Annotated in this window: 109 protein-coding genes, 4 tRNA genes, 3 other RNA genes, 1 pseudogene and 2 riboswitches (2 of these 119 running past the window's edge); of the genes and pseudogenes, 80 read left to right on the plus strand and 37 right to left on the minus strand. The window is 38.5% G+C overall.

The window, feature by feature from the left end; all coding sequences use genetic code 11:
* The 7 genes from CZ487_RS13045 to CZ487_RS27525 form a co-directional block, all read left to right on the plus strand.
* Positions 1-602 carry the 3' end of a PAS domain S-box protein gene (locus tag CZ487_RS13045; RefSeq protein WP_077212570.1) on the plus strand. The gene continues 841 nt to the left of window position 1, outside the view, so 602 of the gene's 1443 nt are visible here — the last part of the coding sequence; its start codon lies beyond the left edge, outside the window; its stop codon occupies positions 600-602.
* Positions 602-1252: a response regulator transcription factor gene (locus CZ487_RS13050; protein WP_077212571.1), complete on the plus strand. Its 651-nt coding sequence runs from the start codon at positions 602-604 to the stop codon at positions 1250-1252. Before CZ487_RS13045 ends, CZ487_RS13050 begins: the two co-directional genes overlap by 1 nt.
* Before the next feature lie 261 nt (positions 1253-1513).
* A complete protein-coding gene (locus tag CZ487_RS13055; protein ID WP_077212572.1) occupies positions 1514-2479 on the plus strand; it encodes an alpha/beta fold hydrolase in 966 nt (321 codons plus the stop codon).
* Between the two features lie 184 nt (positions 2480-2663).
* On the plus strand, positions 2664-3380 hold the full coding sequence (locus CZ487_RS13060) for an ABC transporter ATP-binding protein (RefSeq protein WP_077212573.1): 717 nt from the start codon (positions 2664-2666) through the stop codon (positions 3378-3380).
* Positions 3352-5838: an ABC transporter permease gene (locus tag CZ487_RS13065; protein WP_077212574.1), complete on the plus strand. Its 2487-nt coding sequence runs from the start codon at positions 3352-3354 to the stop codon at positions 5836-5838. The genes CZ487_RS13060 and CZ487_RS13065 overlap by 29 nt, the downstream gene beginning before the upstream one ends.
* Complete coding sequence (locus CZ487_RS13070; protein ID WP_237562880.1) at positions 5831-6391, plus strand: hypothetical protein; 561 nt, start codon at positions 5831-5833, stop codon at positions 6389-6391. The genes CZ487_RS13065 and CZ487_RS13070 overlap by 8 nt, the downstream gene beginning before the upstream one ends.
* 4 nt (positions 6392-6395) lie before the next feature.
* On the plus strand, positions 6396-6632 hold the full coding sequence (locus CZ487_RS27525) for a hypothetical protein (RefSeq protein WP_237562881.1): 237 nt from the start codon (positions 6396-6398) through the stop codon (positions 6630-6632).
* A gap of 209 nt (positions 6633-6841) precedes the next feature.
* On the opposite strand, the gene CZ487_RS13075 is transcribed toward CZ487_RS27525, so the two are convergent.
* The 4 genes from CZ487_RS13075 to CZ487_RS13095 all read right to left on the minus strand — a co-directional run bounded on the left by CZ487_RS13075 (position 6842) and on the right by CZ487_RS13095 (position 12297).
* The gene (locus tag CZ487_RS13075) at positions 6842-7954 is read right to left on the minus strand and encodes a GerAB/ArcD/ProY family transporter (protein WP_077212576.1); all 1113 of its coding nucleotides are present in this window, start codon (positions 7952-7954) and stop codon (positions 6842-6844) included.
* A 93-nt stretch (positions 7955-8047) separates the two neighbouring features.
* Entirely contained in the window at positions 8048-9169 is a 1122-nt protein-coding gene (locus CZ487_RS13080) for a GerAB/ArcD/ProY family transporter (RefSeq protein ID WP_077212577.1), read from the minus strand.
* 252 nt (positions 9170-9421) lie between these two features.
* On the minus strand, positions 9422-10615 hold the full coding sequence (locus CZ487_RS13090; protein ID WP_077212581.1) for a Ger(x)C family spore germination protein: 1194 nt from the start codon (positions 10613-10615) through the stop codon (positions 9422-9424).
* A 26-nt stretch (positions 10616-10641) separates the two neighbouring features.
* Positions 10642-12297: a spore germination protein gene (locus tag CZ487_RS13095; RefSeq protein ID WP_077212583.1), complete on the minus strand. Its 1656-nt coding sequence runs from the start codon at positions 12295-12297 to the stop codon at positions 10642-10644.
* A gap of 307 nt (positions 12298-12604) precedes the next feature.
* On the opposite strand from CZ487_RS13095, the gene CZ487_RS13100 reads away from it, so the two are divergent.
* On the plus strand, positions 12605-13069 hold the full coding sequence (locus tag CZ487_RS13100; protein WP_077212584.1) for a c-type cytochrome: 465 nt from the start codon (positions 12605-12607) through the stop codon (positions 13067-13069).
* A 106-nt stretch (positions 13070-13175) separates the two neighbouring features.
* On the opposite strand, the gene CZ487_RS13105 is transcribed toward CZ487_RS13100, so the two are convergent.
* Complete coding sequence (locus tag CZ487_RS13105; RefSeq protein ID WP_077212585.1) at positions 13176-14669, minus strand: S-layer homology domain-containing protein; 1494 nt, start codon at positions 14667-14669, stop codon at positions 13176-13178.
* Positions 14670-14921: 252 nt separating this feature from the next.
* On the opposite strand from CZ487_RS13105, the gene CZ487_RS13110 reads away from it, so the two are divergent.
* Positions 14922-15482: a hypothetical protein gene (locus CZ487_RS13110; RefSeq protein WP_077212587.1), complete on the plus strand. Its 561-nt coding sequence runs from the start codon at positions 14922-14924 to the stop codon at positions 15480-15482.
* A 263-nt stretch (positions 15483-15745) separates the two neighbouring features.
* Here the strand turns inward: CZ487_RS13110 and CZ487_RS13115 are convergent, their stop codons facing one another.
* From CZ487_RS13115 to CZ487_RS13135, 5 genes are all read right to left on the minus strand, one after another.
* Positions 15746-17149: a sensor histidine kinase gene (locus tag CZ487_RS13115; protein WP_077212589.1), complete on the minus strand. Its 1404-nt coding sequence runs from the start codon at positions 17147-17149 to the stop codon at positions 15746-15748.
* Positions 17136-17813 (minus strand): response regulator transcription factor, encoded by a 678-nt coding sequence (locus CZ487_RS13120; RefSeq protein ID WP_077215304.1) that lies wholly within the window; start codon positions 17811-17813, stop codon positions 17136-17138. The genes CZ487_RS13115 and CZ487_RS13120 overlap by 14 nt, the downstream gene beginning before the upstream one ends.
* Positions 17814-17957: 144 nt before the next feature.
* Positions 17958-18605 (minus strand): hypothetical protein, encoded by a 648-nt coding sequence (locus CZ487_RS13125; RefSeq protein WP_139339572.1) that lies wholly within the window; start codon positions 18603-18605, stop codon positions 17958-17960.
* 150 nt (positions 18606-18755) lie between these two features.
* A complete protein-coding gene (locus CZ487_RS13130) occupies positions 18756-19412 on the minus strand; it encodes a PspA/IM30 family protein (protein ID WP_077212590.1) in 657 nt (218 codons plus the stop codon).
* Entirely contained in the window at positions 19413-19826 is a 414-nt protein-coding gene (locus CZ487_RS13135; RefSeq protein WP_077212592.1) for a hypothetical protein, read from the minus strand.
* A 416-nt stretch (positions 19827-20242) separates the two neighbouring features.
* On the opposite strand from CZ487_RS13135, the gene CZ487_RS13140 reads away from it, so the two are divergent.
* Positions 20243-20986: an amidohydrolase family protein gene (locus CZ487_RS13140; protein WP_077215305.1), complete on the plus strand. Its 744-nt coding sequence runs from the start codon at positions 20243-20245 to the stop codon at positions 20984-20986.
* Between the two features lie 587 nt (positions 20987-21573).
* On the opposite strand, the gene CZ487_RS13145 is transcribed toward CZ487_RS13140, so the two are convergent.
* The gene (locus tag CZ487_RS13145; RefSeq protein ID WP_077212594.1) at positions 21574-21903 is read right to left on the minus strand and encodes a hypothetical protein; all 330 of its coding nucleotides are present in this window, start codon (positions 21901-21903) and stop codon (positions 21574-21576) included.
* 220 nt (positions 21904-22123) lie between these two features.
* Between CZ487_RS13145 and CZ487_RS13150 the strand changes: the two genes are divergently transcribed.
* The gene (locus tag CZ487_RS13150) at positions 22124-22612 is read left to right on the plus strand and encodes a hypothetical protein (RefSeq protein WP_077212595.1); all 489 of its coding nucleotides are present in this window, start codon (positions 22124-22126) and stop codon (positions 22610-22612) included.
* Positions 22613-22666: 54 nt separating this feature from the next.
* On the opposite strand, the gene cyoE is transcribed toward CZ487_RS13150, so the two are convergent.
* From cyoE to CZ487_RS13165, 3 genes are all read right to left on the minus strand, one after another.
* Positions 22667-23608 (minus strand): heme o synthase, encoded by a 942-nt coding sequence (gene cyoE / locus CZ487_RS13155; RefSeq protein ID WP_077212597.1) that lies wholly within the window; start codon positions 23606-23608, stop codon positions 22667-22669.
* Between the two features lie 243 nt (positions 23609-23851).
* On the minus strand, positions 23852-24076 hold the full coding sequence (locus tag CZ487_RS13160; RefSeq protein WP_077212599.1) for a YjcZ family sporulation protein: 225 nt from the start codon (positions 24074-24076) through the stop codon (positions 23852-23854).
* 112 nt (positions 24077-24188) lie between these two features.
* Positions 24189-25019, minus strand: a complete 831-nt coding sequence (locus tag CZ487_RS13165) for a protein-glutamine gamma-glutamyltransferase (RefSeq protein ID WP_077212600.1) — start codon at positions 25017-25019, stop codon at positions 24189-24191.
* Positions 25020-25334: 315 nt separating this feature from the next.
* On the opposite strand from CZ487_RS13165, the gene CZ487_RS13170 reads away from it, so the two are divergent.
* Positions 25335-26021 carry a YjjG family noncanonical pyrimidine nucleotidase gene (locus CZ487_RS13170; protein WP_077212602.1) on the plus strand — a complete coding sequence of 229 codons (687 nt, stop codon included), beginning with the start codon at positions 25335-25337 and terminating at the stop codon, positions 26019-26021.
* Between the two features lie 188 nt (positions 26022-26209).
* Here the strand turns inward: CZ487_RS13170 and CZ487_RS13175 are convergent, their stop codons facing one another.
* Positions 26210-26698: a CBO0543 family protein gene (locus CZ487_RS13175; protein WP_084783255.1), complete on the minus strand. Its 489-nt coding sequence runs from the start codon at positions 26696-26698 to the stop codon at positions 26210-26212.
* Between the two features lie 135 nt (positions 26699-26833).
* Positions 26834-28276, minus strand: a complete 1443-nt coding sequence (dacB, locus tag CZ487_RS13180) for a D-alanyl-D-alanine carboxypeptidase/D-alanyl-D-alanine endopeptidase (RefSeq protein WP_161949640.1) — start codon at positions 28274-28276, stop codon at positions 26834-26836.
* A gap of 243 nt (positions 28277-28519) precedes the next feature.
* On the opposite strand from dacB, the gene aspA reads away from it, so the two are divergent.
* From aspA to CZ487_RS13205, 6 genes are all read left to right on the plus strand, one after another.
* Positions 28520-29944: an aspartate ammonia-lyase gene (gene aspA, locus CZ487_RS13185; protein WP_077212604.1), complete on the plus strand. Its 1425-nt coding sequence runs from the start codon at positions 28520-28522 to the stop codon at positions 29942-29944.
* Positions 29945-30032: 88 nt separating this feature from the next.
* Positions 30033-30698, plus strand: a complete 666-nt coding sequence (locus tag CZ487_RS13190) for a hypothetical protein (protein WP_077212606.1) — start codon at positions 30033-30035, stop codon at positions 30696-30698.
* An 80-nt stretch (positions 30699-30778) separates the two neighbouring features.
* Complete coding sequence (locus CZ487_RS13195; protein WP_077215308.1) at positions 30779-31255, plus strand: GNAT family N-acetyltransferase; 477 nt, start codon at positions 30779-30781, stop codon at positions 31253-31255.
* A gap of 600 nt (positions 31256-31855) precedes the next feature.
* Positions 31856-32296 (plus strand): ASCH domain-containing protein, encoded by a 441-nt coding sequence (locus CZ487_RS13200; protein WP_077212608.1) that lies wholly within the window; start codon positions 31856-31858, stop codon positions 32294-32296.
* A 66-nt stretch (positions 32297-32362) separates the two neighbouring features.
* Positions 32363-32524: a hypothetical protein gene (locus CZ487_RS26635; protein ID WP_154676034.1), complete on the plus strand. Its 162-nt coding sequence runs from the start codon at positions 32363-32365 to the stop codon at positions 32522-32524.
* A gap of 167 nt (positions 32525-32691) precedes the next feature.
* Positions 32692-33327, plus strand: coding sequence for a LysE family translocator (locus tag CZ487_RS13205; RefSeq protein WP_077212610.1), 636 nt, complete (start codon positions 32692-32694; stop codon positions 33325-33327).
* Positions 33328-33406: 79 nt separating this feature from the next.
* Here CZ487_RS13205 and CZ487_RS27165 read toward each other — a convergent pair whose 3' ends face one another.
* Entirely contained in the window at positions 33407-34306 is a 900-nt protein-coding gene (locus tag CZ487_RS27165) for a hypothetical protein (RefSeq protein ID WP_237562882.1), read from the minus strand.
* A 178-nt stretch (positions 34307-34484) separates the two neighbouring features.
* Here CZ487_RS27165 and CZ487_RS27170 point away from each other — a divergent pair, with 178 nt between their 5' ends.
* From CZ487_RS27170 to CZ487_RS13260, 11 genes are all read left to right on the plus strand, one after another.
* Positions 34485-34631, plus strand: coding sequence for a hypothetical protein (locus CZ487_RS27170; RefSeq protein WP_202617832.1), 147 nt, complete (start codon positions 34485-34487; stop codon positions 34629-34631).
* A gap of 46 nt (positions 34632-34677) precedes the next feature.
* Positions 34678-35004: a hypothetical protein gene (locus CZ487_RS13215; RefSeq protein ID WP_077212613.1), complete on the plus strand. Its 327-nt coding sequence runs from the start codon at positions 34678-34680 to the stop codon at positions 35002-35004.
* Between the two features lie 300 nt (positions 35005-35304).
* A riboswitch (guanidine-I (ykkC/yxkD leader) is annotated at positions 35305-35421 on the plus strand.
* A 70-nt stretch (positions 35422-35491) separates the two neighbouring features.
* A complete protein-coding gene (locus CZ487_RS13220; RefSeq protein ID WP_077212614.1) occupies positions 35492-36508 on the plus strand; it encodes an ABC transporter substrate-binding protein in 1017 nt (338 codons plus the stop codon).
* A 16-nt stretch (positions 36509-36524) separates the two neighbouring features.
* Positions 36525-37331, plus strand: a complete 807-nt coding sequence (locus CZ487_RS13225; RefSeq protein WP_077215309.1) for an ABC transporter permease — start codon at positions 36525-36527, stop codon at positions 37329-37331.
* On the plus strand, positions 37332-38129 hold the full coding sequence (locus CZ487_RS13230) for an ABC transporter ATP-binding protein (RefSeq protein WP_202617833.1): 798 nt from the start codon (positions 37332-37334) through the stop codon (positions 38127-38129).
* Between the two features lie 118 nt (positions 38130-38247).
* Complete coding sequence (locus CZ487_RS13235; RefSeq protein ID WP_077212616.1) at positions 38248-39162, plus strand: NAD-dependent epimerase/dehydratase family protein; 915 nt, start codon at positions 38248-38250, stop codon at positions 39160-39162.
* Between the two features lie 16 nt (positions 39163-39178).
* Positions 39179-40597, plus strand: coding sequence for an aromatic ring-hydroxylating oxygenase subunit alpha (locus CZ487_RS13240; RefSeq protein ID WP_077212618.1), 1419 nt, complete (start codon positions 39179-39181; stop codon positions 40595-40597).
* Positions 40563-41102, plus strand: coding sequence for an aromatic-ring-hydroxylating dioxygenase subunit beta (locus CZ487_RS13245; protein ID WP_077212619.1), 540 nt, complete (start codon positions 40563-40565; stop codon positions 41100-41102). Before CZ487_RS13240 ends, CZ487_RS13245 begins: the two co-directional genes overlap by 35 nt.
* A gap of 15 nt (positions 41103-41117) precedes the next feature.
* Complete coding sequence (locus CZ487_RS13250) at positions 41118-41342, plus strand: hypothetical protein (RefSeq protein ID WP_077212620.1); 225 nt, start codon at positions 41118-41120, stop codon at positions 41340-41342.
* A 66-nt stretch (positions 41343-41408) separates the two neighbouring features.
* Positions 41409-42227, plus strand: coding sequence for an MBL fold metallo-hydrolase (locus CZ487_RS13255; protein WP_077212621.1), 819 nt, complete (start codon positions 41409-41411; stop codon positions 42225-42227).
* 73 nt (positions 42228-42300) lie between these two features.
* Positions 42301-42882: a TetR/AcrR family transcriptional regulator gene (locus tag CZ487_RS13260; protein WP_077212622.1), complete on the plus strand. Its 582-nt coding sequence runs from the start codon at positions 42301-42303 to the stop codon at positions 42880-42882.
* 317 nt (positions 42883-43199) lie between these two features.
* Here CZ487_RS13260 and CZ487_RS13265 read toward each other — a convergent pair whose 3' ends face one another.
* Entirely contained in the window at positions 43200-43538 is a 339-nt protein-coding gene (locus CZ487_RS13265; protein ID WP_077212623.1) for a hypothetical protein, read from the minus strand.
* Between the two features lie 501 nt (positions 43539-44039).
* Here CZ487_RS13265 and CZ487_RS13270 point away from each other — a divergent pair.
* Positions 44040-45089 carry a zinc-dependent alcohol dehydrogenase gene (locus CZ487_RS13270; protein ID WP_077212624.1) on the plus strand — a complete coding sequence of 350 codons (1050 nt, stop codon included), beginning with the start codon at positions 44040-44042 and terminating at the stop codon, positions 45087-45089.
* 257 nt (positions 45090-45346) lie between these two features.
* A complete protein-coding gene (locus tag CZ487_RS13275; RefSeq protein WP_077212625.1) occupies positions 45347-46294 on the plus strand; it encodes a ring-cleaving dioxygenase in 948 nt (315 codons plus the stop codon).
* Between the two features lie 142 nt (positions 46295-46436).
* Here CZ487_RS13275 and CZ487_RS13280 read toward each other — a convergent pair whose 3' ends face one another.
* Positions 46437-47261 (minus strand): undecaprenyl-diphosphate phosphatase, encoded by an 825-nt coding sequence (locus tag CZ487_RS13280; protein WP_077212626.1) that lies wholly within the window; start codon positions 47259-47261, stop codon positions 46437-46439.
* Between the two features lie 235 nt (positions 47262-47496).
* On the opposite strand from CZ487_RS13280, the gene CZ487_RS13285 reads away from it, so the two are divergent.
* Together CZ487_RS13285 and CZ487_RS13290 are read left to right on the plus strand one after the other, a co-directional pair.
* Positions 47497-48852 carry an MATE family efflux transporter gene (locus tag CZ487_RS13285; protein WP_077212627.1) on the plus strand — a complete coding sequence of 452 codons (1356 nt, stop codon included), beginning with the start codon at positions 47497-47499 and terminating at the stop codon, positions 48850-48852.
* A 276-nt stretch (positions 48853-49128) separates the two neighbouring features.
* A complete protein-coding gene (locus CZ487_RS13290; protein ID WP_077212628.1) occupies positions 49129-50106 on the plus strand; it encodes a glycerophosphodiester phosphodiesterase family protein in 978 nt (325 codons plus the stop codon).
* A 40-nt stretch (positions 50107-50146) separates the two neighbouring features.
* Here the strand turns inward: CZ487_RS13290 and CZ487_RS13295 are convergent, their stop codons facing one another.
* On the minus strand, positions 50147-50395 hold the full coding sequence (locus tag CZ487_RS13295) for a hypothetical protein (RefSeq protein ID WP_077212629.1): 249 nt from the start codon (positions 50393-50395) through the stop codon (positions 50147-50149).
* A 339-nt stretch (positions 50396-50734) separates the two neighbouring features.
* On the opposite strand from CZ487_RS13295, the gene CZ487_RS13300 reads away from it, so the two are divergent.
* From CZ487_RS13300 to CZ487_RS13345, 10 genes are all read left to right on the plus strand, one after another.
* Positions 50735-50825 (plus strand) — tRNA-Ser (locus CZ487_RS13300).
* A 12-nt stretch (positions 50826-50837) separates the two neighbouring features.
* Positions 50838-51202: a transfer-messenger RNA gene (gene ssrA / locus CZ487_RS13305) on the plus strand.
* 5 nt (positions 51203-51207) lie between these two features.
* Positions 51208-51283 (plus strand) — tRNA-Thr (locus tag CZ487_RS13310).
* Between the two features lie 27 nt (positions 51284-51310).
* Positions 51311-51393 (plus strand) — tRNA-Leu (locus tag CZ487_RS13315).
* Positions 51394-51576, plus strand: a non-coding RNA gene (gene ssrS / locus CZ487_RS13320) — 6S RNA.
* 40 nt (positions 51577-51616) lie between these two features.
* Positions 51617-51883, plus strand: an RNA gene (gene ffs / locus CZ487_RS13325) — signal recognition particle sRNA large type.
* Between the two features lie 12 nt (positions 51884-51895).
* Positions 51896-51988: transfer RNA gene (locus CZ487_RS13330), tRNA-Ser, on the plus strand.
* Between the two features lie 329 nt (positions 51989-52317).
* Positions 52318-52674 carry a YlbF family regulator gene (locus tag CZ487_RS13335; protein WP_077212630.1) on the plus strand — a complete coding sequence of 119 codons (357 nt, stop codon included), beginning with the start codon at positions 52318-52320 and terminating at the stop codon, positions 52672-52674.
* Positions 52675-53132: 458 nt separating this feature from the next.
* A complete protein-coding gene (locus CZ487_RS13340; RefSeq protein WP_077212631.1) occupies positions 53133-53330 on the plus strand; it encodes a hypothetical protein in 198 nt (65 codons plus the stop codon).
* 159 nt (positions 53331-53489) lie between these two features.
* On the plus strand, positions 53490-53735 hold the full coding sequence (locus CZ487_RS13345) for a hypothetical protein (protein ID WP_077212632.1): 246 nt from the start codon (positions 53490-53492) through the stop codon (positions 53733-53735).
* 54 nt (positions 53736-53789) lie between these two features.
* Here CZ487_RS13345 and CZ487_RS13350 read toward each other — a convergent pair whose 3' ends face one another.
* Positions 53790-54260 carry a tRNA (cytidine(34)-2'-O)-methyltransferase gene (locus CZ487_RS13350; protein WP_077212634.1) on the minus strand — a complete coding sequence of 157 codons (471 nt, stop codon included), beginning with the start codon at positions 54258-54260 and terminating at the stop codon, positions 53790-53792.
* 291 nt (positions 54261-54551) lie between these two features.
* Between CZ487_RS13350 and CZ487_RS13355 the strand changes: the two genes are divergently transcribed.
* The 9 genes from CZ487_RS13355 to CZ487_RS13395 all read left to right on the plus strand — a co-directional run bounded on the left by CZ487_RS13355 (position 54552) and on the right by CZ487_RS13395 (position 67986).
* Positions 54552-54776: a helix-turn-helix domain-containing protein gene (locus CZ487_RS13355; protein WP_077212635.1), complete on the plus strand. Its 225-nt coding sequence runs from the start codon at positions 54552-54554 to the stop codon at positions 54774-54776.
* A gap of 526 nt (positions 54777-55302) precedes the next feature.
* Complete coding sequence (locus CZ487_RS13360) at positions 55303-55521, plus strand: hypothetical protein (RefSeq protein WP_077212637.1); 219 nt, start codon at positions 55303-55305, stop codon at positions 55519-55521.
* 334 nt (positions 55522-55855) lie between these two features.
* Positions 55856-57928 carry a DUF4179 domain-containing protein gene (locus tag CZ487_RS13365; RefSeq protein WP_077212643.1) on the plus strand — a complete coding sequence of 691 codons (2073 nt, stop codon included), beginning with the start codon at positions 55856-55858 and terminating at the stop codon, positions 57926-57928.
* A 386-nt stretch (positions 57929-58314) separates the two neighbouring features.
* Positions 58315-58620 (plus strand): hypothetical protein, encoded by a 306-nt coding sequence (locus CZ487_RS13370; RefSeq protein ID WP_077212645.1) that lies wholly within the window; start codon positions 58315-58317, stop codon positions 58618-58620.
* A gap of 6253 nt (positions 58621-64873) precedes the next feature.
* Complete coding sequence (locus tag CZ487_RS27180; RefSeq protein ID WP_077212647.1) at positions 64874-65338, plus strand: glycine zipper domain-containing protein; 465 nt, start codon at positions 64874-64876, stop codon at positions 65336-65338.
* A gap of 143 nt (positions 65339-65481) precedes the next feature.
* Positions 65482-65850, plus strand: a complete 369-nt coding sequence (locus CZ487_RS13380) for a hypothetical protein (protein ID WP_077212659.1) — start codon at positions 65482-65484, stop codon at positions 65848-65850.
* A gap of 130 nt (positions 65851-65980) precedes the next feature.
* Positions 65981-66418 (plus strand): SRPBCC domain-containing protein, encoded by a 438-nt coding sequence (locus CZ487_RS13385; protein WP_077212661.1) that lies wholly within the window; start codon positions 65981-65983, stop codon positions 66416-66418.
* A 214-nt stretch (positions 66419-66632) separates the two neighbouring features.
* Entirely contained in the window at positions 66633-67091 is a 459-nt protein-coding gene (locus CZ487_RS13390; protein WP_337189739.1) for a DinB family protein, read from the plus strand.
* Positions 67092-67278: 187 nt separating this feature from the next.
* Entirely contained in the window at positions 67279-67986 is a 708-nt protein-coding gene (locus CZ487_RS13395; RefSeq protein WP_077212665.1) for a DNA alkylation repair protein, read from the plus strand.
* A gap of 53 nt (positions 67987-68039) precedes the next feature.
* Here CZ487_RS13395 and CZ487_RS13400 read toward each other — a convergent pair whose 3' ends face one another.
* Entirely contained in the window at positions 68040-68684 is a 645-nt protein-coding gene (locus CZ487_RS13400; protein WP_077212667.1) for a YczE/YyaS/YitT family protein, read from the minus strand.
* An 18-nt stretch (positions 68685-68702) separates the two neighbouring features.
* Positions 68703-69146 carry a GNAT family N-acetyltransferase gene (locus CZ487_RS13405; RefSeq protein WP_077212669.1) on the minus strand — a complete coding sequence of 148 codons (444 nt, stop codon included), beginning with the start codon at positions 69144-69146 and terminating at the stop codon, positions 68703-68705.
* 124 nt (positions 69147-69270) lie between these two features.
* Here CZ487_RS13405 and CZ487_RS13410 point away from each other — a divergent pair, with 124 nt between their 5' ends.
* Positions 69271-69723, plus strand: coding sequence for a MarR family winged helix-turn-helix transcriptional regulator (locus tag CZ487_RS13410; protein WP_077212672.1), 453 nt, complete (start codon positions 69271-69273; stop codon positions 69721-69723).
* Between the two features lie 25 nt (positions 69724-69748).
* Positions 69749-70267, plus strand: coding sequence for a spermidine/spermine N(1)-acetyltransferase (gene paiA, locus CZ487_RS13415; protein ID WP_077212675.1), 519 nt, complete (start codon positions 69749-69751; stop codon positions 70265-70267).
* 164 nt (positions 70268-70431) lie between these two features.
* Here paiA and CZ487_RS13420 read toward each other — a convergent pair whose 3' ends face one another.
* Positions 70432-71454 (minus strand): NADH:flavin oxidoreductase/NADH oxidase, encoded by a 1023-nt coding sequence (locus CZ487_RS13420; RefSeq protein WP_077212677.1) that lies wholly within the window; start codon positions 71452-71454, stop codon positions 70432-70434.
* A gap of 287 nt (positions 71455-71741) precedes the next feature.
* On the opposite strand from CZ487_RS13420, the gene helD reads away from it, so the two are divergent.
* The 3 genes from helD (at position 71742) to CZ487_RS13435 (ending at position 76645) form a co-directional block, all read left to right on the plus strand.
* On the plus strand, positions 71742-74087 hold the full coding sequence (helD, locus tag CZ487_RS13425) for an RNA polymerase recycling motor HelD (protein WP_077212680.1): 2346 nt from the start codon (positions 71742-71744) through the stop codon (positions 74085-74087).
* A gap of 297 nt (positions 74088-74384) precedes the next feature.
* A riboswitch (cyclic di-AMP (ydaO/yuaA leader) is annotated at positions 74385-74532 on the plus strand.
* Positions 74533-74617: 85 nt separating this feature from the next.
* The gene (locus CZ487_RS13430) at positions 74618-75271 is read left to right on the plus strand and encodes a potassium channel family protein (protein ID WP_077212684.1); all 654 of its coding nucleotides are present in this window, start codon (positions 74618-74620) and stop codon (positions 75269-75271) included.
* Positions 75272-75295: 24 nt separating this feature from the next.
* Positions 75296-76645: a TrkH family potassium uptake protein gene (locus tag CZ487_RS13435; RefSeq protein ID WP_077212697.1), complete on the plus strand. Its 1350-nt coding sequence runs from the start codon at positions 75296-75298 to the stop codon at positions 76643-76645.
* 76 nt (positions 76646-76721) lie between these two features.
* Here CZ487_RS13435 and CZ487_RS13440 read toward each other — a convergent pair whose 3' ends face one another.
* Entirely contained in the window at positions 76722-77483 is a 762-nt protein-coding gene (locus CZ487_RS13440; protein WP_077212699.1) for an MBL fold metallo-hydrolase, read from the minus strand.
* A 120-nt stretch (positions 77484-77603) separates the two neighbouring features.
* Here CZ487_RS13440 and CZ487_RS13445 point away from each other — a divergent pair, with 120 nt between their 5' ends.
* Positions 77604-78014, plus strand: coding sequence for an Lrp/AsnC family transcriptional regulator (locus CZ487_RS13445; RefSeq protein ID WP_077212701.1), 411 nt, complete (start codon positions 77604-77606; stop codon positions 78012-78014).
* Positions 78015-78289: 275 nt separating this feature from the next.
* Positions 78290-80005, plus strand: a complete 1716-nt coding sequence (locus CZ487_RS13450) for a GMC family oxidoreductase (protein WP_077212713.1) — start codon at positions 78290-78292, stop codon at positions 80003-80005.
* A gap of 182 nt (positions 80006-80187) precedes the next feature.
* On the opposite strand, the gene CZ487_RS13455 is transcribed toward CZ487_RS13450, so the two are convergent.
* Together CZ487_RS13455 and CZ487_RS13460 are read right to left on the minus strand one after the other, a co-directional pair.
* Complete coding sequence (locus tag CZ487_RS13455; protein ID WP_077212715.1) at positions 80188-80784, minus strand: class I SAM-dependent methyltransferase; 597 nt, start codon at positions 80782-80784, stop codon at positions 80188-80190.
* A 485-nt stretch (positions 80785-81269) separates the two neighbouring features.
* Positions 81270-82403: a GGDEF domain-containing protein gene (locus CZ487_RS13460; protein WP_077212717.1), complete on the minus strand. Its 1134-nt coding sequence runs from the start codon at positions 82401-82403 to the stop codon at positions 81270-81272.
* 463 nt (positions 82404-82866) lie between these two features.
* Between CZ487_RS13460 and CZ487_RS13465 the strand changes: the two genes are divergently transcribed.
* From CZ487_RS13465 to CZ487_RS13485, 6 genes are all read left to right on the plus strand, one after another.
* Positions 82867-84321, plus strand: a complete 1455-nt coding sequence (locus tag CZ487_RS13465) for a serine hydrolase domain-containing protein (RefSeq protein WP_077212719.1) — start codon at positions 82867-82869, stop codon at positions 84319-84321.
* A 106-nt stretch (positions 84322-84427) separates the two neighbouring features.
* On the plus strand, positions 84428-84589 hold the full coding sequence (locus tag CZ487_RS26640; protein ID WP_154676035.1) for a hypothetical protein: 162 nt from the start codon (positions 84428-84430) through the stop codon (positions 84587-84589).
* Between the two features lie 160 nt (positions 84590-84749).
* The gene (locus tag CZ487_RS13470; protein WP_077212721.1) at positions 84750-85466 is read left to right on the plus strand and encodes an ABC transporter ATP-binding protein; all 717 of its coding nucleotides are present in this window, start codon (positions 84750-84752) and stop codon (positions 85464-85466) included.
* Positions 85456-86625 (plus strand): ABC transporter permease, encoded by a 1170-nt coding sequence (locus CZ487_RS13475; RefSeq protein ID WP_077212723.1) that lies wholly within the window; start codon positions 85456-85458, stop codon positions 86623-86625. The genes CZ487_RS13470 and CZ487_RS13475 overlap by 11 nt, the downstream gene beginning before the upstream one ends.
* 98 nt (positions 86626-86723) lie before the next feature.
* The gene (locus tag CZ487_RS13480; protein WP_077212734.1) at positions 86724-87503 is read left to right on the plus strand and encodes a PhzF family phenazine biosynthesis protein; all 780 of its coding nucleotides are present in this window, start codon (positions 86724-86726) and stop codon (positions 87501-87503) included.
* A gap of 172 nt (positions 87504-87675) precedes the next feature.
* Entirely contained in the window at positions 87676-88017 is a 342-nt protein-coding gene (locus CZ487_RS13485; RefSeq protein WP_077212736.1) for a hypothetical protein, read from the plus strand.
* A gap of 262 nt (positions 88018-88279) precedes the next feature.
* Here the strand turns inward: CZ487_RS13485 and CZ487_RS13490 are convergent, their stop codons facing one another.
* Complete coding sequence (locus CZ487_RS13490) at positions 88280-88498, minus strand: hypothetical protein (RefSeq protein ID WP_077212739.1); 219 nt, start codon at positions 88496-88498, stop codon at positions 88280-88282.
* A gap of 254 nt (positions 88499-88752) precedes the next feature.
* Here CZ487_RS13490 and CZ487_RS13495 point away from each other — a divergent pair, with 254 nt between their 5' ends.
* From CZ487_RS13495 to CZ487_RS13515, 4 genes and pseudogenes are all read left to right on the plus strand, one after another.
* A complete protein-coding gene (locus tag CZ487_RS13495; RefSeq protein ID WP_077212741.1) occupies positions 88753-89601 on the plus strand; it encodes a sialate O-acetylesterase in 849 nt (282 codons plus the stop codon).
* Between the two features lie 361 nt (positions 89602-89962).
* Positions 89963-90532 carry a dihydrofolate reductase family protein gene (locus tag CZ487_RS13500; RefSeq protein WP_077215311.1) on the plus strand — a complete coding sequence of 190 codons (570 nt, stop codon included), beginning with the start codon at positions 89963-89965 and terminating at the stop codon, positions 90530-90532.
* A gap of 214 nt (positions 90533-90746) precedes the next feature.
* Positions 90747-91745: pseudogene (locus CZ487_RS13510) on the plus strand (purine-cytosine permease family protein); the annotation flags it as partial.
* A gap of 188 nt (positions 91746-91933) precedes the next feature.
* Entirely contained in the window at positions 91934-92140 is a 207-nt protein-coding gene (locus tag CZ487_RS13515; RefSeq protein ID WP_077212753.1) for a hypothetical protein, read from the plus strand.
* 63 nt (positions 92141-92203) lie between these two features.
* Here CZ487_RS13515 and CZ487_RS13520 read toward each other — a convergent pair whose 3' ends face one another.
* Together CZ487_RS13520 and CZ487_RS13525 are read right to left on the minus strand one after the other, a co-directional pair.
* Positions 92204-92599 (minus strand): hypothetical protein, encoded by a 396-nt coding sequence (locus CZ487_RS13520; protein ID WP_237562883.1) that lies wholly within the window; start codon positions 92597-92599, stop codon positions 92204-92206.
* Positions 92599-92796, minus strand: coding sequence for a helix-turn-helix transcriptional regulator (locus CZ487_RS13525; protein WP_077212764.1), 198 nt, complete (start codon positions 92794-92796; stop codon positions 92599-92601). Before CZ487_RS13525 ends, CZ487_RS13520 begins: the two co-directional genes overlap by 1 nt.
* A gap of 346 nt (positions 92797-93142) precedes the next feature.
* On the opposite strand from CZ487_RS13525, the gene CZ487_RS27530 reads away from it, so the two are divergent.
* From CZ487_RS27530 to CZ487_RS13550, 5 genes are all read left to right on the plus strand, one after another.
* Positions 93143-93355: an ATPase gene (locus CZ487_RS27530; protein ID WP_077212768.1), complete on the plus strand. Its 213-nt coding sequence runs from the start codon at positions 93143-93145 to the stop codon at positions 93353-93355.
* 242 nt (positions 93356-93597) lie between these two features.
* Positions 93598-93921 carry a PadR family transcriptional regulator gene (locus CZ487_RS13535; RefSeq protein WP_077212769.1) on the plus strand — a complete coding sequence of 108 codons (324 nt, stop codon included), beginning with the start codon at positions 93598-93600 and terminating at the stop codon, positions 93919-93921.
* A complete protein-coding gene (locus tag CZ487_RS13540) occupies positions 93918-94781 on the plus strand; it encodes a permease prefix domain 1-containing protein (RefSeq protein WP_077212771.1) in 864 nt (287 codons plus the stop codon). The genes CZ487_RS13535 and CZ487_RS13540 overlap by 4 nt, the downstream gene beginning before the upstream one ends.
* Before the next feature lie 35 nt (positions 94782-94816).
* Positions 94817-95842: a TolB family protein gene (locus CZ487_RS13545; RefSeq protein ID WP_077212773.1), complete on the plus strand. Its 1026-nt coding sequence runs from the start codon at positions 94817-94819 to the stop codon at positions 95840-95842.
* Positions 95843-95981: 139 nt separating this feature from the next.
* Positions 95982-96614, plus strand: coding sequence for a lysozyme inhibitor LprI family protein (locus CZ487_RS13550; protein WP_077212775.1), 633 nt, complete (start codon positions 95982-95984; stop codon positions 96612-96614).
* A gap of 220 nt (positions 96615-96834) precedes the next feature.
* On the opposite strand, the gene CZ487_RS13555 is transcribed toward CZ487_RS13550, so the two are convergent.
* From CZ487_RS13555 to CZ487_RS13565, 3 genes are read right to left on the minus strand one after another with little or no spacing between them, the layout of a single operon-like run.
* Positions 96835-97878 carry an ABC transporter permease gene (locus tag CZ487_RS13555; RefSeq protein ID WP_084783261.1) on the minus strand — a complete coding sequence of 348 codons (1044 nt, stop codon included), beginning with the start codon at positions 97876-97878 and terminating at the stop codon, positions 96835-96837.
* Positions 97865-98818, minus strand: a complete 954-nt coding sequence (locus CZ487_RS13560) for an ABC transporter ATP-binding protein (RefSeq protein WP_077212777.1) — start codon at positions 98816-98818, stop codon at positions 97865-97867. Before CZ487_RS13560 ends, CZ487_RS13555 begins: the two co-directional genes overlap by 14 nt.
* A 2-nt stretch (positions 98819-98820) precedes the next feature.
* On the minus strand, positions 98821-99972 hold the full coding sequence (locus tag CZ487_RS13565; protein WP_077212778.1) for a COG1470 family protein: 1152 nt from the start codon (positions 99970-99972) through the stop codon (positions 98821-98823).
* Positions 99973-100136: 164 nt separating this feature from the next.
* On the opposite strand from CZ487_RS13565, the gene CZ487_RS13570 reads away from it, so the two are divergent.
* The 4 genes from CZ487_RS13570 to CZ487_RS13585 all read left to right on the plus strand — a co-directional run bounded on the left by CZ487_RS13570 (position 100137) and on the right by CZ487_RS13585 (position 102922).
* Entirely contained in the window at positions 100137-100721 is a 585-nt protein-coding gene (locus CZ487_RS13570) for an RNA polymerase sigma factor (protein ID WP_077212780.1), read from the plus strand.
* Complete coding sequence (locus CZ487_RS13575) at positions 100711-101409, plus strand: anti-sigma factor (protein WP_077212782.1); 699 nt, start codon at positions 100711-100713, stop codon at positions 101407-101409. Before CZ487_RS13570 ends, CZ487_RS13575 begins: the two co-directional genes overlap by 11 nt.
* Before the next feature lie 382 nt (positions 101410-101791).
* Entirely contained in the window at positions 101792-102403 is a 612-nt protein-coding gene (locus CZ487_RS13580) for a LysE/ArgO family amino acid transporter (protein ID WP_077212784.1), read from the plus strand.
* A gap of 33 nt (positions 102404-102436) precedes the next feature.
* The gene (locus CZ487_RS13585) at positions 102437-102922 is read left to right on the plus strand and encodes a GNAT family N-acetyltransferase (protein WP_077212785.1); all 486 of its coding nucleotides are present in this window, start codon (positions 102437-102439) and stop codon (positions 102920-102922) included.
* Between the two features lie 58 nt (positions 102923-102980).
* On the opposite strand, the gene brnQ is transcribed toward CZ487_RS13585, so the two are convergent.
* Complete coding sequence (gene brnQ, locus CZ487_RS13590) at positions 102981-104333, minus strand: branched-chain amino acid transport system II carrier protein (protein ID WP_077212787.1); 1353 nt, start codon at positions 104331-104333, stop codon at positions 102981-102983.
* A 360-nt stretch (positions 104334-104693) separates the two neighbouring features.
* Entirely contained in the window at positions 104694-105779 is a 1086-nt protein-coding gene (locus CZ487_RS13595; RefSeq protein WP_202617835.1) for a M14 family zinc carboxypeptidase, read from the minus strand.
* Positions 105780-113156: 7377 nt separating this feature from the next.
* On the opposite strand from CZ487_RS13595, the gene CZ487_RS13600 reads away from it, so the two are divergent.
* Together CZ487_RS13600 and CZ487_RS13605 are read left to right on the plus strand one after the other, a co-directional pair.
* Entirely contained in the window at positions 113157-113417 is a 261-nt protein-coding gene (locus CZ487_RS13600; RefSeq protein ID WP_237562884.1) for a hypothetical protein, read from the plus strand.
* A 188-nt stretch (positions 113418-113605) separates the two neighbouring features.
* On the plus strand, positions 113606-113839 hold the full coding sequence (locus CZ487_RS13605) for a DUF3953 domain-containing protein (protein ID WP_077212801.1): 234 nt from the start codon (positions 113606-113608) through the stop codon (positions 113837-113839).
* A 152-nt stretch (positions 113840-113991) separates the two neighbouring features.
* Here the strand turns inward: CZ487_RS13605 and CZ487_RS13610 are convergent, their stop codons facing one another.
* A complete protein-coding gene (locus CZ487_RS13610; protein ID WP_077212804.1) occupies positions 113992-115161 on the minus strand; it encodes a Ger(x)C family spore germination protein in 1170 nt (389 codons plus the stop codon).
* Between the two features lies 1 nt (position 115162).
* On the minus strand, positions 115163-115343 hold the 3' end of the coding sequence (locus CZ487_RS13615; RefSeq protein ID WP_077212808.1) for a spore germination protein. It continues 1262 nt past the right edge of the window; 181 of the gene's 1443 nt are visible here — the last part of the coding sequence; the start codon falls outside the window, past its right edge; it ends in the stop codon at positions 115163-115165.

Consider the following 115343-nt stretch of genomic DNA (forward strand, 5'->3'; position numbering starts at 1 on the left):
GTGATTTACATGATACGGTTTTACAGGATCAAATAGACCTATATCGCAGACTTGAATCACTATTAAAACAAAGTGAAATTGAAAAAGAAGCAAAATCCAAGCTAATACAAATAGAACAAGGATTGTTGGATATCATTCATGAAATACGCGCCACTTGTAATCGTTTACGTCCTCCTTTTTTAAGAGAGCTGGGGCTTAAAACTTCTCTAGAAAACTTGTTCGAGCATGTCCAACTTACTTCTACCTATAAAATCCTTTTTACATCAGCGGATCTCTCCAGGCTTTCGTTAAGTGAGGAACAAACGATTGGAATTTACCGAATTGTTCAAGAATTCCTTCAGCATGCAGAAGAATACGCGAAAGCTGGCGTTGTAAAATTTGATCTGTTCGCTGAATATGATCGATTGAAGCTGGTCTATCGCGATGATGGAGCTTGGTTCGACTTAGGTGAAGGGAGGTTAGACACCACCCATATAAGGTTAGCAAGCGTAAACCAACGAGCCCAAAGTCTTGGAGGGAATATCGTTCTCACCCCTACTGAAGGAAGCGGGTTATTAGCCCAATTGGAACTGCCTATCCATCTTGAAAGGAGTATAGTTTAATGGTTCATATTTTAATTGTAGACGATCATTTGTCGATCATCGAAGGTACGAAAATGTTGTTAGAACAAGAACCGGATTTTGAAATTACGGTTGAGAATAGTTCATTAAATGCGATGAATTTAATCAAGCTCAAACATTATGATGTGCTGCTATTTGATTTATACATGCCGCATGTAAATGGGCTGGAGTTAGCCAAACAGGCGCTTAAGTTTAATCCTGATTTAACGGTCTTAATTTACACTGGCTTTGATATCAAGCCTCATTTTAATTTGTTGGTGGAAGCGGGGGTTTCTGGCTTTTTGTCCAAAACATCATCAAGGGATGAATTAGTTGCCGGGATTCGGAGCGCGCTAAGGAAGCAGGTCATCCTTCCACTCTCATTAGTTAGGGAATTACGAAGACCAGGAATCATCTCGGATCATTCGAATTCAAACGAAAAAGTAGTGTTAACAGCCAACGAAGAACAAATCCTTTCAGAGCTTTCGAAAGGGAAAAGTACACGAGAAATTGCGTCCACATTGGCCATGAGTCAAAGATCCTTAGAATATAATTTGACGGCCCTATACCAAAAGTTTGGTGTGCGCACCAGAGTTGATACCATTGCAAAGGCCAAGAAACTGGGGTTAATACCAGAGGAAGAATTAAAATAAATACTAAAAACTATCAGGAAATCCTGGTAGTTTTTTTGTGCATTCCAACATGCTTATCCTAACGCCGCAAAATCTCGTCGTGTCACCACATCAGATTGCGGAATTCTTTCGAAAACTATGCGGTGGTCATCTAATGAGTTGCGGTTTTGCAAGGGTTGTATCTTAGTAGAATGAGGATATAGAAAACATTAACCAATGAGATGAGCGAGAGGGCATCGACTCCTCCCGAAACATCTTATTGGAAGGGAGAGAACATAACGTATGAAGGAAAAGAAGAAGTGGAAGAAAACAAGAAAATTTTTCAAGGTTGCTTTTGTATTCCTGCTGCTCTTTTTTGCGGTAGGTTTTACCTATCAGGGAATCGGTGTCTCAAATGATAAGAAGACGAACAAGGCAGTTGGAGAGCTGCATGAGGTATTCGGAAATAACATGCATATTTACAAAGGAGGAGAAGGGGACTCTACTGTTGTGTTTCTTTCTGGATGGGGTACTGCCAATCCATATGTAGATTTCTACCCGCTTTATGAAAAGCTTGAAAAACACACAAAGTATGCCGTTATTGATAAATTCGGATATGGCTACAGTGAAATGACTGATCGAAAGCGAGAGATTGACAATATTGTAGAGGAAACTAGGGATTTGCTCCAAAAGTCGGGGGTAGAAGCTCCATATATTTTGGTAGGTCATTCCTTAGCATCCTTAGAGACCCTAAGATATGCACAAAAGTATCCAGAGGAAGTGGAAGGAATTGTTTTACTGGATGCAGGTCATCCAGAATTTTATGCCGAGCAAAAACCAGCTACATGGTTTTCGCAAGTCATTCAATCTCTCCGAACCTCCGGTGTTTTAAGAATGCTGGTATCGATTAACGAAGATTTGTTAAATGGAACACGAAACAACCTGGAGTTTGTTCCTGCTAAATTGCAAGAAATGGATAAGGCATCGAACCTAAGCCTGCTTGGGAATAAAAACGTAACCGATGAGATGCGGCAGATCAAAAACAATGCGGCAAAAGTGTTAGAGCAAAAAAGTGTAAACGTCCCACTAACCGTATTAACAGCAGACAGTTTTGGGGAGGTCAAAGAAGATTGGCTTGAAAGTCAGAAAGAATTATCTACTTGGTCGCCGTCAGGGAAGCATATCGTTTTGGAAGACTCCAATCATTCAGTCCATCAATATCAACCGGGTTTAATTGCTAATGAAATATTGAGTTTGATAAAACAGTAGACATTCTATTTATCAGTATACGTAAAACCTTGCGGGGGTTCTCAATCAGCTTGCGGTGTTCTTCAAAAACAGTGCGGTGGACCTCGTGAAAGAGTGCGGTTTGATAGGGACCGGTTCTTACTACAATGAAAATGTAGAGTTGAACAATGAAAATAAAATAATTCCTAATTGGAGGTAAATTCATATGATTACAGTTTCAAATGTTTCAAAAGTGTATTCCTTAGAGTCAGGTGATTTCCATGCATTACAGGATAATCATCTTCACGTCCGTAAAGGAGAATTTATAGCAATCATGGGTCCTAGTGGATCTGGAAAAAGTACTTTGCTTCAGCTCTTAGGAGGACTCGATCTGCCGACAACTGGACAGATCGTGGTGGATGGAGTTGAAATCAATACCTTAAATGAAAAAGAACGTACGTTATTCCGTCGTACCAAGATCGGATTTGTTTTTCAGAATTATCAGCTTCTGCCCATGATGACGGTGGAAGAAAATATTGCCCTTTCACTAAATGCGAATAACGCTCCAAAAGCAAAATCGAAATCCGTTGTGAAACAGTTGCTTTCAGATGTAAACCTGCAAGGAAAAGAATTGGCATTTCCCTCTCAGCTAAGCGGCGGACAGCAGCAGCGGGTTGCGATTGCCAGGGCGCTAGCGATGAAGCCAGGTCTAATATTAGCAGATGAGCCGACTGGTAATCTCGATCAGAAAAATGGTGAAGACATATTAAGGCTTCTCTCAAAGCTTTGTAAGGAAGAACAAATAACAGTCGTGATGGTGACTCATGACAGGCAGGCGGCTCTTGTGGCAGACCGAATCATTCATGTAAGAGACGGATTTATTGTAGAAGAAACCCATAAAGGAGGATACAGAAATGAAGAAATGGCAGATAGCTTGGCGTAATTTAATGCGGCGAAAAATGCGGACGTTTCTGACGATTTTGTCCATCATGATTGGGGTTGCCTCGACATTTGGCGTTTTGGCAGCGGTGGATACAGCAGAAGAAGCGTTTCCTCTTTATTTAAAGGAAGCATTTTCGAAGGCAGATTTTACAATTGCAGGTACAGATACTTATTTTTCCGAAGATGTTCATAGGCAGATGTCCGAAAGCCAGAATTACTTATCGGTCGCTATTTTAAAAGAAAATGCAGAGTTCGTCACCGAGGAAAAGGGGATATCTGCTATTCAAAAAAGGGTGGTCATCACTGGCTACAGCCAGCTTGATACATCTGTTACAGGCTTTAAGGTGATGAAAGGGGACTTGAAAGCTGACGGTGCGGTGATTACCGATCGAACGGCAAAGGTTTGGGGAACTGACCTTGGCGATCGCATTACCTTTGATACCGACCTTGGAGTAAAAGAAATTGAGGTTACCGCCATTGTCAGGTATACAAAAGAATTGATGGGTCCCTCCAGCTGGAATATGGCTAAATATCATCATTGGGCGGTGGCTTTTCCTTTGCCGGTCGTACAGGAATGGTTTGGTCAGCAAGGAAACATTCAAGGGATACAAGTGAAAGCAGATAACCCAACTCAACTCGATGATGTTGAGCATGAACTGGCTCACCTGGTTAAAAGTCATACAGGGCTTTACATGCAGCCGATTGTCGTAAATTTCGATAGTGTGTTTAAGGATCTTAATACCTTCTTTTTAGCCCTTTATATTGCAGGATTCCTAGGAATCGCACTAAGTGCCTTTATTATATTCAACTCGTTATATGTCAGCGTCAAAGAAAGAAGAAACGAATTTGCTGTGTTGAAAACGATTGGCTATACCCCTGGACAATTACAAGGAATGGTTCTTACTGAAGTCATCCTTGTTGCGATCATTGGTACGGTGGGAGGACTTATAGCCGGTTTTGGTCTGGCACTTGGCTTAAAACAGCTCATCTTCATGGTATATGGTGTCCAAAGCAGCAGTTCCATGGAACTCGGGACCGGCTTCATGGTATCAGCGGCCGCCGGGTTAGTCGTTCCGACCCTTGCAGCATGGTACCCGATTCAGCAGGTAGGCAAGGTTAGTGTAATTGAAGTATTGAAGGAGAACAAAGCCGGGGCACAGGGTACAAATAAGTGGTTTGGATTGCTTGGAGTATTGCTAATCTTCTCAAGTTTCTTTATCAAGCATTTGTTGTTAGTCTTACCGCTTATGATTGGAATCGTCTTACTGTTTCCATATCTGTTCAAACTATTTAGTTTGCTCTTAAAAGGATTTTATAGTCTTGTTTTCAAATTTTCAGGAGAGCTGGCGGTTCGAAATTTAAATCGGAATATCAGTCGTACTTCCATCACATCGGTGATCCTTTCTCTAGGAATTGCCATGATTGTTTTAATGAGCTCACTTAATTCGGCTCTGCTTCAATCGTACGAAAGAGAGATTCACAAGTCCTATGGCGGAAATCTAGACATTATGTTCCACCATATCGAAAAAGAGGATTTAGAAATGATTAAAAATACAGAAGGTGTTGCTGATGCAACGACCTATTCTTTGCAGGGAATCATCTGGAACATGGAAGGTGAAAAACGGCTGCTTCCTATCTTTGGAGTAGGGGCAGAATGGATAGACCGATTCCAGTTATTTACGGTTTCAAGCGGCTCACATAGTGAATTAATAAAGAACCTAAAAAGTGATGAAATCATCCTTGATGAAACTTCCTTTGAAGTGTGGGGAGGGAAGATGGGGGACACCATCAGCTTAGATACGTTGGAAGGTGAAAAATCCTTTAAGGTTGTGGATGTGGTATACACCATGAAAAACAGCGGCTACAGCGCGTTTATGAATGAGGACCATTTTAAAGAGAACTTTGGTGTCAAATTTGAGCGAAATGCCCTGGTGATCATAGATGAACAAACGAGTCCGCTTCAATTAAGAGAAAACATTTATGACAGATTCGGTGAAAGAATTGAAGAAATGTGGGGCCCTGAGGATTGGGCGTCAATGGTCGGCAGCACGATAACAGGAGCTTTTAGCATCGTGAATGTTCTTGTTATTCTAGGGATTATCGTCTCTGGTATTGGAATCACGAATACCCTGATGATTAACATTTTGGAAAGGGTACGGGAAATCGCGATGATGCGTGCAGTCGGGGTTACACGCGGTCAGATCATTAGAATGATTGTACTAGAAGGCCTAGGGATTGGCCTTTCCGCCACTACCATTGGAATTCTTTTTGGGATTCTCTTAATCTTTCTCACCTCGAGTTTTGTAGAGGTAAATTCATTAACATTTGAATTTGGAGTTTCACCGATAATTCTGGCCATTATTTTCTTGTTTGGAATATTGATCAGCTTAATCTCAAGCTTCACACCATCAAGAAGAGCCGCAAAAACTAAATTGAACGAGGCGTTGCGTTATGAGTAAATTTATCGTATTCATAGGATTACTAACCTTTCTGCTTACAGGCTGTGGTACCGAACCTTCCTGGGAAGAAGAGAAAAACATTGAAGTGAGTGATCGGATTATAACAGAAGATGTTACTGTGCAATGGGAGCTTGATGACCATCAGGCTTCCAAAAAAGGAACACTCATTCGTCTTACTGTCAAAAATCAAGATCAACCTATTGAGAGCTTTGACGTCAATCATGAAAAATTGCTTCACTTAATCATTGTAAGCAAGGATCTTTCGTATTTTAACCATGTCCATCCTGAATACAAAGGTGATGGTGTGTTCGAGATTACAAATGATTTTCCTTCTGGTGGAGAATATCGAATGGTAGCCGATTTCAAACCGACAGATGGCAGTTCCATGAGTAAGATGGAATGGGTAAAGGTGGGAGGGGAAATTCCTAAGCCAACAGCTGTTGCTGAAGATAGCACTCTAGAAAAATCAGTGGATGGGAAAAAGGTTTCCCTAACGGTTGAATCAGATTTCGAAGCAGGGAAAGAACTGACTTTTAACGTTTACACTAAGTGATGAATTGACCAATCAGCCAATCTCCGACCTCGAACCTTATTTAGGATCGATTGGGCATGTGGTGATTTTTTCAGAAGATGGTGAAAAGTATTTACATGTTCACGCACTGGAAAATCAAGGAAATGGACCTCAAGCGTCATTTGAGACTACATTTCCGGAAAGTGGAGTGTATAAGATATGGGGACAATTTCAAAAAGAGGGCAATGTGTTTACGATCCCTTTTGTTGTAGAAGTCCCTTAACATCATCGTGGAGTCTCTAGGAATGATTATGACGATCAAAGTGGGGATTTTTTAGACACCAAGGAGTCAAACAAGCAAAAACGAGGTATTTAAGGCAGCAATAAGCAGTGTGATTCTTGAACCATGAGCTCACACTGCTTTTCGTTTTATATAAAAACCATCGTATTTACTAATTAGAAAGTCTAAAGAACCGCTGCACAAACTGCTATTCAAAAGTTTTCCGCACTCCGTGGCTTTCTTTTTTTTATTTTATTTCGAACAAAAGTTACAACGCATAGTAATAAAGGAATATAGACCGCAAAGATCGGGTAGACATTTTTTAGTACGAAATCACTTTGAGCATAATGGGCTGTATAACTTCCTGCAATAAAGATTGAAGTAATAAATACAATAAGCCCAGATGGGATAACCAGATAAGATTTAGACACTTTGAATATCGTTGCTCCACCTATTACCGCAGCATACATAAAAACAGTTACTTTAAAATAGACGTTTACAATTAACCAAATCATAAAAAAAGCATCTAGTCTTTGGATAATGTCTCCAATATTTATTTTTTGAACCATTCTTAACAACGGTGCTATAGAGGTGTTTCTTGCTTCTGATCCTAAAACAGAAAAGATCAGAATATGAATCAATACTAGTACCAATCCACTAGAAACGACTCCAGCTACTCCAACTTTTAATATTAATTTTGGCTTTTTTAAATAAGCAAAGATCATCGTAAAGCAAATCATTTCACCAAAGGGAGCCATCCAAGCTTCTTTTCTTGTAGTTCGTAGTACGGTTTCCCAGCCTGGTTCTGTAATAGGGCGCAAATTTTCTATTTTTACCAGATCAGAAAAAATTACAAAAACGACCACAAGAATGACTGTTAAAACGATATAGGGGAAAAAGATCTCGCTCGTCCTGCCTATAACTTCTATTCCTAAATATAATCCATAAAGGATAGGAAGAATGAGCATAAATGCAATAGCCCAGCTCGGGGTTCCATATAAGAATAGAGGAGTAAGCTCCATTACATCTCTTACATCTCGTGCCGCACCATACAAAAAAAATAATATGTATAATATACCTATCATCGTCCCAATATATTTCCCAAGGATTTTTATACAGTATTCTGTCAGTAATAAATTGGTATATTGCTTATTTAAATAATAATACATTAACAAAAGAGGCAAGCCACTCAGCAATCCAAAAAATATAGAAATCCAAGCAGCTTGTTTCGCATCTGCTCCAACGGGAAAGATGACAGTAGTTCCTAAGATAAAAATGTAAATTAACGTAAATAATTGAAAGGAAGAAATCTTTACGTTCTCCATTGTATCAACTCTCTTTTGCAATAAATAAATCTGGCTACTTTGTATTTTGATTGTTCATTAACTGTCCTTTTTTTACTTTTATTTGCGTATATCCTAAATATTTTCAGTGTTTGACTGATTCTCGATAGCTCGTTTTTTTCGAATTACTCCAATCACATATACGAACAGGGGAAGAAAGAAACAAATGGTTAATGATAAAGGTGTCCATGTATGATCTAGAAATTCATGAAAATGAACGATATCCGGGTGTGAAAAGAGTGCTAAGCTAATAATCAAAAATGCTAAAGGAAAAAGCAGTATTTTATAATTATTGAGTTTAAATACTTGAGCTAGTCCTAAAGCGAGACCGTAATAGCAAATGGTCAGTTTAAAATATATGGTGAATAACCATATGATGGCTACAATGATTTCAATCCGTTGAACAAACTCTCCAATGCTTATTTTCTTTCCCAAAATGTAAGAAGGGTAGGTATTCCTCGCAGTAAATTCAGCCCCCATTACTAAAATGCTAATCGTAACTAGAAAAGAAAGAATGATTCCTCCAATAAATGTTCCTCTATAAAAGGCTTTCTTCACAGATTCTTTTTCAGTAACATATGGTGAAATCATTAAAAATATGGCAAGCTCTAAAAAGGGGAGTCCCAAACTATGATAAGAACCTTGTATAATCGGCACAATTCCACCTTCAAAGATGGGCTGTATATGAACTAATTTGATTTCAGGGATTAAAAATAAAAACCACATAAGAAGAAAGCCAACAATCCAAGGGAAAAATATAACCGCCGTTCGGCAAATCACCTCTAAACCAAGTCGGACACCGAACAAACTGATTAATAAAAACATGATCATAATCATTTGAATGGGGGTTTCAACTAAAACTTGAGTGGTTAGAAAATCTCCAATTTCTCTAACTAGGCCGGAGGAAAGGTAATAAAAATAAGAAAGAAATAAGATCGATACCATGTTTCCAATCCATTTGCCCAATATTTTTTCATTGCATTCAACAAAGGTCAAGGAAGGATAAAGTGATGCTAAACGTATATATAAAAAAACAAAGCTTACACTGATCATCAAAGCCAAAGACGAGGCCATCCAAGCATCCTGTTTTGCAAACCTAGCAAGCAATCCAGGTCCAACAAGGATCGAACTTCCTATAGTAAATACAAGAACGATAACTTGAAAGTCAAATGCACTAATTTTCCCCTTTTCCAACATATGAACTCACCTCCTTGCCAAGGACTCAACTGCTTAAAAAGTAAAAGGTTTATATAATTGGTTTAATAAATCTAAGGGGGTGGGGATTTCAATTCGTAAAACTAATAGAATATTTAATAGCAGTCCTATGGAAAGAAGGATAAAAAAAACCGTAACTTCTCTCCAATTTTTTTGCTTTATAAGAGGGAGGATTTCAAACAGTGAAATCACTCCCCCAATCATGAGTAAGCCAATGATTGCCCACATATCATTTTACTCCCTGGTTTCATTCTGAAAGGATTCAGTGATGGTCCCCAAACGCCGTATTTTGCCTTCAACTTGTACAGTAAATTCTAAATTTGAAAACTCTTCATCCCAGTTTTGTTCATAACGTTTCCACGCTTTCGGATCAGACCGGTGAAAAACTTCACCGAAACCAAATATGTCACTATGGTATTCCTCTTGTACGTTCAGAATTGCTTCTTCCACTTTATCTTTTATATTGTTTTGATATTCCTCCTCTAATTTATGAAGGCTTTCCTGGTTAGATAAATCAATTTCGCACTGAACTTCCCCTATATTACCCTCTGAATTTATCGTAATGTGAATTTTGGGTTTCCCATTCTCGATCTTCCCTTCGACACTTGTCTTGGAACGAACCGTTTCGATCGATACTTTACCATTTTGACATGGAACATTAACGACTGTGCTTTTTATATTATCTGTTATATAATTGAAGCCTTTGCTTGCATCTTCATTTAACCAGCCTATCAATTTGTCCTTTTTAAATACAGCAAGTTGGTTAATTCTTAATCCTATGTTCGGAGACACATTTTGTACATTTGTAAAATCTCCGCCTGCTTCATGATCACCATACACATAAATTCCAGTAATCACAGGTTCTTTGCCGTTACTTACTATACTGTCAATCAACTCATCCAATTTGACTGTCTTGGTTCGCGCCCAATTTTTCTCTGAGTTTTCTAAAGCACTAAATAATTTATTTGCGGGTATTTTCTCAAGAGCAGTCTGAACATTTAGTATTTCGGAAGCAGGGGATCCCTTTGCAACAGTTAAATAGAAATCCGTTCTTAGTTCATGGTCTCGGGAAAGAAAATCCAAAACCTTTCCAATTCCCTCTTTAGCAAGTGGTTCTCCAATGACTACTTCTCGTAGATGGGCAAGATAAAGTTTCCTTGGGACGTCTGTTGTTAGCTCTCTCAGAGCCTCAAAAACAGTCCCCGCATTTGCCGTGAATCTTACAACTTCTGTACGCCCCGTACTTGTTTTACCGGCAATTTCACCAGGATTAATAATTTGAACTGAAATGATGTAGCCATCTTCAGATTTATCAATTCCTAAAGCGGTTACGATTGCTATTTCATTTAGTTCTTTCCTGCTCCAACAACCCGTTAATAAACAAAGGACCACTATATAAAACATTAGGATCTTCCACTTTTTTTTCATAAAAAATCCACTCCCCGTAATCCCTGTTATTGATTGGCTTCATCTGGCTGCGGCGGCTTAGGCGAAGCGGTATTTTCTTTAACGGTTTCTTGTTGATTAATTAACGCTGGTCGGGAATGTAAGCTCCAATGCGGTAACCTTAGGAAGTTATCTTTTTGATCTTTTAAAATAAAGGGTGCATTTGGTGCTAGATATGGAATGCCGAAAGAACGCAGGCTATTCAGATGAAGAACCATCATAATCAATCCAAGTATGATGCCAAATAAACCAAAGGTAGCAGCAAGGAACATAAAAATAAAACGTAAAATCCGCACAGATATTCCCATGTTGAAAGTAGGGGAGACGAAACTGCTAATTGCTGTTAACGAAACAATGATTACCATCGAAGCAGAAATAATCCCAGCTTCCACGGCTGCTTGTCCAATGACCAGCGCACCTACAATTGAAATCGAAGAACCAATCGCCCGTGGCATTCGAACACCTGCTTCACGCAAGATTTCAAATGTTACTTCCATCATTAGAGCCTCTACAAGTGCTGGAAAAGGAACCCCTTCACGTTGTGAGGACAGGCTAATCAGTAAAGGCGTCGGAATCATTTCCTGATGGAAGGTTGTGACCGCAATATAAGCAGAAGGTGTAATCAGTGCCAAAAAAAATGCGAAATAACGTAGAAAACGAATGAGTGTAGCGATGTCGGCACGTTGATAGTAGTCTTCGCTTGACTGAAAGAAGTGGACAAAGAGAGCTGGAACTAATAAAACAAAGGGTGTTCCGTCCACTACGATGGCAATTCGCCCTTCTAAAATCCCGCCTGCAACTGAATCAGGACGTTCTGTATTATAAACCGTTGGAAAGGGGCTATATGTTTCATCTTGGATGAGTTCTTCGATATATCCACTTTCCAAAATTGCGTCAATGTTAATTTTCTTAAGTCGGGCTTTAACTTCCTGAACGAGTTTCTCATCCGCTACATCTTTAAGGTAAATGATAGATACGTCTGTCTGTGTTTTCTTCCCAATTTGTTTTGTTTCAATTCTCAAATTAGGATCCTTTATCCTCCTCCTAATTAATGCTGTATTCGTTCGCAATGTTTCGGAAAAGCCGTCCTTAGGCCCCCTAACAACTGTTTGTGAAGAGGGCTCTTGTACACCCCGATCAGCCCAGCCTCTGGAACCAATGGACAGGCCTTTTAAAAATCCGTCCATTAGGACAACCGTATCACCTGATAAAATGTGGTAGAAAACCTTGTTAAAATCAACTAATTCATTTATTTCTCCAGCAGGAAGGGAATGAGATTTAATGATTTCATAAATATTTTTCTTACTTAAAACATCAGATCCCAAATTGGCTGTGCGAATATTAACCATAAGGGATTCTAGTATAAAATCATTAACAAATGATTTGTCAGCCAGTCCATCTGTGTAGAAAATGGCTATTTTAATTTCACCAGTTTGACCTAGATCGAATTCACGAATCACGATATCAGAACTGTTTCCTACCATTTGCTTGATATATTCGATGTTTTTCTTTAATTCTCTATGCAAATGAATAGGTACTGCTTGTTCTTGATCTGTATCCTCATTCTGATTTATATTTAGATTTTGGTCTTTTTTTGATTGTCCTGGTTGTGAATGTTTTCTTTTCCTTAGTTTTAGCAATGGTATCGGTTTTCGGGACTTCATGTTGTCAACTCCAGAAACGAATGAGTACCCTCTCGTTATTTTTTAGCCTGAATTACTTAAGACAGGCAAGTGTAAAAGAATTTGGGAGAACTTTAGTATTTCAAGAGATTTCTTTCTTGCTGTATCCTTTACCATTTTTTTCATTAATAGATATTTTATACATATTAATCCACTTAAGGTAATCTGCCTAAAGGATAGGGTGATAGGCCCGGATGCCCAGAAAATGTTTGCAAAAACTCATGCTTTCCGCATCTCAAGGAATAATAAGTAATGTCGAACTTATTTTAGATCCAAGGGGGCAGAAAAAATGAAAATGAATAGCGCAGTGATTGTCATACCACTTCTATTGATTGTTTCTTTTGTGCTTTTTTTCACTGTTATTGATTTCGATGGCGGCAAAGAAAAAGAAGAACATGCGGAAACAGAAACGCCGATTGAAGGAACAACCGAAGAAACTGAAAAAGAAACGCCGACTGAAGGAACAACCGAAGAAGGAACAACCGAAGAAGGAACAACGGAAAATGCAGAAACGGAAGGAACAGAAAATGCAGCCGCGATTGATACGGAAGCGATTTACCAAAAAAATTGTATTTCTTGCCACGGAGATCAGTATCAAGGAGGAGTTGGGCCGCAATTAACTGGCTTAAGCAGCAAATATGAAAAAGCGGATATTGAAAAAATCTTGATCAATGGACAGGGAGCCATGCCAGGTGGTCTAGTTTCACCTGAAGAGGCGAGTGCCATGGCAGATTGGCTATTAACTTTAAAATAGAGGTGTAGGAAAGACTACGGTGGACTTTTTACATGAACTTATTAGCAGAAATTAAAAAGAGGATAGCGGCGTGATTACTATCCTCTTCTAGTGGTTTTCCTTATACCTATAGTTCAATTGGGAATGAGAAATAGACATTTACTCCTCTGCTTTCCAATTCTGAGATAAAAGTAGAATACATGCCTAGGAATTCTTCATCTAATCCCCCCGTACCATTTAAACCAATTACGGTGAGACGGACTTCTTTTAGGTTTGGTAGAGGGAATATGATTTCCTCAAGACTTTCAGAGGTTAAAAAGGCACCTTTCAGCTCTAGATATTCCATGGTTTTCAACTTACTAACCCAATCATAATTGTGGACATATACATCTACTAGTTTTAGCGTTGTTAGTTTCAATGCCGCTAACTCTTCCGCATTTTCAGCCGTTGTATTGCTAATTTTCAAAGATGTTAGGTTTGGAAAACCTTTGAACATACCTAAATCCAATTTTTGATCATAATTCTGATAGTTAGCTAATTCTATAGACTTCAGATTTTTTAATGGAAGTAGAAAATCTGCATTTTTCATGGGTATCGAAACGGATAGAGATTCCAAATTTGAAAGTTCTTTTAGTTGGTTTAAGTCTACGTTTCCAGCTTGCAAAGTTAAATGTTTTAGCTTTTCTAATGTTCGCAAGGGCTCTAAGTTTTCGTTTTCAAGATTGTAAAGACTTAATGATTCCAATCGTGGTAGTGATTTCAAAAATTCTAGATTTGCAGGTTCGCTATTCCATGACAAGGCAACTCTAAATGATTTTAAGTTGACCGCATATTCCAAACCAGTAAAATCATCAATCTGAATTTGGCGATTGGACTTGTCCACTAAATCAAGGTGGGTGATTGCTCCCATATTATAAGATGTGATTTTCCCTGTTGGTTTTGCGAGCTGGTTGCGAATCGCTTTTTCTATCAAGGGTTCATTGAAAGTGATTTCTTTAAAGTCAGGACGAAATCTCTCTTCCTTTGTTCGTGATAAAAATAGAGCAAAATGGTTTCTTGTTAGCGGCTCATTTGGCTTGTATTCATTGTTTGGGTAACCAACCGCGATGTTGCTTGCTGCTAATGAATTAATCTCGTCGTAAGCCCAATAAGATGAACCCACATCTCGAAATTCACTGTCATATTGCCCGCTTAGGTGATACGTTTTTGTCAGAATTTTAGACATTTGAGCCCTTGTGAGTTTTCCCCAAGGATCAAAATATCTTTCATTAGTAGTTGGATCTTCTTTTCCAGAAATAATCCCTAGATGAACCGCCATGGCTATTTCTTCGTATCCGTAGTCACCTGGTTTTACATCGGTGAACCCAGGATCTGGTGGTACTATATCGGGTTTGTTCAAACTTGGATCCCTCATCAGCATTTGCACAGCTTGAAGCCTTTTTAATGATTCGTATGGGCGAAATGTTCCATTTTCGTAACCATTTATCATGCCTTGCTCCGTTAAATAATCAATTTCTTCTATATTAGTACTGACATCTGTAAAAGTGGCAGCTTCTGTATTTGAACCGTGAAAGAATAAGGTAGAAAATAGTAAAGTGGGGATAATAAAAGATTTTTTCATGTTAACCTCCTCGTCATCATACGGGACTTCTATCACTGGAAGGGGAATTCCCAAATTGTGCGAGTGATTTCTAAAAGTCAGACGAAACTTATTATACTATATTCCTATTAAAAGTTTTCTATGAAAATATAACCAAGTGGCCTTCTTGCTTTTTAAAATGTTGAAACGATTAAAACAGAATACAAGGCAAAGATGCCTGGTCACCGCTAGCTTAGGCATATATGATATCCTTATTATGAAAGGGTGTTATAAATGAAATTATTATTTCCGATATTTCTAGTATGGATTATGATTGTTTCAGGCTGCAGCAATGTAGATGATGATACAAAAACGGAATTTCAAACTTTAGAACAAGCAACGTTAAAAAGTGATATTCCATTAGCTGATATTTTTCATACTGAAGAAATGGATGAAACGGCATTCTCCCTTTATCAGTCTGCGAAAGGGTATGGCATTCTTCACTTTTCATTAAAAGAAGATGGTTGGGATTATCAAGGAAGTTCAGGTTTTATGTACTCTGCTGATACTGATCGTAAGCCTTTTTCTTTTAGTCAATCAACGTGGCACAATGGGGAAGTTTCCATTGATAAAGAAAGCTCGTATACAACTGTATTTTTAGGAGAAATAAATGACCCTGAAATTAGTAAAATCACGGTTGAATATAACAATACCCAAAAGAATGCTGAACTAATAAAAAATGATAATAGAACCTATTGGTATCTTGTTTCTGAACAAGATGACGGTAACGAAAGAGCTGGCATGGTCTCTGCTTATTCTAATGATGGGGAATTGCTATATCAGAATGGGGAATAGATTGATATGCGAATGATTTTGAATTAAACAACAGAGGTAGAGGATGTAGTACCTGGTATGGAAAGGGCATTATGGTTTTTGACAATTGTTTCTATCTTACTAAATCTAGCACCTATACTTTTAGAACGAAAAGGTAAGAAATAATTACTTATTGTCACTATATTTCTACCTCTGAACCGAACTCCTTAGAGGGGTACCAGGCACCTAAAATTTCTTATGGTGTCTGGTACTATTCATTTTCACAAGATCGCTAAGCTCAAATGTTATCTATCTTTTAGTGGTAACGTCACAATGAATGTACTGCCTTTCCCGTGTTCACTGTTAACTTCAATAGTTCCTTTATGAGTCTTCACAATCCACTTTGCAATGGCAAGCCCAAGTCCATGTCCTCCTGTTTGCCGTGTTCTCGCTGAATCTGCTCGGTAAAACCGTTCAAATATACGCTCATAATCTTTTGAAGAGATGCCAATTCCAGTATCTTTCATGGTGATAAGTAAGTCTTTGCCTTTTACAGAGAGGGAAAGGGTTGCATTTCCTCCATTTGGCGTGTATTTAATCGCATTATCCAATAAAATATACAGCAGTTGTGATAACCTTTTGGAATCCCCATTGACAATGAGTGTTTCAGGGGAATCAAAATGAAGCTTAATTTGTTTAGATTCAGCTATTGAACGAACAGATTCGATCGCCTTCTGTGCCATTAAACGAAAATCAAATTCTTCATACACAATCTCTATTATCCCCGAGTCAGACCGGGCTAATGTCAATAAATCTCCTACTAAAACCGTCATCCGTTTCACTTCATTTTTCATATTTAAAAGAAGTTTATGAGAATAATCCTCTTTTTCCAAATCCAACGTCATTTCGAGTGCATTGATCGATGAAAGGAGGACACTTAAAGGTGTCCTTAACTCATGTGAAGCGTCAGTGGTAAATTCCCGCTGTCTTGAAAAAGCACGTGTAATCGGAACCATGGCCTTTTTGGACATATAGAAACTGATTACAATCGCTACTCCTGAAAAAAGAATCGCTAATATTAATAGGATGATGGGCAGCCATTTAAAAACTTGATAGGCGAATGATATTTCCTTTCCGATAAAAAGCATGCCAATCATTTCCCCATTATAGAAAATAGGCTGGCCAGCAATCATCAACCGAATCGTATCTTTTCTTTTCGTTGGGTGAAACTCATCACTTCTTTCATTCCTAAATGTCTTTCTATCAGGAAGCTGTACCTGGAAAGTTTCTTGAAGAATTTTATTTCTTTTAGGATTCCAGTCTGAGATGGTTGTCAAAATTTCAGTTCGGAGTTCCGGGATGAGGTCATCTCCCAATACCAATTCTCCAGAACGATTTACAACATAATAGAAAAATTGATCTACATCTTTTACAAGTGATTGTTGATTGCGAAATTCTAATCGGCCTTTATGATTCTGATAGGTTAGGTACTCTTCAATGTTTCTCGCTTCCTGTTCTACACTGGATTCTAGTTCACGTTCTTGGTCTTTGAATATAGTGGCATACAAGATGGCATAGACAACAATAATAAATAAGACTAGAAAGAACATAAGTAGACCGCTGTATATTAACGTTAAGCGAAATTGTGTACTTTCAAATAGATCTCTTTTACGAAATAAGTGGATAAAGTTTCGACTATTCTTTCTCAACTTTGTATCCAACTCCTCTGATACTTTGGATCAAATCTTGTTTTCCAAACCGATCCAATTTCTTTCGAAGCAGTTTAATGGTGGCGTCAATCGTTTTAGTAGAGACATCCGCATCATAACCCCAAATCCGATCTAAAATGACCTCTCGAGGGAGGACTCGTCCTTTATTTTGAACCAATAAATCAAGTAACTGAAACTCACGAGGGCTTAACTGAATCTCTAATTCATCGTGAAGAACGGTTTGGCTATTACGGTTGATGTGCAAACCTTGAATAGAAATCTGTTCTTCTAAAATAGGAGCATAGTTACGGCGTGTAAGCGCACGTAAACGAGCAAGAAGCTCCTCGATTTCAAAGGGTTTAATGAGATAATCATCAGCTCCAGCATCCAATCCATTAATGCGATCTTCTACAGTATCTCTTGCCGTCAACATTAATATTGCCCCAGCATAACTCTCGCTTCTAAGCTTGCGGCAAATAGAGATTCCATCGCCATTTGGCATCATCCAATCCAGTATCATAACGTCATAGTGAGAAGCTTTGGCATACTCATAGGCATCTTCACCTTCCATCACCCAATCAACCTTATAGCCGCCTTTTTTCTTTAACATAAAACCAATCAATTCACCAAGCTGCAAATCATCTTCAGCTAAAAGAATATTCAAGTTAAGCACCTCTTTTTTACCTGTCATCAGGATTTCTCTGTTATTAATATTACCTCTTTAGACACTCGTTTTAAATAAGACCACCGCAACTTTGGTTACGGTGGTCTTATTAATAAGGGAAATGTTTATAAACATGTTCATTTTTTAAAATTTTGCATGTTTGACGCCAAGCTCTTCCAATTCAGCTTTAGCATGGTCGATAAGCTCTTGTGCTTTAGCTTTTGTTTCCTCATCTAAGTTAGCAAGAGGGTCGGCTTTTTTCCCTTTATTGCCACGTTCCGGAAAGGTCACACCTAATTCTTCAAGTTGTGCTTTTGCTTCCTCACGAGTGATGGTACCAGCCTTTTGCTGTTCAAAAATGGCATCTGCTTTTTCTTTTGTAGCTTCATCTAAAGTTGCGAAGGGGTTGTCTTTTCCTACGCGTTCACGGAAGGTTACACCAAGTTCCTCAAGTTGTGCTTCTGCTTCCTCATGAGTGATGGTACCAGCCTTTTGTTGTTCGAAAAGGGCTTCAGCTTTTTCTTTAGTAGCTTCATCTAAATTAGCGAATAGTTTTCCTTTTTCACCACGTTCTGGAAGGTTCACCCCAAGATTAGACAGCTGTGCTCTAAGTTCCTCCTTAATTTTTTGTACTTTCTCTTGTGTTTCAGCGTCTAGTGATTGCTCGGATTGGTTCACCGTACTATTTTCTAATGAAGTCGCGGCAAATGCCGATGTCCCAATTCCACCAATAATTCCAATCGACAAAGCTCCAGTTAGTGCGTAACCTAATAGTTTTTTGTTCATCATCATAAACCTCCTAGATTTCTTGTACATTTCTAAATTTAATACTCAACGGTGAAAACTTGGTGAAAAACAAACTGATTTAAAGAAATATTAAAAGTATGTGAAAAATAAGGAAGTACCAGCTGTTGTATTGGTACTTCCTGAAAGTTTGTTAAACTAGTAATTTTTTTCACTCTTTAAGATTTCTATTTCCCTATTTACTTCATCATCCATTACATAGGAAGCATCCAAGGTAACTAAAGGGGCAGGGAACTGGTTGCCAGCTTGTACCTCAGCTTCCATTAATAAAATACGGTCTTCAGCACGAGCCACACCTTTTAAAATATTATCAGTTTGGAAAGAACTTGTAGCTTGTTGAATTTGTTTAATAGATTGTGCAACATTAGCGCGTGAAGCTAATAGAACTTTCTTATGCTGCAATTCATTATAAGTTTGCTGTAGTTCATCTAATTTGCCTTTTAGAATTTCTGTCTGTCCTTTAATGGCTTCATATTGTTGTTCATAAAGGCTCAGCTGCTTCTCATGAGTAAGTTTTTCCTGTACCGCTAATTTGGCTATGTGTTCCTCATTTTGTTCAATTGCGAGTGTGGCTTGATGAGTTCTTTTTTCAATTAGTGCCTTTGTTTCTAGAATGAGAGATGCTTGTTTATTTTCTGCAAAAATCTGACGTGATAAAGCTCTTTGAGCTGTTACAATTTCCTGCTCCATTTCTCTAGAGTATTCGTTTAACATGGCAATCGGGTCTTCGAGGCGATCAAGCCAGCCATTTACATCTGCCTTTGCAATTTTTTTAACTCTTTTAAAAATACCCATTTATATATTCTCCTTTTTATTAACTAATCGTTTTTCCCACTGGTCTAAAATATTGGCATTTTGATTTGAGAAGTGTCTGTGTGAGCTCGCTAAAGATGTATCAATAAATTGTTGCATGGCAGAAGCCTTTGATTTTCTTCTTGTCCATTTTACGAATAGAACCAAAGCAACTATCCCTAGGATGAGTAATAATAGGAACCAAAACCAAGAAAATCCGCCATAATAGTGGCCCGTCATGTAATTTGGTTCTAAACCGCCGTGGTGTCCCATAGCTCTTGGTCCATGCCCATGTCTCTGTGGACCAGCAGCAAGAGCAGTTACTCCTCCGAATAGGGAGTGAAATACATTTATGGCCAGGACCACAGAGGCTACAATGACACCCCAAAAAATACCTTTTTTCAACTTAGTATTCACTGCGTTCTTACCTCCTTTCTCTATTGATATTTGTAGTTTAGTAGAGTTTGGTGAAAACTTAGTGAAAATGAATATACTATATGCTAGCTATTGCAAACACGGAAAACAGTTATTTTTAACAAAACAATGCAAATAAAAAAACCACCTTCTTAGAAGGTAGTTTAAGCAGACAGACGCTCAAAATCGTTTTTCATATATTAGAACAGTTCTAGAACAACTAATTTAATATAATGGTGGATATAAGGATACTGGTGGTATCCAGGCAGGGGGTGAGTGTTGAATATATTGAGGCAGGTAATTGTGATCGCTGTGTTGAATATACTGAGGCAGATAATGTTTATTTGGATAACTGTGCTGGCTGGGATGAAGAGAATGATTTAAAACCTGATGATTATAGAAGAGTAGGGAGAATTACAGTGAGAATTTTTGATGCACATTTTCATATTATTGATTTTAATTTTACAATTATAGAAAACCAAGGTTATTTGCCACCCAACTATGTTGTAGAAGATTATCAAAATGACACTGCTGATTTGAATGTATTAGGTGGAGCGATTGTATCAGGGTCATTTCAAGGATTTGACCAAGAATATTTAATAAACGCACTAAAACAAATGGGTTCAGCATTTTGCGGCGTAACGCAATTACCTTTTACTGTGACGGACGAAGAAATTATAAACTTAAATGAAAACGGGGTAAAAGCATTACGCTTAAATATAGCACGAGGTATTTCAGAAGATTTATCAAAGCTCGATTACTTTGCAAGAAGAGTTTATGATTTAGCTGGATGGCATAGCGAACTTTATATTGATGCAAAAGAGTTACCCGAAATTGCAGCTGCTATTGAAAAATTACCAGCCATCTCAATCGACCATCTAGGGTTATCTGAAGAAGGTTTACCACATTTATTAAAGCTGGTTGATAAAGGAGTTCGCGTTAAAGCCACTGGTTTTGGTCGTGTAGAATTGAATATAGAGAACGCCTTAAGATCAATTTATGATAGTAACCCAGATTCTCTTATGTTCGGAACAGATTTGCCATCTACAAGAGCAAAAAGACCTTTTAAGTATAAAGATATTGAATTAATTCAACAGTTATTTGATGAACAAGCTGCCGATAAGATCCTGTACACGAACGCTTTAAAATGGTATTTCAAGTAATTCAACTTTAAGTAGATTTAAAATGAAGATTGTAAAGTTTGTTATTGAGTACGGGTGCGATTGCAGTCGTTTTTTACTAACGGGGCAGCAGTTTAGTAGAACAAGAGGTTTCTTTTCCATATAAACGTAAATTATAAAGGGCATTATTATTGGCGTTATTTTTGGTTTTAAAAACCCGAATAGATAAATAGAGGGAAAAATTCCGCTTAAACAGGAAAATGCATTGAAGATAGGCAATAATAGACGGAGAAATTCCCTTTATTGATTCGAAAATAGCGAAAATAGGATATCTTTCCTTTGATACTTTTAAGCGTAAAATCTCCCCTTATATTACCCGAAACGAGCTTCAATCGGGGGGGTTAACGGTAAAATCTCCCCTTATTTTTCCTTCGAGGTAGTATGGTTCTTCTGAAGTAGTCAGCTTAAGGAAGTTAAGTTGAATAAAAAATGAAAAGGAATTGGTTTGAGAAGAGAAGGAGTAGTGGAATGGATTAGTATTTTGCTTGACAGTGAATGCCCCCTTTTTAACTTTAAAAAAGCACCCTAATGAGTGCTTTTTCTTTGTTTTTGGTGATACCATATTTGTGTTATTTATTAGTATTTAATTCGCCTAAAAAAACATCTAATTCATCATCTGATTGAAATTTATAAGCATACCCATAGCAAATCGGTCCATTCCCAGTATGCTCTCTCTTAGGAAATTCCAGGAAAGCAGTATTATGATTGAGCCCTGTAGATTTTTCTTCTAGTACTTTATTTCCTTCAACTGTTTTTGGATTCAATACAATCGTAATTTCTTTATTTGGAAGCAAATAAATTACTTCATCGTTTATAATATTTTTAAATTCAACCGCTTTTGAAGTTTCTTTCATCGTTTTGAACTTGTTTAATCCAAAAGTATTTTGTGTATTTCCCATATTACACTTCACCTCATACTAAAATTATGTGCATACTTCTATTATAAGGTACAAAACAATCAATATCCTGTTTATTAATTCTTTTGCAGTTGCAGGTATGTTGATCGCTGCGATTTTCCCATTTGGTTATCAAAAAATATTTGATGCAATTCTGTAGCAGTAGAAACCATAATTCCAATGGAAGGGCAGGGTTATGGCGCAATTACGAGGGGGAAGGGAATTGAAAAAAATAACTTTAATTTCAGCTCTAATTATTGCTGTTATAGCAATTGGACTATTTTCTTTTATTAAATGGAATCCACCATTAGTGAGTGGAACGATTAGTTCATCGGGGGATAAACAATCCGTAGTTATTAGTATCGGAAACAAAGGTTTTAGTAATGTAAAGATAACTGGTGTACTAATAAATAATAATGAAGAACCATTGGTTAAAAAAATCCAGCTAAGTAATCCGTTAAAAGGTTTTATTATAGCTGATGATTTTGATGGTGAGGCGAGAGAGTACGGAATTACTAACATTGAAGATGTGATAATAGAGCCAAATACCTCTCCATCCTCACAATTAGAAAAGGTGAATAATGGTACTGCTACTGAAGATGATAAAAGCTATGGTTTAAGTATTATCAACGATAAAGAAATAAATAAGGTTATTATAAATTATAGCTATTTAGGACTTTCTTTTGAAAAAAATGTACCTATTAATCATTAAAGGATAGTGATAAAAAATAGGGGAATCCTCCTTGACGAAAGATTCCCCTTAGTATTAATTCATGATTGGTGAAGTTAAAATAATCATGACGAACGATAGTAAAATTAAATAGATTAGAGAATAACGTAAATTCGATTGTGCCCATTGCTTTACATCTTTTGCTCGTGTTCCTTTCATAGCGAGAATAATCCAACCAATGGTTAAGGAAATGGTAAAAATAAAGAAAAACCAGCCTAAAGAAGTAATTAAAAAGAAGGGGAAAGGCAGCAATGCAATAATATATATTAAATTTTGGCGAATCGTCATATCAACACCGTATACGACTGGCAGCATCGGTACACCTGCTCGTGTATAATCTTCTAATCTCTTAATGGCGATAGCCAGGGTGTGAGGAATTTGCCAAATGAATAAGATACAGAACATAACGATCGGAACGATATGATTTGCTGGCGCTAACACTGCCCAACCGATTAAAGGGGTAAATGCCCCAGAGATACTGCCTATAATCGTATTCCAAGTATATTTACGTTTTGTCCAAAATGTATAAGGGACCACATAGAAAAACCAGCCTAAAAATGAATAAATGGCTGCTTCAAATGTTGTAAATAACATCATGACCAGCCCAATGATGGTTGTAATGATCCCCGACCATAAAACGGTTTTCAAGGAAAAGTTCCCGGTAACAGTCGGTCTTTTTTGGGTGCGGACCATTTTTTTATCCAAATCCACCTCATACCAATTATTCAGCATTAACGCTCCAGAGATAACGAGAGTACTGCCGATCATGGTTAACAGAAAAAGGCCCAAATTCTCTATAAATCGTTCCCCACTAAAATAAAGTGCTAACCAAAAGCTTGTAAATACAGGCAGTACATTGGCGACTAACACTTTTCCTTTTAATAAATATTTAATATCCATTAATAAGCTAAGAAGGTTGGAAGAGCTTCCTGTGATTGTTTCTAGTGCTGTTTCAGATTGTATATGTCCGTTTTTCATAAATATCTCCTGTTATTATCATATTTATAGTGAAAATAAATAAAGAAGCGTAATAAATACCTTAATTTTACCATGAATCGTTTCTCCTATTTGTGAATTATTTATGAAATGTTGGTTCTGAACGTAATTCCTAAAATTCTTTATTTTCTTATTAGTTTGGGAAGGACCGATTCTACGTGCTTAAAATCAAAAAAAAGCCTGAGGATAGTTCCCCAAGCCATTAGATTGATATTTTTAAAGTTATCATTTACTATCGCAGCAAAAGCTTGCCCCCACAATGATAAGTAAAATAAACAATACTACAATCAAGAAAAAGTCGTTCCGATTAGTAGGACATTCATAACCATAACTATAAACAGGAGATGGACATCCATAATCATAAGCAGGAGCTGTATAGGTAGGCATTGGAGCAACATTTGGAGCAACATTAGCACCAAGAGTCGGTGGTGCGTTAAGGTTTGAATACATTATAACACTTCCCTTCGAGTAAGGTATTTCTCTATATCATACTCTTGGAGGTGAATTATGAGCCCGTCTATAAAAAAATGGGTGAACGTCAGGGTTTTTTGAAAGGAAGATATTAAATTGAATAATACAGATAATGAGCATATGAAATGGAACTTTTGCTATGGTGGACGATCGGGCGCTGCATTTTGTATGCCCTTGCGTTTCTATACGATCCTGCCGCTCTGAATAAATACTTAAAAGAAGGCCTTGTCACCAATTTCGTTACATATGCTGATTGCTGACTGTCCGGTTTTCTTGTTTCATTAAGAAGTTCAATCATTTCTTCTGATGTCCTTATATTAAATCCATGTCCAAACAATCTGCCATCCTCCAGGAGAACAGCATTCACACCTCTGAACCATGGTGTTTTTTTATCAAAGTCAGGATTATTAACGTACACGACATCTCCAGGCAACAAATGATTGGAATAAAACGTAATGATACCTAGGTCAGTATCTGTATGCCAGCTGTAAAGATACAAATTCCGAAACAGTGAATTAAATGAATTTCTCCCAATACTATTCAATATGGCATGGTAATAGATGATTGGAATAGCCGTTGCACATTCAAATGCATAGAGAGAACTGTTCCGGAATATATCCAAAATCGCATCAGCCGGGCGCACATCGGGTCTTAAAAGAAACCCGCCTGCCCTTGTTAATTGCCAGTACTTGGGATTGCAACGGGCATGTGCAAAGGTTGTAAACTCTGCTTGACTTTTGTTCATTTCTTTCGCACTTTGAATAATGTTCTTTCGGACCTGAAGTTCAAACAGTAATTCATACTCGGAATAATAAGAATAAAAGATGGGAGCATTCTGCATCTCTTGAATAATGGTTTTCTCTATACTTCCAAGCTGCCAATTTTCATTCAGTTGAAACGGGATCCCTGATATTTGGATCATACAATCCCCCATTCCTAAATCGCTTTTCAACTCATTCATATCTATCGTATTCTCATTATTTTTAATCATGTTAAGATGTTGACAATAATTAGCTGTCCAATCATAATATTTCCAATAAACGCTCGTACGACAGAAGGATGGACAAATTGATTTCTAGGTGTTAGATTATCTGGATAAAATATAGAGCCATCAGGATTAAAGCTTTTATCTTGTATCATGAAATGATTACGCATGAAGGTCTCGACGGAACTAGCCCTATATGATCTTGCTGAAGCGTAAGTAACCATTTAAGAGAATTAAAAGAAGGGGGACAAAGTGAAGAATTACGATATTATCTTTTTTGATGTAGATGACACGCTTTTTGATTTTACTAAATCGGAGCAAGAAGCTTTTTATAAAGTCTTTGAAAAATATAATTTATTAAATAACTTAAAGCTATTTGAGAAGAGTTATCAAGAAATTAGTAAAGTGTTGTGGAGAGGTTTAGAACATGGAAAGATGACCCTTATTGAACTAGGTTCGGAGAGATTTAGGAGATTATTTTTAAAACATCAAATTAAGCTTGACGCAGTTGTTTTCAACCAAGATTATTTAGGTTTTCTTGGAGAAGGAACGCACCTCGTCCCAGGAGCTGAAAAGCTCATAACCGACCTCTCGCATAAACGCTTAGCAATTATTACTAACGGTTACACTGATGTACAAACGTCTAGAATTAATAATTCCCCGTTAGTAAATACATTTGAACATATTATTATCTCTGAAACCACTGGAATCCAAAAACCACATACAGGAATTTTTGATTATGCTTTTCATAAGCTGCAAATTTCAGATAAATCTAACGTTCTTATGGTAGGAGATTCATTGACTTCTGATATTCAAGGTGGAATGAACTATGGTATTGATACTTGCTGGTTCAATCCTAGACACAAGGTAAATGATACAGCAATAAAACCTACTTACGAGATAAACAAATTAGAAAGTCTTCTAGAGATAATAAAATAATGTTCTTTGTAAAACAAAAATACGGTTGTGTTCAAGCTTAAAGTCTATATTTGCATTTTTATGTCCCATGAGTGGCTGCGTTTTAGCCCGGCCACCGTCATATTAAGCCTAAGCCCCATAAATACGAGCGGGGGATTTTTTTGATAATGGAACGATTTTGAGAAATGTAAAAAGGTACGGTACTACGTTCACACCGATATTTTCCCTTTATTTATCATTCTAATAGTGGCGATAATGCCTCTGCAAATTAACATTTTTGAGATAAGGCTTATGAATGAGTGGTACCAAGTCCAGCCTTTTTTCCATGTAATAAGCTTGGTTTTCTTTGCAGCAATCGTTTCTACCAATATTTGCGGTATGACAAAAGGAAAAAGCTTCATGATAATTCCAGTTAGGCTGCTGTTGAGTGTCCATTGATTATAATAAAGTAACATTAAAGGGTAATGTATAAAATCAAAAGGGAGGTGGATTGCAGATTTCGGAAACGGCTTCTTTTTGTACTTTAAATAACCTTTTGACACTAAATATTTATCTGCGAAATAATTGCCGATGATACTCACAAGGTATACAATCACCCAATCTTTAAAAGAACGTTTTATGATTGCAAATGGCAATAAAACTAACCCAATTATAGTAGTGAAAATTAAGAAATGATATGGGAAACTTTTTACTTTCAATTTTTACACCTCCATCTATATATTGTTGTATTTAAAAATTTTTATGTAATATATCTAAAATACAACTTACAATATATAAATGATGATAAATGAAAAAAGCCCAGATTCCTTTAACAGAATCTCGGGCCCATGAACTTAATAGATCGTCATCATTTTTCTGACCACCGTATCTATTTGTCTAGTATAACTTGAACCTTTGTGTTCTACCAAAATACTAAAAGCATACCATTTGCCGCTATCGCCTTGGACGTAGCCGGCAAGTGTCGAAACACCATCCAGGCTGCCTGTTTTTGCGGTGACGCGATTTTTAACACCGGGTTCAATATAGCGGTTTCGCAATGTTCCGCCTACTGAACGGTCTCTTTGGCCTCCGACAGGTAAGCTTGATAAAAATGTCCTCTGATAATAGGGCTGCTGCGGTTGTTTGACAAGTAGTAACGTTTGTTGAACAGCGTTCACTCTATTCTCGTGAGAAATACCTGAACCATCTTCAAATTTCCATTGATTCATGTCTAATCCAATTGATTTCCCATATTCTCTTAGTACCTTTAGGCCATGTTCCCAATCTCCAACATTATGTACTTTCTTGCCCATCGTTTTTACCAAAATATCGGCAATTCCATTATTGCTTAACTTCATAAAAACAGGCATGATTTGCTTTAATGGCTGGGAACGTTTTGTACCTAATGAAACAGCCTGGCTTGGCACCGTTGCATAATCTACCTTCGAATCAGGACCAAATTTTATCCCTTGAGCAGTAAGAGTATTCTTAAAAGAATGGATCGTACTTAATGTAGGGTTAAACATCGTTACCCATTCTTTTTTCGAGCTTCCTTGCGGCAAGTTCCCAGAAATGATGATTTGATTGGTACGATATTTTCTTTCAATCTTTAAAGTGTTCTTGCTTCCACGGCTGACAGTTTTAGCCTGATTAATCAATCTTAATCCACTTGCGTTTGGCTGCACCGAAATGCTTGGAGCAGAACCAACCCTTGCTGGGGCAGCGTTCACAATCACTGTACTCACATCGAAGTCATTGTCAGGTGAGGTCGTTAGTGCTGAAATGGGAGCACCGTAATAATACGTTTCATCTTCTGGCCAAATACCAGGCGATAGGCGGGCACCTGTGAACCAAGTGTCATCACCATATATATTCCCGTTGATTTGCACAATTCCTTTTTTCTTCAATGTATTACTAAAGGTAACAAAATCTTTCACCTGCAGTGTAGGATCACCCTCGCCACGAAGGTAGATATTTCCGTGAAGAACTCCGTTTTGAATGGTTCCATCCATTAACATTTGCGTGGAGAAAAAGTAATCTTCCCCTAACACCTCTAAAGCGGCAGCAGCTGTTAATAGTTTCAAAGTAGAAGCTGGTTTGATTCCATTGTTCCCATAGTACTCATAGACAAGTTCTCCCGTATTCAAATCACGAACGGCGATGGAGAAATCCGTCCCATGAACCTGCTGGTTAACCGTTTTGGTTAATTCACTATTCGCCTCTGTTTGGATGCTGAAAAAAGTAGACGCAAGTGCCAATAAAAAGAATAATATGTATACCTTGCTTTGATTTTTCAATTCGTTTCCACCTCCTTTAATCTACTAAACTTTACCATAATAATCTATGATTCTACAATATTCTACTTATTAGATAAAAAATTAGCAGGGAAAATTTCGCTTCAGTCAGCATATTTATTTTCGCTGCGGATAAAGGAAATTAATTTTTCACAATAATTCCGTTTGCATGAAATCCGCCTGTTATTATGTTAATGTAAGGGCATACAATAGTTAAAATACTTTTATAGAAAAGGAAGCGAGCTTATGTCTAACTTAAAAGTGAGAGTGGAACATGATTTCTTAGGATCCAAGGAAGTACTTGCGGATGCTTATTATGGGGTGCAAACTCTTCGGGCTGTTGAGAACTTTCCGATTACAGGATATCGTATCCATGATGAACTAATTAAGGCATTTGCTATGGTAAAAAAGGCTGCTGCTCTTGCAAACATGGACGTAAAGCGGCTTTATCCTGGGATTGGAGAAGCAATCGTACAAGCGGCACAGGAAATCATTGATGGGAGATGGCATGATCAATTTATCGTTGATCCCATTCAAGGAGGAGCAGGGACTTCGATTAATATGAATGCGAATGAAGTCATTGCCAATCGTGCCCTTGAAATTTTGGGCAAAGAAAAAGGGCAGTACGGTGAACTTAGTCCGAATAGTCATGTCAATATGTCACAATCGACAAACGATGCGTTCCCAACGGCTATCCACATTGCTACCCTTAACCTGTTAGAAAAATTATTAGATACCATGAGAACGATGCAAAATGAGTTCAAGAAAAAAGCAGCAGAATTTGATCATATTATCAAAATGGGGCGGACTCATCTTCAAGATGCTGTACCGATCCGCCTTGGCCAAGAATTTGAAGCATATAGCAGGGTCATTGAAAGAGATATCAAGCGAATTCAGCAGTCACGCCAGCATTTATATGAAGTGAATATGGGGGCAACCGCTGTAGGGACCGGATTGAATGCCAACCCTAAGTATATTAAATTGGTGGTGCAATATCTTGCAGACATCAGTAAATTACCGATTGTGGGAGCAGAACATCTAGTCGATGCAACGCAAAACACGGACACTTATACGGAAGTCTCGGCAGCATTGAAAATATGTGCCATCAATATGTCTAAAATTGCTAATGACTTGCGGCTGATGGCATCTGGTCCGCGTGCAGGTTTGGGGGAGATCACCTTGCCAGCCCGCCAGCCAGGCTCTTCGATCATGCCAGGGAAAGTCAATCCCGTCATGGCAGAAGTCGTCAATCAAGCCGCTTTTCAAGTAATTGGCAATGATCACACGATTTCGCTGGCATCAGAAGCGGGCCAGCTTGAATTGAATGTCATGGAACCGGTTCTTGTTTTCAATTTACTGCAATCAATTAGTATACTGAACAATACTTTCGCTACTTTCACCAAAAATTGCTTAGTGAATATTGAAGCGAATGAAGAGAGAATGAAGGAATATGTTGAAAAAAGCGTAGGAATCATTACCGCTGTTAATCCGCATCTCGGTTATGAAGTCGTTTCCCGTATTGCCCGGGAAGCATATTTGACAGGTAAATCAGTTCGTGAACTATGCTTGAAATATGATGTACTATCAGAAGAAGAATTAGATAAAATCCTTGATCCTTTCGAAATGACCAAGCCTGGAATAGCCGCAGAGGAACTTCTTTACGATAATTAATTTATTAATCCTATACAGGAGGCGGTTCTGCTGTTAACAGTGGAACTGGCTCCTGTATTATATTTAAATAGGAAGGGGGTTGATGATCTTGATAGGAACAGTGCATATTCTAAATGGGCAGGAAATGTACCGTTTTTTTAAGAAAAAACAATTCCTTGAAGAGGAGATCTTAATACCCTTTAACGAAGCGATGTGTTTTGGGGAGACATGCAATGACCTTTTTTCGCAGGAATTCATAAACATGCGAGCGAAAGTTCATCAAGTGTCTATACAACAATACTCTGAAATCACTCTTGACCCGTTAAGGCCTTTTTTTAAGGGGAATTTTGATAAAATAAATCTATGGTTCGACACTGATATGTTTTGCCAAATAAATCTCCTAACCCTTCTTGCTTGGTTGGATTTTACACACTATGGAGGAGCAGCTCACCTTCATCTAGTAGATGACCATTTTGAACTTGTTCATCATTTTGAAATAGAGGTAAGAGGATATTATTCTCTTTATAAACAAGTGTTGATTGCTAAAGAAATGCCTAAACATATTGAACCAGCTCCTATAAAAAAGGGGGTAGCACTGTATTTGAATTATCTTCATAAAGACAGTTACCTTATGAAATTTATTAGTGAGCACCAACATGTACAGGAAAAAGAACTGGTCAATTTACTGCTCCATCAATTCAGGGAATACGGATTAGGAGATCAACAATATTCAAAAATTATTGAATCTTACCGCAAAGGTGAAAGTCTTTATTAGCTCTGCCGCAGGTAATTTGAACTAAGATGATAGAATAGAAGGATGAGAAATAATTAATGATGAAGATGAGGGATGAAACTGTGCTGATTCGTGAAATTGAAGAAAAAGACAATCAAACTATAGAGGAAATTATAAAAACATCATTGGAATCTTTTAACTTAAATATTCCAGGAACCGCTTATTTCGACCCGCAGCTGAGCAGTCTAGCACAATTTTACAAGGAACAATATAATGCAAAATACTGGGTTGCCGTGAATGATCAGGATGAAGTGGTAGGCGGTGTAGGGATTGCACCATTTGGACAGAAGAGGGGGATTTGCGAACTGCAAAAGCTCTACATAACCCCAGAAGCTCAAGGGACCGGTTTGTCGAAGCAACTAATGAACGCAGCGCTCGACTTCGCGAAGAAACATTATACACACTGTTATTTAGAGACGTTGAAGAAACTCGAAGTTGCGAATCTCCTTTATACCAAATTAGGTTTCAAGCAGCTTGAAAGACCACTAGATGGTTCTGAGCATGGTGCGATGGATGCTTGGTATATAAAAGAATTATAGTAAAGTTCATTTGGGGATCCGGTCCTATGTTAAAGGGGATGAGAACCGAAACAATCGCAAGAAGCGAAGGAACTGGTCTTCATCAAGAGGATGAGAACCGAAACAACCGCAACAAGCGAAGGAATCGGTCTTCATCAAGGGGATGAGAACCGAAATAACCGCAGCTGGAGAAGGAACCGGTCTTCATAAAGAGGTTGAGAACCGAAACAATCGCGACAAGCGGAGGAACCGGTCTTCATCAAGAGGATGAGAACCGAAACAACCGCAGCTGGAGAAGGAACCGGTCTTCATAAAGAGGATGAGAACCGAAACAATTGCAACACGAAAAGAAAACGGTCTTCATCAAGGAGATGAGAACCGAAACAACCGCAACAAGCGGAGGAACCGGTCTTCATCAAGGGAATGAGAACCGAAACAACAGCACCAAGAAAAGGAACCGGTCTTCATCAAGGAGATGAGAACCGAAACAACAACAGCAAGAGATAGAACCGGTCATCATCAAGAGGATGAGAACCGAAACAACAGCACCAAGAAAAGCTACCGGTCTTCATAAAAAACTGGGGACCAGCACCATTATTTTTATAAAAGGAAGATTGATATATGAGTAAGGTTCAACAATTTTGGAATCATTTCTGCGCAGAAAATCAACTAGAAGGTGAAGAATACAAAGATGCTTTTCAATTTGGAGCTTCTCCTGATTGGTTAGCAGAGTTAGTGGTTGAAGGCAAGAAGACTGCAACCACTTCTGGCTTTGTGTTTTACGAGTTAGAAAAAGAAGCGATCCCCCAAGCTGGTGAATATTATATTGTGCTAGATAGTCAGGACGAGCCAGTCGCTGTCATTCAAATTCAATCCGTTGAAGTAGTGCCGATGAATGAGGTTACAGAGGCATTTGCGTTAGCAGAAGGGGCAGGAGATTACCAGTTTTGGTGGAATGCACACGAAAAGTTCTTTACCGAAGCATTAAAAGAATACGATATGGAATTTTCACCAAATATGTTAGTAGTATGTGAACGGTTCAAAAAAATATATCCAAAATAAGTAGTTACATATATAAATGGGCAGCGTTTCTTTTAGACCAAGCTGCCATAGGGGCGGGTGTTAAAGATGAAAAGATATATAATGGCCTCCTTTGCTTACTTAACAACAGGAACAGGTATTTATCATACTTTTTTCAGTGGTTCCAAATTTTATGAATTCCTTATTTTAACGATTGGGTTAGCAGGTGTTCTGTATGACTTCTTTTATAAAAAGATCCACACAGGCTGAGTTTACTTTTTCTCACCAGACGGTTAAGATCATCAGCCACTTCATAACACATTGGTGGACAGACACTTAGTTGCTTTTAGTAAATAAAGAATTAAGTCCAAGTATCAAATTTGTATTGATTACTGAATCCTACATGCCTTAAGATATTGAAAAGAAGGGGTGTAAACATGTTTGGAATTATGAACTTTGAAGTTTTTTTAGTAACAGCGATCTTGCTTAATTTAACTCCTGGCACAGATACGATGTACATTGTGAGCAGAAGTATTTCTCAAGGAAGGTCGGCAGGAATTTATTCGGCTCTTGGCATTTCTGCTGGAATCGTGGTTCATACATTTTTAGCGGCTTTTGGACTATCCGTCATTTTAATGAAATCCGATTTTCTATTTAATTTAATCAAACTTGCAGGAGCGTTCTATCTAGCCTATTTAGGCATAAAGATGATTTTGGCAAAAAATAAGACTAAACAAGAACAATCTATGCCAAATACAAGCAATAAAAAGATTTTCCTCCAAGGGATGATCACGAATGTAACCAATCCGAAAGTGGCGTTATTTTTCTTAGCTTTTCTACCGCAATTTATTCATACGAATTCAGGTGTTTCAACACCAGCGCCATTTATTATTCTAGGGCTTACCTTTACCCTGACAGGGGGGATTTGGTGTTTAATTACTGTTTATTTTTCTTCTATGGCAACCAGCAAATTAAGAGGCAACACGAAAGTCTCTACTGTTCTAAATAAGTTAACGGGAATTGTTTTTATCGCAATGGGGATTAAACTACTACAAACAAAAGCAGCATCTTAAGAAGAGGAGAGCATTGGCATACAATGCTCTTTGATTTTTATAGTGTTGGATATTCAATGCTCGTCAAATGATAAATAATCTATTCTAATCTAAAATTTAACATACTTCTTCCTTGTATCTTACCTCCTTCAAGCCATAAAAACTCAAGGGCATACTGAGAACCAATCATTTCTTCATCTACTATCAATTCTAAAGGTGTGTTGAAGATGTCAATCTTTTCCCTTTTTATCTCTCTCATTTCATTCTCTGTATCTATGAGAATAAAGTTTATTACACTAGGCTGGGGATTCACCGTAAGCCAATCAATTTGCAGTTTATCGCCTTTTTCAACATTTCCTGAATGAATATCAGGGTAATGATAGTTGTTATGGTCATCACAAGTATTCCAGCATACTTCCTCATAACTATGATCAAACACAATGCCATCGGACCCTGCTGCGTTAACTTTTTTAAAAGAAGGCATGTCCATACTAAAGAACTCTGGCAGCTTTCCATCTTCTATTTCCTTTTTAGGTTCAATAACAATATTTCCAACATATTGGGCCTTGCCTGCTGAGTTAGTAAATTCTACTTCCAAGATATAATTCCCGGTGTCAGCAGGAAATCGAAATTCACCAGAGTCGCTCATTTCAAGCTGAATTCGTTTGTCATCCTTTAAGAGGGCAGCTGTAATCGTTGCATCAGTCCAAATATCGCCGCCATTTTCTTCGTTCTCTTCAATGCTCAAAAATCCTTTTTGACCTGAAAAAACGATAATTTCATCTAGTGAAGAAGCATATTCTGCTATATTTTCTATGCTTTGCTGTGCATCTTCACTCGCCGTTTTCCAACTGATATTCGCCTCAGCTAATTGAACAGTGTAATGGTCAAAATTCAAATGAGCAGTAGGAACGCCCACATCATAATCTTCAGCAAAACAGCCTGTTACTAGAAAGAAAATAAGTATTCCTATACATAATTTTAAAAAAACCCTCATCATACACCTCAATTCGAATCACTTCGTCTTTTAGTTAAATTTAACATAAAAAACCATTCGTTGTGATACGTAATAGTGAATAAAAAGATTACCGCTGCCCAAAGAGACAGAAGAGGCCACATTTTGGATTTAATTAATGTTAAAATTTAGATAACAATTTATAGCTGGGGGAGTGATGTTCGTGCTGAGGTTTGTTGATGACTTGGCAGGAGCTATATTTGATGTATTTAAATTTATTATTAGGTCACTAAGTTATTTACTAGCGGGAATGATCATCGTTGCCATTCCAATGTATCTGATTGTTTGGTTAGTGGGTGTGTTACCGTAATGATTTTGAGTAAACAGTGCATACCTTTCAGAAGGAGGCGAGTTTAATGAAGAAGTTTTTATGGATGATGTATGCGGTCTTGCGAGGGATATTCCAAATCCTGTATGTAATCTTATGGATCTCTGCATCAATCGAATTTTTAAAAGAGGGAGATTATGGTGGATTTTTCATATGGCTAGCCTTTGGTGGGTTCTTTTTCTGGGTTGTCTTTTATCTGTTCTTGAAAAGTAGAAGAAGAAGAAAAAGAGCTTCCCATTATTCTAAAAGTGATTCTGTAGATGGCGATTTCTTCGGTTCATTTTGGGATTCCAGTGGCAGTGCATCCTCTGATAGCGGGGGAGGAGACGGTGGTGGAGGTGGAGGCGGAGATTAATAGAAGTTAAACAAAAATCTTCCAAGACGGAAGATTTTTTTTAGTTGGGATACCACCGCTGGGGAAACAGCCTCTTACAACTGCATCTGTATTGCAGCTGTTCCTGATAGATTCTGTGACAAGGTCGTATAACTACCCGAAATTCTCACAAAAGAATACTTTTTTCTAAAAAAGCACAAAAACCATGTCAGGAAATCTAACATGTTAATTGTGGGGGAAAGATGGCAACATTATACTTTAAATAAATAAAGCTTAACCTCCAATTCAATAAAGGTTTCCAAAAGAAATATCGGTGGAAACAAAAAGGCTGTCTAGGGTTCCGTTAATGATGGATCATTTTTCTCATTAAGACTGGTCCGAGAGATGGCGTACAGACTTCTTTTGTCTGTAACACGGAAGGATAAAAGCCTGGGAGATTTAACAAATCTCCCAGGCTTATTTATTTTAAAGAAATAATTCTATTAAAAATAAGCGATGAGGTGGAAAGATGAAGAAGAAACGAATGTTGTTAGGTATTTTGTTGGGAATGTTATTGTTTACTACAGCCTGTGGGAATTCGGGAGGAAGTGAGGTAAGCGGGGAGGATAAAAAGGATCCTATTAAAATTGGTTTTAGTGCGCTGCCAAGCTTTTATTTATGGCATTTAATTGAAGAAAAAGGATTCTTCGAAGAAAAAGATGTGGAAGTTGAATTAGTCTGGTTCCCGGTCTATTCAGATTCTCTTGCAGCTCTGAATACTGGAAAAATCGATGGGAACAGCCAAGCTTTGCTTGATACAATCGCTCCTTTAGCCGAAGGAATTGACTTAAAAACTGTTTTCATTATGGATAATTCCAATGGCGGCGACGGTTTGGTTGCAAGTGACGGAATTACTTCCATTCAAGATTTAAAAGGAAAGAAAATTGGAACTGAAATCGGAACGATCGCACATTTCTTTATGCTTACGGCATTAAATGATGTGGGGTTAAAAGAATCAGATATTCAGTTCACCAATTTATCGATAGCGGATGCTGGGAATGCATTTTTATCCGGTCAACTAGATGCAGCCGGTCTTTGGGAGCCATCCTTAAGCAAAGCAGTAGAGAAGAAAGGGGCACATAAACTTGTTTCTTCTGCAGATTATCCTGGGTTGATCTCGGATGTATTTGTCGTACGAGGCGAAGTTGCTAACGAACGAAAAGAAGAGGTTGAAAAGATTACCGCTGCATGGTTCGAGGGGATTGAGTATTTAAAAAATCATTATGATGAATCAATCGAAATTACCGCAGATGCGGCAGAGATCTCAACAGCGGAATTAGATTTAGGAATGCAAGGATTCAGGTTATTTACAGTAGACGAAAACCAAGCGGCCTTTAAGGAAGGAAGCAGCTACGAATCCTTCTATTATACAGCAGAAGAGAATGCTAAATTTTTGAAAGACTTAGAATTCATTGACGAGATTCCTGACTTTAGTGGATTTGTTGATCTATCCTTTATAGAAAAAGAGTTAGAAAAAAATGAATAGGGAAGGAGGAGAAAAAATGAAGAAAAACAAGTGGAATAAACTGTTAGCTATTCGAGAAGATATTCCGAAAAAGTGGTATCTTTTGGGGATTTTGTTTACCTTTATTTTCCTTTTTATTATATGGAATGCTCTCAGCTTCATGAAGTTAGTTGATGAAGTATTTCTGCCTACCCCAGTTGAAGTCGTTATTTCGTTCATACTATCGATGGTCGATTCCGCTTATTGGGGAGAAATTGGCATTAGTGTTTATCGAGTATTTATGGGGTTTCTCCTCGCATGTTTGGTTGGAATTCCACTGGGGATCCTTGCAGGAACATTTAAGTTCGCAGAATCTCTCATCATTCCGGTATCAGAATTTATCCGTTATATGCCTGCAGCCGCGTTCATTCCTCTCATCATGGTATGGGTAGGAATCGGAGAACCAGCAAAAATTCTCGTTATTTTTATCGGTTGTTTCTTCCAGCTTGTGTTAATCGTCGCAGATGATACAAACCGAATTAGTAAAGATTTGCTATCAGCCTCTTATACTCTCGGGGCCAATCGCTTTCAAGTGATTACTAGAGTTATCATTCCTGCTATGCTTCCAAAATTAATGGCAACTATGCGCTTAATTATGGGGTGGGCTTGGACTTATTTAGTCGTGGCGGAACTAGTAGCTGCTGATAGTGGTTTAGGCTATTCCATTATGAAGGCCCAACGATTTTTGGATACAGAATCCATTTTTGTAGGAATCATTGTTATTGGATTATTAGGTTTGATTATTGACCGATGTTTTGCCATGGCGAATAAAAAATTATTTCCTTGGGCTGAAGGAGGGAACTAAATGGGAGTGGCATTGAAATCAGAGATCATCCAAGTTAGGAAAGAGCAACCGGAGATTGATATTAGAGGATTATCAAAAGTATATCAAACAAAAAATAATCGTTTTGAAGCACTAAAAGATGTCTCTTTACATGTGAACAATGAGGAATTCGTCTCTATATTGGGTCCTTCAGGCTGCGGTAAGTCAACGATTCTTCGTATCCTGGCCGGACTGGAAGAAGCATCCTCCGGGAATGTAAGAGTAGCTGGTCATGAAGTAACAGGACCAAGTGCTGAAAGGGGAATGGTGTTCCAATCGTATACCCTATTCCCTTGGCTGACAGTTCGTGAAAATATTGAATTTGGGCTTAAATTGAAAGGATTAAAAGCAAAAGAGCGAAAAGAGATTTCTGATAAATATTTAGAGCTAGTTGGCTTGGAACGATTCGCGAACTCGTATGGCAAAGAGCTTTCAGGAGGAATGAAACAGCGGGTAGCCATTGCCCGATCAATGGCCAATAGTCCTGATGTGCTATTAATGGATGAACCATTTGGCGCACTTGATGCACAGACGAAACAATCCATGCAGCATCTATTATTGGATATTTGGAAAAAGGAAAAAACCACCATTGTGTTTATCACCCATGACATTGATGAATCGTTGTTTTTATCACAGCGAATTTATGTGATGGATGCAAGGCCGGGGAGAATTTCAGAAGAAATTGATGCCGATCTGGGGTTATTTAAGGACGGCGAATTAGTCGATGTCGATCGGTTTATGAAAATGAAGAAACATATTATTTCATTGTTAAAACATTAAAATATCAAGATAGTTTTTAAAAGAAGGGGGAGTGTTGATCATTCCGTATTATCTGGCCAAACAGAAGTGCATCAACTGTTACCTTGTTCTTAAAGATTAAATTGAGAGGAGAATTTATATGAATATATTGGTTACTGGTGGAATGGGGTTTTTAGGAAGCACTTTAGTGAAAATGCTTAGAGAAAGAGGAGATCGTGTCATTAGTTTTGATCGTAAAGCCATTGAGAGTGATGACCATCAATTAACGTATGTACAAGGGGATCTGCTTGACTTTTCCCTTTTACTCGAAACGATAAAGAAGTACGAAGTCGAAAGAATCATACATACTGCAGCGATTTCTCATCCTGCTGCAGCAATTGATATTCCGTATCAAACTGTGTTGACGAATGCCGTTGGGACTACGCATGTGTTTGAGGCTGCCCGTCTAAGTGGTATTAAGCGTGTGGTGAATTTAAGTTCTGAATATGCTTACGGGAATAATGAGCATTTGGTAACTACAAATGAGGATATTCCCTTGCATCCAACGGGTGTATATGGAGCAACGAAGGTTTTCACAGAAAAACTTGCAGGTGGTTATCGAAATCATTATGGAATGGAGATTCCTTCACTGCGTCCCGGTTGGATATACGGACCAGGGCAGTTCATGCAATGTTATATGAAAACGCTCCTTCGCAATGCGATTGATGGAGTGCCGACGATTGAGCCGGAAGGTAGGGATCACGGCTTCCAATACGTTCATGTCAGGGATGTCGCTCAAGCATGTATTTTAGCGTGTACAGTGGATTCATTGGACACTTATGTTTATTCCATTACGGCAGGTGACAAAATTGCTTACGGTGATTTAATTGGATTGGTAAAAGACTTATATCCAGAAGCAAAGATTGACGTTGGCGAAGGAAATTTCTCGGTAATAGATCGTTATGCGACAATCGATATTTCTAGAGCAAGGAAAGAACTGGGGTATCAGCCTGTCTATGATCTTAAAAGCGGCGTAGAAATGTATGCGAAGTGGTTAGAATCCCATCCATATTAAAAGGAGAGTGTTTTTTATGAATAGAAATAAATTAGCAAATCGGTATCCGCGTGCGACGGAAATCCTAGAAGAGATGAAGGACTCGATCAAGGACGGAATCATCCCGATTGGAATTTTTAATGATGAGGAAATCTATCAAATGGAAATAGAACAAATATTTGGCCGAAAATGGATCTTTCTGGGCCATGAATCGGAAATTCCTGAACAAGGGGATTATGTGCTGCGGTATATCGGAGAAGATCCTTTCATAGTCGCCAGGGATGAAAGCGGCGAAATCAATGTCATGCTGGATGCTTGCTGTCACCGAGGGGTACGGATCTGTAAGGCTGAACAAGGGAATACCTCGCATTTCCGCTGCCCCTATCATGGGTGGATTTATAAAAATAATGGAAAGCTGATCGGGATGCCAGCTCAAAGACAGGCATATAACGATTTAAATAAAGAAGATTGGGGCTTAATCCATATAAGACTAGAAATCTATCACGGTTTCATCTTTGGCTGTCTCAGTCAGGATACCCCGCCGCTTGAAACTTACTTGGCCGATCAAAAGTATTATTTGGATATGCTGTTTGGTCTGCATAAAGGCGGAGTCGAGGTGTTGGCTGAACCACAAAGATGGGTGGTAAATGCGAACTGGAAGCTGGCCGCTGAAAACTTCAGTGGTGATGATTACCACTTAATCTTTCTGCATCACTCGGCTTCCGATATTGGAGCAACACCCTATTCGATGTTCGAGAATATGAAAGGCTATCATATTCATGCCGGTAATGGTCATTGTGTCAGCATTGCATTAGAAAGGGATCAAGACGGCTCGAAAACGGAATTCCCATACTGGAATTTTCCTAAGGATATTTATAAGACTTTCGACCTCGATTCATTAGACGAAAAACAGAAAGAGATTGTCCGGGATTCAAAAGAAATGCTCGGCAATATCTATCCGAATTCCTCCTTCTTAGTGATGTCGGTAACATCTGACCAGCAATCAGAACCTGTGCCATTTTTCAGCATACGACAATGGCGGCCGCTGGGTCCAGATAAAATTGAAATTTGGAATTGGATGTTTATGTATAAAGACACACCAGAGCAATTTAAACAAGATTCATACCGGGCAGGAATGACTAATTTTAGCATGTCGGGAATTTTTGAAATGGATGATACATTAACATGGGAAACTGCTACGTGGACAGCGGGGAACCATTTTTCTAAAAAGAATTTAAAGCTTAATTATCAAATGGGCATGTATAGAATGGGCACTGCAGAAGTAGACGATAAATGGCCAGGACCAGGAAAAGCCTATTACCCACGTTATGGAGAAGGAAACCAAAGGTATTTATACACCTCTTATTTAAGGGATATGCTTGGTGAGGAAAAGGATCAGGAAGGAGCTGAAATCAAACAAGATGGCAAAGACTATTCAAAATCAATTAGTAGATAAGGATTTATTAGTAAGGGAAGGGGAACGGTTTCTCTATACTGAGGCAGAGATTCTCGACGCCGGTGACTACCAAAAATGGCTTACTCTTTTAACGGACGATATTGCTTATCAAATTCCAATTAGGACGACGCGGGAGCGAAATGCACACTCGTCGTTCAGCAGTCAGGCATTTCATATGAATGAGAATAAAGCTTCGTTGGAAATGCGTGTGGCTAGAGTTTATACAGATTATAATTTTGTTGAAGATCCTCCCTCAAGATCCCGCCATTTTTTGACTAATTTTCGTTTGGTGAGTGTAGACAAGCCGAATTCGAAATGTGAGATGGTAATGAAATGCAATATGCTTATTTATCGAAGCAAATTTGACTTCGTCTCCCATGATGTTCTTTCGGGTGAACGGGAGGACACGTTAAGAAAGGAAGACGGCAGGTGGAAACTGGCGAAACGAACGGTTTATCTTGATCATACGACGATGGGCATGAGCAATTTAGCGATATTTTTATAAAAGGGGGTTCCACACTTGAAACAAAACAAACAAGAAATTAGGATTTCAAATGAATTTGCCTCGATCATCGTGAGGAAAGTTAGCACAAGAAATGGAGAAAGGCTGGAGATTGAATCACCAGGCCTTGATCTCCGAATTCGCTTAGATGCTCTCCAAATGGAGAGTATCGTTTGGCAAAAACCAGAATTTTTTTCACAGCTATTGGCCAATCCACTCGAAGCAAGAAAAATGGATTCTTAAAGAAATCTTTGAATTATAATGAAGGAGAGAATATCCATATTAGTTAATAAAGAGGAGGTAGATGGGATGATTGTGTGGAAGGATGAAAATCTGACCCTTTTTCGCAGTGTGTTATACGAGACGATTTCTTCTGTTCTTGTCACGGAAGATTGTGTCATTGTTGTGGATCCTTGCTGGCTGCCGCATGAAGTAGAAGAAATCAAGCAGTACGTGAAAGAGGTTATAGGAAGCCGGCCGCTTTACTTACTATTTACTCATTCGGATTATGACCATATTATCGGCTATAGAGCCTTTCCAGAAGCAAAGGTTATCGCAAGCCATGCTTTTGATACAAAATCGCTAAACGACAAGGAAGACATTATCGAACAAATTAAGGAATTTGATGATGAATATTATGTATCTAGAAACTATGAAATTGACTATCCGAAAGTGGATCACCCTATTAAAGGAGAAGAAGTCAGTTTTTCAATCGGAAATACGAAATTAACTTTCTTTCAAGCACCAGGGCATAATGACGATGGAATGTTAACAGTCATAGAGCCTATGGGGATTATTATAGCCGGAGATTATTTTTCTGATATCGAATTTCCTTATATATATTTTAGCAGCTATGAGTATGAAAAAACGGTATTAAAACTGGACTATATCTTAGAACACTATCCTATCAATTTGCTGGTAACGGGTCATGGAACTCCTACAAGGGATTTTGCTGAAATGAAAAAAAGACAGCATGATTCATTAGATTATATACATAAGATGCGAGAGTTCGTTGTAGAAGAAAATAAAGAAAGCATAGATCAAATAATTGAGGGCTGTAAGTTTCCGAGAAACATGAAGAAGTTTCACAAGAACAACCAATTACTATTTAAATCTGAATCTAAATGAATTTTTTGGGGGAAATTAAATTGATCAAGAACAGTGTTACACGTACTCTGCGATCGTTCGGAAGGGCTAATCGATGACATCAGAGCAAATTATGGAAGTATCTTTAAAGCATTTTGCCAAAAATGGTTATGAAGGTGCGTCATTGGCACAGATTGCAGAGGATGTTGGGATTAAAAAACAGTCTATTTATACCCATTTTAAAGGAAAAGATGATCTGTTTCTACAGTTATTGAGGGATGCGAGTGAGAATGAAATAAGATTTGTTACTAATTTTATTGAATTTAACAAGACTCGGCCAGTCAAGGAGTTTTTATATGATTTTCTGTTGCAGTGCATAGATCGATATAAAAAGAATGATTCTAATAAGTTTTGGATTCGTACGGCATTTTTTCCACCCAACCATCTTAACGATATCGTAATGAAAAATGTGAATGAATACCTCGATAAGGTACAAGAACTTTTGATTTCGATTATAAAAAAAGCTATGGATGAAGGAGAACTTGGTTCAAAAATCAGTGACAAACGAGCTGCTGCTGCATTCTTAGGAATTTTAGATGGAATATTGGTTGAAATGGTATATGGCGGGGTAGAACGACTACAGAAAAGACTGACTGCCTCTTGGTCTGTATACTGGTATGCACTTTCAAATCAATAAGTGCTGATATTAGCAGCGGAAGCTTAGGATGAACTTATTGCTTCCTGCTTCAATTTCTATTCGACACAGCCATTACACCCACTTATCCTAATGTCTGAGATTCAAAAATTCTTTATAATTTACATATAAGGCCACCCTCAATAAAAAAGGGTGGCCTGAATACACTTGTTTTTAATTTTCTCTAAAAAGCTCCATGAACGCATGGAAAATTTCTATTCCTTGATAGGCAAATAGAGATAATGATGTTAACGATAAAAAGCCGATAATAATGAATCGAATCCACATGAAATTTTGTCCTCCTTTGAATAATGAATAGGTTAATTCCTTTGATCAAAAGAGGGAACAATCACATAATTCGATTGAAAGTATACTGGGGTCAGCAAACGAAAAATTCTTCGATAGTAAACCAAATTGCCGTTAATATATGCAATCGCTATGAATAACGTTAATAAAATAAAAGCAGAAGACCATGCCCCTGGAAAAGTGTGCTTCTTTGAATCGTCGATTGGCGAATCGCCGATTTCGCTAAAAAAAGTATACGCTGCTGCTTCTTCTTGTACAGCATTTATTTTCAATCCATCTTTAAGGCTGTTAAATTGCTCATACGAAAAAATAGAGATTAGTAATATTAAAAGATACCCAATATACTTATTCAATAAAGATGGCCTCCTTTTTGGAGTAGTGTTTTCATCATACACCAGTTAAAAAAATAGTTAAACAATTATTTTTTCTTCACCAATATCCTTTCCCGCTCAAGAAATTGCAAAGTGCATGCTACATAGGATATGCTGCAAATTCTCTTTTTATCCCATAAAATTTTTTAATCAGGGTTCTATTTTTCTAGTGAATAGTTTTTCCAATAAAGATAGAACTTATAGAAATATAAGCGACAAAAAATTATAATGTTATGAATATACTGAATTTTATTTTAATTTAAAGGATAATTTCATATAATGAATCTAAGAATGAATGTTTGGGAGATTCTCATAGCTTTAAGAATAATTGTATAGGATAAAAGCAGCATGTTAGTTATGATTCTGTGACCCACATAACCTATATAATATTGGTCCTTCTATGGTAAGCTTTGATTTTTCAAGCATAACTCTATTGGATTTCTGTGTGCCAAGATTTTCTAAGAATGTGAGAGGAGAATGCATATGACTATTCCTAAGACTATGAAAGCTGCACGTTTTTATGAAGTGAACACCCCTCTAAAGATAGAAGAAGTACCGGTGCCTGAGATTAAGGAAGATGAGGTGCTTGTCCGCGTTAAGAGTGTCGGACTTTGCGGATCTGATATTCATATGGTTTTCGAGGGAGAAATGCGCCCGCCTTTTACTCCTATTATAATCGGGCATGAACCTTCTGGGGTTGTGGCACAAACGGGTGCTGGCGTTACCGATTGGGAAATCGGGACCCGTGTTTCGATTTATCCAATTATCTACTGTGGTTCCTGCTCTAACTGCGTGGCGGGACATAGTGAAATTTGTTATCACCAGCAAGTTCTGGGTGTTCACCGGGATGGTGCCCTAGCAGAATACATCGCGGTGCCAGCTAGGAATCTCATAAAACTGCCGGATGGAGTTCCGTTTCCAATTGGTTCTGTGGTGACGGATGCTGTTTCCACGCCCTTTCATGCACTGATTGAACGAGCTGAACTGCAGACAGGCGAATCAATTGCGATTTATGGAGTTGGAGGCTTGGGACTGCATGCTGTTCAAATTGCCAAAATTGCTGGGGCCAAACAAATCATTGCGATTGATGTGCTCGATACCCAGCTGGCAAAAGCAAAAGAGTTAGGGGCAGATGTTGTCATCAACCCTAAATTTGAAAATCCTGTAGAGGTCATTCGAAAGACTACAGGGGGAGGTGTGGATGTAGCCGCTGAATTTATTGGTTTACAGGAAACCATCAGTCAGGCGGCCGACTCTGTCAGGATGGGTGGAAGAATCGTCGTTTCTGGTGTAGGGTATGAACCGATTCAATTAATGTCAGCGGTTAAGTTTGTTCGAAAACAGCTGACTTTCTATGGTTCATATGGGCAGACAAAAAACACAGTGGAGAAGCTGATCCAACTTGTTGTAAATGGACGGCTGCATCTGGAAGAATCGATTACTCACAGATTCCAATTAGAAGAGGTAAACACAGCCTTAGAGCATCTCCATAAAAAAATTGATAATCCAACAAGGATCTTAATCGAAATGTAAAAAAATCTGGTTGCTATACCCCGCTGCATGATTGCTTTCGCATAGCGGGGATAGGGACCCTTTTTTTAATCCGAAAAATCCAGGCAGCTTCTATGTTTCAAAGAGATAGATCAGAGAAGCACAATAAAGTACCTTTAATTCGAGATATATTTATTGAATCTTTTTCACCTGAGAGGTAAAGTGATAATAACGTAAAGGTCTGAGTTAAATGAGAAAACATACACTTGATCAGTAAATTGAAAAAGGAGAAATAATTTATGTATAAGATACCTGGACATCATCATATTTCGATGATTACAAAAAACGCTAGTCAAAACAATCATTTTTATCGCAGCATTCTCGGTTTACGACGGGCAAAAATAACAGTGAACCAAGATGATCCATCCATGTATCATTTATTTTTCGGAGATAAAACAGGCAGCCCTGGCACGGAATTATCATTTTTTGAAATTCCACCAGTAGGGAGGACACATCGTGGCACAAATGCTATTACAAGAATTGGGTTACTGGTCCCATCAGAGGATAGTTTACAGTATTGGCAATCTCGCTTTGAGGAATACGGTGTTGAACATGGAGAAATTACAGAGTTTTCCAACCACACAGCCTTGCTCTTTGAAGATCCGGAAGGGCTGCGTTTCGCCCTTCTTGTTTCAAATGGAGCGAAGGTAGAGCACTGGGAAACTTGGAAAAAGTCTACTGTTCCTGCTGAACATCAAATACAAGGGATGGGCACTGTAGAAATAACGGTACGCAGACTTGATAAGTTAGCTAATACACTGACCGAATTGTTTGGCTACAAAGAAGTAAGCCGTACAGAGACGTCCGCGATTTTTCAATCGATTGAAGGAGAAGTTTTTGGAGAAATCGTTATTAAATCTCTAGATGGGCCATCTGAAAAACCAGGCCGCGGCAGTATTCATCATTTAGCCATCCGTGTAAAAAATGATCAAGAGCTGGCATACTGGAATGAACAAGTTCGAGCACGCGGCTTCCAATCATCTGGCATTGTCGATCGCTTCTACTTTAAGAGCCTTTATTTCCGTGAATCGAACGGGATTTTATTTGAAATTGCCACAGATGGACCAGGATTCACCGCCGATGGAGACAGTATCGAAACACTGGGTGAAAAATTAGTGCTGCCACCCTTTTTAGAAGACCGCAGAGTTGAAATTGAGGCAAATCTTAAACCGATTGAGGAATTTTAATTAACAAAACTTACAGTATCACAATCCAAGACATCTGGTCCCTATTCCTCACTAGATTGACGAGGCATAGGGACCATTTTAATAAACTCACATAACTCAAAAAAACCAAAAAAGGACCGTAGAGTCCTTTTTAAGAGTGGTCTTAGAAAATAATAAACATTAATACTACAGCCAATACAATACGATAAATAGCAAATGGTGTTAATTTTATTCTTTGAATCAGCTTTAAGAAGAATCTGATTGAGATAAGAGCAAAGATAAATGCACTTATGAACCCTAAAATATAAAAACCTAAATGGGAGTAATCAAGATTGTCCAAGTTTTTTAGTATCGATAGAAAACTTGCCCCTGCCATAATTGGGACGGCCATAATAAAAGTGAAATCGGAAGCTGTCTTATGGTTCATACCAAGTAAAACACCGCCTGAGATGGTCGCACCCGAACGCGAAAATCCTGGCCAAAGGGAAAGGCACTGAAACAGTCCAACCAATAATGCCTGCTTGTATGTGATTTGATCTAAAGACTGTGTAGACGGTCTCTTTGGGCCGAATTTGTCAGCAGCAATCATAAGTAATGCCCCTACAAATAGGGCATAAACGACTGTATCTGCTGAGAATAAGTGTTCATCAATGTAATCCTCGAAAAGAACGCCCAATATCCCAGCAGGCAGAAGACCAACAATAACATGAGAAAGGCGTAATTTTTGTCCGTGCTCTGGACCTTCCATTCTATATAGTCCAATGAGACTTAAAAGACGCCTCCAAAACACCACAACCACTGCTAATATAGAACCTAGTTGAATAACAATTTTGAACGTATTAGCAGATTCAGAGCCTAACACATCTTTTGTGTTTAACCACATATCATCAACAATAATCATATGCCCAGTTGAAGACACTGGTGCAAATTCTGTCATTCCCTCTACAAATCCGAGAATAACTGCTTTTAATAATTCCAAAAGTTCCATTCTTACTCCTCTATCCCTTTTTTAGTTTAGACTAGGGTATTATAACAAATTTGGAGTGCTAATACTGAGAAAATATTATTGGTTATCCCAACCTTCTTGTTTAAGTATTATTAGGATCTAGATACAATTTGTTTTTTAAAGGGAGAAACTAAAAGAATAATTTTCTATTCCCATTTAAATTAAATAGAGTTATAGTATTCTTCGTGACTATTTTTTGCATTTAAGGAGAAAAAGCTTGAACAAAGAAAATAATAAATATCAAAATCAATCGCTGTTTAGCATTACTTGGCCGCTTTTTATCGAAATTTCTCTTCATATGAGCATGGGGATTATTGCTACACTAATTTTGAGCGGTTATTCAGATGATGCGGTCGCTGGAGTAGGTGTGGCCAACCAAATTATAAATATATTTATTTTAGTATTTAACGTTACTGCCATCGGAGCGACGATTCTTATTGGGCAAAATTTAGGGGCTCAAAAATTGAATGAGGCACAGAGACTCGCTAGATCGGCAATAGGTGTGAATTTTTGGGTCGGGATTGTTATGACCCTTGTTGTGATTGCTTTTAGCGGGGTGTTCCTGAAATTATACGGACTTAGTGGTGAGATTTATGATTTTGCTTACACTTATCTAACGATTACAGGACTATCCCTATTCCTTGAAGCCATCTCATTGGCTTTAAGTGCCGTTCTGCGGAGTTATGGACATACAAAAGAAACGATGATGGTTACGGTCTTAATGAACGTAATAAGCATAACCGGTTTCTTCATTGCCATTAAAGGCTGGTTTGGACTCCCTGTTACAGGAGTTATGGGAGTTTCATACTCCATCATCGTGGCACGGATCTTCATTATTATCGCTCTCTTTTACTTTGTCTTTAAAAAGCTTAATTTGAGACTGTATTTTAAAGATGTTCTTGTCATTAATAAGTCCGATGTGAAAGGCCTGCTTTCGATTGGAGTCCCGTCTGCTGGAGAAAACCTTTCTTACCAATTTTCTCAAGTCGCTATTACTGGTTTTATTGCATTTATCGGTGATGAAACATTAACCGCTCGTATGTATATTTTAAACATATCGATGCTCTGCTTCCTGTTCACAATAGCTATTGCTCAAGGAACACAACTTTTAATTGCACGGTATATAGGTGCTAGACAATATGATCGCGCACTAAAACGTGGTCTTAAAACGTTAAAAATAGCAATGGCTGTTTCAACGATTGTATCTCTCGCGATTGCGTTAATTGGAGAGCCAATTTTAACAGTCTTTACAAAAGATCCAGTGATTATTGCCGTTGCTCTTCCCGTTCTTTGGGCTATCGTATTTATTGAACCGGGCCGAGCCATGAATATCGTTCTGATGGGTTCGTTAAAATCTGTTGGAGATGTAAGATTTCCTGTAGTGATCGGGATTATCTGCATGTGGGGAGTAGCTGTTCTCTTTAGTTATATATTTGGAATTACGCTAGGTATGGGATTATTAGGAGTCTGGCTGGCACAGGGTCTGGATGAATGGATTCGCGGCCTATTTGCCTTAAAACGCTGGATTTCTGGGTCATGGTCAAAGAAAAATCTCCTAAAACAAGCTAGTTGATATAAATTTAACAATCTCAGTCGATTCTTTTAAAAGGAATCGGCTTTTTTTATGAAAGATAAAATGAGGTTTACCACTCTTCCTAGTGAATAGTAGAAACAATGCTGATTTTTACCACTGTTACATAAAATCTCAAGTATAATTAAAATGAAACTATGTAAAATTAGGCTTTGGTGGAAAAACGAATAATAGCACAATGACCGATTTCAAGACAGCATTGTTATTCTTCAGCAAACTATTGTTAGAAATGAAAAGTTATATGAAGTGGGGTAAACAATGAAGAAATTAAAACAATATATCAAAAGGTTTTTGATCATGTTATTAGTGTTGATCGCTTTCATGTATGTTAATAACACTTCTCTTTTTACGAAAAGCAGCGCCGAGACACCGTTGTTGTTAGCTCATAGAGGATTAGGACAAACTTTCCCGATGGAAGGAATCAAGAGTGACACTTGTACGGCGGAGAGAATTTATGAACCGGAACATCCATTTTTAGAGAACACCATTCCTTCCATGGAAGCAGCCTTCGAGGCAGGGGCGGACGTGGTTGAATTTGATATTCACCCCACAACGGATGGAGAATTTGCTGTTTTTCATGATTGGACACTGGAATGCAGGACAAATGGCGAGGGTGTTACAAGGGAACATACGATGGAAGAATTGAAACAATTGGATGTCGGGTACGGTTATACTGCCGATCAAGGAGCAACTTATCCATTCCGCGGCAAAGGGATCGGGCTTATGCCTACACTAGATGAAGTGTTGACGCATTTTCCTGAAAAATCCTTTTTAATCCATGTTAAAAGTAGTGATAAGTATGAAGGGAAGCTTTTGGCACAATATCTTTCACAGTTTTCAGACACTAAATTAGAAAAGATTACGGTTTATGGCGGAGATGAACCTATTTCAGCTCTAAAAGAAAAGCAGCCTGATTTGCGGGTTATGTCTGTGGCCACGATGAAAAGCTGCTTACTGCCTTACTTGGCTGTTGGGTGGACAGGCTATGTTCCTGGAGCTTGCGAAAATACGCAATTACATATACCTGAAAAATTTGCTTCATTAATGTGGGGATATCCAAGCAAGTTCCTAAACAGAATGGAGAAAGTGAATACAAGGGTCATCTTAGTTGCAGGTGATGGAGGATGGTCAGAAGGCTTCGATAAAAAGCAGGACTTAGAACGCCTTCCTGAAAGCTACCATGGTGGAATATGGACGAATCGCATAGATCTTGTAGCCCCTATTATTAAAGAATGACTTTTAACGAATGGACAAGGTGATCACCTTGTCCATTTTTTTACATGCCTTTGAAAAGGTTATCCTGAAGCTCCTCAATGTGTTTTTGATCTGTTTGTGACAGCTGATATTCTCCATGTTGTTCCGTAGGCAAGTTCTGATCTTTTGATTGTTTATTATTAAAGCTGTTTTGATGTTCATCACCTGTTCTTTGCTTTTGAAGGGCATAGGTTGCTGCTCCAATAGCAATTGCGGCTGCAGTCGATCCCATAATCCAAGGGAGAGTATTATTTTTTCTTCTTTCAAACATAAGTCATCATCCTTTGCCTAAAATTCTAGTAGAGGAGCATCTTTATTTTTCCCTGTTTCGGCTTTTTTTTCGTGGGATTTTTAAGCATTTCTTTATGAGTGACACTTATTCATTTGAGAAATACTATAAATAAGGATTGTATAAACAAATCCTAGAAACAAAAACGCAACCTGTTATTTAATGAAGGAAATAATTCTTTTCCGAAATGGCAGGATAAACGTCCTAGTTATGCCAAGATTTACTATACACAAGTTCATTTTTCTATGTTATATTTTATTTACGCTGATTCGAACAGAAGTCAACTTCAACGAAGTTAGCGTCAGGCATTCTTAATTAAACGGAGAAGTACTCAAGTGGCTGAAGAGGCGCCCCTGCTAAGGGTGTAGGTCGGGCAACCGGCGCGAGGGTTCAAATCCCTCCTTCTCCGCCATTAATATTATATGGGATCGTATTTAGGTATCGATATGGATGATTTGACCTTATATGGCGAGCCAAGTTGACGAACTTGTAAAAACGTCAAAGCCGATAACTGGCAAACAACAAAACTCTTTCGCTTTAGCTGCCTAATCAAGCGTAAAGCGGTTCCTTCCTCCATCGCCCATGTGGTAGGATAAGGGACTCAAAATTAGTGGGCTACGCCGGATCCCGCCGTCTTGAGGGTGAAGGAAGAGAATAATCAGACTAGCCTCTTCCATGCTTGTCAGCGGGCTAAAGAAGAAGGGCGAAAAAAATTTCAGCTGACTACGCTCGTAGATGTATAAGTAATGACATCTGTAGACACCGGTTCGAATCCGGTCGGTTCCACCAAATTTGCCGGAGTAGCTCAGTCGGTAGAGCAGCACCATGGTAAGGTGAAGGTCGTAGGTTCGATTCCTATCTCTGGCACCATCTGATTACACCATTTTTTTCTTTTTTGCGATCGTGGCGGAATGGCAGACGCGCTAGGTTGAGGGCCTAGTGGGGGCAACCCCGTGGAGGTTCAAGTCCTCTCGGTCGCATTAGTCCTGCAATGTACGTGAGCCCTATATGTTTTAATCCTTACTAGTTATCCGGGATTCCAAATGAATTGATTGATGCCATGCCCGCTTGTTCGGGACTGCAGAGAATCAATATGAGGAAACCCACCTGCTTTGAGAGCGGGTTTCAAAACATCTCGGGAGAACGGCATAGGCGGGAAACTATTTTTCCTTGACATATGTTTTTATTTAAAAAAATACATACCGTTGATAGTCGGGGAGATAGCGGTGCCCTGTAACTCGCAATCCGCTTTAGCGAGGATGAATTCCTTTTCAGCGGTATGATGGACGTAGGGTTTGCCTTATATAAGCGGTGATGACCTTTGGAGTCCTCGCAACAGAATCCCATGAACTTGGTCAGGCCGGGAACGGAGCAGCCATAAGTGGTCCATTCTGTGTGTCGAAGGGTCGCTCTGAACGAGCTGGCTATATGAGTAGCACTTATGTCGTCATATCAATGAGAGGTTCAACGGTGTTAATATGTGGAGCCGTACCCAAGTCTGGCTGAAGGGGCTCGCCTGGAAAGTGAGTAGGCCGGGATACCGGCGCAAGGGTTCGAATCCCTTCGGCTCCGCCATACATAGGGAATCACAAATTTCTATCATCGAAACTTAAGGGACTCTAGGTCATCTTTTTGCAGGCTTGTTTGCACATATTTTCAATCCATTCACTATTATACCTGCCAATAAATTCTTCTTATTTATCTTTCCTTCTAAAATCCATTCAAATTATACATATTCCAATATTCTTTAGAACTAGCTTTTAAAACAATTCCTACTCAAATTCTATAAAGGTTATTAATTAATACCTATATTAAAAGCCTACTCCTTTTTCAAATTGGACACATACACTATTCTTGAGACCACCTGGTAAATCAAAAATTTCATGGAGGGAGGAATTGTTGGTATGTCCTCAGACTTAACGGAGGCAGCAATGTACTTTGAAAAAGTTATTCGTGAAAGCAATGAGTATAAAAACTTACAAAAAGTTTGTAAAGAACTAAAAAAAGATTCACAAGCAAGGCAGATTTACAATCAGATTAACCAACTAAGCACCCAATTACAGCAAAAACAAATGATGGGACAGGAAATTAAGCAGAAAGAAATTGCAGCATTACAAAATATGGAGTCTGCTGCTCAACAAAATGAAAGAATTAAACGCTTAATGGAAGCGGATTATCAATTAAACATGATGATGATGGAATTGAATAAAATTATCTCAAAACCTCTGGAAGAATTATACGGTCAACTGGTTGAAAAATAAATTCTAGGTGATGGAATATATTTATCAACTAATCTAAAAAGCTCTGCATAAGGGTAGCAGAGTTTTTTAGATTATTCATAAGGGTTTGGAAGTGCATTAGTAAATTTAATAGGCGGATAATTTCCCGCTAATGTATATAGGGGAGGGTTAAGATGTAGAAGTAAGCGGAGAAATTCCCTTTATCCTCTCTAATTAACGCAAAATCCAAAGATTTTGATCATATAACGGTAAATCTGCCCTTATTTTTAGGAAAATATCGGCATTTGCGAATTTAAGCGGAATTTTTCCCTTTATGAGTGTTTTTAATCTGAGTTTAAGCATCCTATCAACATTAAATTCCTAGAAAAGCAAGTAGAGATTTAATATTACCAAATTATAGAAAAAGTAGGCAGTCATCTATTCAGCTTATATCATGTATCCATACACTAATTGTGAACAAACATGAGGAGGAGGTAACAATGGAAAGGCAATACTTGGGGGTCACAATGATGCATGGAGGATATCCTGGTTATGGACTGGTGCATGGGGGCTATCCGTCCTATCATCACCATCATCATTTTAGTCTTGGAGGATATCCATTCCATCATCATCATCACCATTTTGGGGGTTACCCATATCATCATCAGCCATGGGTTGGTTATCGTATTGGATTTTGAACCTATTTACGTGGAAAGTGTAATGTAAGCGCTAATCAAAATAAAATTAGAATTATAAATGCCTGTAGTTTTTGTATTTATACATGCTGCAACAAAATTTTGGTTAGTAGACCAATAAAGATAAGTTTAATTAAAAACCATTCTGGGAGGAGTTAAAATATGTATCATGAATTTGCGCCTGTTCAAACGTATGAGAGTGAACAAAGGATTTTTGGCAGGAGACCATTTGGATTTGGAAGACCGTTTGGCCGACCATTCGGATTCAGAAGACCATGGGGTTTTGGTTTTGGCTTCAATCCATTTTTAGGCGGTGTGGTAGGCGGATTATTAGGTAGTGCACTGTTAGCACCTTATTATGGTTATGGCTATCCATATTATGGTTATGGTTATCCGTATTATTGGTAATTTGTATTTTACATGACTTGTCTTAAATAAGAAATCTTCCAGAAGGAAGATTTCTTATTTTAAGTTCGGAAATCCCTGCTGACGTAATGCTTCATATACCAATATTGCTGTTGTACTTGAAAGGTTCAGTGATCGAACATGATCATTCATTGGTATTCTCAAGAAATGCTCTCTATTTTCTTCTAGTAAATCTTTTGGTAAACCGGTCGTTTCTTTTCCAAACATAAAATAATGTTCTTTTGAGACATCACTGAAATCAAAGGATGAATGGGTTGTCTCACCAAACGTTTCAATATAGTAAAACTCACCTTGGTTTCTTAAGAAAAAGTCATCTAATGAGTCATAATATGTTACGTTTACAGATTCCCAGAAGTCTATACCAGCTTTTTTTAACATTTCTGGATCTGTTGAAAAGCCAAGCGGACGGATTAAATGTAAGGCTGTATCCGTTGCAGCACAAGTAAGCGCGATATTTCCGGTATTAGATGGTATATCTGGTTGATATAGTACAACATGTATTGCCAAGAATGGTCACCTCTATTTTTCTTTTCCAACCAAATTATAGCATACAAATTGTTTGTATATAACTCTCCTTCAGGCATGTTAACACTCTAGGGGGAGAAGTACCTGATAGACCATCAACGTTCATTTGCAGTCCGAGTTATTTAGCTGAACAAATTAGCCAAATATTTAGAGCCCAATAATTTGGAGGGTGCCTTACGGACATAAACATGCTATAAATATAATATAGTATTTTAAAAATTTTTCAGGTAAGGAAATACTAGAAGATGCAATACGAATGTAAGGTGATAAATTATGAATGAATTGGGAAACTATTTAAAGGAATTAAGAGGTAAAAAATCAATAAGAGAAGTAGCAAAAGAAGTAGGAATAAGTCATACTTACCTAAGTACATTAGAAAAAGGTAAAGACCCAAGAACAGGATATGGACGAAAACCGTCTATAGAGACATTACAAAAGTTAGCCATAGGGTTAAACGTTTCTTATTTAGAATTGCTGCAACTAGTGGGGTATCTATAATTAGTAACCGGCAGTTTAATTAGAATGCCCAGACTATGTTGATAAGCCAGACTAATGAATATTAACAAAGCCATGCACCAACTAATAACTCGGATGGTGCATGGCACCCGATCCAGCAATTCTTTATTTTCTGTTTTAGCACCATCCACAATCTTTCCCGCAATAACAATATGCTCCTTTAATAAATCTATAGGTTTGTTCCAGCTTCCTCTCCATATACTGGTTTTACCGCATTCCCGATAACCTCCTTATTTTTCAGAAGCCTAATCAGTACCTGTTGTTGATCCTCCGATCCTGCGGTTTCTGCGCTTGTAATATAATTTCTTGACCACAATACAAGATCAAAAAAATATTTTTATAAAAAGAATAACTTTATTCTTAAAAAAACAATAAACAGCTTATCTGGATGGATTAATTTTCTAGCAGTTAAGGTCAGAAAAATTAGAATATTAATTCCACGGACAGAAATAGAGTTTAATAGACGTACTTTTTAGGATAAACAATAAGCGGAGGATAACAGAATACCATGAAAGAACATATATTTAGGAAAATAAAAATCATCATTCTTGATGAGGTGGTAAAGAAATCTTCTATCATTATTGACATGGAATCTAATCAACAAATCATAAGCTTAACTCAACCGATTCTTGAGAATCTAAAGATTGAAACGGAATTTTATGTGAGAAAAAATAAATTAATTGATGAAGATGAACTTGAAAAATTAAGGGAGATCTTCCTACCTTAGAGAATTGAAATGATTACCTACAAGATCGACATTGTCATTTCCAATCACGCAGTCAGCTAAAAGGGGGACAATCAAAGAAAACAAGGAAAATGCAGCATACTGCATTATCCTTTAATAGATAAAAATGGTAAAATAAATAAGACTTAGCCTTTTTTCTTGGAAGCCCTTAAAGGGGTTTCTTTTTTATTAGAAAACAAACAGAGCCAGTTTTTTAAAGATTGAACAATAATTTTAAAATGGAAGGAAGGAAAAGGGTAATTTCAATAGAGTAGATAAAGAGTCAACATACATATACCCGCAAGACTAAAGGAAAAGTGAAAGGAGGTACAGAATCATGAAACTAGCAAAAAAAGACACTATTCCAATAAGTGCAATTAGAGAAAAACGCATGGATGCCATCTTTGATTGGTTCGAACAGCATCAACAATGGTTCTATACGCTTGGTTGGTTTTATCTTAGGAATCAACAGCAAATGGAAGAACTTTTTTACAAGTCTATTTTAAAAGTCCACCAGGAATTGCCGCGTTTTAAAGGAGACTTATCTTTCGAAACATGGATTCGTTCTATTTTCATCCATATTTGTCGGGAACTTTCTAATGATAAAAGTGTACAAGTTTCAGAGAAGGTTGAACCACGTCAGGGTTTATTTAAAGCATTGGCTCAGTTGAATCGGGATGAGAAGGAAGCGTTAATTCTTACATATGTTCATAAAACTCCTAAGGAAGAAGCAGCCTTTCTTCTCCAAGTTTCAGAAGAAAAGCTGAAAGAACTTCTTTTTTCTGGGATCCAGTCACTTCGAAATGATATTCAGGGAGGCTCAACCTTTAATGGCTGCAAGGAGTACCACAAGGATTATATAAATTATTTAGAAAGAACGATGGAACGGCCGAGAAAGATAGATTTTGAGATACATATTTATCATTGTCCTGACTGTCAGGAGGATTTGGGTACTTTTCAGGAAGTCATGTTAGATCTTAGTAAAAGAACTGAAGAGTTACATATGCCATCAGGCTTTATGGAGAAAGTTAAAGACAGGCTTGCGGAAAAGGAAAATCTCAGACAACAGAAGCATAAGAAACGGAAAAGAACGGGTCTTGTTTTTACAAGTGTTATTGCTTTATTACTGGGAATTGGCTATTTCACTGGGGTTTTTACGAATGTTTACTATTCATGGACAGAAGAAGATCATGAATTGCGTTCCTTTCTGCAACAGGGCTTGGGTGAAAGGCTGAACCTGGTAGATGAAAGCGATGGTGTGAGGATTAAGATTAAGAGTGTCATTTCTGATGACGTTCAGACGCTTGTTTTTTATGAAATAGAAGATACAGAAGAAGACAATCAATATGTGCTGAATTATCAAGATGGAGTATCTGTTAAAAACGAACATGAAATCATGAACCGTGAAACTTATCAAAGGTATGTTCCGCCTGATCTTGAAACGGAGCTAAATAAAAAAGAAAATAACGTTTTTCATGGGAAAATTAGTTTGCTGCCACTCAGAGAAGATAACGGGACAATTAAACTTCAGATCACAAAGCTGCAGAAATTGATTCCTGAATCCTCTGACCACCAAGATGACTTTAGGCCTTACGGGAACACGCAATATGAAACAGGGGAGTGGAATTTCGAGATCCCGGTAACAAAACATGATTCTATACAATATGCTTTGGACAAAAGGTCAGAAGTAGAGGGGATCCCGATACGGTATGATAAACTTATCATTGCTCCAACAGCGACGATTCTGCAATATAGCATTAGCAACGAAAGACCAGGGAAGATGATTGACGTGCTTACCTTTGACAATGTAGAAGTCAACAATAGAATTGTGAAAGCAGATCAATATGGCAGTTCTTTTTTACATTCACAGTATGATATGAATTGGACTGCTTTCCAAGCTCATTTTGCCCCTCTTTTTGGAGTAAAGCCTGAGGAGATCAATGTTCAATTACAAACTGCTCAATTAAGGTTTGAAGACCAAAAAAGCATTGAACTTGATGCTTCTCAAGAATATCCACAAACCTTTGAATATGCGGGCAGTACCATCTCCATCGACAAAGTGGAAGTCGGAATGCCTTCCAAAGTGGTTATAAGCAATCACGACATCGAAAATCGTTCCTTTCAATCGCTTCACTTCGACATTGTCGGTGAAAATGAAAATGAACCTCGTTCAATGGAGATGCATACCGAAGGATTACTCGTTGATAAAAACGGAGTTGCATACGATATGAATAAAAAACCTATCCCCTACGAAGAAATTGAGCTGCCCCGATATTATGTTACAGTTGAAAGAGTCTTAATATATAATCACGAGTCACAGGAGAACGAAGTGGTGCCTAAAAGTCTAAATATTTATGGATACACTTCCTTACACTACGTGGATGATGTTGTGAAAATTTCTTTGGAATAAATAAACTAGCTAGTTTAGCAGAAAGATGATTCTGTTGCACTAACGTGACAAAATTGGAAAAGGTGTATTAACCTTATTAACCAAAAAGGTGAAACTATCAATACAGTTTTTGAGTCTTACATTTGAAAATCAGGGCATTTCTTCAAAAAGGGGAGATGCTTTTTTTTCTGGAAATTATAGTGTTAACGATGCATGTTGGTGAAGAAGGAAAAAGATTTTTATATAAACCTTATAATTTATTGCCATAATATGTTACAATTAGTGTAAAATTACACTTTTTTCACACTGAGAGAGTTGAAGGCGAGGTATTCATTAAAAATTAGAGTTGTTAGGTAATTGCGAATATGAAATCTAAGGTGTCATAGGTCAAATAGGATGGTTAGGAGGTGTGCAATATAGATAAATTCACAAAATGGTTTATAACTTCATTCATATTGGGGATTGTAGGGTTAACAGCAGTATTTTTCGTAGAAGACATTGCAAGAGTGACTGGTGAAATGAAACGAGGTATATTATTAGCTTGTACTATAACTATATTCATATTAACCTTATTTTCTATATTTAGTCTGTTTAAGGCTAATTCAAATAGAAACAAAAATGAAATAGTTTTTTCTGCATTTGCCGCCATAATTCCTTTGTCAGCTTTAATCATAAATGGGTTAATTTTTACTGTTTATTTTGTAGGAAAATAGTGTAAGGGAATGTACTTAACTAAAGGGATTGTTTGTGAACTTTGATGATGTAAATGTAATTACAACGATTTGCTCTATTGTTGCGATGGAATCTGTTCTCATTGCCTTAATGAAGCCCGTCTTCCTTTATTGCTGAGAAGGTTTTGGTTCTCATCCCCAAGATGAAGCCCGTTTCTTTCTCTTGCAGTGATAGTTACGATTTTCATCTTCATGATGAAGACCGTTTTCTTATCTTGATGCTGTTGTTACGGTTCTCATCCCCAAGATGAAGCCCGTTTGCTTCTCATGCAGTGATAGTTTCGGTTTTCATCTTCATGATGAAGACCGTTTCCTCTTTTTGCAGTGATAGTTTCGGTTCTCATCCCCAAGATGAAGACCGTTTCTTTCTCATGCAGTGATAGTTACGGTTCTCATCCCCAAGATGAAGACCGCTTCTATCTCTTGCTGTGATAGTTACGGTTCTCATCCCCAAGATGAAGCCCGTTTCTTTCTCTTGCTGTGATAGTTACGGTTCTCATCACCAAGATGAAGCTCGTTTCTTTCTCTTGCAGTGATAGTTTCGGTTCTCATCCCCAAGATGAAGACCGCTTCTATCTCTTGCTGTGATAGTTACGGTTCTCATCCCCAAGATGAAGACCGTTTCTTTCTCATGCAATGATAGTTACGGTTCTCATCTCCATGATGAAGACCGTTTGCTTCTCATGCAGTGATAGTTTCGGTTTTCATCTTCATGATGAAGACCGTTTCCTCTTTTTGCAGTGATAGTTACGGTTCTCATCCCCAAGATGAAGACCGTTTCCTTCTCAAGCAGTGATAGTTACGGTTCTCATCTCCATGATGAAGACCGTTTCCTTCTCATGCAGTGATAGTTACGGTTCTCATCTCCATGATGAAGACCGTTTCCTTCTCATGCAGTGATAGTTACGGTTCTCATCTCCATGATGAAGACCGTTTGCTTCTCAAGCAGTGATAGTTACGGTTCTCATCTCCATGATGAAGACCGTTTTCTTCTCTTGATGCTGTTGTTACGGTTTTCATCCACATGATGAAGACCGTTTCCTCTTTTTGCAGTGATAGTTACGGTTCTCATCCCCAAGATGAAGACCGTTTCCTTCTCAAGCAGTGATAGTTACGGTTCTCATCTCCATGATGAAGACCGTTTCCTTCTCATGCAGTGATAGTTACGGTTCTCATCTCCATGATGAAGACCGTTTGCTTCTCAAGCAGTGATAGTTACGGTTCTCATCTCCATGATGAAGACCGTTTTCTTCTCTTGATGCTGTTGTTACGGTTTTCATCCACATGATGAAGACCGTTTCCTCTTTTTGCAGTGATAGTTACGGTTCTCATCCCCAAGATGAAGACCGTTTCCTTCTCAAGCAGTGATAGTTACGGTTCTCATCTCCATGATGAAGACCGTTTCCTTCTCATGCAGTGATAGTTACGGTTCTCATCTCCATGATGAAGACCGTTTGCTTCTCAAGCAGTGATAGTTACGGTTCTCATCTCCATGATGAAGACCGTTTTCTTCTCTTGATGCTGTTGTTACGGTTTTCATCCACATGATGAAGACCGTTTCCTCTTTTTGCAGTGATAGTTACGGTTCTCATCCCCAAGATGAAGACCGTTTCCTTCTCAAGCAGTGATAGTTACGGTTCTCATCTCCATGATGAAGACCGTTTCCTTCTCATGCAGTGATAGTTACGGTTCTCATCTCCATGATGAAGACCGTTTGCTTCTCAAGCAGTGATAGTTACGGTTCTCATCTCCATGATGAAGACCGTTTTCTTCTCTTGATGCTGTTGTTACGGTTTTCATCCACATGATGAAGACCGTTTCCTCTTTTTGCAGTGATAGTTACGGTTCTCATCCCCAAGATGAAGACCGTTTCCTTCTCAAGCAGTGATAGTTACGGTTCTCATCTCCATGATGAAGACCGTTTCCTTCTCATGCAGTGATAGTTACGGTTCTCATCTCCATGATGAAGACCGTTTGCTTCTCAAGCAGTGATAGTTACGGTTCTCATCTCCATGATGAAGACCGTTTTCTTCTCTTGATGCTGTTGTTACGGTTTTCATCCACATGATGAAGACCGTTTCCTCTTTTTGCAGTGATAGTTACGGTTCTCATCCCCAAGATGAAGACCGTTTCCTTCTCAAGCAGTGATAGTTACGGTTCTCATCTCCATGATGAAGACCGTTTCCTTCTCATGCAGTGATAGTTACGGTTCTCATCTCCATGATGAAGACCGTTTGCTTCTCAAGCAGTGATAGTTACGGTTCTCATCTCCATGATGAAGACCGTTTTCTTCTCTTGATGCTGTTGTTACGGTTTTCATCCACATGATGAAGACCGTTTCCTCTTTTTGCAGTGATAGTTACGGTTCTCATCCCCAAGATGAAGACCGTTTCCTTCTCAAGCAGTGATAGTTACGGTTCTCATCTCCATGATGAAGACCGTTTCCTTCTCATGCAGTGATAGTTACGGTTCTCATCTCCATGATGAAGACCGTTTGCTTCTCAAGCAGTGATAGTTACGGTTCTCATCTCCATGATGAAGACCGTTTTCTTCTCTTGATGCTGTTGTTACGGTTTTCATCCACATGATGAAGACCGTTTCCTCTTTTTGCAGTGATAGTTACGGTTCTCATCCCCAAGATGAAGACCGTTTCCTTCTCAAGCAGTGATAGTTACGGTTCTCATCTCCATGATGAAGACCGTTTCCTTCTCATGCAGTGATAGTTACGGTTCTCATCTCCATGATGAAGACCGTTTGCTTCTCAAGCAGTGATAGTTACGGTTCTCATCTCCATGATGAAGACCGTTTTCTTCTCTTGATGCTGTTGTTACGGTTTTCATCCACATGATGAAGACCGTTTCCTCTTTTTGCAGTGATAGTTACGGTTCTCATCCCCAAGATGAAGACCGTTTCCTTCTCAAGCAGTGATAGTTACGGTTCTCATCTCCATGATGAAGACCGTTTCCTTCTCATGCAGTGATAGTTACGGTTCTCATCTCCATGATGAAGACCGTTTCCTTCTCATGCAGTGATAGTTACGGTTCTCATCTCCATGATGAAGACCGTTTGCTTCTCAAGCAGTGATAGTTACGGTTCTCATCTCCATGATGAAGACCGTTTTCTTCTCTTGATGCTGTTGTTACGGTTTTCATCCACATGATGAAGACCGTTTCCTCTTTTTGCAGTGATAGTTACGGTTCTCATCCCCAAGATGAAGACCGTTTCCTTCTCAAGCAGTGATAGTTACGGTTCTCATCTCCATGATGAAGACCGTTTCCTTCTCATGCAGTGATAGTTACGGTTCTCATCTCCATGATGAAGACCGTTTGCTTCTCAAGCAGTGATAGTTACGGTTCTCATCTCCATGATGAAGACCGTTTTCTTCTCTTGATGCTGTTGTTACGGTTTTCATCCACATGATGAAGACCGTTTCCTCTTTTTGCAGTGATAGTTACGGTTCTCATCCCCAAGATGAAGACCGTTTCCTTCTCAAGCAGTGATAGTTACGGTTCTCATCTCCATGATGAAGACCGTTTCCTTCTCATGCAGTGATAGTTACGGTTCTCATCTCCATGATGAAGACCGTTTGCTTCTCAAGCAGTGATAGTTACGGTTCTCATCTCCATGATGAAGACCGTTTTCTTCTCTTGATGCTGTTGTTACGGTTTTCATCCACATGATGAAGACCGTTTCCTCTTTTTGCAGTGATAGTTACGGTTCTCATCCCCAAGATGAAGACCGTTTCCTTCTCAAGCAGTGATAGTTACGGTTCTCATCTCCATGATGAAGACCGTTTCCTTCTCATGCAGTGATAGTTACGGTTCTCATCTCCATGATGAAGACCGTTTGCTTCTCAAGCAGTGATAGTTACGGTTCTCATCTCCATGATGAAGACCGTTTTCTTCTCTTGATGCTGTTGTTACGGTTTTCATCCACATGATGAAGACCGTTTCCTCTTTTTGCAGTGATAGTTACGGTTCTCATCCCCAAGATGAAGACCGTTTCCTTCTCAAGCAGTGATAGTTACGGTTCTCATCTCCATGATGAAGACCGTTTCCTTCTCATGCAGTGATAGTTACGGTTCTCATCTCCATGATGAAGACCGTTTGCTTCTCAAGCAGTGATAGTTACGGTTCTCATCTCCATGATGAAGACCGTTTTCTTCTCTTGATGCTGTTGTTACGGTTTTCATCCACATGATGAAGACCGTTTCCTCTTTTTGCAGTGATAGTTACGGTTCTCATCCCCAAGATGAAGACCGTTTCCTTCTCAAGCAGTGATAGTTACGGTTCTCATCTCCATGATGAAGACCGTTTCCTTCTCATGCAGTGATAGTTACGGTTCTCATCTCCATGATGAAGACCGTTTGCTTCTCAAGCAGTGATAGTTACGGTTCTCATCTCCATGATGAAGACCGTTTTCTTCTCTTGATGCTGTTGTTACGGTTTTCATCCACATGATGAAGACCGTTTCCTCTTTTTGCAGTGATAGTTACGGTTCTCATCCCCAAGATGAAGACCGTTTCCTTCTCAAGCAGTGATAGTTACGGTTCTCATCTCCATGATGAAGACCGTTTCCTTCTCATGCAGTGATAGTTACGGTTCTCATCTCCATGATGAAGACCGTTTGCTTCTCAAGCAGTGATAGTTACGGTTCTCATCTCCATGATGAAGACCGTTTTCTTCTCTTGATGCTGTTGTTACGGTTTTCATCCACATGATGAAGACCGTTTCCTCTTTTTGCAGTGATAGTTACGGTTCTCATCCCCAAGATGAAGACCGTTTCCTTCTCAAGCAGTGATAGTTACGGTTCTCATCTCCATGATGAAGACCGTTTCCTTCTCATGCAGTGATAGTTACGGTTCTCATCTCCATGATGAAGACCGTTTGCTTCTCAAGCAGTGATAGTTACGGTTCTCATCTCCATGATGAAGACCGTTTTCTTCTCTTGATGCTGTTGTTACGGTTTTCATCCACATGATGAAGACCGTTTCCTCTTTTTGCAGTGATAGTTACGGTTCTCATCCCCAAGATGAAGACCGTTTCCTTCTCAAGCAGTGATAGTTACGGTTCTCATCTCCATGATGAAGACCGTTTCCTTCTCATGCAGTGATAGTTACGGTTCTCATCTCCATGATGAAGACCGTTTGCTTCTCAAGCAGTGATAGTTACGGTTCTCATCTCCATGATGAAGACCGTTTTCTTCTCTTGATGCTGTTGTTACGGTTTTCATCCACATGATGAAGACCGTTTCCTCTTTTTGCAGTGATAGTTACGGTTCTCATCCCCAAGATGAAGACCGTTTCCTTCTCAAGCAGTGATAGTTACGGTTCTCATCTCCATGATGAAGACCGTTTCCTTCTCATGCAGTGATAGTTACGGTTCTCATCTCCATGATGAAGACCGTTTGCTTCTCATGCAGTGATAGTTACGGTTCTCATCTCCATGATGAAGACCGTTTCCTTCTCATGCAATGATAGTTATGGTTCTCATCCCCAAGATGAAGACCGCTTCTATCTCTTGCTGTGATAGTCACGGTTCTCATCCCCAAGATGAAGCCCGTTTCTTTCTCATGCAATGATAATTACGGTTCTCATCCCCAAGATGAAGCCCGATTCTTTCTCTCGCTGCGATGGAACCACCTGCTAGAATACCGTTTGTGATTCAAAAATGCGGGGCTAAAGTTAAAGAGGGGGACTGCTATGGCAAACTTTTAAATGCCTCTGACGGGATTCGAACCCGCACTCCTTTCGTAAGCATAGGCTAAGGGGAACACGCTTCCCTACGGAATTTCACCGACAGGAATTTCACCTGTCTCAGCTAATTTGCTTTTCGGTGCTTCTGAAACCTTTGCCTTGCGACCCGGCTCTACAATGTTTTCCGGCGCTCTTCCCTTCTACAGCTACAGAGGCGTATATATTCAATATATGAAAAGATATGAATCTAATCAATGAAATTTTATTTCTACATGAAAAATGAAACTGCTGTATTCAGGGACCATACAGATGGAGAAAATGCAGTATGTGTTATTGTGTTATTAACAAATCATGAAGGTGTTTGTACCAAGGTCAAGCTGTTAAAAGGGCAGCTCTTTTTTTACTAAAAAAGTATTAAAATATAAAACATCTACCATGATAAACCGTATTAGAATGTAAGATATATAAAGTTTAATTATGTAGGAAGAATATAAATTCGATCACGAAAAAATAGCGAGCAAGATCTTAGGAGGCTGAACATTGGAACATCAAAGAGTGGAGAAGCTTAACACCATCCTTGAGGAATTAAAAAACACTGTTGATGAAAAAGCTGCTAAGAAACTTGGATTAGACAAGTGTAAGCGAATAATTGAAAAATTGTATTCCTTTTCAAGTGATTGTGAGGAATGTGATCGACGTTTTAATGAAATCGAAAAACAAATTATACAACTTTTTGAAAAAAGGAATGTTCTTGAAGAAAATGATTTTAAACAGCAAAAACAAATCATCAGCAGCATCATTTCTCATCTGCAAAAGCAGCACAAATTAATCCCGTCTGGGTATTATATGAGTTTATTTATATCGATCGGCTCAAGTTTGGGTGTAGTATTTGGATTCCTTATCTTTGATAATATCGCACTAGGGTTGCCAATCGGAATCGGTATTGGTGCCGCAATTGGCGCAAGCTTTGATGAAGATGCTAAGAAAAAAGGGCTGACCTTGTAACTAGTGTTTACTTATGAACTACGCATAATTAGGTTTAATTGGATCTCATAAAGACTATAAGAATTTGGTCAGTCAAGATGATATGGATAGAAAAATAGATGTATTGGTTGTATTGGACATATTTAAGACAGGAGAGGGGTATTATGCGCGGGTCAATTAAACTGCTTATTTTCGGGGGCTTAGGGGTATTTTTAATTTTCAAGGTTACAGGAATAGTTTCTTTTTACTCTGCACCAGTCAAACCATTGTCAATAGAGATGGTCGCTTACAATAGTTTGACTGATGCAGAACGTGAATTAATTAAAGTGAGCCCAAAGGACTCGATTGTAAAGAAAGTACCTGTTAAAGATGATATAAAATCATCAATTGATAAAATTTATAACAAAGACGAAGTTTATTCTGTTACCTTTAACAACACGAATTCTGATTCTTCTGGAAACCTTGTAGTCTATGTTGGTTTAGATAAAAAAAGTGTTCTTGGGAAGGGATTTACCAATAATTCAATTCATTAACATAGCGTTTCTAATGAAATCATAATTGCCCCCTAATCCTAACAAGTGTCATTTGTTAGTATTGTTTAAATATTATGTTAATATTGATAATGAAGCAGCAATATTATGAATGATTTTAGGAGGCAGAGTCATGACCGATACACTAATTGTAAAAGATGAAATACATATAGAAGCAGCTCCTTCAAAAGTCTGGGAGGTTCTCGTTAACCCAAAATATGTAGCACAATGGGATGAACTTCCAGAAGACTATCCTTCTGAAAATATGACGAAGGGGAGCAAGGTGGTTTGGGAGCATCCTAACGGTGGACAGACGATAACTACGATTATAAAAGCTGAAGAAATGAAGGAATTGAAAATTGCCTTATACTCATCGAATTGGGCAGTCCAGCCGAATGAAGGCGATGTGGCCTATCTGTATCAGTTAGAAGACTTAGACGGTCGCACTTTATTAAAAATTGAAATTGGTGATTTTTCACTTCTAAGCGGCGGACAAGATTATTATGATGCCTCGGTAGAATTTGCATCAGAGTCAAAAAAAGTAATAAAAGAATTAGCGGAAAGTTTATAAGTTATACGGTAAAAGAGCTGCACCTTTTTTAGGTGTTTGACAGCATGTTTCAATTCAATTTCTTCTCACATAGGTGCGTGGATCCAAGAAAGGATTCACGCTTTTTTTGTCGTGGATGCTGAACCAAGAATAGTATTATTTTGGTCTCAATTAATGGAAGTATGTGGTAAAATAAAGTATAGAAAGTTCTGTTAAAAATTTAATTATTGGTGGTGTGCTCTATTTGAAAACGATCCAAAAGATGTATGAGCATTTACATTGGGCAAATCAACGCATTCTTGAAACATTGCAAAGCCTGGATGGGGAAAATCAAGAGCTGTGTCGCTTATTTTCTCATATCCTTTTTGCAGAAAAAGTATGGTTAACTAGATTACAAGGTTTGGACAGTTCACAGCTGCCGATCTGGTCAGAGGCAGATATAGAAGTATGTGCGGACCTTGTTGCGGAAAATGAAGAAAGTATCACAGCATTTTTCACTAAATTAACAGATACAAACCTCGATCAATTAATCTTCTACAAAAATAGTAAGGGAATAGAGTTTAAGAATTCTGTACGAGATATTTTAACACATGTAGCATTACATGGTCAGTATCATCGAGGCCAGATAAATTCAAGACTTCGAGCGGGTGGGTTTGAACCAGTTGATATTGATTTTATTACATTTGTGAGATAGATACAAAGGCATTGATCATGAGAACCATTATTTAACAAATAATTTGTTGAACAGAATGAGTGCTTCCCTTTAAGAACCGGCTCCTTTTTACTAGCCGGTTCTTTGTTGAGTTCTGAAGCTGAATACTTGAAGAGATTAATGGTAAAATTGAGAAGAGTCATGTGAGTATGGAAGGAAGTGCAAGACGATGGATTTTGAAACAGTTATGCAAGAGCTTGAAGCTCTAGGGAAAGAACGTACCAAGAAAATGTACATATCTAATGGTGCACATGAGCCGTTATTTGGGGTGGCTACAGGTGCTATGAAACCAATCGCAAAGAAAATAAAAATAGATCAACGTTTAGCTGAAGAGCTTTATACTACAGGCAATTATGACGCCATGTATTTTGCAGGCATTATTGCAGACCCAACAGCGATGACTGAGGCTGATTTTGACCGCTGGATGGATGGAGCCTATTTTTATATGTTGTCCGATTATGTGGTTGCAGTAACATTATCTGAGTCAGATATTGCACAAGACGTTGCTGATAAATGGATTGCAAGCGGTGACGAGTTAAGAATGTCCGCGGGCTGGAGCTGCTACTGCTGGCTGCTGGGGAATCGCCCTGACCATGAATTTTCCGAAACCAAGCTCTCCCAAATGCTCGATATGGTGAAAAATACGATTCATGATTCTCCAGAACGTACGAAAGCCTCTATGAATAATTTTTTATATACTGTGGGAATATCCTATTTACCACTAAATGAAAAGGCAGTGGAGACCGCAGCAGAAGTAGGAACAGTAGAAGTGAAGCGAGAAAAGAAAAAAAGCAGCTTCCTAAACGCTTATGAAAATATTCAAAAAGATATTGATAAAGGAAGGCTGGGTTTTAAACGCAAATATGTAAGATGTTAAAGAAAGCTTTGTCTTGGGGGGGATCCAAGACACCTAGCTCATAGGTAACGTTTCTACATGGAACGGTGATTATCTTGATTAGAATTCGACGATATATTAGATTTTGATAATATCGAGTTTACTATTTTTCCAGTAATGGGCATAAAGGAATTAAGAATGATTCCCCCGAGACATACGGTTAATAATGTCCCAACGCCGATGGGGCCATTAAAAAAGAAAGCTAGTATCAAGAATAAGAGATAAATGAATGTTCTTGATAAAAATATATTGGTTCTTGTTAGTTCTTGGAGTATCAAAGTTAACCGGTCAACTGGAATGGGAGCAAAATTTGTATGTAAGTAGATAGCGGTTCCGAATCCTATTACCACTAAGCCGATTCCAAAATAAACGAATTTGCTGTACCATAGCTCAGGTGTTATGGAATTGTGCAGTAGAAATAGCCACATATCAATTCCAACACCTGTTATAAAAGCTGTTACCAACCCCAAAAATTCAGGCCTTTGCCATTTTAAAAGTGAATTAACACCTATTAATACGAAAGCTATAATGATCTCCCAGCTGCCTACGGTAAGTCCCACCTTGTAGGCCAGCCCTACCAATAGTGCATCAAAAGGCGAAGTTCCAAGGTCAGATTGGATCGTGAAAGAAATACCGAGTGTTAATAGCAGTATACCCGCTACATAAAGAACATATTTCAACTTACTCGACCCTCTTTATCATGATTTGCTGGATAGTTCTTTAATCATTAGAACATGCGGGATACCGTCTTCCATAAAGATAGGAGACGAAGTACGATAATCAAGATTTTTATAAAAACCTTCTGCCTGTGTTTGGCCATGCAGTTTAACCTGAGAGGCTCCCCGTTCTTCTGCGATTTCTTCTAATGTCTTGATAATCATTTTTCCAAGACCGTATTTACGGTAAGGTTCAAGGATGCAGATTCGCTCCAACTTACCAACTCCATCAATAAACCGAATCCTGCCTGTTCCGACGGGTTGTTCATTATAATGGACTACTATATGTTCGCAAAGTCCATTTAATGTATCAAACTGGTCAAATTCATCTTCTAGTGGTACGCCTTGTTCTTTGACAAACACTTCTTTCCTGATCGCAAATGCTGCCTTTAATTCTTCATTAGTCGTAACTCTTTTTGCACTCATTTATTTTCAGTCCTTTAAAAATTATTTAGTTTATTATGTTGTAAATGCAACAAAAATAGATTAAATTTAATATAAATCACGATTGTAGTAAATGCAACAAAAAAAGTCAGTTAAGGAGCTAACCATGAAAGAAATTCTTCGTGAAATTGGAATGATTGCCAGGGCATTAGATTCTATCAGCAATATCGAATTTAAAGAATATGACCTTACAAAAGGGCAATATTTATACCTTGTACGAATATGTGAAAATCCAGGAATCATTCAAGAAAAGTTAGCTGAGATGATAAAAGTAGATCGAACAACAGCGGCCCGTGCGGTCAAAAAGCTTGAAATGAAAGGGTTTATTGAAAAGAAAGACGATCATCATAACAAAAAAATTAAAAAACTCTTTCCGACAGAGAAAGGGAACACCGTATATCCTTTCATAAAAAGAGAAAATGATTATTCAAATCTCGTGGCTTTAGAGGGATTTTCTGAAAAAGAAACAGAAACCATTTTCCATTTACTTCAAAAAGTAAGGAAAAATGTTGAGAAAGACTGGGAATTTGTGAAAAAAGGAAACAAGAGAAACTATTGAAGAGATAAAGGGAGTGACAGATCAAATGGAGATAAAGTTAAGAAGGTGCACTTTAGAAAATTTGCACGAACTTCAAAAAATTAGTTATGAAACTTTTAATGAGACATTTAAAGATCAGAATTCACCTGAAAATATGAAAGCCTACATGGAAAAGGCATTTAACTCAACACAATTAGAAAAGGAATTATTGAATTCATCCTCTCAATTCTATTTTGTACATTTTCATAACGAAATTGCTGGATATTTAAAGATCAATATAAATGATGCCCAGTCTGAAAAAATGGGAGACGAGTCACTTGAAATTGAGCGAATTTATATAAAAAGCCATTTTCAGAAACAGGGGCTTGGCAAATATCTGCTAAATCAAGCGATAGATATTGCTAGAAACCTTACTAAAAAGAAAATATGGCTTGGCGTCTGGGAAAAAAATGAAAATGCTATTGCCTTCTATAAGAAAATGGGGTTTGTTCAAACAGGTGCCCATTCCTTTAATATGGGGGATGAAGAACAGACAGATTTCATTATGACGAAAATACTCCTATAAGTTTAAGTTTAAGAAGTTGGAAATAACATTTCTCATGAAGGAAGATAACGGATGGGTAAGACCTGCAATCATGATCCTAGCATAATGATCCATGTGAAATAATAGTTAAGGCAATCCTCATATATTGAGAATTGCCTGCAAGCGTTTAAATAATAAATTATAGTTTAAAATCCAGCTAAGTATTGTTTTGGAACTTCAGTTTCTTTATTAAGTATCGTTGCAGCCTCTAATGCCCAGTGAGGGTTTCTTAACATTCCTCTTCCTACAGCAACAAGATCGGCATCTTCATTTCCGATAACGGAGTTAGCTAGAATAGGGTCATCCAATCTTCCAACTGCAATTACTGGAACATGAAGGGCATTCTTAATATCTCTTGCAAGCGGAACTTGATAACCAGCATGCGTACCCGGTTTGCCTCTTGAACCGATCGGACCTTCACCACCCGAAGAGATGTGAAACATATCTACTCCAGCCTGTTGATATTTTTTAGCAAACTCTATACTTTCTTTAATACCGTATCCACCTTCTACAAACTCTTTGGCTGAAATACGCATGATTAACGGCATATCATTTGGCATTTCCCTTTTTGCAGCTTGGATAATGTCACTGCCAAACTTTGTTAAATCTTTTCCGTATTCATCATCTCGTTTGTTGGTTAAAGGGGAGTGGAATTGATGGATTAAATATCCATGAGCACCGTGAATTTCAATGGCGTCTACCCCTGCATTAATGGCGCGTTTAACAGCCTTACGAAATTTTTCTACCATTTCCTTTACTTCTTCTGTGGAAAGGGCCCTTGGTGTTTTTGAATTTTCATCAAACGGAATAGCTGAAGGAGCAACAGGCACAGGAGCATCTACTGCTTTACGCCCAGCATGTGCAATTTGAATACCAACCTTTGCTCCGTATTGATGGCATGCTTCAACAATTCTAGCTAAAGCAGGAACTTGTTCATCTGACCATAATCCTAAGTCATTGTCTGTAATCCGTCCATCAGGATCAACATCGGTCATTTCAATGATAATAAACCCAGCACCGCCAATAGCTCGATTTACATAATGGAGATAGTGCCAATCAGTTGCAACTCCATCTTTCTTTTCCACTGAATATTGACACATTGGAGGCATAACGATACGGTTTTTTAATTCCAACGCTTTAAATTTAAAGGGACTAAATAAATGATTCATCTTAAGGACTCCTTTGTAAAAACTTATATTTATATTGTCCCATATTTTTGTGAGATAAAAAAATATAATGATTGCGAAATGTCATATAGATACAAAAAAGCAGTATTCATGTCGAATACTGCTTTTTTAAATAGAAAGGCCATTGAAAATAATGAGCATTTATGTTAAATTTATATAGATATACATCACTTTATATATTTTTAATCTAATATCCCTATCTTAATTATACGATGTATTCAATGAGTTAGTCAACCTATTTATTAAATTTTTTTCAAGGAGTGTTTGCTATGAATTCCGAACTTCACCAGGAGCAGAAACGAGTAGATCGTGTAACAGAAATCATTTCGAATGAAATCAGCAGATTAGAAGAAGAAACTGCCAGACGAAAGAATGAAGTGGTTCATATCCGCAAGCACTTTTGGGATGAAGTGAAGGTTAATACGGATACCTTTGATGATTATCTTGAGACCATTATTGGGTTGCGGCAAGAAGCTCAAGCTTTGGCTGTCAATCAAAGCACCCATCGACACGCATCCAAGCGTTTATCTACACTGCGTCGAATGCAGGAGGTACCTTATTTTGGCCGAATCGATTTTACTGAAGATGGGAATTCCACTCAGGAACAAATCTATATTGGAATTTCGTCGCTTAGTGATCCTAGCGGAGAAGATTTCTTGATTTACGACTGGAGGGCCCCGATTTCGAGCGTCTACTACGACTACCAGCCTGGCCCGGCTCAGTACGAAACTCCAGGCGGCACCGTTCAAGGCGTATTGGAGAAGAAATGGCAATATCTTATCCGCGGCGGCGAGCTTCAATCCATGTTCGATACAAGTATTACCATAGGAGACGAGATTTTGCAGCAAGTTCTGGGCAAAGGGACTGACAAACAGATGCATAGTATCGTAGCGACCATTCAGCAGGAGCAAAACAAGATCATCCGTCATGATCACGGGAGGCTTCTCATTGTTCAAGGTACAGCCGGCAGCGGCAAGACATCGGCCGCCTTGCAAAGAATTGCGTATTTGCTCTACAAATATCGAGATCGTATTCATGCAGATCAAATTATCCTATTTTCGCCGAATACCATGTTTAGCAGTTACGTATCGAATGTGCTCCCAGAACTCGGTGAAGAGAATATGCAGCAAGTCACCTTTCAGGAATATTTGGACCATCGATTAAGTAAACAGTTTCAAGTTGAAAATCCCTATGAACAATTGGAGTATGTATTAACCGCGCGGAATCAACCGTCGTATTGTTCGAGGATTGCGAGTATTCGTTTTAAAGCATCTACTGATTTTTTCAATGCCATTCAGTTTTATCGACAATCACTAGAATCATCAGGAATGTTATTTAAGGACATTAATTTTAGAGGGAAGCCAATCGTTACCGGAAAACAAATAACAGAAAGATTTTATACTCATGATACTTCACTTCGCTTCCATAATAGACTTGAAAGTTTGAAGGATTGGCTATTGAAAAAAATAAAAGAAGTACAAAAGGTTGAACGAGGAAAGCCGTGGGTGCAAGAAGAAATCGAGCTTCTTAGTAATGAAGCTTACCATAAAGCGCATATGTACTTAGCAGAAAAAAGAGGTTTCACAAGAGAAAATAGTGCTGACTATGAGATTGAACCAGCAGCACTAGCATCATTGATTGTTCGTCAAAAATTGAAGCCGCTGCGAAAACGAATCAAATCGTTTCGTTTCATTGACTTAAAGGGGATATACCAGCAGCTATTTGCTGATCCCGTTGTAATCAAAAATAATATGAAAGGTGAGACACCAGAGGATTTGGGAGCTATTTGTCAGTTGACAATACAAATGCTCGACGAAGATAAACTATATTATGAAGATGCTACTCCGTTTTTACTTTTAAAAGAGTTATTACTGGGCTTTCAGATCAACAGTTCGATCAAGCACATCATTGTGGATGAGGCTCAAGACTATTCACCATTTCAATTTGAATTTTTGAGAAGGTTGTTTCCTGCTGCAAGGATGACCGTGCTTGGCGACTTTAATCAGGGAATCTTTGCCCATGCCAGCGAACAGGTTGACTTCAACACACTTACCAACCTTTACGGACCAGATGAGACGAATGTGATCAATCTTCCGCGAAGTTACCGATCTACCAAACCGATTATTGAATTTACGCGAAGGCTCGTTCCAAATGGAGAGAGTATAATTCCTTTTGAACGAGATGGTGAACGACCTGCGTTGAAACAAGCAGCACATCATGAAGAACTGCTCAGCTGTATTTCTTCTAAAGTCGCCGAATTGAAAGGTCTAGGTCTAAATAGTATTGCCATCATATGCAAATCTGCTGAGGAGAGCTTAAGTGCTTACAAGTCCTTGTCTGACATTGAAGAAATTAAACTCATCAAGAGCAACTCGCTGGAATATGAGCAAGGAGTAGTGGTTGTACCGTCGTATTTGTCCAAGGGAATCGAATTTGATGCTGTCATCATTTATGATGCATCGAAGCATGTATACGGTGATGAAAGCTTACGCAGAGTTTTTTACACCGCCTGCACCAGGGCTATGCATTACTTGCAGTTATACAGCGTGGGCGAACCTACTCCATTTTTACAAAACACATTAAAGGACGGTTTCATTCAAACTGATCAACTTTAATTGACGCCGTATATCAAAAGTGTTTAATGGATATGAAACTTTTCTCTCTAAGAGAATAGATTTCATATCCTTTTTTTAACCTTGGGGAAAATCTCACAGGAGGTAAGAACGGCCTGGTTGTACCAGAATATGTCGATATTAATTCGATAGAAGACCTTAAATAATCCACAGACACCATCCATTTATTTGGATGGTGTCTGTCATCTCTATCAATATATATCTTCTAAAAAACAGGTTGACAAATAAGGTGGAGAAGAGTAGATTTTGTTTATCATTTTTATTAAAGAAAATCTTTACACCTTTTATTCGCTGAATCAATTTGAACGGGGGAACCAATTGGATAGTACTCATCTATCCTGGGGTGAATCTTACTTAAATAAGTAAGAGGGGATACTCTCAATCCCTAATCCGTCAGCTAACTCCGTAAGCGTTAAATTTACTTATAGGGAGAAAGGTCAAAGGGATCATGCGACCATTCTATTTGTAATGGTCTTTTTTTGTTGGTGTAGAGAAAGAAAGAGGAGATGGCTATGAAGAAGCAATTTGTCGTTATTGGTTTAGGGCGTTTTGGAAGTAGTGTTTGTAAAGAACTGTACCATTTAGGGCACGAGGTGTTGGCTGTGGACCTGCAAGAGGGGAAAGTAAGGGATATGGTTGATTTTTCTACACATGCAGTTGTAGCAAATGGTACGGAAGAAAAGGATTTAAAGGCTCTAGGTGTTAGAAATTTCGATTATGGAATTGTGGCAATCGGAGAGAACATTGAAGCAAGTATTCAGTCAACTCTACTCCTAAAAGAATTAGGACTAAAAGCAGTCGTGAAGGCTCAGAACATTCATCATCATAAAATACTAGATAAAATCGGAGCTGATCGAATTATTCACCCTGAACAAGATATGGGAATTAGGGTTGCACACCAATTAGACTCGGAAAAGGTAATTGAGTTTATTGAATTGTCAAAGGATTATAGTATCGTGGAGATGGAAGCAACTCCAAAACTTAATAATAAAACACTGGTTCAATTAAATATACGAGCAAAGTATGGATGTACGGTTTTGGCAATCAAACGAGGTGAAGATATTAATATAGCACCACACCCAGATGATGTGATTTTTGAGAAAGATATATTAGTAGTTATGGGGCATAAACAAGAACTAAAGCGTTTGGAAGATAAGGGGATATAACTTCTAATTAAGGGGAACTAAATCATGTTTAAAAATCTACGTAAGTTCGACCTTAGTCCTGCTCAAATGATTGTGCTATTTTACGTTATTGCAGTTTTTGTATCCACAGGTCTCCTTAGTTTACCCATTGCTTTAAAACCCGGGGTAAACTGGGATTTTATAGATATATTATTTACTGCCGTTAGTGCTGTAAGTGTTACAGGTCTCTCAGTTGTGTCGATCGTCGATACTTTTAGCACACCAGGAATATTCATATTACTCTTTATCTTGCAGTTCGGCGGAATTGGGATTATGACGCTTGGGACTTTTCTATGGATTATTCTAGGAAAGAAGATCGGTTTGAAGGAAAGGCGTTTAATCATGACAGATCAAAATCAGACAAATCTATCTGGTTTGGTAAAATTAATGCGTCATATTCTAATCATGATCCTTACAATTGAGCTGGCAGGAACCTTAATCTTGGGAACCTACTTTTTAACTTATTATCCCACTTGGCAAGAAGCAGTTTTACAGGGCCTTTTTGCTTCTGTAAGTGCAACAACAAATGCAGGCTTTGATATTACTGGGAATTATCTTGTACCATTTGCGCATGATTATTTTGTACAATTTATTAATATTATCCTTCTAACATTAGGGGCGATTGGTTTTCCTGTCCTTATTGAAGTACGGGATTATTTAAGAAGTAAACAGAGAAAATATAGGGTTCACTTCTCATTATATACAAAGTTGACAACCGTTACGTTTTTTTCATTAATGATTTTCGGGACGATTATGATATTGATACTAGAAGCTAATCATTATTTTGCCGATAAAAGTTGGCATGAATCCTTTTTTTACGCATTATTTCAATCCTCAACAACTAGGAATGGCGGGTTGGCAACAATGGATGTAAGTGAGTTCACACCAGCAACTTTATTAATATTATGTTTTTTAATGTTTATAGGAGCATCTCCAAGTTCAGTTGGGGGCGGTATTAGAACAACAACCTTTGCGGTCATTGTGCTATTAATTCTCTCGTTTGCAAGAGGTCAAAAGAGTATTAAAGTTTTCAGAAGAGAAATAGATGAAGAGGATGTTCGCAAGTCAGTTGTGGTTAGTTTTCTTGCTTTTGTCCTGTGCTTTATTGGAACCATCACCCTTTTGCAAACAGAACCATTCTCTGTTATGGAAATAATGTTTGAGGTTAGTTCTGCTTTTGGAACGACTGGATTATCGATGGGAATAACCCCTGAGCTGCACACTGTTGGAAAAATAGTCATAATAATACTCATGTTTATTGGTCGAATTGGCATTTTATCCTTTATTTTCTTATTCAATAGAGGGCAGCTTGAAGCTAGCTATCATTATCCGAAAGAAAGAATTATTGTAGGTTAAAGGCAGACGGCACAGTAAAATATAAAAGGCAGGCAAGTATCCATAAAAATGGATGTTGCCTGCTGCCTCTTACAATTTAAAACGTGTAGGATTCACCGTCGTTAGGTACTAATACATTTGAAGTGATTCCTTTTTCATTGACGAAAGTTCTTAATTCCTCTCTTGATAATGTCCAGTGATTCACTGCTTCCATATGGACGGATAATATTTTCGCGTTCGGGGCTGCTTTATACACTTCATAAATATCTTCTTTCCCCATTACGAGAGAACCGCCTTGCAAGAATTGATTATCTCCACCGTTTACGACAATGACTTCTGGTTTATGTGTATCGATCACTTCCTGAACCGCTTCATACCAAACAGTATCGCCAGCGACATATAATGTTTTTTCACTTTGGTGTTCGAAAACAACACCGCAGACAAGACCAGCAAGTTTTAAGATATCTCCTCGTCCGTGCTCGCCTTTTGTTTTCGTTAACTTAATATCTTGAAAGACTGTGTTTTCTTGTAAGACTTCGACATTTATAAAACCTGCGTTTTTAATTTCTACTGCATCTTCTTCATTTTGAACAAATATCTTGATTTCTTTTGGCAATACCTCTTTAGCAGTATCATCCCAGTGATCTAAATGTAAATGGGTGACAATCACTGCGTCGATTCCACTAATAATTTCGTCAATGGAAAGGGGTAAGCTTACCAAAGGATTTTGTTGATCTTGTCTTAATGAGTTAGGAAAAGGAGGGTAAGTTCCTTTTTCTGCTAAAAATGGATCTATTAAAAACTTCTTTTCTGCATACTGAACAATTAATGTAGCATTTCGAATGTGTTGTATATTCATAGTGATTATCTCCTTTTCTTAAAACTAAATATAGCTTATACTATTCCACGTGCTCAGATACATAGAAGAAATCAAGTCTTTTGGCGATTTTGCTTGATTAATGAAAGGAGTTAAAAATATATGCTAGATCATACTGATTTGCTTATTATAGAAGAATTATCTAAGAACAGTCGTATCACGATGAAGGAGCTGGGGGAGAAGGTGCATTTGACTGGTCAAGCAACAGCAGCAAGGGTTGCGAAGCTTGAGGACAGTGGAGTGATTGAAGGGTATACGATTAAAATTAACCAAGAAAAACTGGGGTACGTGATCCATGCAATGATCAATATCATCACTCAAAGCACGTATCATGAACCGTTCCTTTCATACATACAGTCACAAAAAGAATATGTAATCAATAACTACAAAATAAGTGGTGATAGTTGTTACCTTTTAGAATGCAAATTTCCATCCAATGAAGTGTTAGATGAGTTTTTAGTGGGGCTAAGCAAACACGTTAACTATAAATTATCTATAGTTATAAAGAAATAAAGATATCACAATAACCTCCCTACACAAGTAGGAGTTGATCTCAACAAGATAACACCCTCTTACTATTTAAATGTAATTCATTGATTGATTGATTGACCCCAGGGGTTTTAAAAAAATACTGAAACCCGTAAGTACGCACGGGCTAACGAGTTAGGAATAACTTTAAGCTAAATGCTCAGTTTTAATATATAAGACCTTTATTTTCCATAATTAATGATTTTGTCCACACTAATTTAAGTGGACATGCATCTCCTATTATGAAAGGAGATGAACAAATGGGGGGAAAAGACAATAAGAATGAATTTGATTATATCGTCATTGGTGCTGGAACTGCGGGAGGTATCATTGCCAAGGAGTTAACGGATGATAAAAAAACTTCCGTACTAGTGCTTGAGGCTGGAACAAACATGGAGAATTCTAGCCCTTCTCTTGAAATAGCAGAACAACGAGCAAACGATAATAGGCTTTCATTTAATATGCTGACAAAAACAGAGGAACAGATCGGACATCAACTTAGAGTAAGAAATGGTAGAGTCATCGGAGGAAGTTCACATCATAATTTCATGTCTGCTGTACGTGGAAGCAGACAACTTTATGATGAGTGGGCAAGTCTAGTTGGTAATCAATGGAGTTATGACAAGATTCGTTCCCTATTTATTAAAAATGAAACCTATACAGGTAATACACAAAGTCCAAACGAACGGGGAACAGAAGGTCCTATTTTTGTAAGACAGCAAAATATTCCGAATAGCGGGTTAATCCAAACTCTAGTCGAGGCTGCTTCAGAGGTTCTGGAGATCCCGATAGTGGAGGACTATAATACGGAAATAAGAGATTGTACATTTTTAAAAGGACAAATTACTCAACAGGAAGTTAACGGTATGTTCATACGTTCCTCTACTGCTACTGGTTATTTAAATGAAAATATTGTTACGCAGGGAAATGAGTTTCATCCAGATGAGTTTGGGGTTGGAAAAAGGAAGTTGGTCCTTTTTGCAAAAACAACGGTAAATAAGATCTTATTCAAATCTAAAAGGGGTGTTCATACAGCTGTTGGTGTTGAATTTGTTCGGAATGGCGTGACAGAAAGAGCTTCTGCTCGAAAAGGTGTCATTCTTTCAGCAGGCATTTTTTCTTCCGTCATATTACAGCGATCGGGAATTGGGAGACCAACAGATTTAGCGAATGCAGGAATAACGCCATTGATCGAAAGTCCCAATGTAGGACACAATTTCCAAACTCAATATTATGTTGGGATGGGAATTGAAGTGGAAACAACCCGTCTTTTACAGGTGTTAACTGCTGACCCTATTCCACTAGCAATTGGTGCATTTAAACAGGGAGATGGACCAGGACGCCGACTTCAATTAATAGGGTTACCAGTTTCCTTATTACTGCCAATTCAAGAAGTGTTTGCAAATAGTTGGCAATTTGATCCTGAACAACCTAGTAATGTCATGAGTTTTGCGATTTCCGACCTTAATCCAAAAAGCCGAGGCTCTATATTGGCTGCGCATAGCGATCCCGAGGCTTATCCTGCGATTGAATTTAACCCGTTAGGAAATACAGATGACTTAAATTATATGGTGGATCAGTATATTGAAACATTTAATGTTATCGAGAAAGCTCGCGAAATAGACCCAGATGGCATTTATCGGGTTGTATACCCACCTGAGGATATATTCCATTTAGATGATGAACAAGAAAAGCGAACGATACTTTCAGATTTTGCAAGAGCTTCTTATTCGAATTTTGACCATTTTGGCGGTCAATGTAAAATGGGGAACAACATCCAAGAAGGCGTGGTTGACGGCTTCCTCAATGTCTTTGGTACAAGAAATCTAAAAGTAGCTGACCTTTCAGTTTCCCCAATCCTACCAGACGGCAACACGTCCATACCTGCCCAGATGATCGGCCTAAACGCAGTAAGATTCATTCAGAACGGTTTTGATACCCAAGAATTTGATGAGGATTGTGAAGAAAGTAGTTAACGAAGTCACAGGGACGCCCCGGTTTTTCTTGTTTCACAATAATGTTCCACGAGCGGAAGGAACAATACCAGCTCTTTAAGCAGGCTGGTATTGTTGTGTTAAGATATTGAAGAAAAAGTTTATGTGAACATTGATTTCCGTCACACTATTATTGAGTAACTGGCAGATAGATGTACTACGATTCACTTTTTACTGCTGGCAATAAACATCGAGGCATCTTGGTTCATAAAAATACGATTACCATGATAGAAGGTTTTAAGTTCAGTTGATTTAAATCCAACTTGTAATAATTTTTCACGCAGTTCTTCATGAGAAAAACCGTTGTGCACTTTTGGATGATGTATTTTATCATTCTTATCAAAATCAACAATAATTAACTTGCCATCGTTATTTAGAATATGGAACAATTCTTGTAAAATTTTCTTCGTATCCGGAATATGTAGAAGGACTAACGACATCAAAACGATATCCGCCTTAAGTTCAGGAGTTTCTTGAGTGAAATCCGAATACAGCACTTTTGAGTTCGTAATTCCTCTGTGAGAAATCTTCGCTGCCGCAACGTCCAACATCTGTTTTGATGAATCCACCAACAATATCGATTCCACTAAATCCGATAATTCTAAGCTAACGAGACCCGTACCGCTCCCATAGTCTATTAAAGACTTTGAGGTACAATTGCTTAATTCTGATCTTACTTCCTTAACGATCACCTTAGCCAATTCAATTCTTTCTTCTGTATCATACCTTTTTGCAATCTGTTCAAAAACGTTATTTTCCATATGCCACTCCTGTTATTCATAATTAAAGCTGTATCGCGGCTATTATAACAAAATCAAAACCGTAAGAGCTATTTTCCTAAAGCTCTGTCTTATTGAACCGGCACAAAGCCACAATTTACCTATGTATTAGGCTAAAGAATGTCTTAAAGTAGTAACAGGTTAAATAACTGGCGAAAAAACATGGTAATTTGTAAAGGGAAGTTGGTACCATGATCTTTTTAAGCGGAGAAATTCCCGCTATTGTATTGAGGGGAGGCGTAAGAAGCAATATAAGCGGAGAAATTCCCGTTATCCTCTTTAATTAAGGTAAAATCAAAAGATTTTGATCATTTAAAGGGAAAAACTCCCCTTATCTTTCAGGAAATATGGGTATTTCCCAAATTAAGGGGAATTATTCCCTATATTTTTCAAACACATTTCATAGTTTACCCAAAGCAAATATACCTATTTACTGGTTACATATTTCAAGAGATTCATTCCCTATTTTATTCCATAATATAAATTTCAATTGCATTACGCCCTTTTTGTTTAGCTTGATAGAGCGCTTTATCTGCTTGACTTATTAAATCTTCGGGTGTTGACTGAGAATCAACTAGTAATGTAGACATTCCAAGCGTTGCGGTTAAATATCTGCTAACACTTGAGCCGATATGAGGTATTTTCAGTTTCTCGATAGCTAAGCTAATTTTTTTCGCGACTACCGCAGCACCATTGATATCAGTCTCAGGCAACAGAATTATAAATTCTTCTCCTCCATAGCGAGCAACGAGATCTTTAGGACGGTTAATGGTCGTTTCAATTGTTTCAGCTACTTGTATTAAACACTCATCACCTTTTACATGACCATAATGATCGTTGTATTCTTTAAAGTAGTCAATATCCAATAATATTAAGGATAGGGGTCTATGATATCGTACAGAATGATTATATTCGTTTATGAAATAATCATCAAAATAACGACGATTTGCTATTTTCGTTAATCCATCTCTATTAGAGAGGAACTCCAATTCTTGATAAGCTTCCATAAGCCGCTGTTCAGCGATCTTCCGTTCTGTGATATCATTTACCATTCCGATAACATAGTTGGACCCATCATTATTTGGGATTGGAAAAAGAGAGGAGGTTACCTGGCCCCAAACTAGTTGACCGTCCTTACGAAAGTATCTTTTTTCTAAAAGGTAGTGATCGATCTTCCCTTCCAATAATTCATTGAGAAGTTTCATATTTAGCTCAGCGTCATCATTCTGACTAAATTCACTCAAACTCATCGCACTCAACTCAATGCCAGTATATCCAAGAAATTCTTGCAGCTTCGGATTAGAAATTACCGGTTTTCCATTTTTATCAAGGAGAGCAATACCGATAGGAGCGGTTTCAAATATGGTTTGAAACAACCTATTGCGCCTTTCAAACTCTTTGCTTTCAAGTTCGAATTTTTTCTCAAGCAGCCTTGACTTATCATATTGCTTACCAACCCACCAAGCAATTACTAGCAAAATAGGCAAACCTACAAACTCAATAGAATCAATGAATCCATCTCTTAAATAGTAATAAATTATGTAAAAACAATTCGTCACTAGAACAAGAATACATGCGGACAATCTTCCAATATACTTCATTAATGATCACTTCCTAAAAATGCCCTTCATAATTTTTCATTTTATTACATGAATTAGCAAATTGATAGATTAATTTTCTTAAATTCCTATTAGAGCTGATATTAAAAAAACAGATAAGATGTGGAAGAGGCACCGAATAACATAGTAATTGTTGGAAAAATTATAAAAGACATTGAGCCGAAGGGAAGCCTTAACTATGCCACATCAGAAGTTTCAGTCAGCTGCGATCAAACCTCGCTAAAAGGGGAAATATCTGTATTTGGGACCAATTCGTTATAGAGGTAACTTACAAAGCTACTCTACAGGATCAGTTAATACAAATTCTTAAATTAAGACAGGCGAAGGGTTTTTTCGTAATGCCCCAGCGGTCAGCAACTAATACATAACTAATTTCAAGTTGAGTGAACGGGAATGATTCACTCTCTTTTTCTTTAGGTCAAATTGAAAGGAAGGAGTATATGCAATGTATAAAAAGAGTTTTATTTTTCTAGTTATGATGAGTGTCTTCGGACTATTATGGAATATCTCGTTACAAACCCAGGCTGACGAACCTTTTGATACTGCAGATGTTGATGAATATGTTAAGAATTATATCGAAAAAAACGGACTTCCTGGTGCAGCGATTGTCATCGTAAAGGATGGGAACGTACTTTATGAAAAAGGCTTTGGACATGATTCTGAAGGAAAACCACTGACAGCAAAGTCTCAAATTGGTATTGCTTCCGGGACAAAGCCATTTACTGCATTTGCAGTGTTACAATTGATTGATAGAGGAAAAATTAAACTTGATGACCCTGTTGTAAATTATCTTCCAGAATTAACACTTGATGACGTTCGATGGAAAAAGGTGACTGTACGACAGCTTTTGAGTCACACTTCCGGTCTGCCAAATCCTACCATTGTGGCTCCAGCGTATACTTTAAAGGAAGGTGTAGATCGCCTCCGAGATTGGAAACTCCAATATGAACCGGGAGAAAAACATTATTATAGTAATGCAAACTACTGGACTTTAGCTTATTTGGTAGAACAAGTAAGCGGGTTGGATTTTAATGCTTATCTAACAAAGAACGTATTCTTACCGCTAGGAATGGAAGACTCTATCTCAGCCGTTAACTCAGGAGATATTGTAGAAAAATTAGGGATCCCTCGCGGATATGTGACGTTATATGGCACGGCAATGCCTTGGAGAGAACTTGAAAAAATGTTCAGTGGTTCAGGCAGCATCTTCACGACTGCTAGTGATATTGGAAAATGGCTTTCTATGCATACAAGCAGAGGGGAAATTAATAATGGAGAACCTTTATTGTCACAAAAACTTTTGAAGGAGTCCTACTCACCACAACCTGGAAGTGAAAAATATGGGCTTGGCTGGTCTTTTAGCTCTCCCGGTATTAAACCAGCTCGTATTTCTCATAGTGGCTCAATTTCAACTTTTCAATCTCAACAAGATATCATACCAAGCAGCGGCTATGGTGTTGCAGTATTACTGAACAGTTTCACAACTACATTTGAACATTCATACGAGATGAGTTCAGGGATCATTCAATTGACGGAGGGAAAAGACCCTGAATTGAAAGCACCAACACCTAAAATTATTGATCTATCACTTGGTGTTATTACATTGCTTTACTTAATTTTAGGAATTAGAGGAATACGGAGAAGTAACAAATGGACTGATAAACGCAAACACCATCCAGCTTGGAGATTTTATTTGCGTTTAATCCCACAATTGATTCCTGTCGTTGGGATCAGCTGGTTATTGTTTATTGTTCCGACACTAGAAAATAATAGTTCGACGATTCTAGATGCATTCGGCCTTTTTCCATCAGCCATGATCTTATTGGTAATCATTTTTATCATTGGATTTGCTCTTACAATTTTGAGAGTGTATTACCGAATAAGGTTACATCGTAATTGAGATTGCAATAGTAGCTGCTTCCCTTGGCAGCTATCGATCATTTCTGTTTTAGAATATCAAGTCAGTCATTAAGTTTAACGGTAATATGTACTTGTAAGGAAGGGAAATGAATGTTAAAGAAATTAAATCATTATGGCTGAGTTCTTCAGATTATGAAGCAGCTGACTTACCTGGGATTTATTATACGAACCATAATAGAACATATGAAAACGCCTATAGTGAAATTTGGATGACCGTTAAGAAAAAGGGGAACGAAAATCTGAATTAAAAAGTATTCCGTTAAGACGTTTCCTAATTAAACCAGTCATTACGTGATGATTGGTCTTTTTTTGTTGTTACGAACCGTGTCTTCAAAGTGTTGAAAAAACTCTTCAAAAACAAAACTATTTTAAATGTTAATCGTATAAAGGGATAGGAGGTTTTTTAATATGTCTTTACTGAAAGTGGATATAAAATCTGCAGGTTATGAAAAAGCCGCCGCAACGATTAACGATATAGCATTCACAGTTGAAGAAGGGGAATTAATTGGTCTGATCGGTCCGAATGGGGCTGGTAAAAGTACGACCATCAAATCAATCCTGGGGCTGCTCGAAAATATCGAAGGTTCTGTTACATACGGGAATGATACTCCTTATTCTTATATCCCTGAACGGCCCATCTTTTATGATGAACTCACACTGTGGGAACATTTGGATTTTGTTGCAGCTATAGAAGGTCTCCCAGATATGGAATATCAGAAGCAAGCATATGAACTTTTAGAAAAATACAGGCTAGTCGATCATGCTCATGAATATCCAGCCAAATATTCAAAGGGTATGCAGCAAAAAGCAATGTTAATCCTTGCAATGATGACAAATCCATCACTTTATATCATTGACGAGCCTTTTATGGGGCTTGATCCGCATGCGATGAAGCTCTTTCTGGAATCCATTGATAAAGAACGGGGGCGTGGTGCGGGCGTGCTGATGTCAACACATGTACTCGATACCGCTGAAAAAATATGCGATCGCTTCATTATGATAAATAAAGGGCACCTTGTGGCAAAAGGTGCGCTTGACGAGATACGAAGACAATGTAATCTTCCGACATCATCGCTGTTTGACTGCTTTCATTTTCTCACTGAAGGTGATGAGAATGAGCAGTAGAACACTTTTTGGAAGCAGGTTAGTTAAGAACTGGAAGTTTCAATACAATGTCTTTAAATCAATAGCAGATTGGACCATCATGCTCTATATCATGATCCCGGCTATGGTTATTTTTATTAGTATCTATGTATCGTGGTGGACGGAAAATCCAGCTTGGATAGAAGGTTTCCCGTTATTTTTGTTGTTTCTTATCCTCTATGTTAGCACTTGGGTTGGAAATATTCGTACATATATGGAGGAAGCTGACAAAGTCATCCTGTTTAAGAAAGTTCATTTGATGTGGAAATTGAAAAAATGGGGCTACGGCTATTCCCTCTTATTTCAAGCGCTAACGGTATTGGGCAGCAGCCTGATCTTGTTACCTTTTTTTCTCAAGCAATATCAGCTTGGATATCATGAAATAGCTGGTATCATCATATATTTTACGTCCTTAAAAGCTATGTTAATGCTTGTAAAATATCATATAAGGAAGGCAGAGACTCAGTTAATAAAGGTCGTCAAAAGCGTTCTTGTTTTTATTGGATTAAGTTGGTTTAGCCAATTAATCTTTTGGATGATTCAAAACGGAAGTCTGTTACCGGTCTATATCTGTTCAATCATTATCCTCTTTATTTCTGTATTCCTTAGTCTAAGATCATTTAAAAAAATAAGTTCGCTAGATATTGAGATTGACATGGAAAAGGAAAGAAAAAACAGTATCATTCAGCTTATCTTTATGGCAGCACCAGAAATTGAAAAGCCTGTCGTTAGTAAAAGAAAGAAGCCTTTCTTATTTCGTAATTCAAAACGGATATTTAAAAACCGAACCCCCATAAACGGCTTTATCGAAGCATTCATCAAAATTTTTATCCGGAACTCTTCTTACATTAGCGGCTATTTCGTCTTAATCAATGTCACAACGGCGGCAATCGTGATTGTACCTCCCATTTGGATAAAGGTGGTTATTTTTCTTGGGTTTCTAATCATGATGTATATATGGATTTCTAGCGTTTGGGATCAGGTTTACAGTTCGCATCCTTTTATGAAAAAATATAGGGGAAATAATTTCTATTTTTCTGCAAAACAGCGGGTTGTAAGCTCAATGTATATACTTGCGATTACCTTACTGCTGGTTTTTATTGCCGTAGGCTGGACGATTACGTCGAAGATAGGATTGTGATCTGAACTTTGAATCATTTTTATTTGTGGTCGTATTATCTACGAACAAAAAGAAAAGATGAAGTTTTCAATCAATAACACAAAAGGGAGATTAAAGAGATGAAAATACCAATTTTTCAAGTTGATGCATTTACTAATGAACAATTTAAGGGAAACCCAGCGGCCGTATGTCCATTAAACGAATGGATGCAGGATGATTTAATGCAAAAGATTGCAGCTGAAAATAATTTATCGGAAACGGCCTTTTTTGTGGAAAAAGATGATCTATATGAGTTAAGATGGTTCACTCCAAAAGGGGAAGTAGATTTATGTGGACACGCAACATTAGCGTCTGCGTATGTCATATGCACTTATTTAGATGAAAAGGTAGAGAATATCAAGTTTCAAACTAAAAGTGGGCTTTTAGAAGTATCTAAGGAAGGCGGCCTTTTTACGTTGAGTTTTCCTGCTAGAGCAGGTGAAAAATGTAATACACCAGAGGAACTTATTAAAGGGTTAGGTAAAGCCCCAAAAGAGGTTTATAAATCAAGAGATTATTTAGCGGTATTTGAAACAGAACAAGATATTTTAGATCTTGAATTAAATATGGATGAATTGAAAAAATTAGATGGTTTCGGTGTGATTGTGACAGCTGTTGGAAAAGAAGTGGATTTTGTCTCAAGATTTTTTGCACCAAAGGCAGGAATAGATGAAGACCCCGTTACCGGTTCTGCTCATTGTACGTTAGTTCCGTATTGGAAAAATCGATTAAATAAAGATGAATTTGTTGCCCTGCAATTATCAGAAAGAGGCGGAAAGCTTTATTGTACGGATTCAGGGGAAACTGTAAAAATTGCTGGGGAGGCAGTATCTTATTTGGAAGGATGTATCTATATCTAGAAAAGTTGTTCAACAAAAAATGGGGGACAAGAGCTAATGATCTACATGGGTCGGCGGCTCTTTTTTTATTCGGTAACGGGGCATCACTTTTATTAAATGGAGAATGGAATAGAAGGGATCGAATTTCTAATACTATTTAATAGAAAGTATTATGATTAAGAGAGGTGTTCTTTTGAGACTTCTTGTCATTGGCGCAATTATACTTGGTGCGAGTGTTTTTTCGTTATTACCCATTCTGTCTGCACATTATTTTCAACCAACATTAAAAGACAGCTTCAAGTTTAATCTATATTTTCTTCCTCTTTCTTTTATAGGGAATATTATACTTGCATGGGGATTCATCCAAGGCAGCAAAATCTTTGGAAATACGGTGATGTTAGGCGGTATTCAAACTGGGGTAAATGCCCTTCTTATAACCGTCTTATCAATCCTCGTTCTAAATCAAAAGATTTCAGTATATTCCATTCTCGGTATTTTGCTGATTGCTGTAGGTGCTACTCTTTTAAATAAATAAAATGAAGCTTACAACAGCAGATATAGCATCTATTTGAACAGCAAAAACTTACATATACTGCAAAAATAAGACTTGAGTTTCTGATATATACGCAGAGAATAGAGATGCCATAACAGGAATTGTTGAGTTACTAGTTACAATAAAAAAGCATCTGCTGTTCGGCAGATGCTATTCAAATAGGGGAATACAAAAGTATCTATCCTAGTTTGGAACTTTTTTATACAGATTTTCGTATTTCTTTAGAATAATAGAAATCACAACTTCAGTTTGATTTTCTCATTTCCTCATTCAACGCTGCTAGAAACTTATCAACTGTCTTTTGCCCAATCCCTTTATGATTCGATAAGTTCATCATGCTTTGTGTCAGCTTCATGATCGCCTCGTTATGACCAGATGCGCGACCGGCATGGAAACCCTCCCAGTAAGCTCTATTATCAAATTCCAAATGCTTTGTTACTTTTTTAGATTCTTGTGTTTTCATAGTTGTTTCTCCTAATTGCATTAATAATCGTAGTTTATTTTATAGTAATACGTCCATCGTATCAAATAAATCGAAAGTGATCATCATTCAATCTCTAAATTAATTGACAATACCCAAATAATTCTATAACTCTGAAAGATTTTTATTACATATGTAAGCTAATGATCGACTTGACAAAAAAATCTAATTAAGCTAAACTTCAAATCTTATTTAGTCTAATTAGACCTTTGTAAACAAAGAAGGAAGGTTTTATTATGAAATCTATATTGTTACTCGGACAATCAAATATGGCAGGCAGAGGATTTATTGAGGATGTACCTCCAATTTATAATGAGTACATAAATATGCTGCGAAACGGTAGATGGCAAATGATGGCTGAACCACTTAATTTTGATCGTCATGTATCTGGTGTTGGGCCGGCAGTCTCCTTTGCTCAGGCTTGGACAGAGGATCATCCGGGAGAGTCCATTGGGGTCATACCATGTGCCGAGGGAGGGAGCTCCATTGATGAATGGGCAATTGATGGTCTATTAACAAGACATGCCATTTCTGAAGCAAAATTTGCTATGGAAACAAGTGAAATAGTGGGAATTCTGTGGCATCAAGGGGAAAGCGACAGTTACGGAGAACGCTATAAGACGTACGAAGAAAAATTACTATCATTAATTAGTCACTTTAGAAATGAATTGAATGCTCCGGATATCCCGATTATGATCGGTGAACTGGGACATTACCTTGGAGAGGCCGGATTTGGAAAAAGCGCGGTAGAATACAAACAAATAAACCAGATATTATCTAAAGTTGCTCATAACGAAAAAAATTGCTATTTTGTAACATCAAAAGGGTTAACTGCAAACCCTGATGGCATACATATTGATGCTTTCTCCCAAAGGAAATTTGGATTAAGATACTATGAAGCTTTTTCAAGACAAAAGCATGTTTTAGATATTTTAGACATAGAGCATGAATGGATTGAAAAGGTGGCAAAACGTGAACTAACTAAAAATGAACGTATATTTGTTCAAAGTACGAAGTTTGCATTAGGCCAGTTGAGTTTTGAGGAGTTTTCTATGAATATCTCCAATATTAATGAAAGTAAGTAGAATCTGTTAAACAATTGTGCACTTTTGTATGATATCACAACTTACTAATGAACTGAGATTATGTAAGTTGTATTCATTTTTCACAAACAAAAAGAGGCATGTTGCAAGGTAACGCTTTCTGCGCATCAAACATCATTTTTCAAAGGATAAACATGTACGTAAAAAAATATGTGAATAAGCTATCTACCGCAGGGTGTCCCAAGAGTATTACGTCAAGGGGCACCATTTTTTGGATCTGATCATTTGTGGTAACCCTGTAATATGTTATATCTTTGATTTATTAATTAATGAATACAAAAGCAGCCAGGATTCTAAATTTGATGTAATAACACGATCTAAAAAGGAAAAGGGAGGAGAAATCATGTCCAATAACATAAGACCAAGAAGAATCATTTTGGATTTAGCCGTAACGTTAGATGGTTTTATCGAAGGGAAGAATGGGGAAATTGATTGGTGCATTATGGATGCAGAGATGGGGTTTACTGATTTCTTACATCAAGTGGACACTATTTTATATGGTAGAAAAAGCTATGAACTATGGGGAGAATATATTCCAGGCAATGATGATTCAGACACTGACAAAGAATTGTGGGAACTCGTTCATTCCAAGAAAAAATACGTCTTTTCTAAAACAAAAAAAGGAACGGATGAAAAAGCAATTTTCATTAATGATGAAATACCTGAAGAAGTAAAAAAACTAAAAAATATGCCCGGTAAAGACATCTGGCTATATGGCGGAGCCAGCTTGATTACGACTTTTATCAATCTTGGGCTGGTCGATGAAATTAGATTATCTGTTCACCCGGTTGTTTTAGGAGAAGGGAAACCGTTGTTCATAGATATAAAGGAGAGATTGAATCTAAAATTGGTGAATACACGGACATTCTCTTCTGGGGTCGTGCAATTAATCTATCATTTGAATGGGGAATAAATATGGAGAATTCATTACTAATGCGAACTGAAGCATCTTATACCTTGAACTTTTTGATTTACCTGCAAAATATATATCTTAATCAGAATCGTTATGATGATTTTAAGTTTCCTTATCATTCATCTCAAATAGCTTTTAAGAAAGAGTTTGAGGTAGAATTTAGGAGTTTATGGAATAAATTTTCTCAAGAGATAGCGGAACATCATCGTAACGATATGAAACTATTCCACTATGGCTTTTAATTGTAGTATTTGGATCCATTGTTATCCCACTAAATTGGTTTGGTATTAAACAATTAGATAAACTACAAAAATGGTCATTACCTTTCTTCTTTATATTTTTAATTGTCATTATCATAGTGGCAGCCAATATACCGTCTCAATTTGATGGGCAATTCTGGACATATATGCCGGAGGGTGTAAAGATTGGCGGAACAGCTTTACTAATATGTATCGGAATGCAGCACGGGATCATGGGGCTAACCGCTTTAATTGCGTCAGATTATGCGCGTTTCCTTAAACCAAAAGATATTAAAATTGGATCTATTATGATCGGGTTTATTCCGCAAATTTTCTGTTTTGGTGTCATGGGTTTACTTGGAATATGGTTTGGTGTCCGGTTAGGTGAATCTAATCCGGGGATTTATATTGTCACAATCCTTGGACTAGGCGGAGTCCTTTTTACGATGTTAACCCAACTTCGCATTAATGTTACAAATATTTACAGTGCATCCCTATCATTGTCCAATTTTTTTGAGAATGTGTTTCATTTCAAACCCGATCGCCGATTTTGGGTTGTGGTCTCGGGCGTCGTGTCGATCGTGCTAATGCTTGGCGGAATATTAGATTATTTAGGCAGTGCGATGACATTCCAAGGGGTTCTTTTAATGGCATGGGCTGCTATATTAGTGACAGATGCATTAGTCGTGAAGAAGCTGCTTCAGATTGGACCGAAAGAGTATGAAGCAAAACAAGAGAAATTATATAAATGGAACCCGGTTGGGGTTGTACCATTAATTATCTCAAGTGTTCTTGGAACGATTGCTGCATTAGGGTATATGGGGACGTTTCTGCAAAATACAGCCACTTTCTTTGCAGCCGTGTTAGCTTCCATCCTTACCATTGCAGTAGCCGTTTTTACAAAAGGGAAATACTACAGTAAAGTAAATTATGAGGAAATATGGGAACAAGAAAAAACGAGAAGAACCAGTTAATTAACGCAAGAATGGTAACTGAAGTAGTTAATTAAAGCTCCCGCGATGAAAATAGGGTGAGAAGTGAATTCTCGCCCTATTTTTTATTTTGAGAGTTAAGATAATGCTGTTGATAAAAAATTATCCTATGGATAAAATTGTTATATTATCTTGCTTGAAACTTTCACAAGGATAGGGGGTCTATAATAATGAAGAAAACGGTTACTTTTTCATTCAGGAGCACAAATTTTGAAGCGACAGAGGCGACGGAGACATTCACTTTTGAAAAATTAGGTATTGACGTGGATATGGATGAACAATCAATAAAAGAAGAGATCGACAGGATTTTTCAGGCATGGGTTTGGGATAAACTTAATATTTCATATAGTATTGTTATAGATGAGGATAAGAGTTAGTTAGAAGTTAAACCCTCTAGCTTCTTGCAGAGGGTTTCAATGTTATGTGTTAACCGTAAAAGGTTATATCATCTTCGCATAAATGACCATCGTTGCTGGGATCGTAATGACCATGATACAAAAAAGCACGATTAGTACCTGGGTTGCGTCTAGCGTTATGAATCCAAAAGAACCTGTTGCTAGAAATAAAAAAAGTATGGAGATGAAAAGAACAAAGTAGTTAATGATCATTGATTTACCCAGTATTTCTTTGGCCCGTTCATCTTTAGGGAAGATGTGAGGAGATAAATAGGCCAGTAGTAGCTGATTGATTCCTAGCGCAAGTAACATAATAGCATCAGGAAATTCACCATTTATGATATCTTCATAGTTTAGATAGACACCCAATATAGTTAAAAGTACGCCTAAAAACAAATAGATAATTCGATTTTCTTTTGCCTTTCTAAATCCGGCCAACATTAGTCCTCCTCATAAATAAAAATATCTTCAATTTGGCACTTGAAAACGCGTGAAAGCTTAAACGCTAACATAATAGATGGATTGTATCGTCCTTTTTCTAAAGAAATAATGGTTTGCCTTGATACTTCTAACCTCTCTGCCAGCTCATCTTGAGTAAGATTATGCTTTGCACGCATATCTTTAATATTATTTTTCATAACATCACCACTTAATGTTAAGTATGCTTTACGTTAAGTTCACTTTACATGGGTTTTTTTAGAAAGTCAAGCTAGCATTACATTGTTGTTGTTGAATAAGCAATTTCCTAAATAGATATAAAATTTGAAACCTTATGTTTTAAAAATCGTAATATATAGTAGTTAATCCTCTGCGGGGTGAGAATATGGAACCTTCTATAATGGCAGCGGTAATCGTAATTTTTTTAGGGATATTTGGTGGCAGTCATTGTAACAAAGAACAAAAATAAGGTTGTGGGCTATTTAATAGCTATTTAATGGTTTTTACAGTTTAAGTATTTGCGGCATTAAATGGGGAGGTGGAGTTGTGAGTAGATCCTTTTGGGTTCCATTAACGGCATCATTTGGAACCATGATACTACTGTATTTCATCGGCTTTATTGCAGATATAGATATTTTTACTTTTAAAATTTCTCCATCATATTCTGAGATTTCTTTCTTACCAATCATAGTTGGCTTTTTGATTGGATTCATTTGTGAACGAATTATAAAGAACAAAACTCAAAACCACGAAAATTAACTTTACTCTTTTCACTAAGGGGCGTTGCAGGGTTTTCTGTGAGCATTTATTCATTCTGTAGATCTAAATGCAATAGAAGGCAAACACGTACATTCCTTTAACGAGGGATGTTTTTTTATTTGAAGTAAGTTCGTCTACTTTGTTCATCCTAAAAAAGATAACCGGTAAATTTCCTTTATAACTTGTAATACGAGGTACATCGTATTACAATGTTGGTAATAACTTGGAGAGAGGTGATAAGGATGGATAAAGAGATGTTAAAGGGTAGTGTCGATCTTTTATTGTTATCACTAATTAATCAAAGAGACCTTTATGGCTATGAGATTACTAAAATGTTAAAGCAGATGAGTGAGGACACTTATGAGATGAGTGAAGGAACTTTGTATCCTGCCTTGAAGCGACTGGAACGTAAAGGCTGGATTGAATCTTATTGGTCTGAAAGTGCAGCTGGCAGAAGAAAATATTATAGAATCACAGATATTGGAATGAAAGAACTAGAGAAAAAACAACAGGATTGGAAACTGATTGAAACACTCGTTCGAAGAAGCTCGGAGGGGTTACAATGAGGTCCAAACTAGAAAAGTATGTAGAAAATATTGTTCGACATACTGAAAGTTCAAGACAAGAGAAGGAAGACCTGTATGAAGAACTACTGATTCATCTGCAGATATCAAGAGATCATTTAATGGAGGAGGAAGGGCTATCACTTGAGCAGGCGGAGGAGAAGGCGATGCAGCTTTTTGGTCAGGAAGGGGAAATCGGAAGTCACATCCAGCAAGCCCTTTTTCCTTATCGAAAGGAACTAATGCTGGCATTAGCCATTTCCTCAATACTAGCAAGTATTAGCATTTACCTTCTTCATGTGTTTGTGGCGGGAGAACCTTATATTGGCTGGCTCTGTATTTCTATGCTATTGAGTTCAATGATTCTGTTTCTCCCATTAAACCAATCTATTCATCTCAATCGGAAGCTTTGGCTAAACAGTTTACTAATTCTACATACTCTCAGCCTTCTATATGGTTGGTTACTTATTAGCCAATTAAATCATTCAACTACTGTCGGGTTAACTATTTGGGAGTGGTTAAATATTGCTTTAACAATTGGACTTGTGTATCGAACGACACTTTATGATTACAGCTCGAATGAGAAACATATCAAGTTTCTTCATGGAATCAATATAACGAGTGGAATCATGATAAGTTTTGCTTCCCTTTTTATCATTGTAGGCGGACTTATTATGATTGGGGAACTTCATCCGATGATGCTCGTCTTTGCCAGTCCAATCGCCATCTGGATTGGTTTATATATGGCATCTATTAAATTAGCAAAGAAAAATATGAAAAGTGCTTTATTCATCGGAGTTATCCCATTATTGTTATGCGTTTTAATCTTATTGTGGATATACTTCCCTGTTCTTTTCGATTAATCATTCATAATAAGGGAGAAAGGAGTTGTTGATACATGAAGAAAAAGTACCTCGTTCTTCTTTTGATCTTTTTGTTAGTCATTACGATTGCTTTAGTTTTGATAGGGCTTAGGTTTAATAAAACCGAAAACGAAAAACAAAATGGTCTTTCCAATCAATATGATGTTTCCCCAGAAAACACAATTGCCTATGTGGCTTATGAAGAAGGTAAACCGCAGTTGTTTTTACATGATGGAAAAGAGGCAGCAGCTGCAGTAGAGTATGATGATAATACGCTAATTTTGGATCCGACATTTAAGGAAGATGGAACAATCTTGGCCTATATCACGACAAACAAAGACAAAGAAACCGAATTAATAAGTACGGTACATTTCCTTGATTTAAGTACAAAAGAAGTCTCGCAAGTTTTCACTGATGCTTCGACTATTACAGAGATTGAGTTTAACCCAAAGGGAGAATCCCTTCTTTTTTTAAGAGCTGGTACATATGAAAATTACTCACCGATTACAGGGAAGAGACCGCATGATTTTGATGTCTATGAATACGATCTCACCGATCAATCACTGGAACAAAAGACGAACCTTTCTCAGTATTCCATTCATTCTTTACATGTTTCAGCTGATGGAGAACGGGTTTTCTTGCAACGAGATGATGATTCAAGCGTGGAAACCGCAGAGGATTCTTTCAACGTAAAACAACGGATTTTTGAAATTCCTATAGAAAAGCCAGAACAGATGTCTGTCATTTCCGATCCTGACCGGGAAGTAGATGTTTTCAGTTTCACGATTACACCATCTGAAGAGGAGATAATTTTTCAATCCATCAGCAATCCTGATGATGGGGGTACCTTTAAGTATGAACTATACAAATATAATTTGACAACAAAGACAGAAACCCAGTTAACCCATTTTGGTGAATATGTTGGTGATCCTGTTATAAGTGCTGACGGCCAAACTGTTTACTTCATGCTGGATAAGAAATTTGCTAAAGGAGATCCAGAATATCATCTTTATAGAATGAGCATTAGCGGTGACCAGGTGAAAGAAATATCCTTGCAATAAAGGGGTCTATAGGAAAGACGATCAGTAGCGGTCGTCTTTTCTTGTGTAAAAGCTATAAAAATAGTAACAAGACAAAGTATGTGGAACCAACTCTATAATTATTGGAATCTTTATAAATAATACAGGGGAGTGTAAAATCTTGAAGAACCTTAGAAAAGTCTTAATAATCATGTTTCTTTTGCTATTTGTTATTATAGTGTCTGCCTGTAATAACTCATCGTCAGAAGAGTCAGGTACAAAAGTGGACAATCCGTCACAAAAGAAAGACCATAATGCTGCTGATTCCTCTGAAACAGCTTCATATCCCGATGATACCACCAATCCAGACAATCATGTTACAGACGAAAATGTAGATACATCAAACAATGTACCCGAAAAAAGTAAAGACACTTCTCATAATGATGCTACTCTTAGCCAAAAGGAAATGTATCTCAAGAAATTTAGTGATACGAAAAGAGAGATGGATGAATTAAGAAGAAATCCAGAAGATGAAAGTACATACGCTATGAAAAAAGTGGAAGGAGATCGCTACGATAGTTGGGATGGTTTATTAAATGAAATTTACGGAGTTTTAAAAGAGCAGCTTCCTCAAGATGAGATGGATCAATTGCGAAAAGAACAACGAAATTGGATACAAAATAGGGATGATGCAGCAAAGGAAGCATCTCTAAAATATGAAGGTGGCACGATGGAGCAATTAGAATATGTAGCTGTACTGGCAAATCTAACGGAAGAGAGATGCTATGAATTAGTTGTTGAATATATGCACTAATTTATCAATCCTTAACATTTAAGGTGATTTTTGTTAGGGAGATTAGTGTATTATTTGAGTAATAGATAACACGGTGATTGGCAAAAACATGAAGAGGAGAAAACCAATATGATACAACGAAAAACGGCAAGTTCTTGCTACCAAGAATTGCCGTTTTTATTATAAATCATGTTGTTCAGTGACCTCATTATACGATGTCATAAAAGTCAAAAGTTATTTCCTAATTGGTTCGGATTTCCTGACGCATAAAGGTGAGATAGGCGATTGCAAAGCAAATTAACGTAGCGGCAGCGAGTCCTGTTAGCTGCGGCCAAATTAAGAGTAAGCTTTGGCTTAATGGCAAGGGACCTGCCACTGCTCCTACTGTTTGTTCAACCGTTAATGGGCCGAGAGTGCGAACATTTGGTGATAATAATATCGTTGTTGATTCGCTAAATAGATAATTTGGCGACAAGCGCATAAGGGTCAGAACAGTATCTTGGCTTTCCAGCACATCCGACACATTCGTCATTCTATCTGGACTGAAAATCGATTTAGATACCAAATTGATGATCATCGAATAGAAAACGTTAAAAAAGATCCAGACTGCAATACTTGAAAGGGCGGATGTGGCTTGGCTTTTGAACACAACAGAAAACAAAATACCCAGGTTCAGCCAAAATGCAATATAAACAATACATAAGCATAGAAAGCAAAAGATCCTCAAGAACTCCTCAAATGTAGGCGGAATTCCGAGAATGAGAATTCCAAATGCCATGACCAATAATCCTAGTGAGAAGAATAGGAGAACATTTAATAATAACGCAGCAGCAAACTTCGCGTTCATTAAGTAATCTCTAGGGATTGGCTGTGACAGCAATCTGCTCAAGGTACCGCGATTACGTTCGGAGTTTATGGCATCAAACCCTAATGCAATCCCAAATAGGGGCCCAAGAAAACCTACAAATGTAATAAACGATGGCAACGTTCCATCTGAGACGGTAAAGAGATGCAGGAACAAGTAAAGGTCTGAACCAATTCCCTCAGCCTGATTACCTGCTTGGTCGATTGCATCAGAGATCGTGGTGATGGCAGTATAGATCGAGCCAATGCAGGTCAATAAAATAATGATGCCTAAAATCATGATTCGCCAGCTTCGAATATAGTCCGTAAATTCTTTACGAACGATGGACATGAAAGCAGAAGGATTAGAGTTTCGTGTTTGAAAGGATTCCGTTCGTAAAGATAAAAACTTCAGTTTATTTCTGACATTAGTAAGACTCATGCAGCTCACGTCCTTCAAAGTAGCGATGGTAAATTTCATCTAGACCGAAGTTTTTCTTACTGATATGAGTAAGATCTGAGCCCATTTCAACAATTACCTTGCTAATGACAGCGGAAATGTCTTCATAGCAGGTAATTTCTAACCCTTCTTCGATTTTTTGAACTCTTTGAACATGCTCCAACAGCTGAACCTCCTTCACTAGTTCGTTCGGGATGGGGGAAGCATGTACGGTTATTACCAAGGTAGCTTCAGGAAATAGTTTTTTGGCCAGGCTTTGTACATTTCCTTCGGCAATGAGTTGTCCTTTTACAAAGATGCCAACTCGATCACAAATTTGCTGGACTTGGTGCAAATGATGTGACGATAATAGAACCGTCATTCCTTCTTCCTTCCCTAGTTCTCTGATCATCTTTAACAACTCACGAACCCCCTCTGGGTCAATTCCTAGTGTAGGTTCGTCAAGAATAATCACTTCGGGATTTTTCATTAAAACATCAGCCAAGCCCAGCCGCTGCTTCATTCCCCGAGAATATTTTCCGGCTTTTTTATTCGCTGCATCTGATAAATTTACTTTGTCCAACAAGTATTCTGCCCGCTTTCGAGCTTCATCCCTTGGGATATTGTTTAATTGAGCTGTATACAACAAATTCTCTAGGCCTGTCATATTTTGATAGAATCCAATATTATCAGGAAGGTAGCCTACTCTTCTTTTTACCTCAATGGGTTTCTTTATAGAGTCTATTCCGCAAACCCGGACGCTTCCTGATGTGGGTTCACTTAACCCCAGCAGCATTAAAATGGTCGTCGTCTTCCCAGCTCCGTTAGGGCCTAATAATCCAAAAATTTCACCTTTAGAAATGGTCAGAGACAAATTTCTCACAGCGAACACGTCATCATATTGTTTACTCACTTCATCCAGCTGTATAGTGGCTTGATTCACCTTTATCTCCTCCCATATTTTTTAATCATATAAGAAAATCCAGCAATGACCCCAAGAATGATGACAACTCCGATTAATCCCCATAACGTAGAAGTTTTTACAGAGATTCGGAAGTCAGCTTCTGCTGAAGATTCAGCTGCAGACGCAGATATGGTCGTTACGTAGTCACCAGCAATGGCCTCATCGGATGCGGTAATCATCGCTTTTACTGTTGCCTTTTCACCTGGTTTAATTTCCGCAATGGAACTTGGCTCGAATTTTGTTTCCCAGTTTGGCGGCGCTGTTGCAGATAGCGCGACATTGGTTAACGGGGCGGTTCCGGTATTTTCTACTACTATATCAATTGCTTTTTCGTTCCCAGATTGCAGGTCGGTACTTAAAACTCCATTTGGTGTAGACACATTAAGGTCATAAGAACCGGTTATGACTGCTTCCAGATCCGCTTTTGCTGATGTCCCGCTTCCTGCTGCCGTAACTTGAATTTTATAGGTCTCTGCACTAGCTTTTTCAGGCGGAGTAACATTAATTGTGATATCAGCCTCGCTATTTGGTTCTACAGCTACTGACGTCACGTTGTCTCCTCCAGATTGAAATTGAACACCCCAGCCTTCAGGGGCTTTCGCTGTTAATGCATAGTTTTGTTTTTCCGCAGTCCGATTACGAACGGTTGCTGAATAAGAGAAGGAAGAATCGGTCTGTCCTTGTAAATTCGGTTGATCGACATTAAATTCTGTTTTAAATGTTCCTTTTTCCGATAAAGTTATAAGAAAAGGCAGCTTTGACTCGGTACCACCTTGGTCGGCAGCCACTAAGTCAAACCGATAATCCGCTTGTTCAATCTCCAGTGGAACAGTCACTTCAAGTGTGATTTGCTGTTCGCTATTTCCTCGAACGGTCAGTTGCTTGATAGCACTTCCATTTGCTGTAATTTGATGTTCCCAGCCTTTTGGCAAATTTTCTACATCGAATGTCACTGTGCGAATACTTGATTCGTTATTGATGACATCAATGGAATAATCAATGGTCTCCCCAGGTGTGGCCGTAATCCCAGTATAGGGAGTGTACAAAGTTACCTTTCCATATGCAGGACTCATCCCAACAAAGAGGGTGAGAGCGAGCATAGTAATAAAAATACTGAAGATCTTTTTAACCATCTTCATCATCCTCCTTATGTTTTTTTCATTCTTGATACGCAGAAGAAAAGCTTTTAGATTTGTCATCAAGGAAAGTTTTTTATAAAATTTTTGATAGAAGTGAATCTGCTATAATGCAGAACGAGTCTTTTAGAGTGATAGAATGCCTAAGGAGAGTGCATAACATGGATCAAAACCAAAAGAATGTCCAGTTATTGCAGGAAATCGCAGGCGGTTCGCGTCAAGCCTTTGACCATTTTTACGAAATACATATTCAGTTTGTCTTTAAGATTGCCTTTCAACTAGTGAGGGATCAGGCGGAAGCGGAGGACGTTTGCCATGATGTTTTTCTCGAAGTATTGCAGAAAACATCACAATATCAACCTGCAAGAGGTAGCGTAAAAGCGTGGCTCGCTGTGAAAACAAAAAGTCGTGCACTTGACCGGCTCCGTAAGAAGAAACCTTTCCTATTAGATAAATGGGAGAAGGGAATGGGAAAAGATGAGGACGGGGCGGACCTAAAGGTTCTTAAGGAACTTGAGAAAGATGTTTTGTTGAATGCTTTAAATAATATTCCAACGCAGCAACGCGAGGCTATTTACCGTTCATATTTTCAGGAGGAAACTCATCAAGAAATCGCCAAGACGATGCAGAAACCACTGGGTTCCGTTAAATCGTTAATTCGTTATGGCCTTCAGAACCTGCGCAAACAAAAATCCATACTCAATTGGGCTAAATCTAGTGGAGGTGGAAACCATCATGAGCAGTAAGCATTTTGCAGAAGAAGCTTTAATAGACTTTGTTTTGGGAGAAGCTCCTGAAGACAGACAGCACGAAATCAGCAAACATCTCGAGAAATGTACGAAGTGTAGAGATATAACTGACAACTGGATTGAGGTGTTCAATCAGCAGACAAATGCGCAGCCTCCGGCGGACCTGAAGGATAAAATATGGAAAGAAGCAATGACAAAACGGTCGCCACGTAAGAAACAGCGAACATTTGTATTTGGCCTTAGCAGTGCAGCGGCAGTGTTTTTATTATTATTTGGGCTGCTAATGGATAACCATTCCAATTATCGTTATAAAGTTGCACATAATGATGATATTGTAACAGCGAACATTCAAAATAATCCGCAGACAGAGCAATTATCCGTTATCCCAGTTGCCGATTTCAATGACATAAAGGGGCGACTGTGGATTAATGGAATGAGCCAGGAATTGCTTTTAGAAGTGGACGGTTTGGCGGATATTACGGACAAAGACTATCAATTATGGGTTATTTATGATAATGACGAAATAAAAGGGGAGTTACTTTCTACAGTTAATGGAACTTCACGCATCTTGATCAAAGGAAATGATGTCCCTCAATTTAAAATCATAAAGGCCAGTATCGAGCCTTTAGGAGGAAGCCCAGAACCAACAGGGCCGGAGACGTTCGTTGTCCCGTTGAAAAAATAAAAGAGTGACTTAATATGCATATGCGATAGATATGAAGAAGAAATTGACTTGGCGGACACAAGAATTCTTGGCTTGTTAGCTGCGCAACATGAACAAATAAGATTCAATTAATTAGAAATGAAACAGAGGGTGCGTTCCTGGAAGATGGAGCAGCACCTTTTACTTTTAATTGAAGATAAGCACTCTCTGTCAGTCCACTGTTCATTCGGCCAGAAATTAAGCTTTTCATAGAATTTTTCACTTTATTAACCTAAATCATGACATTAATCTAAAATGATTAGGACAGCGGTTATCCTTATATAATAAGTAGTCTAATATTTTATTGTTTTATTATATAATTAATATGTATTTATCCTAAGTTAGAAAGGAATTTAGTTTATTTATGATAAGTTCTATCATTCACGGTATCATTTTGGCTTTTGGGCTTATATTGCCATTAGGAGTTCAAAATGTTTTTGTTTTTAACCAAGGCGCAACACAGCCGAAATTTAGAAGAGCTTTACCAGTAATCCTCACTGCATCCATTTGTGATACTCTCCTTATTTCCTTAGCTGTATTAGGGATTTCTGTCATTGTGTTAGGAGTGTATTGGATCAAGTTCATCCTCTTAACAGTTGGAGTAATTTTCTTATTGTTTATGGGATATACAACTTGGAGAAGCAAGCCTGTTTCAAATTCATCAGATGAAAAAGCATTAGCTCCAAAAAAGCAAATTGTCTTTGCAATGTCCGTTTCTTTGCTAAATCCTCACGCCATAATGGACACGATTGGAGTAATTGGGACCAGTTCTATTTCCTACTCAGGAATAGAAAAACTAGGTTTTACGTTAGCCTGCATAATCGTATCTTGGATATGGTTCTTTACTCTTGCTTTCATTGGAAGGCAAGTTGGCAGATTAACGAACTCAGGAGAATTTATCACTCTATTAAATAAGATATCAGCATTAATTATGTGGGGAACTGCCATCTATCTATTAATTACATTATTTTCCTGAAAAACCTAGAAAATAGAAAGGGAGGGCGAAACCATGGATTTCATGATTCGTAGAATGATAAAAGAAGACATAAAACAAGTTCAGGATGTGGCAAAAGTAAGTTGGAATGAAACGTATGAAGGCATTATCCCATTTGCTGTACAAGAAAATTTTTTAAAGGCCGCTTATAATGATGAAATGATGGAAAAACGAATAGAAGGTTCCTTGCTACTTGTTGCAGTGGCAGAAGAAAGTATAGTAGGATTTGCTAATTTTTCTCCTGTTAATAATGAAGGAGCAGCAGAATTAAGTGCTATCTACCTTTACCCAAAACATCAGGGAAAAGGAATAGGTACAGCATTGTTACAAGAAGGAATCAAAAGTTTAGAAGATGTGAGAGAAGTATACATAAATGTAGAAAAAGAAAACAAGATCGGTAAAACTTTTTATGAGGCAAAATGCTTTGAACTTGTGGAAGAGTTTGAGGAAGATTTTGATGGTCATATTCTCAAGACAGTAAGAATGGTGTTAAAAGTGTAATATTATAGAGTTTGAAAAATAGGAACCAGCTTAGACCTGTGCTAAGCTGGTTCCTACTTTATTGAACAGCCGTTTTTTTGGCAGTCGCTGGCCAAAATAAACCAATAACCACACCGACAATAGCTGGTAAAATCCAGCCAAGGCCAATATTGTAAAGTGGTAAATAATCCATGTAAAGCAACTTAATAGATTCAAGTATAGACAGAGCCGCACTTGGTAAACTGTCGACTAAAGCGCTGTATCCGTCGAAGATACTGACACAGAAAGTAAAGAACATGGCGGCCGCGTAAACACTCTGCTTATGGCCGAATAAAGGTGAGCAAAGGGTTAATAGAATTAGAACAATCGCCAATGGATAGAGTAACATTAACACTGGCACAGCAAATTGAATGATATTGGTCAGACCAAAGTTAGCGATGGAAAATGATACAAGACATAGGATCAGAACGAACCATTTATAGCTTATTTTGGGGAAGACTCCATTGAAAAATTCGCTGCAAGCCGTAATAAGTCCGATACTCGTTTTTAGACAAGCTAGTACAATAATGATGGCCAATAGAATATTTCCAAATGATCCGAAGTAATGCTGTGCCACTGCTGCGAAGATTAAACCGCCATTATCATAAGATCCGATCGCTGATACACTTGATGCACCCATATAGGTAATCAGTCCATAAATCAGCATCATCAGTACCATGGCAAAAATGCCTGATTTCCAAGTGGCTTTCGCGATCTCCTTTGTATTCGTGATGCCTTGTCCTTTAATTGCTTGAATAACCACAATTCCGAACGCAAGTGACGCAAGTGCATCCATCGTGTTATAACCCTCTTTAAAACCTGTTATAAAAGCTAAGCTGCTGTAGTCGCCAGTTGGATTCTGAAACTGTCCCATTGGTTTGACGATGGCAATGATAATTAATAGGAATAAAAACACTAAGAACGCAGGAGTTAAATATTTGCCGATATAGTCGATTATCTTTGCTGGATTCAAGGAGAAATAATAGACAATCGCAAAAAACACAAAGCTAAAGAGTCCTAGGTATAAGCTTCCATGAGCCGGATTGATATAAGGTTCAAACCCAACCACGAAAGGTACCGTAGCTGTACGTGGAATCGCAAAAAATGGCCCAATCGTTAAGTAAAGTGCCACTGCGAAGACAACCCCAAATAGCGGATGGACTCGCCCTGCTAACTGGCGTAATCCGCTGCTCCCAGATAAACCAAATGCTAGAATCCCCATAAATGGAAGCCCAATGGCCGTTGTGAGGAATCCAATTAATGCTGGCCAAAAATTTGTGCCAGCGAGCTGTCCCATTTGGATTGGAAAAATTAAATTTCCCGCACCAAAAAACATCCCGAACAGCATCGTGCCAATAATGGCATAAGTAGAAAAAGATATTTTTTGCTGCATACTTTTGCTCCTTCTAGATGAATATCGTTTATTTTAACACCAATACAGGCAGTAAGCTATACTAAAATAATAAATAGCATGACATTAAAGCAATAGAGTGGTGAGGCAGGCGGCAATCTTACTAGGGGAAAAACCGAAAGAGGCAGTGAAAGGATTCACCAAACATATTCCATTAAAGGCATTGCACAACCTGAAGAAGTCACAAATCTTGTTCTATACTTAGCTTCTGTGAATCAAGTTACTTTACTGGTGCTGAGTTTTTTGTTAATGGAGGTATCACGGAAAGGTCAGGTATAAAAAAAACCGTACCGAAAGGCGAAAATTGAATCCTTTTTGGTACGGTTTTTCTTTATTGGTTAATTAGTTGTAATCCGTCTGGTAACCTTTGATGTCTGGACGAGGGATGTCATCCCATCTATCAGCGTTAACATCGTACACTTCACCTGTTGCTAATCCATAAAGCAGATTTTGGATACCTAGGACATTATGTCGAATATTATGGCCGCGAGCTTTCTGACCTAAGTTGCCGTCACGCGTATTTCCGGATGTTTCAAAGAAAACAGCTGGGTGACTATGATTGTCTTCGTTTATACCGTCATATTCAAGGCCAAGCATCATCGCTGAAACAACACCGCCTTTTATATCAATTTCAGTGAAGCCATCTCTTGCATTGCCTGTTGTGTAACGATCAATATTCGTATACCCATAATCTTTTAAAGAATCATACACGTATACTTGGGCTTGTCTTGTAACTTCATCATATTCTCCATTCTTAATTCCTGGAAGAGTAGGTCCACCTGGTGCTAATGAAACCCCAAGCGACATCGTTACAGCTTCACCTGTTTGAGAATCCTTTTTTAATCCTTGGTGGTGAATATCAATTCCGAAATCTGGCTTAACTTCTGCCCAGTAGGTGAACCAAGCTAGCGATTCAACTGCTTCAAATCCATCTTTCTTCCAGTCACGGTTTAAATCGATAGAATCTTTATTTCCACGAGTATTCTTTTCACTTCCATCCGGATTATACATAGGGATGACATAAAGCGTTAGCTCTTCTAAAACTTTCTGGATTTCCGGTGATTGGTTGCTAACATACATTTTAAGTAGTTCTAAAGTAGCTTCGGTACCATATGGCTCATTTCCGTGGATTCGGCCTTGGATCCATACTTTTTCAGGACCTTTTCCGATTTTTGCAACATATAAATCACGGCCTTCTTCACTTTTGCTATTTTCATAGCCTAATTCTTCTAACGTCTCTACTACTAACTTACCTTTACTTCTCTTTTCAAGCGATTCCAGTTCCTTAATCATGTCATCATACGTTAGAATACTAGAAATATTCGTATTCCCTTCAGTTGATGGATGATTTGCTTTGGCCAATACATAAGACGAAAAGACCGTGAGCAGCAAGCATGTACTTACTAAAAAAATAAATACCTTTTTCAAAAACATGACCTCCCATTCAAATTTTGTGATATGTACGAATTGAAGTGGTGAAATCTAGCAATCTCCACTTCAATTGTATTGGTAATTAGTATAATTCAATATCAATAATGGAAAACACACCCATAAATTACTAATTTTGTAGTAAACTAATATGAATACTTAGTTTTATGGGGATTTGTTCCTTTATATTACGGTTGAATGGTATTTACAGAAAGTTTAGATAACTAATTTTACCTATAAAAAGAATATGATTTTAGGAATAAGAGCAAGAGAAATTAGTACATAGACTCATTTTATAAAAGGAAAAAAATAGAAAATGAATAGAAAGTACTAACGTGAATTTTTTAAAAAATTGAGAACGTTCAATTAGGTGTTTACGAGTTTAAAGCCGTTGTAATCATGGGAGGCAAAAGTGGGGAATAAAAAGCGTTATATCACTTACAATAATTGATGCATATTTAATTAGTCTTTTTGTATCATGCCTTGAAAAGGACTGTTATACTCATTAATATTAGTGAATATATGAATAGATTAATAATTTTAAGTAAGATTGGAGATGAATTTTTATATACAAATTTGGCGATAAAAAGGCAGTAATTGTTCAATAAAAGGTTTCAAAGTATATTTTTATAAAAAGGGATTAGAAAATGTGGAAACAAATATAATGATAACTCTAATCACTTCAATTTTTCCGTTTGTTTATTTAATATAATTGAGTCTAAATGCGAAGTTTATACGGACTCTAGCAAGAGAAAACCTTGGCTTTGAGTCTGAATCCGGAGGTTATTCGGACTCCAGCAAGAGGACATCCAGGAATTGAGTCTGAATGCGAAGTTTATTCGGACTCTAGCAAGAGGAAACCCTGGCTTTAAGTCTGAATCCGGAGGTTATTCGGACTCCAGTCAGAGGAACCCCAGTCACTGAGTCTGAATCCGGAGGCTATTCGGACTCCAGTCAGAGAAACCCCAGTCACTGAGTCTGAATCCGAAGATCATTCGGACACCAGCAAGAGGACATCCAGGAATTGAGTCTGAATGCGAAGTTTATTCGAACTCTAGCAAGAGAAAACCTTGGCTTTGAGTCTGAATCCGGAGGCTATTCGGACTCCAGTCAGAGGAACCCCAGTCACTGAGTCTGAATCCGAAGGTCATTCGGACACCAGCAAGAGGACATCCAGGAATTGAGTCTAAATGCGAAGTTTATACGGACTCTAGCAAGAGAAAACCCAGGCTTTGAGTCTGAATCCGGAGGTTATTCGGACTCCAGTCAGAGGAACCCCAGTCACTGAGTCTGAATCCGAAGATCATTCGGACACCAGCAAGAGGACATCCAGGAATTGAGTCTGAATGCGAAGTTTATTCGGACTCTAGCAAGAGAAAACCCTGGCTTTGAGTCTGAATCCGGAGGCTATTCGGACTCCAGTCAGAGGAACCCCAGTCACTGAGTCTGAATCCGAAGGTCATTCGGACACCAGCAAGAGGACATCCAGGAATTGAGTCTGAATGCGAAGTTTATTCGGACTCTAGCAAGAGAAAACCCTGGCTTTGAGTCTGAATCCGGAGGCTATTCGGACTCCAGTCAGAGGAACCCCAGTCACTGAGTCTGAATCCGAAGGTCATTCGGACACCAGCAAGAGGACATCCAGGAATTGAGTCTGAATGCGAAGTTTATTCGGACTCTAGCAAGAGAAAACCCTGGCTTTGAGTCTGAATCCGGAGGCTATTCGGACTCCAGTCAGAGGAACCCCAGTCACTGAGTCTGAATCCGAAGGTCATTCGGACACCAGCAAGAGGACATCCAGGAATTGAGTCTGAATGCGAAGTTTATTCGGACTCTAGCAAGAGAAAACCCTGGCTTTGAGTCTGAATCCGGAGGCTATTCGGACTCCAGTCAGAGGAACCCCAGTCACTGAGTCTGAATCCGAAGGTCATTCGGACACCAGCAAGAGGACATCCAGGAATTGAGTCTGAATGCGAAGTTTATTCGGACTCTAGCAAGAGAAAACCCTGGCTTTGAGTCTGAATCCGGAGGCTATTCGGACTCCAGTCAGAGGAACCCCAGTCACTGAGTCTGAATCCGAAGGTCATTCGGACACCAGCAAGAGGACATCCAGGAATTGAGTCTGAATGCGAAGTTTATTCGGACTCTAGCAAGAGAAAACCCTGGCTTTGAGTCTGAATCCGGAGGCTATTCGGACTCCAGTCAGAGGAACCCCAGTCACTGAGTCTGAATCCGAAGGTCATTCGGACACCAGCAAGAGGACATCCAGGAATTGAGTCTGAATGCGAAGTTTATTCGGACTCTAGCAAGAGAAAACCCTGGCTTTGAGTCTGAATCCGGAGGCTATTCGGACTCCAGTCAGAGGAACCCCAGTCACTGAGTCTGAATCCGAAGGTCATTCGGACACCAGCAAGAGGACATCCAGGAATTGAGTCTGAATGCGAAGTTTATTCGGACTCTAGCAAGAGAAAACCCTGGCTTTGAGTCTGAATCCGGAGGCTATTCGGACTCCAGTCAGAGGAACCCCAGTCACTGAGTCTGAATCCGAAGGTCATTCGGACACCAGCAAGAGGACATCCAGGAATTGAGTCTGAATGCGAAGTTTATTCGGACTCTAGCAAGAGAAAACCCTGGCTTTGAGTCTGAATCCGGAGGCTATTCGGACTCCAGTCAGAGGAACCCCAGTCACTGAGTCTGAATCCGAAGGTCATTCGGACACCAGCAAGAGGACATCCAGGAATTGAGTCTGAATGCGAAGTTTATTCGGACTCTAGCAAGAGAAAACCCTGGCTTTGAGTCTGAATCCGGAGGCTATTCGGACTCCAGTCAGAGGAACCCCAGTCACTGAGTCTGAATCCGAAGGTCATTCGGACACCAGCAAGAGGACATCCAGGAATTGAGTCTGAATGCGAAGTTTATTCGGACTCTAGCAAGAGAAAACCCTGGCTTTGAGTCTGAATCCGGAGGCTATTCGGACTCCAGTCAGAGGAACCCCAGTCACTGAGTCTGAATCCGAAGGTCATTCGGACACCAGCAAGAGGACATCCAGGAATTGAGTCTGAATGCGAAGTTTATTCGGACTCTAGCAAGAGAAAACCCTGGCTTTGAGTCTGAATCCGGAGGCTATTCGGACTCCAGTCAGAGGAACCCCAGTCACTGAGTCTGAATCCGAAGGTCATTCGGACACCAGCAAGAGGACATCCAGGAATTGAGTCTGAATGCGAAGTTTATTCGGACTCTAGCAAGAGAAAACCCTGGCTTTGAGTCTGAATCCGGAGGCTATTCGGACTCCAGTCAGAGGAACCCCAGTCACTGAGTCTGAATCCGAAGATCATTCGGACACCAGCAAGAGGACATCCAGGAATTGAGTCTGAATGCGAAGTTTATTCGGACTCTAGCAAGAGAAAACCTTGGCTTTGAGTCTGAATCCGGAGGCTATTCGGACTCCAGTCAGAGGAACCCCAGTCACTGAGTCTGAATCCGAAGGTCATTCGGACACCAGCAAGAGGACATCCAGGAATTGAGTCTAAATGCGAAGTTTATACGGACTCTAGCAAGAGAAAACCCAGGCTTTGAGTCTGAATCCGGAGGTTATTCGGACTCCAGTCAGAGGAACCCCAGTCACTGAGTCTGAATCCGAAGATCATTCGGACACCAGCAAGAGGACATCCAGGAATTGAGTCTGAATGCGAAGTTTATTCGGACTCTAGCAAGAGAAAACCCTGGCTTTGAGTCTGAATCCGGAGGCTATTCGGACTCCAGTCAGAGGAACCCCAGTCACTGAGTCTGAATCCGAAGGTCATTCGGACACCAGCAAGAGGACATCCAGGAATTGAGTCTGAATGCGAAGTTTATTCGGACTCTAGCAAGAGAAAACCCTGGCTTTGAGTCTGAATCCGGAGGCTATTCGGACTCCAGTCAGAGGAACCCCAGTCACTGAGTCTGAATCCGAAGGTCATTCGGACACCAGCAAGAGGACATCCAGGAATTGAGTCTGAATGCGAAGTTTATTCGGACTCTAGCAAGAGAAAACCCTGGCTTTGAGTCTGAATCCGGAGGCTATTCGGACTCCAGTCAGAGGAACCCCAGTCACTGAGTCTGAATCCGAAGGTCATTCGGACACCAGCAAGAGGACATCCAGGAATTGAGTCTGAATGCGAAGTTTATTCGGACTCTAGCAAGAGAAAACCCTGGCTTTGAGTCTGAATCCGGAGGCTATTCGGACTCCAGTCAGAGGAACCCCAGTCACTGAGTCTGAATCCGAAGGTCATTCGGACACCAGCAAGAGGACATCCAGGAATTGAGTCTGAATGCGAAGTTTATTCGGACTCTAGCAAGAGAAAACCCTGGCTTTGAGTCTGAATCCGGAGGCTATTCGGACTCCAGTCAGAGGAACCCCAGTCACTGAGTCTGAATCCGAAGGTCATTCGGACACCAGCAAGAGGACATCCAGGAATTGAGTCTGAATGCGAAGTTTATTCGGACTCTAGCAAGAGAAAACCCTGGCTTTGAGTCTGAATCCGGAGGCTATTCGGACTCCAGTCAGAGGAACCCCAGTCACTGAGTCTGAATCCGAAGGTCATTCGGACACCAGCAAGAGGACATCCAGGAATTGAGTCTGAATGCGAAGTTTATTCGGACTCTAGCAAGAGAAAACCCTGGCTTTGAGTCTGAATCCGGAGGCTATTCGGACTCCAGTCAGAGGAACCCCAGTCACTGAGTCTGAATCCGAAGGTCATTCGGACACCAGCAAGAGGACATCCAGGAATTGAGTCTGAATGCGAAGTTTATTCGGACTCTAGCAAGAGAAAACCCTGGCTTTGAGTCTGAATCCGGAGGCTATTCGGACTCCAGTCAGAGGAACCCCAGTCACTGAGTCTGAATCCGAAGGTCATTCGGACACCAGCAAGAGGACATCCAGGAATTGAGTCTGAATGCGAAGTTTATTCGGACTCTAGCAAGAGAAAACCCTGGCTTTGAGTCTGAATCCGGAGGCTATTCGGACTCCAGTCAGAGGAACCCCAGTCACTGAGTCTGAATCCGAAGGTCATTCGGACACCAGCAAGAGGACATCCAGGAATTGAGTCTGAATGCGAAGTTTATTCGGACTCTAGCAAGAGAAAACCCTGGCTTTGAGTCTGAATCCGGAGGCTATTCGGACTCCAGTCAGAGGAACCCCAGTCACTGAGTCTGAATCCGAAGGTCATTCGGACACCAGCAAGAGGACATCCAGGAATTGAGTCTGAATGCGAAGTTTATTCGGACTCTAGCAAGAGAAAACCCTGGCTTTGAGTCTGAATCCGGAGGCTATTCGGACTCCAGTCAGAGGAACCCCAGTCACTGAGTCTGAATCCGAAGGTCATTCGGACACCAGCAAGAGGACATCCAGGAATTGAGTCTGAATGCGAAGTTTATTCGGACTCTAGCAAGAGAAAACCCTGGCTTTGAGTCTGAATCCGGAGGCTATTCGGACTCCAGTCAGAGGAACCCCAGTCACTGAGTCTGAATCCGAAGGTCATTCGGACACCAGCAAGAGGACATCCAGGAATTGAGTCTGAATGCGAAGTTTATTCGGACTCTAGCAAGAGAAAACCCTGGCTTTGAGTCTGAATCCGGAGGCTATTCGGACTCCAGTCAGAGGAACCCCAGTCACTGAGTCTGAATCCGAAGGTCATTCGGACACCAGCAAGAGGACATCCAGGAATTGAGTCTGAATGCGAAGTTTATTCGGACTCTAGCAAGAGAAAACCCTGGCTTTGAGTCTGAATCCGGAGGCTATTCGGACTCCAGTCAGAGGAACCCCAGTCACTGAGTCTGAATCCGAAGGTCATTCGGACACCAGCAAGAGGACATCCAGGAATTGAGTCTGAATGCGAAGTTTATTCGGACTCTAGCAAGAGAAAACCCTGGCTTTGAGTCTGAATCCGGAGGCTATTCGGACTCCAGTCAGAGGAACCCCAGTCACTGAGTCTGAATCCGAAGGTCATTCGGACACCAGCAAGAGGACATCCAGGAATTGAGTCTGAATGCGAAGTTTATTCGGACTCTAGCAAGAGAAAACCCTGGCTTTGAGTCTGAATCCGGAGGCTATTCGGACTCCAGTCAGAGGAACCCCAGTCACTGAGTCTGAATCCGAAGGTCATTCGGACACCAGCAAGAGGACATCCAGGAATTGAGTCTGAATGCGAAGTTTATTCGGACTCTAGCAAGAGAAAACCCTGGCTTTGAGTCTGAATCCGGAGGCTATTCGGACTCCAGTCAGAGGAACCCCAGTCACTGAGTCTGAATCCGAAGGTCATTCGGACACCAGCAAGAGGACATCCAGGAATTGAGTCTGAATGCGAAGTTTATTCGGACTCTAGCAAGAGAAAACCCTGGCTTTGAGTCTGAATCCGGAGGCTATTCGGACTCCAGTCAGAGGAACCCCAGTCACTGAGTCTGAATCCGAAGGTCATTCGGACACCAGCAAGAGGACATCCAGGAATTGAGTCTGAATGCGAAGTTTATTCGGACTCTAGCAAGAGAAAACCCTGGCTTTGAGTCTGAATCCGGAGGCTATTCGGACTCCAGTCAGAGGAACCCCAGTCACTGAGTCTGAATCCGAAGGTCATTCGGACACCAGCAAGAGGACATCCAGGAATTGAGTCTGAATGCGAAGTTTATTCGGACTCTAGCAAGAGAAAACCCTGGCTTTGAGTCTGAATCCGGAGGCTATTCGGACTCCAGTCAGAGGAACCCCAGTCACTGAGTCTGAATCCGAAGGTCATTCGGACACCAGCAAGAGGACATCCAGGAATTGAGTCTGAATGCGAAGTTTATTCGGACTCTAGCAAGAGAAAACCCTGGCTTTGAGTCTGAATCCGGAGGCTATTCGGACTCCAGTCAGAGGAACCCCAGTCACTGAGTCTGAATCCGAAGGTCATTCGGACTCCAGCAAGAGGATATCAATACAGTCATTCCCAATCTACTAATTAGCAAAAGTTCTAGGAAGATAATTGAGTTACCGATGATGTGATATGGCTGAACATCCGGTCATTTGAAGGAAGAAGGGTACATTTAGGAGAGGGTGAGTTAAGTGAGTATTTTCCTTTTTTTCATCATTCATCTATTAATTGGATTATTATTAATATACTTCCATGGAAAATTACCCAATGCATTGAGTACGTTTGCTTTTATTTTTTTCATTATGAGTATTCTATACTGGGGATTTGTATTAGTGAGATCCTAATAGTTAGGTTAAAAGAAATCAAGAAGTTTTGAAACTTTTGACTAATAAGTTCGTAAAAATAATTGAAACTTAATAAGCGGGGTGTAGTTTTGCAAACTAATAGTCAAACGTCTCAGAAATTAGAAACTTCAACTAAAAAGGAGCTAAGCTTGAGAAAATTATTAAATGTAATAGGACTCTTCATCTTTGGCGGAATTGCGTTAACCCTTGTCACAAGTCCAGTTTATTCGGATGAAATCGGCAATTTTCTATTATTTTTCTTGGGAAGTGCCAGCATCTATTACCTTTTAGTGAATATCTATTTTCAAGGTGGATTATGGAGAAAAGTGTTCTTTGCAGCACTGTTGATCCTAGGTGGTTTTAGTATAGTGATGGCAATCTACCTTTCTACTAACCCAATTCCACATTAATGTGTTTGCAAACTGGGATACAGAGCCGTAAATCATTAAAATGATTAAGGCTCTTTTTTCTGCAGTGCGGTTTTAGTAAAGGTTATTCTTTTCCAGAAAACATAAGGAGATACGATGAATACATGTGTGAACCATATTTTTATAAAGGATAAGCTTCTTTTGTGTTGAAATATATTGGGGGGTCTATTTTGATAAAAATCTTACAGATTACATTTTCGATAATCGCTCTAATGTTTCTAATATATGAAATGTTTAGCAGAAATTTCGCAGTCCAGCCACTTGTCATCTTTTTCTTAGGTCTAGCATTACTGATGATGGGAATACGCGAACTGCAGCAGGAACGGAAAATAACAGGAGGACTGCTCATTGTAGTTTTTCTACTCTCTTTATTCGTTTCTATTAAAAGTGTTCTGTTGAATTAACAGAGGTGACGTAGGATAGTATTCATAGTGTTTCTATTGATTCCGATCTTTACTTTGGCCATGCCTTTAGCTTTATTTTTATACTTACAAAATAAATTACAAAAAAAGGACTAACTTCCAGCAAGCAAGGAAAAGATAGTCCTTTTTCCACTTCATTCCCCAATTCTAATTTTTCTATTTTTAAATGAACCTGAATGTTCAAGCGTAATCGCTGCATGAATTCCTTTTATGCTATCTTCCCTTAAGAGAGTTTCCTGCTCCTTTAGCCTTTTCCAGTCAGAATGATGCTTTCGATAAAGCTGATGCTCAAGGTTCAGAAAGTCCACGTTATGCTTTAGACCTAATTGGTATAGATCCCTTATTTCCGCAATAATTGTTTCCTGGGTGAAGTCTTCCATTGCCTCAATATTTATCACATTATTTTTCATCCGATTACTGATCAGACCCGTCGCCAGATAGGTAAGCTTGAACTCAAAGTTATCGTTAGATTTAATAGGTTGAATGTCAAAAGCCTGATTTTTAAGAACAGCGACAAATTCTGGATTATTCCCCTCTGGCACGAGCAAAGAAGCCCGCTGCGTTTCGGATGTAATCCATCGCATTCCCTTGAGCTGCTCCCAAGAGAAAAAACCTTGGAAGTCTTGTCCCTTAAGATAGAAGGCACCATTGATTTCTAATTTCGGCTCTTTCTTACTGTTAATTGCCCATTGTTTCTTATTGACAGAAAGAGAAGGCAAATAGGTGGTTCGTCCTGGTTCAGTGACTTCCCTTGCCATTCTGTTTAATTTTACAGGCTTAATCGTAGAGCTTTGTTCATAAGAACTCTCTGGACTGTGTAAAATCGTATTCAAGGAACTTTGCTGAAAGAAGCCGGAAGCTGTCAGAATGTCTTCGATAGAATCTTTTGTCGCAAACATCCACGGGGTTGGGCGGAACTCATAGTATCGCGTTAATCCATCAAAAATATTTCCCAATCCCTGCTCTAGAGCGGATTGAGAAAGGACAATCGCTGTGACATGAGCCCAGAGGATCCGTTCCTGTGCCGTATGATAAGCTTTAAAAAACCCATCAATAAAGGTCTTACCCTTTGTTTTTGAAACATACACTTTAGGAGGACTTTTTTCACCATTCTCGCTTTTTGCGATGGAACCTAAACCAATCATTTGAATATAAATCACGTATTCGTCGTCCACAAAGTCCACGCCGATAGCTGTTGCATAGTTTTGGTTTTCGATCTCACCGATATCGCTGCTGCATGAAGTGACGGACATCAAACACAAGATGATGATGAGCCACCAAGTTTTAGAAAATCTACGAATCATATCATTTTCGCCGCCTCTGTATAAAAGAAGTTTCAAATTTCTTTCGATTAAAAGGGTTCACAGTAAATGCAGCCAATATTTCCTTAAAATTTAAGGAGGCAACAGGCTCAAGATAAGCGATTTTAAAGGATTCAAGATTACTCACATACAGGAGTGTACTGAAAAAACCAATAAAAAGTCCG

Origin of the sequence: Robertmurraya dakarensis, assembly GCF_900156875.1 — a bacterium.
Taxonomy (GTDB): Bacteria; Bacillota; Bacilli; order Bacillales; family Cytobacillaceae; genus Robertmurraya; species Robertmurraya dakarensis.

Excerpts from the sequence above, each read along its gene's own strand:
- CZ487_RS13050 (WP_077212571.1), top strand. The coding sequence starts at position 602 with ATGGTTCATATTTTAATTGTAGACGATCATTTGTCGATCATCGAAGGT.
- CZ487_RS13055 (WP_077212572.1), top strand. The coding sequence starts at position 1,514 with ATGAAGGAAAAGAAGAAGTGGAAGAAAACAAGAAAATTTTTCAAGGTT.
- CZ487_RS13060 (WP_077212573.1), top strand. The coding sequence starts at position 2,664 with ATGATTACAGTTTCAAATGTTTCAAAAGTGTATTCCTTAGAGTCAGGT.
- CZ487_RS13065 (WP_077212574.1), top strand. The coding sequence starts at position 3,352 with ATGAAGAAATGGCAGATAGCTTGGCGTAATTTAATGCGGCGAAAAATG.
- CZ487_RS13070 (WP_237562880.1), top strand. The coding sequence starts at position 5,831 with ATGAGTAAATTTATCGTATTCATAGGATTACTAACCTTTCTGCTTACA.
- CZ487_RS13075 (WP_077212576.1), bottom strand. The coding sequence starts at position 7,954 with ATGGAGAACGTAAAGATTTCTTCCTTTCAATTATTTACGTTAATTTAC.
- CZ487_RS13080 (WP_077212577.1), bottom strand. The coding sequence starts at position 9,169 with ATGTTGGAAAAGGGGAAAATTAGTGCATTTGACTTTCAAGTTATCGTT.
- CZ487_RS13090 (WP_077212581.1), bottom strand. The coding sequence starts at position 10,615 with ATGAAAAAAAAGTGGAAGATCCTAATGTTTTATATAGTGGTCCTTTGT.
- CZ487_RS13095 (WP_077212583.1), bottom strand. The coding sequence starts at position 12,297 with ATGAAGTCCCGAAAACCGATACCATTGCTAAAACTAAGGAAAAGAAAA.
- CZ487_RS13100 (WP_077212584.1), top strand. The coding sequence starts at position 12,605 with ATGAAAATGAATAGCGCAGTGATTGTCATACCACTTCTATTGATTGTT.
- CZ487_RS13105 (WP_077212585.1), bottom strand. The coding sequence starts at position 14,669 with ATGAAAAAATCTTTTATTATCCCCACTTTACTATTTTCTACCTTATTC.
- CZ487_RS13110 (WP_077212587.1), top strand. The coding sequence starts at position 14,922 with ATGAAATTATTATTTCCGATATTTCTAGTATGGATTATGATTGTTTCA.
- CZ487_RS13125 (WP_139339572.1), bottom strand. The coding sequence starts at position 18,605 with ATGATGATGAACAAAAAACTATTAGGTTACGCACTAACTGGAGCTTTG.
- CZ487_RS13130 (WP_077212590.1), bottom strand. The coding sequence starts at position 19,412 with ATGGGTATTTTTAAAAGAGTTAAAAAAATTGCAAAGGCAGATGTAAAT.
- CZ487_RS13145 (WP_077212594.1), bottom strand. The coding sequence starts at position 21,903 with ATGGGAAATACACAAAATACTTTTGGATTAAACAAGTTCAAAACGATG.
- cyoE (WP_077212597.1), bottom strand. The coding sequence starts at position 23,608 with ATGAAAAACGGACATATACAATCTGAAACAGCACTAGAAACAATCACA.
- CZ487_RS13160 (WP_077212599.1), bottom strand. The coding sequence starts at position 24,076 with ATGTATTCAAACCTTAACGCACCACCGACTCTTGGTGCTAATGTTGCT.
- CZ487_RS13165 (WP_077212600.1), bottom strand. The coding sequence starts at position 25,019 with ATGATCCAAATATCAGGGATCCCGTTTCAACTGAATGAAAATTGGCAG.
- aspA (WP_077212604.1), top strand. The coding sequence starts at position 28,520 with ATGTCTAACTTAAAAGTGAGAGTGGAACATGATTTCTTAGGATCCAAG.
- CZ487_RS13200 (WP_077212608.1), top strand. The coding sequence starts at position 31,856 with ATGAGTAAGGTTCAACAATTTTGGAATCATTTCTGCGCAGAAAATCAA.
- CZ487_RS26635 (WP_154676034.1), top strand. The coding sequence starts at position 32,363 with ATGAAAAGATATATAATGGCCTCCTTTGCTTACTTAACAACAGGAACA.
- CZ487_RS13205 (WP_077212610.1), top strand. The coding sequence starts at position 32,692 with ATGTTTGGAATTATGAACTTTGAAGTTTTTTTAGTAACAGCGATCTTG.
- CZ487_RS27165 (WP_237562882.1), bottom strand. The coding sequence starts at position 34,306 with ATGATGAGGGTTTTTTTAAAATTATGTATAGGAATACTTATTTTCTTT.
- CZ487_RS13215 (WP_077212613.1), top strand. The coding sequence starts at position 34,678 with ATGAAGAAGTTTTTATGGATGATGTATGCGGTCTTGCGAGGGATATTC.
- CZ487_RS13220 (WP_077212614.1), top strand. The coding sequence starts at position 35,492 with ATGAAGAAGAAACGAATGTTGTTAGGTATTTTGTTGGGAATGTTATTG.
- CZ487_RS13225 (WP_077215309.1), top strand. The coding sequence starts at position 36,525 with ATGAAGAAAAACAAGTGGAATAAACTGTTAGCTATTCGAGAAGATATT.
- CZ487_RS13230 (WP_202617833.1), top strand. The coding sequence starts at position 37,332 with ATGGGAGTGGCATTGAAATCAGAGATCATCCAAGTTAGGAAAGAGCAA.
- CZ487_RS13235 (WP_077212616.1), top strand. The coding sequence starts at position 38,248 with ATGAATATATTGGTTACTGGTGGAATGGGGTTTTTAGGAAGCACTTTA.
- CZ487_RS13240 (WP_077212618.1), top strand. The coding sequence starts at position 39,179 with ATGAATAGAAATAAATTAGCAAATCGGTATCCGCGTGCGACGGAAATC.
- CZ487_RS13245 (WP_077212619.1), top strand. The coding sequence starts at position 40,563 with ATGGCAAAGACTATTCAAAATCAATTAGTAGATAAGGATTTATTAGTA.
- CZ487_RS13255 (WP_077212621.1), top strand. The coding sequence starts at position 41,409 with ATGATTGTGTGGAAGGATGAAAATCTGACCCTTTTTCGCAGTGTGTTA.
- CZ487_RS13260 (WP_077212622.1), top strand. The coding sequence starts at position 42,301 with ATGACATCAGAGCAAATTATGGAAGTATCTTTAAAGCATTTTGCCAAA.
- CZ487_RS13270 (WP_077212624.1), top strand. The coding sequence starts at position 44,040 with ATGACTATTCCTAAGACTATGAAAGCTGCACGTTTTTATGAAGTGAAC.
- CZ487_RS13275 (WP_077212625.1), top strand. The coding sequence starts at position 45,347 with ATGTATAAGATACCTGGACATCATCATATTTCGATGATTACAAAAAAC.
- CZ487_RS13280 (WP_077212626.1), bottom strand. The coding sequence starts at position 47,261 with ATGGAACTTTTGGAATTATTAAAAGCAGTTATTCTCGGATTTGTAGAG.
- CZ487_RS13290 (WP_077212628.1), top strand. The coding sequence starts at position 49,129 with ATGAAGAAATTAAAACAATATATCAAAAGGTTTTTGATCATGTTATTA.
- CZ487_RS13295 (WP_077212629.1), bottom strand. The coding sequence starts at position 50,395 with ATGTTTGAAAGAAGAAAAAATAATACTCTCCCTTGGATTATGGGATCG.
- CZ487_RS13335 (WP_077212630.1), top strand. The coding sequence starts at position 52,318 with ATGTCCTCAGACTTAACGGAGGCAGCAATGTACTTTGAAAAAGTTATT.
- CZ487_RS13340 (WP_077212631.1), top strand. The coding sequence starts at position 53,133 with ATGGAAAGGCAATACTTGGGGGTCACAATGATGCATGGAGGATATCCT.
- CZ487_RS13345 (WP_077212632.1), top strand. The coding sequence starts at position 53,490 with ATGTATCATGAATTTGCGCCTGTTCAAACGTATGAGAGTGAACAAAGG.
- CZ487_RS13355 (WP_077212635.1), top strand. The coding sequence starts at position 54,552 with ATGAATGAATTGGGAAACTATTTAAAGGAATTAAGAGGTAAAAAATCA.
- CZ487_RS13360 (WP_077212637.1), top strand. The coding sequence starts at position 55,303 with ATGAAAGAACATATATTTAGGAAAATAAAAATCATCATTCTTGATGAG.
- CZ487_RS13365 (WP_077212643.1), top strand. The coding sequence starts at position 55,856 with ATGAAACTAGCAAAAAAAGACACTATTCCAATAAGTGCAATTAGAGAA.
- CZ487_RS13380 (WP_077212659.1), top strand. The coding sequence starts at position 65,482 with ATGCGCGGGTCAATTAAACTGCTTATTTTCGGGGGCTTAGGGGTATTT.
- CZ487_RS13385 (WP_077212661.1), top strand. The coding sequence starts at position 65,981 with ATGACCGATACACTAATTGTAAAAGATGAAATACATATAGAAGCAGCT.
- CZ487_RS13395 (WP_077212665.1), top strand. The coding sequence starts at position 67,279 with ATGGATTTTGAAACAGTTATGCAAGAGCTTGAAGCTCTAGGGAAAGAA.
- CZ487_RS13405 (WP_077212669.1), bottom strand. The coding sequence starts at position 69,146 with ATGAGTGCAAAAAGAGTTACGACTAATGAAGAATTAAAGGCAGCATTT.
- CZ487_RS13410 (WP_077212672.1), top strand. The coding sequence starts at position 69,271 with ATGAAAGAAATTCTTCGTGAAATTGGAATGATTGCCAGGGCATTAGAT.
- paiA (WP_077212675.1), top strand. The coding sequence starts at position 69,749 with ATGGAGATAAAGTTAAGAAGGTGCACTTTAGAAAATTTGCACGAACTT.
- CZ487_RS13420 (WP_077212677.1), bottom strand. The coding sequence starts at position 71,454 with ATGAATCATTTATTTAGTCCCTTTAAATTTAAAGCGTTGGAATTAAAA.
- helD (WP_077212680.1), top strand. The coding sequence starts at position 71,742 with ATGAATTCCGAACTTCACCAGGAGCAGAAACGAGTAGATCGTGTAACA.
- CZ487_RS13430 (WP_077212684.1), top strand. The coding sequence starts at position 74,618 with ATGAAGAAGCAATTTGTCGTTATTGGTTTAGGGCGTTTTGGAAGTAGT.
- CZ487_RS13435 (WP_077212697.1), top strand. The coding sequence starts at position 75,296 with ATGTTTAAAAATCTACGTAAGTTCGACCTTAGTCCTGCTCAAATGATT.
- CZ487_RS13440 (WP_077212699.1), bottom strand. The coding sequence starts at position 77,483 with ATGAATATACAACACATTCGAAATGCTACATTAATTGTTCAGTATGCA.
- CZ487_RS13445 (WP_077212701.1), top strand. The coding sequence starts at position 77,604 with ATGCTAGATCATACTGATTTGCTTATTATAGAAGAATTATCTAAGAAC.
- CZ487_RS13450 (WP_077212713.1), top strand. The coding sequence starts at position 78,290 with ATGGGGGGAAAAGACAATAAGAATGAATTTGATTATATCGTCATTGGT.
- CZ487_RS13455 (WP_077212715.1), bottom strand. The coding sequence starts at position 80,784 with ATGGAAAATAACGTTTTTGAACAGATTGCAAAAAGGTATGATACAGAA.
- CZ487_RS13460 (WP_077212717.1), bottom strand. The coding sequence starts at position 82,403 with ATGAAGTATATTGGAAGATTGTCCGCATGTATTCTTGTTCTAGTGACG.
- CZ487_RS13465 (WP_077212719.1), top strand. The coding sequence starts at position 82,867 with ATGTATAAAAAGAGTTTTATTTTTCTAGTTATGATGAGTGTCTTCGGA.
- CZ487_RS26640 (WP_154676035.1), top strand. The coding sequence starts at position 84,428 with ATGAATGTTAAAGAAATTAAATCATTATGGCTGAGTTCTTCAGATTAT.
- CZ487_RS13470 (WP_077212721.1), top strand. The coding sequence starts at position 84,750 with ATGTCTTTACTGAAAGTGGATATAAAATCTGCAGGTTATGAAAAAGCC.
- CZ487_RS13475 (WP_077212723.1), top strand. The coding sequence starts at position 85,456 with ATGAGCAGTAGAACACTTTTTGGAAGCAGGTTAGTTAAGAACTGGAAG.
- CZ487_RS13480 (WP_077212734.1), top strand. The coding sequence starts at position 86,724 with ATGAAAATACCAATTTTTCAAGTTGATGCATTTACTAATGAACAATTT.
- CZ487_RS13490 (WP_077212739.1), bottom strand. The coding sequence starts at position 88,498 with ATGAAAACACAAGAATCTAAAAAAGTAACAAAGCATTTGGAATTTGAT.
- CZ487_RS13495 (WP_077212741.1), top strand. The coding sequence starts at position 88,753 with ATGAAATCTATATTGTTACTCGGACAATCAAATATGGCAGGCAGAGGA.
- CZ487_RS13500 (WP_077215311.1), top strand. The coding sequence starts at position 89,963 with ATGTCCAATAACATAAGACCAAGAAGAATCATTTTGGATTTAGCCGTA.
- CZ487_RS13515 (WP_077212753.1), top strand. The coding sequence starts at position 91,934 with ATGAAGAAAACGGTTACTTTTTCATTCAGGAGCACAAATTTTGAAGCG.
- CZ487_RS13520 (WP_237562883.1), bottom strand. The coding sequence starts at position 92,599 with ATGTTGGCCGGATTTAGAAAGGCAAAAGAAAATCGAATTATCTATTTG.
- CZ487_RS13525 (WP_077212764.1), bottom strand. The coding sequence starts at position 92,796 with ATGAAAAATAATATTAAAGATATGCGTGCAAAGCATAATCTTACTCAA.
- CZ487_RS13535 (WP_077212769.1), top strand. The coding sequence starts at position 93,598 with ATGGATAAAGAGATGTTAAAGGGTAGTGTCGATCTTTTATTGTTATCA.
- CZ487_RS13540 (WP_077212771.1), top strand. The coding sequence starts at position 93,918 with ATGAGGTCCAAACTAGAAAAGTATGTAGAAAATATTGTTCGACATACT.
- CZ487_RS13545 (WP_077212773.1), top strand. The coding sequence starts at position 94,817 with ATGAAGAAAAAGTACCTCGTTCTTCTTTTGATCTTTTTGTTAGTCATT.
- CZ487_RS13555 (WP_084783261.1), bottom strand. The coding sequence starts at position 97,878 with ATGAGTCTTACTAATGTCAGAAATAAACTGAAGTTTTTATCTTTACGA.
- CZ487_RS13565 (WP_077212778.1), bottom strand. The coding sequence starts at position 99,972 with ATGGTTAAAAAGATCTTCAGTATTTTTATTACTATGCTCGCTCTCACC.
- CZ487_RS13570 (WP_077212780.1), top strand. The coding sequence starts at position 100,137 with ATGGATCAAAACCAAAAGAATGTCCAGTTATTGCAGGAAATCGCAGGC.
- CZ487_RS13575 (WP_077212782.1), top strand. The coding sequence starts at position 100,711 with ATGAGCAGTAAGCATTTTGCAGAAGAAGCTTTAATAGACTTTGTTTTG.
- CZ487_RS13580 (WP_077212784.1), top strand. The coding sequence starts at position 101,792 with ATGATAAGTTCTATCATTCACGGTATCATTTTGGCTTTTGGGCTTATA.
- CZ487_RS13585 (WP_077212785.1), top strand. The coding sequence starts at position 102,437 with ATGGATTTCATGATTCGTAGAATGATAAAAGAAGACATAAAACAAGTT.
- brnQ (WP_077212787.1), bottom strand. The coding sequence starts at position 104,333 with ATGCAGCAAAAAATATCTTTTTCTACTTATGCCATTATTGGCACGATG.
- CZ487_RS13610 (WP_077212804.1), bottom strand. The coding sequence starts at position 115,161 with ATGATTCGTAGATTTTCTAAAACTTGGTGGCTCATCATCATCTTGTGT.